The sequence below is a fragment of the Sphingomonas sp. CFBP8993 genome (assembly GCF_034044895.1).
Lineage (GTDB): Bacteria > Pseudomonadota > Alphaproteobacteria > Sphingomonadales > Sphingomonadaceae > Sphingomonas.
This window is the reverse complement of record NZ_JAXCWU010000009.1, coordinates 1-83,921: the sequence shown is the minus strand read 5'-3', so window position 1 is coordinate 83,921 and position 83,921 is coordinate 1. Positions and strand designations below refer to the sequence as shown.

At 65.0% G+C, this 83,921-nt stretch carries 60 protein-coding genes; 25 read left to right on the top strand and 35 right to left on the bottom strand.

The genetic code is table 11. The features are described from left to right. Positions 1–361: 361 nt before the first annotated feature. From SOM26_RS16700 to SOM26_RS16690, 3 genes are all read right to left on the bottom strand, one after another. On the bottom strand, positions 362–595 hold the full coding sequence (locus SOM26_RS16700; RefSeq protein WP_320453846.1) for a hypothetical protein: 234 nt from the start codon (positions 593–595) through the stop codon (positions 362–364). Positions 596–639: 44 nt separating this feature from the next. Next, entirely contained in the window at positions 640–3,273 is a 2,634-nt protein-coding gene (locus SOM26_RS16695) for a TonB-dependent receptor domain-containing protein (protein ID WP_320453845.1), read from the bottom strand. 183 nt (positions 3,274–3,456) lie between these two features. Then, positions 3,457–4,623, bottom strand: a complete 1,167-nt coding sequence (locus tag SOM26_RS16690) for a glycosyltransferase (RefSeq protein WP_320453844.1) — start codon at positions 4,621–4,623, stop codon at positions 3,457–3,459. Between the two features lie 206 nt (positions 4,624–4,829). Here SOM26_RS16690 and SOM26_RS16685 point away from each other — a divergent pair, with 206 nt between their 5' ends. After that, positions 4,830–6,314 (top strand): glycosyltransferase family protein, encoded by a 1,485-nt coding sequence (locus SOM26_RS16685; RefSeq protein WP_320453843.1) that lies wholly within the window; start codon positions 4,830–4,832, stop codon positions 6,312–6,314. A gap of 482 nt (positions 6,315–6,796) precedes the next feature. Here the strand turns inward: SOM26_RS16685 and SOM26_RS16680 are convergent, their stop codons facing one another. The 5 genes from SOM26_RS16680 to SOM26_RS16660 all read right to left on the bottom strand — a co-directional run bounded on the left by SOM26_RS16680 (position 6,797) and on the right by SOM26_RS16660 (position 12,684). Beyond that, positions 6,797–7,108 carry a hypothetical protein gene (locus SOM26_RS16680; protein WP_320453842.1) on the bottom strand — a complete coding sequence of 104 codons (312 nt, stop codon included), beginning with the start codon at positions 7,106–7,108 and terminating at the stop codon, positions 6,797–6,799. Continuing rightward, entirely contained in the window at positions 7,105–8,313 is a 1,209-nt protein-coding gene (locus tag SOM26_RS16675) for a tetratricopeptide repeat protein (RefSeq protein ID WP_320453841.1), read from the bottom strand. The genes SOM26_RS16680 and SOM26_RS16675 overlap by 4 nt, the downstream gene beginning before the upstream one ends. A gap of 17 nt (positions 8,314–8,330) precedes the next feature. Further along, entirely contained in the window at positions 8,331–10,478 is a 2,148-nt protein-coding gene (locus tag SOM26_RS16670; protein WP_320453840.1) for a GumC family protein, read from the bottom strand. A gap of 58 nt (positions 10,479–10,536) precedes the next feature. Further along, positions 10,537–11,154 carry a polysaccharide biosynthesis/export family protein gene (locus SOM26_RS16665; protein WP_320453848.1) on the bottom strand — a complete coding sequence of 206 codons (618 nt, stop codon included), beginning with the start codon at positions 11,152–11,154 and terminating at the stop codon, positions 10,537–10,539. 135 nt (positions 11,155–11,289) lie between these two features. Then, positions 11,290–12,684 carry an O-antigen ligase family protein gene (locus SOM26_RS16660; RefSeq protein WP_320453839.1) on the bottom strand — a complete coding sequence of 465 codons (1,395 nt, stop codon included), beginning with the start codon at positions 12,682–12,684 and terminating at the stop codon, positions 11,290–11,292. Between the two features lie 106 nt (positions 12,685–12,790). On the opposite strand from SOM26_RS16660, the gene rfbC reads away from it, so the two are divergent. From rfbC to SOM26_RS16625, 7 genes are read left to right on the top strand one after another with little or no spacing between them, the layout of a single operon-like run. Next, positions 12,791–13,369: a dTDP-4-dehydrorhamnose 3,5-epimerase gene (gene rfbC / locus SOM26_RS16655; RefSeq protein WP_320453838.1), complete on the top strand. Its 579-nt coding sequence runs from the start codon at positions 12,791–12,793 to the stop codon at positions 13,367–13,369. A gap of 12 nt (positions 13,370–13,381) precedes the next feature. Continuing rightward, the gene (rfbB, locus tag SOM26_RS16650; RefSeq protein ID WP_320453837.1) at positions 13,382–14,431 is read left to right on the top strand and encodes a dTDP-glucose 4,6-dehydratase; all 1,050 of its coding nucleotides are present in this window, start codon (positions 13,382–13,384) and stop codon (positions 14,429–14,431) included. Between the two features lie 39 nt (positions 14,432–14,470). Beyond that, positions 14,471–15,361 carry a dTDP-4-dehydrorhamnose reductase gene (rfbD, locus tag SOM26_RS16645; RefSeq protein WP_320453836.1) on the top strand — a complete coding sequence of 297 codons (891 nt, stop codon included), beginning with the start codon at positions 14,471–14,473 and terminating at the stop codon, positions 15,359–15,361. Beyond that, positions 15,358–16,224: a glucose-1-phosphate thymidylyltransferase RfbA gene (rfbA, locus tag SOM26_RS16640; protein ID WP_320453835.1), complete on the top strand. Its 867-nt coding sequence runs from the start codon at positions 15,358–15,360 to the stop codon at positions 16,222–16,224. The genes rfbD and rfbA overlap by 4 nt, the downstream gene beginning before the upstream one ends. Before the next feature lie 45 nt (positions 16,225–16,269). Then, positions 16,270–17,922 (top strand): glycosyl hydrolase family 28-related protein, encoded by a 1,653-nt coding sequence (locus tag SOM26_RS16635; protein WP_320453834.1) that lies wholly within the window; start codon positions 16,270–16,272, stop codon positions 17,920–17,922. A gap of 57 nt (positions 17,923–17,979) precedes the next feature. Beyond that, positions 17,980–19,011, top strand: coding sequence for a GDP-mannose 4,6-dehydratase (gene gmd, locus SOM26_RS16630; RefSeq protein WP_320453833.1), 1,032 nt, complete (start codon positions 17,980–17,982; stop codon positions 19,009–19,011). Then, positions 18,962–19,897 (top strand): NAD-dependent epimerase/dehydratase family protein, encoded by a 936-nt coding sequence (locus SOM26_RS16625; protein WP_320453832.1) that lies wholly within the window; start codon positions 18,962–18,964, stop codon positions 19,895–19,897. The genes gmd and SOM26_RS16625 overlap by 50 nt, the downstream gene beginning before the upstream one ends. Before the next feature lie 145 nt (positions 19,898–20,042). On the opposite strand, the gene SOM26_RS16620 is transcribed toward SOM26_RS16625, so the two are convergent. After that, a protein-coding gene (locus SOM26_RS16620) for an IS5 family transposase (RefSeq protein ID WP_320453831.1) occupies positions 20,043–20,808 on the bottom strand; the annotation gives its coding sequence in 2 pieces (ribosomal slippage) (positions 20,043–20,481 and positions 20,480–20,808; 768 coding nt in all). A gap of 61 nt (positions 20,809–20,869) precedes the next feature. Further along, positions 20,870–21,160, bottom strand: a complete 291-nt coding sequence (locus SOM26_RS16615) for a DUF7684 family protein (protein WP_320453830.1) — start codon at positions 21,158–21,160, stop codon at positions 20,870–20,872. 120 nt (positions 21,161–21,280) lie between these two features. Here SOM26_RS16615 and SOM26_RS16610 point away from each other — a divergent pair, with 120 nt between their 5' ends. Further along, entirely contained in the window at positions 21,281–22,090 is an 810-nt protein-coding gene (locus SOM26_RS16610) for an IS5 family transposase (protein WP_320453829.1), read from the top strand. Between the two features lie 279 nt (positions 22,091–22,369). Here SOM26_RS16610 and SOM26_RS16605 read toward each other — a convergent pair. The 3 genes from SOM26_RS16605 to SOM26_RS16595 form a co-directional block, all read right to left on the bottom strand. Further along, positions 22,370–23,130, bottom strand: a protein-coding gene (locus SOM26_RS16605; protein ID WP_320453828.1) for an IS5 family transposase whose coding sequence is annotated in 2 segments (ribosomal slippage) — positions 22,370–22,800 and positions 22,800–23,130 — 762 coding nt in all. Because the reading frame shifts where the segments join, the coding sequence is not laid out codon by codon here. A 39-nt stretch (positions 23,131–23,169) separates the two neighbouring features. Beyond that, positions 23,170–23,466 (bottom strand): hypothetical protein, encoded by a 297-nt coding sequence (locus SOM26_RS16600; protein ID WP_320453827.1) that lies wholly within the window; start codon positions 23,464–23,466, stop codon positions 23,170–23,172. 18 nt (positions 23,467–23,484) lie between these two features. Beyond that, entirely contained in the window at positions 23,485–24,231 is a 747-nt protein-coding gene (locus SOM26_RS16595; protein WP_475527930.1) for a recombinase family protein, read from the bottom strand. A 94-nt stretch (positions 24,232–24,325) separates the two neighbouring features. Between SOM26_RS16595 and SOM26_RS16590 the strand changes: the two genes are divergently transcribed. Beyond that, positions 24,326–27,223: a Tn3 family transposase gene (locus SOM26_RS16590; protein ID WP_320453826.1), complete on the top strand. Its 2,898-nt coding sequence runs from the start codon at positions 24,326–24,328 to the stop codon at positions 27,221–27,223. Positions 27,224–27,470: 247 nt separating this feature from the next. Here the strand turns inward: SOM26_RS16590 and SOM26_RS16585 are convergent, their stop codons facing one another. From SOM26_RS16585 to SOM26_RS16565, 5 genes are read right to left on the bottom strand one after another with little or no spacing between them, the layout of a single operon-like run. Then, positions 27,471–28,328 (bottom strand): glycosyltransferase, encoded by an 858-nt coding sequence (locus SOM26_RS16585; protein ID WP_320453825.1) that lies wholly within the window; start codon positions 28,326–28,328, stop codon positions 27,471–27,473. Next, a complete protein-coding gene (locus tag SOM26_RS16580; protein WP_320453824.1) occupies positions 28,325–29,461 on the bottom strand; it encodes a glycosyltransferase family 4 protein in 1,137 nt (378 codons plus the stop codon). Before SOM26_RS16580 ends, SOM26_RS16585 begins: the two co-directional genes overlap by 4 nt. Next, on the bottom strand, positions 29,448–30,689 hold the full coding sequence (locus SOM26_RS16575) for a hypothetical protein (RefSeq protein ID WP_320453823.1): 1,242 nt from the start codon (positions 30,687–30,689) through the stop codon (positions 29,448–29,450). Before SOM26_RS16575 ends, SOM26_RS16580 begins: the two co-directional genes overlap by 14 nt. Further along, on the bottom strand, positions 30,682–31,653 hold the full coding sequence (locus SOM26_RS16570; RefSeq protein WP_320453822.1) for an acyltransferase family protein: 972 nt from the start codon (positions 31,651–31,653) through the stop codon (positions 30,682–30,684). The genes SOM26_RS16575 and SOM26_RS16570 overlap by 8 nt, the downstream gene beginning before the upstream one ends. After that, on the bottom strand, positions 31,650–32,549 hold the full coding sequence (locus SOM26_RS16565) for a glycosyltransferase family 2 protein (RefSeq protein WP_320453821.1): 900 nt from the start codon (positions 32,547–32,549) through the stop codon (positions 31,650–31,652). Before SOM26_RS16565 ends, SOM26_RS16570 begins: the two co-directional genes overlap by 4 nt. 422 nt (positions 32,550–32,971) lie before the next feature. On the opposite strand from SOM26_RS16565, the gene SOM26_RS16560 reads away from it, so the two are divergent. Next, on the top strand, positions 32,972–34,432 hold the full coding sequence (locus tag SOM26_RS16560) for a flippase (protein ID WP_320453820.1): 1,461 nt from the start codon (positions 32,972–32,974) through the stop codon (positions 34,430–34,432). Positions 34,433–34,553: 121 nt separating this feature from the next. On the opposite strand, the gene SOM26_RS16555 is transcribed toward SOM26_RS16560, so the two are convergent. From SOM26_RS16555 to SOM26_RS16510, 10 genes are all read right to left on the bottom strand, one after another. Continuing rightward, positions 34,554–35,480, bottom strand: coding sequence for a rhamnan synthesis F family protein (locus SOM26_RS16555; protein WP_320453819.1), 927 nt, complete (start codon positions 35,478–35,480; stop codon positions 34,554–34,556). After that, the gene (locus tag SOM26_RS16550; RefSeq protein WP_320453818.1) at positions 35,480–36,751 is read right to left on the bottom strand and encodes a sugar transferase; all 1,272 of its coding nucleotides are present in this window, start codon (positions 36,749–36,751) and stop codon (positions 35,480–35,482) included. The genes SOM26_RS16555 and SOM26_RS16550 overlap by 1 nt, the downstream gene beginning before the upstream one ends. Positions 36,752–36,834: 83 nt before the next feature. Continuing rightward, positions 36,835–37,059, bottom strand: coding sequence for a ribbon-helix-helix domain-containing protein (locus tag SOM26_RS16545; protein ID WP_320453817.1), 225 nt, complete (start codon positions 37,057–37,059; stop codon positions 36,835–36,837). A gap of 376 nt (positions 37,060–37,435) precedes the next feature. Beyond that, the gene (locus SOM26_RS16540) at positions 37,436–38,254 is read right to left on the bottom strand and encodes a helix-turn-helix domain-containing protein (protein ID WP_320453816.1); all 819 of its coding nucleotides are present in this window, start codon (positions 38,252–38,254) and stop codon (positions 37,436–37,438) included. 453 nt (positions 38,255–38,707) lie between these two features. After that, positions 38,708–39,652 carry a replication initiator protein A gene (locus SOM26_RS16535; protein ID WP_414712083.1) on the bottom strand — a complete coding sequence of 315 codons (945 nt, stop codon included), beginning with the start codon at positions 39,650–39,652 and terminating at the stop codon, positions 38,708–38,710. Positions 39,653–39,818: 166 nt separating this feature from the next. Continuing rightward, positions 39,819–40,337, bottom strand: coding sequence for a hypothetical protein (locus SOM26_RS16530; RefSeq protein WP_320453815.1), 519 nt, complete (start codon positions 40,335–40,337; stop codon positions 39,819–39,821). Positions 40,338–40,557: 220 nt separating this feature from the next. Further along, complete coding sequence (locus tag SOM26_RS16525) at positions 40,558–41,601, bottom strand: ParB/RepB/Spo0J family partition protein (protein WP_320453814.1); 1,044 nt, start codon at positions 41,599–41,601, stop codon at positions 40,558–40,560. A gap of 56 nt (positions 41,602–41,657) precedes the next feature. Continuing rightward, a complete protein-coding gene (locus SOM26_RS16520) occupies positions 41,658–42,848 on the bottom strand; it encodes an AAA family ATPase (RefSeq protein WP_320453813.1) in 1,191 nt (396 codons plus the stop codon). Positions 42,849–42,976: 128 nt separating this feature from the next. Further along, on the bottom strand, positions 42,977–43,939 hold the full coding sequence (locus SOM26_RS16515; RefSeq protein WP_320453812.1) for a tyrosine-type recombinase/integrase: 963 nt from the start codon (positions 43,937–43,939) through the stop codon (positions 42,977–42,979). 52 nt (positions 43,940–43,991) lie between these two features. After that, positions 43,992–44,747, bottom strand: coding sequence for a MauE/DoxX family redox-associated membrane protein (locus tag SOM26_RS16510; RefSeq protein WP_320453811.1), 756 nt, complete (start codon positions 44,745–44,747; stop codon positions 43,992–43,994). Positions 44,748–44,810: 63 nt separating this feature from the next. Between SOM26_RS16510 and SOM26_RS16505 the strand changes: the two genes are divergently transcribed. Then, positions 44,811–45,221, top strand: coding sequence for a MerR family DNA-binding protein (locus SOM26_RS16505; RefSeq protein WP_320453810.1), 411 nt, complete (start codon positions 44,811–44,813; stop codon positions 45,219–45,221). Between the two features lie 73 nt (positions 45,222–45,294). Here SOM26_RS16505 and SOM26_RS16500 read toward each other — a convergent pair whose 3' ends face one another. Further along, positions 45,295–46,014, bottom strand: a complete 720-nt coding sequence (locus SOM26_RS16500; protein ID WP_320453809.1) for a tetratricopeptide repeat protein — start codon at positions 46,012–46,014, stop codon at positions 45,295–45,297. 201 nt (positions 46,015–46,215) lie between these two features. On the opposite strand from SOM26_RS16500, the gene SOM26_RS16495 reads away from it, so the two are divergent. The 5 genes from SOM26_RS16495 to SOM26_RS16475 all read left to right on the top strand — a co-directional run bounded on the left by SOM26_RS16495 (position 46,216) and on the right by SOM26_RS16475 (position 51,235). Next, the gene (locus tag SOM26_RS16495) at positions 46,216–47,550 is read left to right on the top strand and encodes a glycosyltransferase family 39 protein (protein ID WP_320453808.1); all 1,335 of its coding nucleotides are present in this window, start codon (positions 46,216–46,218) and stop codon (positions 47,548–47,550) included. Continuing rightward, on the top strand, positions 47,540–48,889 hold the full coding sequence (locus SOM26_RS16490; protein WP_320453807.1) for an ABC1 kinase family protein: 1,350 nt from the start codon (positions 47,540–47,542) through the stop codon (positions 48,887–48,889). Before SOM26_RS16495 ends, SOM26_RS16490 begins: the two co-directional genes overlap by 11 nt. 166 nt (positions 48,890–49,055) lie before the next feature. Beyond that, a complete protein-coding gene (locus SOM26_RS16485) occupies positions 49,056–49,247 on the top strand; it encodes a hypothetical protein (RefSeq protein ID WP_320453806.1) in 192 nt (63 codons plus the stop codon). Between the two features lie 17 nt (positions 49,248–49,264). Beyond that, on the top strand, positions 49,265–49,942 hold the full coding sequence (locus SOM26_RS16480; RefSeq protein ID WP_320453805.1) for an SOS response-associated peptidase family protein: 678 nt from the start codon (positions 49,265–49,267) through the stop codon (positions 49,940–49,942). A gap of 42 nt (positions 49,943–49,984) precedes the next feature. Beyond that, positions 49,985–51,235 (top strand): MFS transporter, encoded by a 1,251-nt coding sequence (locus SOM26_RS16475; RefSeq protein WP_320453804.1) that lies wholly within the window; start codon positions 49,985–49,987, stop codon positions 51,233–51,235. On the opposite strand, the gene SOM26_RS16470 is transcribed toward SOM26_RS16475, so the two are convergent. Further along, positions 51,232–52,218: a helix-turn-helix domain-containing protein gene (locus SOM26_RS16470; RefSeq protein ID WP_320453803.1), complete on the bottom strand. Its 987-nt coding sequence runs from the start codon at positions 52,216–52,218 to the stop codon at positions 51,232–51,234. The two genes, SOM26_RS16475 and SOM26_RS16470, sit on opposite strands and share 4 nt — an antisense overlap. 432 nt (positions 52,219–52,650) lie before the next feature. On the opposite strand from SOM26_RS16470, the gene SOM26_RS16465 reads away from it, so the two are divergent. Then, positions 52,651–60,060: an autotransporter outer membrane beta-barrel domain-containing protein gene (locus SOM26_RS16465; protein WP_320453802.1), complete on the top strand. Its 7,410-nt coding sequence runs from the start codon at positions 52,651–52,653 to the stop codon at positions 60,058–60,060. 125 nt (positions 60,061–60,185) lie between these two features. Here SOM26_RS16465 and SOM26_RS16460 read toward each other — a convergent pair whose 3' ends face one another. From SOM26_RS16460 to SOM26_RS16440, 5 genes are all read right to left on the bottom strand, one after another. After that, complete coding sequence (locus SOM26_RS16460; RefSeq protein ID WP_320453801.1) at positions 60,186–62,135, bottom strand: calcium-binding protein; 1,950 nt, start codon at positions 62,133–62,135, stop codon at positions 60,186–60,188. A 48-nt stretch (positions 62,136–62,183) separates the two neighbouring features. Next, a complete protein-coding gene (locus tag SOM26_RS16455) occupies positions 62,184–63,494 on the bottom strand; it encodes an HlyD family type I secretion periplasmic adaptor subunit (protein ID WP_320453800.1) in 1,311 nt (436 codons plus the stop codon). A gap of 11 nt (positions 63,495–63,505) precedes the next feature. Further along, complete coding sequence (locus SOM26_RS16450; protein WP_320453799.1) at positions 63,506–65,239, bottom strand: ATP-binding cassette domain-containing protein; 1,734 nt, start codon at positions 65,237–65,239, stop codon at positions 63,506–63,508. Further along, entirely contained in the window at positions 65,236–66,888 is a 1,653-nt protein-coding gene (locus SOM26_RS16445; protein WP_320453798.1) for a TolC family protein, read from the bottom strand. The genes SOM26_RS16450 and SOM26_RS16445 overlap by 4 nt, the downstream gene beginning before the upstream one ends. Before the next feature lie 159 nt (positions 66,889–67,047). Beyond that, entirely contained in the window at positions 67,048–73,992 is a 6,945-nt protein-coding gene (locus tag SOM26_RS16440) for a M10 family metallopeptidase C-terminal domain-containing protein (RefSeq protein ID WP_320453797.1), read from the bottom strand. Here SOM26_RS16440 and SOM26_RS16435 point away from each other — a divergent pair. From SOM26_RS16435 to SOM26_RS16405, 7 genes are all read left to right on the top strand, one after another. After that, positions 73,975–74,277: a hypothetical protein gene (locus tag SOM26_RS16435; RefSeq protein ID WP_320453796.1), complete on the top strand. Its 303-nt coding sequence runs from the start codon at positions 73,975–73,977 to the stop codon at positions 74,275–74,277. The genes SOM26_RS16440 and SOM26_RS16435 overlap by 18 nt on opposite strands. Before the next feature lie 195 nt (positions 74,278–74,472). Beyond that, on the top strand, positions 74,473–74,835 hold the full coding sequence (locus SOM26_RS16430) for a hypothetical protein (protein ID WP_320453795.1): 363 nt from the start codon (positions 74,473–74,475) through the stop codon (positions 74,833–74,835). 189 nt (positions 74,836–75,024) lie between these two features. Beyond that, the gene (locus SOM26_RS16425) at positions 75,025–77,391 is read left to right on the top strand and encodes a TonB-dependent receptor (protein WP_320453794.1); all 2,367 of its coding nucleotides are present in this window, start codon (positions 75,025–75,027) and stop codon (positions 77,389–77,391) included. Next, the gene (locus SOM26_RS16420) at positions 77,391–78,230 is read left to right on the top strand and encodes a tyrosine-protein phosphatase (RefSeq protein WP_320453793.1); all 840 of its coding nucleotides are present in this window, start codon (positions 77,391–77,393) and stop codon (positions 78,228–78,230) included. Before SOM26_RS16425 ends, SOM26_RS16420 begins: the two co-directional genes overlap by 1 nt. A 274-nt stretch (positions 78,231–78,504) precedes the next feature. After that, positions 78,505–81,303 (top strand): TonB-dependent receptor, encoded by a 2,799-nt coding sequence (locus tag SOM26_RS16415; protein ID WP_320453792.1) that lies wholly within the window; start codon positions 78,505–78,507, stop codon positions 81,301–81,303. Further along, a complete protein-coding gene (locus SOM26_RS16410) occupies positions 81,300–82,316 on the top strand; it encodes a phytase (protein WP_320453791.1) in 1,017 nt (338 codons plus the stop codon). Before SOM26_RS16415 ends, SOM26_RS16410 begins: the two co-directional genes overlap by 4 nt. A 280-nt stretch (positions 82,317–82,596) precedes the next feature. Beyond that, a complete protein-coding gene (locus SOM26_RS16405; RefSeq protein ID WP_320453790.1) occupies positions 82,597–83,763 on the top strand; it encodes a nucleotide sugar dehydrogenase in 1,167 nt (388 codons plus the stop codon). The last annotated feature ends 158 nt before the right edge of the window (positions 83,764–83,921 follow it).

The following is an 83,921-nucleotide window of genomic DNA, read 5'->3' as shown; positions in this document are numbered from 1 at the left end:
CCCCTCAACACCCAGGATCAGCGGCAGATCTGCACCCGCTCCCAACCGCGATATTCGGTCCAGCAGCGATAATTAGGGCGGTACGACTGATAGGGCCGATAGCCGTAACCCGCATCGCGCCAGCCCCGACCGCCATCATAGCCGCCATATTGCGGCCCACCCCAGTTCGAGGGCGGCGGTGGGGGGCGGTGGTCCCCAACCGGGAGGCAGGGGAGGTGGGGGCGGCCCCCATTCCTACGCACCGGCATGGGCACTAAGGCCCAGCGTCGCGATCGTCAGACCGGCGACAAGGATCCGCGTCACCTTCATCTTCCATCCCTCCATGCCCGCCAACCGGGCATGACAAAGGATTACACCGCCCTCAGCGTCGCCAGGCTGAACGCACCTGTTCTACGCCGTTCAGGGATCGGCTTGCGCCCTGTCCGGGGGTGACTTGGCAAAGGCGCTCGACGTCGGCCGCGCGCATGGCGCGGGCCAGATCGGGAAAGACGTCCGCGAATGGACGAGCATTGGCGAGTTGCACATCGGTCAGTTCGGGGCAGTCCGATACGGCATCCATATCCGCTTGGGTGTAAGGCCTATCCATCGGCGTCATGCGTACCTCGCGCGTTCTTCCATAATATAGGCCGATCGCCCCCCTCAGAACAGCTTGCGCACGCCCAGCCGGATCGAGCGGCCGATAGGGTCGATGAAGGCGGGCTGGAAGCGATTGGGAATATTACCGTTGCGGTCGGTGACGTTGATCCGATCGTTCAGCAGGTTCTCGACCGTCAGGTTGATCCGCATCTTGTCGGTCCATGCTTTGTCGACCAGCTTGTGCACGTCGACCGAGGTATAGACGACCAGCCAGTTGCGCCCCGAAAAGCGCAGGTCGGAGGCGGCGATGTCGCTGCGGATACGCGTCGGGCCCTGGATGCGGCCGTAAAGGCCGAGGCTCGTCGGGCCGTAGGACAGGTTGGCGTTCAGATCGACGTCCCAGCGCGGCCGGCCGCCCGTGCCGTTCAGCGTCGCCCCGTCGAGCAGGTCGAGGACCGGCCCCCCGGTGCGGAGCGTCAACCGGTCCTCAAGCCGGTAATTGGTCGTCGCCGACACCCATAGATAGGGGGGACGCTTGGGCGGACGCGGCGGGGGTGTCGTCTTCGCCGCGGCCGGGGCGGCCCCCGGCGCCGGTGGTGCGGGGGGCGGGGGCACCTTGCCCAGCGGTCCGCTGAAGTTGACGCTCATGCGCAGCTTGCGCTCGCGCTCGAACGCCAGGTTAACCGGGCGCAGGTCGACGCTGGTGAGCTGGCCCAGCGCGTCGCGGACGAACAGGTCGGGGAAGACCCGCTGGAACGCCTGTGTCGCTCCGCCCAGCGAGGCGGCCTGATTGTCGATCCGGGTGTCGACATAATCGACGCCCAGCCGGATCTCCTTGTCCTTGATCGGCTGGACCGACAGCCCCAGCGTGGTGATCCGGCGCTTTTCGGGCGCCAGGTCGGGATTGCCGCCGAAGATCGTGGTGACCAGCGTGCTGCGCCCGGTGACATAGTCGAAAAAGGGCGTGTTGGGCGTCGTCAGCACCGGCGCGACCAGTTGCGTCACGGCCGGCGCGGTTTGGTCGACATTGATCGAGGCGTTGAGTTGCAACGGCCGGAACGGCGTCCAGTTCAGCCCAAGATTGGAGGTGCTCAGCCGCCCGAAATCGGACACCTGCGACACGCCCGCCAGCGCGCTCAGCTGAAGCTCGCCCAGGAACGACAGCGAGCCTTCGCGGGCCGAGGCCAGCGGGACCGCGGCATTGACGCTGGCCCCGCGTATCGTGCGGCCGACGCCCTCGATCGGTGCTGCGGCCGCCCCTCCTGCCACAAGGGCCAGGTTGGTCGTCGCGCTGCTGTCGATCCGCGAGTAATCGGTGGTGACGGTCAGCTGCGCCTCCCCGGCGGGCAGGCGGAAGACGGGGCCGTTGGCGGTCGCCTTGATCCCGATCGTGTCGGACGCCGCCCGGCTGCGGTTGCGGGTGCGCAAGGTAGCGGTCGCGGGGTCGATCGCAGCCATCGGATCGCCACCCGCCGCGATCGCATCCTGCAGCCCCCCCAGCGGCACCCCGGTTTCCGAGGTGTTGCGCGCCACCAGCCGGTCGTAATTGCCCGTCACCGCCCAGCTCCAGCGGCGGATATTCCCGGTCAGCGTGCCCCCCGCATGCAGCGTCATGCTGGTGCTGCGCTGATGCAGCACGCTGTCGGGCAGATAGCGATAGAGCAGCGTATCGTCGGCGAAGGGAAACACCCCCAGCCCGCCCGGCACGCGCAACAGGGCGGGCGCCAGACCGTTCAGCCCCTTGTTCCGGGTGGCATCCATCGACAGCGTCAGCGCCCCCGACACCGATTTCGTCAGCGGCGAGGCCAGTCCCACCTCGGCATGGATGGTGTCGGTCCGTTGCTGGAGCGTACGATAGGGGCCCAGATCGGTGATCCCCGCCGGGCTGTTCGCATAGGCACCGAGCACACCCCGCGCGGCCGGGTCGATCGGCACCCCCGCCATCGTGACGGTGCGCCCCGCCAGCGCGTCGAGCCGGGGGTCCAGGGCGGCCCCGTTCACGCCCGTCACATTGCCCGTCGTCGCATACAGCACATCGGGATCGGGCGTGATCGCGCGCTGGCTTTGCAGCACCGGGTTCTGGCGGAAATGCGACGCGCTGAAGGTCAGGCGGCGCGGGCCGTCGATCCGCGCCGAGGTCACCTCGGCCATGTTGGTTTGCCCGCCCCCATCGGTGGCCAGGCCGGGCAGCATATTGACCGTGACCGCGCGGAATTTCTTCTTGGTGATGAAGTTCAGCACCCGCACGGTCGGCGGATAGCCGAAGCGCGCCGCCTCCTGCTCGGGCAGCACCTCGACCTTTTCCATCGCTTCATAGGGCAGGGCCTGGATGTCGGCAAAGCCCGCGATGCGCCGCCCGTTCAGCAGCATCACCGGCTCGCCCCCGCTCGACGAGCCGGTCAGCGCCTTCATCTTTTTCAGAAGGTCGCTGAGGCTCGTTGCGCCCATCGCTTCCAGCGCCTGGGCATCCAGCACCGCGACGGGGGCGACCGCGCCGATCGCGGAGCCGGGGATACGCTTGCCGGTCACGGTTACTTCGGACGGGGGCGGGGTGTCGTCCGGGGACGGGGCGGACTGGACCGGAGTAGCGGAGGGCGGCTGTTCCTGTGCGGACGCCGTGCCCGGCTCGCCTGTCCCGAAGACGATCGCCATCGCTGCCGCGCCGGCCCTGGCCCGCGCCTTCCCCCCGTATCGCATCGTCCAGCCACTCCCATCGCCGACGTGAAGGCCAAGGATAGTGTGGCAATGATGTCGCAATTAAGGCGAATTTTTAAGATAGGATTGACTTTTCGATCCGTTTTAATTGGCACGAATGAAATTCACCGCCGCTCAAGGGGTTTACCCCCCACTCCATTCGTCGCATCGGCCCCGCCGGGCGTTTCAGAGCAGCGGCAGGACCGGATCGACGACCAGCGGCGCGGGTGCGCGCGCGACGCGGCGATGCAGGACGCTGCGCATCACACGTAGATAATGGTCCGCGCCGTTTTCGATGGCAAAGCGCCGCGCCTGGTGCAGCGTGCGCTGGGCATCCTGCGCCTGTGGGCGGGCGGCCGCGATCGCGGCGGCAAAGCCCGCCTCGTCGCCGACCGGGACCAATGTGCCCAGCCGCCCCTGCTGCAACAGCGCGGCCATCGATCGGCTGCAATCGGTGGCGACGATGCCGATATTGGCGGCCAGCCCCTCCAGGATCACCGCGGGCACGCCCTCGTAATGCGAGGACAACAACAACGTGTCATACTGCGCCAGCAGCGCGGCCGGATTGGTGACATAGCCGCGAAACACCACCCGGTCGGCGATGCCCAGCTGCATCGCCAGCGCCTCCAGCATGGCCCGCTCGGGCCCGTCGCCGAACAGGGTCAGCGTGTCGCCGGGGCGGCAGCCACCGGCAAAGCCGCACAGCATTAGCGCCAGGTTCTTCTGTGCCGCCAGCCGCGCGATGGTGACGAACCGCCGCCCCTCTTCAGGCGCACGCACCGCCACGGGTTCGCGCAAGGACAGGATCTGCGCTTCGGACAGGGCGGGGTCGGGGATGATCGCGACGCGCGCCGGGGACACCCGCACGCCCTGCACGATCTCGGCACGCATCGGCTTTTCCATGCCGACGAAATGGTCGATCGCCAGCCCCTGGATGCGCAGCCACAGGCCGTAGAACAGGCGGTACAGCCATGAGGCGTCGGTGCGGTCCAGATTGTTGCTGATCTTGGCCACGATCGGCGGACAGTCGCGCCCCAGCACCAGCTTCAGCATCACCGCCACGACGGTATAGGTATTGCCGGCGCAGAACAGGATGTCGGGGCGCAGTGCACGCACGATGCGCGGCAGGGTGGCGATCATCCAGATCGTCTCCCAATGCGCGATCCCCGGCCAGCGCCGTCGCGGCGTGATGAAATCCAGATCGTCCCCGACATCGCGCGCCATCGCGCCATCGGTCCGCCCCAGGAACAGCGGCGCATCGACACCACTCGCGCGCCAGTGCCGCACCAGCCGCAACGCGATCCGCTCGACCCCGCCGGGCTCGAAACTGTGCAGGAAGGTCAGGACGCGCAAAGCCGCCTATCGCCTCGATCGCAGCAGAGTATGCACCGAAATCCCGCCCATATTTCCGATCGATAGCATGGCCAGGGGCAGAAAATATACCCCATCGTGACGTATTCATCATGACCGCTCCGCTTTGCGCTTGCCTTCACCGCCAAAGCGAACCACGCGCGCGGTCAATGACGATACGACAGGGGCACAGCGCACGGGCAGCATCCATGCGGGGGGCAGGCGGCCTCCTGCTGCTGCTAACTCTGGTCGCGCTCGTCGCGCGGGCGCAGACGTTCGGCAATCCGGTGATCGGTTTCGACGAGCAATTCTATCTGCTGGTCGGCAACCGGATGTGGGACGGCGCGCTGCCCTATGTCGATATTTTCGACCGCAAGCCGATCGGGCTGTTCCTGCTCTATGCCGGGGCGCAAGCCTTTGGCGGGGATCCGTTCCTGGCCTACAAGCTGCTCGCGACCGGGTTCGTGGTGGCGACCGCCTTCGGCATCCAGCGGCTGGCGCGTGGGTTTGCTGGGCCGGTTGCCGCGACCGGGGCGGCGATCCTCTATATCCTCTGGCTGAACCTGATGGAGGGGGAGGGGGGCCAGTCGCCGGTCTTCTACAATGCGCTGATGCTGGTCGCCGGGGCGGCCGTGGTCCGCGCGGTCGAGCGGCGCGGGGGGCTGTTCGGACAGGGCGCGCTGGCGATGGGCGCGGTGGGGATCGCGCTCCAGATCAAATATTCGGTGCTGCCCGAAGGGTTCGCGTTCGGTTGCATCCTGCTGTGGCAGGGCTGGCGCGCGCGGGTGGCGTGGGGGCGGCTGGCGGGGATGGCGCTGGTCTGGGTGGCGCTCGCGCTGGTGCCGACCTTGCTCGCCTATGCCGTCTATGCGGCGATGGGGCAGGGGGCGGCGTGGGTGTTCGCCAATCTCGTCTCGGTCGGCGGACAGGCGGCGCGGCCGCTGGCCGACGAGCTGGAGGGGCTGGCGGCGTGCGCCGGGATCCTGCTGCCGCTGGCGCTGGTCATCGGCTTCGGGCGGCCCTGGGCGCATGTGCCCCCGGCACGGCGCGCGGGGTTCCGCGTCCTGCTGATGTGGCTGGCGGTCAGCGTGGTCGCGGTGCTGGCCTATGGCAGGTTCGGCAGCCCGCATTACGCACTGCCCGTCACCTTGCCCGCCACGCTCGTCGCCGCCCCGGTGCTGGCCCGCTGGCGCCGGGTCGGTATCGCCGCGTTCGCGCTCGCGATCTTTGCGGCGGGGCAGATCGTGCTGGGCTTGAGCGAACGTGCCAAGGGCGGCGCGGCCGAGGCCCGCGCGGTCGCCCGCGCCGCGACGCCAGCGCGCGGCTGCCTCTATGTCTATGACGGCTATCCGGCGCTATATCTGCTGACGCACAACTGTTTGCCGTCGAAATGGGTTTTTCCCGGCCACCTCAACACCCGCGACGAGGCAAGCCGCGCCGCGATCGGCGTCGATCCGGTCACCGAGATCCGCCGCATCCTCAACCAGCGGCCCGGCGCGATCGTCGACGACTATCCCCGCTTCGCCTTCGGCAATCCTGCGACGCGGGCCGTGCTGCGCGAGGTCTTGGCGCGGGATTACCACCTGGCCGCATGCGTGGCGACCGGGCCGGGGCGGGTGCGACTGGTCTATCGGCCGGGGGCGGGGACGGTGCCTGCGGGGTGTCCGGTATCGGTTATCGTTTCGGGCACATAGGGCAGACGACCCATGGCGGTTTCACATCCCTAAATGGCCGCTTTGTATTCCTGCCGCCACGAAATGCACGCGGAGGTGCATGCTGTTACCGTGTCGAGGGTAAGACGCTGGCGGTTCGTCCCCTCCCCGTCTTTTAAATCGCTGGATTGATTACGTTCATCCGCCCAAGCCCGGAGACGTACCTCACGGTCGCCAAAATACGATAAAGGACATTATCGTATTTAGCTTACATTCTCTGAGGCAGGCATGTCCTCGCTTTCGACATGTGATCGACGCCATGTGGTCGTAACCGTTCCAAGCCCTGGACTTCTCAGTTCGGCGTCATGGGGTCCGGCTTGCACGGTATAAGCCAAGCCCATGGCGCATCATCCGGTCCCGTGAAGTCTTGCGCCCAACCGGCTATGCTGGAGGAACGCTCGAAATGCTCGCACGCGCTCCGGGTGTCATGCAGCATCTTTTTCCCAGCGGATTTTTACGATCGCTCAGTTCCTCTTGGTATTCAGCACCTTTTGCTGCGCCCGTGAGTATGACGTTGCAGGATCGCCGTTCAGATCGTCGCTATAGCCGCGGTCGATGCGGGTGCGCAGACGGCTATCAATCCGACTTTCGATTCGTGTGTTCAACCTTGCCATTGGCGTATCGCCGATCGTCGTTGCGTCCCTTGCTTGCCGCTGCCCGACTTCACCAGCCGATGATGAGGCGGTTCTGCCAGACGAATATTGCTGTGCGTGGACAGGCGCCGTGAAGGCCAGCCCCAATACGGATAGCAGGCAAAGCCGCCGCGTAATCATCATCGCGCCGCCTCCAACCGGAAATTATCGATTTGCCCGGCCAAACCGGCTGGACGATCCGAGGGGCGAGCCTGCAACGTCAGATACTGGATCGGGCAGTCGGCGGGCACATCGATATCCCCCGCGAACCTTCCGCCTCTGGTGCGCGAGACAGGTATGACGACCCGACCGAGTTCGCGCTCCTGGTCGCAACGGAGCGACCAATAGGGCAAGGCGTCATCGGGCTGGTCGATATTGCTGGACTGTCCCACGATGCGATACCTGCCAGGAGGAAGGAACTGCATCTGTCGGAGCAGCGGACCGCCGACGCCGGAGGCCGCCGAGAATTCGACAACCCCGCCCTGCTCCCCGCGCTGGATGGAACTCGAAATTCCCGTGTCGTTGACCACGCTCCAATCGAAGAGCGATGGCGTTTCGAGATTGGCCGTGAAGTCCGGATCGCGGGATCGCTGGCGCGTGACGCCAGGGCGAATGGTCGCGTAATATCGCCAGGCATCATCGATATCGCCATTGGTGACTAGGTTGTTGACGACACCGGTCTGCGCCGTCTGCGAAATCGTAACCCTGGCTTGCGACAGCGCATGGAACAGAGACGCGGCCGCTGCGGGATTTTCCCTCCGCCCGGCGACGAAGGCTATGAAACCATCCATCCACACCGGTCGCTGCGCCAGGGTCGGTACCAAGGCCCGACGGATGGCCGCATCGTCGATCGCATTGGCTAATACGGGAAACAGCAGATCCGGTGCATCACGCGATGTTCGCAGCGCAATGTCGTAATGTCGGATGGCCTGGGCGACGTTGCCAAGGGCGACCGAGTTCTCGATTGCCCAGATCTGGCTCTGGAGATCACGGCGGGACAATATCTCGGCATAGCCGAACAGCCGGGTCGCGCCGGCATTGTCGCCCCGAACCTGTGCATTCAGTCCCAGGGTCGATACGGCGAGAACGGCTGTCGGATCCTGCCGGACGGCACGCTGTGCCAGTCGACCGGCCTCGGCACGTTCTTTGCTCGTCGCACCAGGCCCTGCCATCACGCTGCTGAGCACCGCCGTGATCCGCCCGTCACCCGGTGCGAGACGGTGTGCGAGGGCCGGATTACCGCTCCGCATCGCGAAGGCCAGGGTGCGCGGCACGGTCAGAATGCCGACGCCCACCAGGAAAAGCGCCAGCAGGCCACGTATCACCCACTCACTCTTGGGCCTGGTCACGCGCCGACGCCTCGACATCAGCTGCGAGCCTCATCCGTGCGCCCATAACCATAGCCATATTCATAACCATAGCCGTAATGCGCCTTGCGGGCTTCGAACTTCGTGAGAACGCCCCCGATCACATGTGCATTGGCAAGACGGTTCAGCGCCGTCTTGACCATGGTCGAACGGATACCGTGCGATTCGACGGCGTAGATCACACCCTCGACACGACCGGCGATCAGCGGCGCATCTGCCAGCCCCATGACCGGCGGGGAGTCGATCACGACATGGTCGTAATGCTCGAGCAGACGCTCGATCAGCACCGACAACCGCGTGCCGGTCAACAGTTCCGCCGCATTGGGCGGGATCGGCCCTGCCGACATGGCGGAGATACCCAGATCGGCCATGTTGAAGATCATGGCGTCCAGATTGTCCTGCCCGGACAGGAAATTGCTGAGACCGTAATCATGGTCCACACCACCGAGATGATGGACCGATGGCGAACGCATGTCGCCATCGACCAGGATCACGCGACGCTGCGAACGTGCCAGTGTCGTGGCCAATGCCAGCGCCGTGGTCGACTTGCCCTCCGCCGGTCGTGTCGACGTCACCGCGAACGAGCGCGGCACGCCATGCTCGGTCGTAAAGGCCAGGTTGGTCTGGACCGCGATATACGCATCGACGAGATCCGACTTCCGATCGAGCAATGCCTCCTTCGGGGTGATGCCGTCGACCTTCGGCACGGACCCGAGCAATGGAACGCCCAGACGCCTTTCCACCTCTTCCGGATCGGCGATCGCCTCGTCGATCTGCTCCAGCGCGAATGCGGCGAGCGCACCGATCACCAGTCCGGCAAGCAGGGCAGCGGCCAGATTGAGGATCAGGCGTGGACTGGACGGGCGCTGTGGCACATCGGCGACATCGATCACCGATACGTTGTTCACACCAACGCCGCCTGCGACACCAATTTCCTTGAAACGCTGCAACAGGCCGTCATAGAGGGCGCGGTTGGTGTCCACTTCCTGCTGATAGATGTTGTACTGGATGCTGCGCCGACGCAGATCGAGATAGCTGTTCTTCAGCTGGTCGACCTTCGCTTCCAGATTCTGCTCGCGCTCGCGAGCCTCGCGATAATCCGCCAGCATCGACCCGGACACGCGGCTTTCTTCACGTGCAATGCTGCGATCCAACTGGTCGATCTGCGACTTGATCGCTTTCGCGGCCGGATAGCCCGGCTCGAATTGCGTCATCAGGCGCTGATAGTCCGCCGCCAGTTCGGCACGCTTCTGGCGAAGCGCATTGATCGCCTGGTTGCGCAGTGCCTCGCTCGAGGCGCCAGAACGGCCAGCTTGTTGATACCGAGCTTCAGCCTGGATCCTGTCGGCCGTCGCCTGGGTCAACGCCGTATTCAACGCCGCCAGATTGTCCGCGATGATCGAACGTTCGCTGGTCGATTTGCCATCACCGCTGGTCTGTGCCGGAAGGTTGATGATCCGCTGGGCCGACGCATAGGCGACCAGCTGCCGTTGCGACTGATCAAGCCGTTCCTTGAGCTGGGCAAGCTGGCGCTGGAGAAGGTTGCGACCATAGGACGTCGCCTGGATCTTGCGCTCCAGATTGGTCTGAATGAAATTTTCGGCCCAGGCGTTCGTCACCTTGGCGGCAAGCGCCGCATCGGGCGCCGTGAAACGAAGATTGACCAGGCGCGACAGGCGGGTCGGCACTACCTTGAAGTTCTTCAGCAGGATTTCGCCCGCGATACGCTGGCGCGTTGCCCGTCCGCTGGCCGGATACCGCCCGCCGACCTGTTGAAAGGCCGGATCCTTGGCCGATACGCCGAACATGGCGAAGAATTTGGGGTCGTCGACCAGGCCGAGCTGCGTCGCGACGCGCTCCGACAGGGCGCGCGATTCCAGCAATCCGTACTGGGTCTGGTAGAATTCCTGGTCGGCGACGCTCGCTTCGCGATTGACGCCCTGAAAGTCCGTGACCCGGTCCGATTCCCGCGAAATCTCGATCGTCGTGGAGGCGGTATATTTCGGCGTCATCAGCAGCGTGCCGATCAGCCCCAGCACGCAGCAGGCGACGACCGTACCGATGATGACATAGCGCCAGCGCAGCAGGACGCGCAGATACTGCCGAATGACCGGAACCGGCTCTGCGGTGCCGACGCCGCGCGTCATGCTCGACGGCTCGGCGCCAACGCCGTGGGATGCAACAAGATTCATAGACGGACGGACCTTATTGCAGGATCGCGAGAAGCGGTGCGGCCAGGATCGGCGACAACGAGACGAAATCGCGGAACAGGCGCCGTTGCGGAGAGTCTCCGACGACGATCACGTCGTTCGCATAGACTGCGGGATCGTCATAGGCGCCGTTGCGAATGGCGCCAATATTATAGAGCCCCGCCATTTTCCGTCCATTGACGGTACGCAGAATGACGATGTCCTCCGTGCGCGCGAATTCGGACAACCCCTTTGCCGATGCGATGACCCGCATCAGCGTCATCTGGTTGGTGACCGGATACAGGCCGGGTTCCACGACCTGCCCGTCGATGGTCACGACCTGGCTGACCGAGCTCTTAATGTTGATGGTGACTTCGGGGTCACGCACATAATGCGCCCGCAATGCCGTCTCGACACCGCGTGCCAGCTCGTCGGCGGTCTTGCCCCGGGCATCGATCGTGCCGGCCAGCGGCATCGAAATCCGGCCACTGGCATCGACCTGGATTTCCCGGCTGAGATCGGGAACGTTGAACACATCGACCTGGATCGTGTCGAGCGGACCGATCAGGGATGGTCGATCCGCAGCCGTGAGATCGGCACGGCCAGGCGCCGGCAGCTCATGCTCGTCGCGCACGACGGTCAACCTCGACGTCGACTGAAGCTCGGTTCGTCCTGAGCATGCCGACACGGCAAGGACCAGGAACAAGGCACAACATAACTTACGCATGTCTTGAAGAAGCTTCCTAAACGCGGCAGGCTGATGGGCGTGCTATAGATGCTGGCTTCGCAAGGGTAAAGCTGATCCCCGCAGAGACCCGGTTCCCGCCAACCATACCCCCGCCACAACCATCGTTACCATCATCATGGGCGTTCGAGCGGGATAATCGGAAAGGCTGGCCAGCATTACGAGCAGAAGTATTGCCGATCCCAGCCGGGCCGTGACGCTTCCTGCTGCCGATCGCCACGCGCGCACGCTGGCCTTGCCCCACCAGAGGGCCGAAGCCAGCAATAACGCAATGCCGGGCACGCCCGCGTCGAGCGCGATTTCCAGCCAGTCATTGTGCGCATGGTTGAAATAGGTGGGCTTGAGGAGCGCGAACGGTTCGTGCATGCGGAACAGGGGGTCAAAGCCGCCCAGGCCCGATCCCACCGGGAAATAGGTGCGGATCATCGCGATGACGGTCGGCAACGCCCGGCCCCGCATGTCGCTTTCCGCATCGACCATCAGCAATCGGTTGACCGATACCGCACGATCCGCCGCGACGCTGAGCGCGACGGACGACACCATCAGCCCCGCAGCAACCGCCAGCACCACCGGAAGGACCCAACGCGGCTTGCCGCGAAGCGTGCGCCTGAGCCGCGCCTGCGCCAATGCGCCACCGAACACGACGCCGAGCGCGCCGAGCGCGAGGCCAGCCCGCGACCCGCTGGCCAGGATCAGCAGGATGAACAGCAGCACCAGGCCCAGCGCCAGCGAAACCCGCCACCGACCGCCCTGGGGGGACTGGATCGCCCAGGCCGGTGCCAACACGCATCCGATCGCCAGGAAGAGGGCAAAATGATTGCGATTGGCAAAGGTCCCGCTCACATACCCTACCGTTTCGTTGATCAGGGGGTTGTCCATGCCCGACCCCGAAAACTGCACGAGCCCCAGCAACATCGAAGCCGCGACAAACCCCAGAAGCATGCCCGGTAGGAGCGAACGCTCCGCCTCCTTGAGCCCGAGGACGAAGATCAGCGTTGCGATCGGAACGACGAGCGACGCGGCCGCATTGATCGCAGCACCCGGAACGATCGCCAGGGGACGCCATGGCTGGGACTGTCCGCTGGCGGTTGCAGCCTGCATGAAAGGCTGCCGGCCGGGCAGCACCTCCCACACTCCGGGCGGCAAGGGCAAGAGTTGTAGAAACACCAGCAACAGCGCCAGGGCAAGAATAACGACGACGGGTCGCGCGGCGCCCACCACCGGCCGGTCGGCAAAGAGCGCCGCAACGATCATCAGCACCAGCGCCACGCTGCGGACCAGCACCTGACCCAGTGCATCCGCGCGGGACGCCCCCCCACCGACCCACACGGCGCACAACAGCACGAACAGCAGCGCCAGATGCAGGGAGTATCGATTAATGAGCGTGGGGCGGCGGGAAACGGCTGAGCGACGAGACATATAGCGACGCTACACCAATTTTTCCGGCAAAAAAACCGAGACGCGTCGGATTCCCGGCCTCTTGCCATCTGGCCAATCAGGATGACCATAGTTACTAGCCCATGCCGTGGCTATTTCATCTTCCCCCGTTCAGCTCGTTCGTCCGAAACGCTTCGGTGATGCCCGCGGTTGGTTCACCGAGGTCTATTCGGTCCCGGCATTTGATGCCCTCGGCATCACCCCTAGCTTTGTGCAGGACAATCATTCGCTCTCCGTCCCTGCCTTTACGCTGAGGGGCCTGCACTTCCAGGCACCCCCGCGCGGCCAAGACAAGCTGGTGCGCTGCATCCGCGGTCGCATCTTCGACGTCGCGGTCGATGTCCGGCGGGATTCACCAACCTATGGTCAATGGGTCGGTGCCGAGCTCTCGGCTGAAAACGGACATCAGCTGTTCATTCCGATCGGTTTCGCTCATGGTTTCGTGACGCTGGAGCCCGACTGCGAAGTCACCTACAAGTGTTCCGACACCTACGCGCCGGATCATGACGGCGGCATCCGCTGGGACGACCCCGCCATCGGTATCGAATGGCCCATCCCCGCCGGGATCTCGCCCGAGCTGTCCGCGAAGGATCGCGTTCAGCCCTTGCTCGCCGATTTCGACAGCCCCTTCACCTATGACGGGCGTCCCCTGACGCCGCTGGCCTGAGAGACATAACCTATGCGTATCTTCGTCACCGGCGGGGCCGGTTTCATCGGTTCGGCCCTTGTTCGGCACCTGATCGAAAACAGTGCCCATGAGGTACTGAATTTCGACAAGCTGACCTATGCGGGAACGCTCTCGACGGTCGAAAGCGTCTCGGACAACGATCGCTATCGCTTCGTGAAGGGCGATATCTGCAATGCCGAGGAGGTTCGTGACGCGATCGCCGCTTTCCGGCCCGACATCATCACGCATCTCGCCGCGGAAAGCCATGTCGATCGTTCGATCGATGGACCCGGCGCATTCGTGCAGACCAATGTCGTTGGCACCTACACGATGCTGGCCGAGGCACGCGCCTATTGGCTCGCGCTCGACGATGACGCCAAGCGCGCCTTTCGTTTCCACCACATCTCGACGGACGAGGTCTACGGATCGCTGGGCGATACCGGACTGTTCACCGAGGAAACCCCCTATGATCCGCGATCGCCCTATTCGGCGTCGAAGGCGGGCAGCGATCATCTGGTTTCGGCCTGGGGCCACACCTTCGGCCTGCCCGTGCTCATCACGAACTGCTCGAACAATTACGGCCCCTATCACTTCCCCGAGAAGTTGATCCCGCTGATGATCGCCAAGGCCCTCGATGGCGAACCGTTGCCTATTTACGGCAAGGGCGATCAGGTCCGCGATTGGCTTTATGTCGAAGACCATGTACGGGCGCTGCAGACGGTGTTCGAACGCGGCGAGCCGGGTCGGACCTACAATGTCGGCGGCCATAACGAGCGGCAGAATATCGAGGTGGTCAAGACCCTTTGCGCCATCCTCGACGAGAAGCGCCCGCGTGCCGATGGCCAATCCTACACCACGCAGCTCACTTCAGTCGCCGATCGTCCGGGCCATGACAAGCGCTATGCCATCGACGCCAGCCGCATCGGCGACGAACTGGGCTGGACGCCCGCCGAAACCTTTGAGACCGGCATCGCAAAGACGGTGCAATGGTATCTCGACAACGAGGATTGGTGGCGCCCGCTGATCGCCGCAAAGGCGGCCGAACGCCGTGGGGTCGCGTAACATGTCGACGGGCCTGATTGTTGACGGGAGGGTGATGGCATGACCCGCTATGTGCTCGTGACCGGGGGCCAGGGGCAACTCGGCACCGAACTGCAACGATGTGCCTGGCCCCAGGGCTGGGAGGTCGTTGCGATCGATCTCGCGGACCTCGATCTGACCGATACCGCGGCGATCGCGGCCCGTGTGGCCGAGCGCCCATGGGCCGCGATCATCAATGGCGCGGCCTACACCGCTGTCGACAAGGCCGAGAGCGACATTGTCACGGCATGGGCGGTCAACGCTATGGCCCCGGCCGCCTTCGGCGAGGCCTGCGCCAAGGCCGATATCCCGCTTGTGCAGGTTTCGACCGACTACGTATTCCCGGGTGACAAGGAAGGCCTACGGCATCCGGACGATGCCGTAGGCCCCCTGAGCGTCTATGGCGCATCGAAACTGGGCGGCGAGCTCGCCGTACGAACCAGCGGCGCGCGTCATGCCATCGTGCGCACCGCCTGGGTCGTATCGGCACACGGAAACAATTTCATCAAGACGATGCTGCGCGTCGGGGCGACCAATGGAGTCCTGCGCGTGGTCGACGACCAGACCGGCAGCCCGACAAGCGCGGCCGATCTGGCTCACGCGCTGATGACGATCGCGGTGCGCCTTGCTGATGACGCCGACACACCGAGCGGCACCTATCACTTCAGCAATGCGGGCGCGGTGACCTGGGCGGGCTTCGCAACCGAAATTTTTGCGCAAAGCGCCGCACGGGGCGGCCCGACGGCAGAGGTGGTCGGCATTACCACGGCGGAATATCCGACACCGGCCAAGCGGCCCGTCAACTCGCTGCTGGATCACGGTGCGATCACCGCAGCCTATAACATCACCCCCCGCCCCTGGCCCGAAGCCTTGGGCGATATTCTAGACGAATTGATCGGAGCAAAGCAGTGAAGGGCATCATCCTTGCGGGCGGTTCGGGCACGCGGCTCCATCCGGCGACACTGGCGGTCAACAAGCAATTGCTGCCTGTCTATGACAAGCCGATGATCTATTACCCGCTATCGGTGCTCATGCTCGCCGGTATCCGCGATATCCTGATCATCTCGTCGCCCGAATATATGGACAATTACCAGCGTCTTTTCGGCAACGGCTCATCGTTCGGGCTATCGATCACCTATGCCGAGCAACCCCGGCCAGAGGGTCTGGCACAGGCGTTCACGATCGGCGCGGATTTCATCGGTGACGACAATGTTGCCTTGGTACTGGGCGACAACATCTTCTTCGGTGCCAACCTCACCGACCTGCTGGCCAGCGCGGTCGCCCGCAAGAACGGCGCGACCGTCTTCAGCTACCGCGTCGAGGATCCCGAGCGTTACGGCGTCGTCGAACTCAGCGAAGACGGCCGGGCCATCTCCCTGGAGGAAAAGCCTTCGCAGCCGAAGTCCGACCATGCCGTCACGGGCCTCTACTTCTATGACAACCGCGTCGTGGACATGGCCCGCAACCTGAAGCCTTCGGCGCGTGGCGAACTCGAAATTACCGACCTCAACCGCCTCTATATGGAGGCCGGCGATCTGTACGTCGAGCCGATGGGCCGTGGTTATGCCTGGCTAGACACCGGCACGCATGACAGCCTGCTCGAGGCGTCTGAATTCGTTCGCACGCTGCAGCATCGTCAGGGTATCCAGATTGCCTGTCTGGAAGAGATCGCGTTCGAAATGGGGTTCATCAACGCCGATCAGGCACGTGCCGCAGGCCAGCGGTTCAGCAAAACCGCCTATGGGCGGGCTATCCTGAAGGCGGTCGAGGGCTGAGCCGATCATTCGCATGACGTCGCCCCGCCGTCCGCATCCGTCCACATGACGATCGACCGCCGCGCCCTGATCACCGGCGGGACGGTCGCGGCGGCCGTGCCGATCACGCAGGCGTTGCGCTCGATCGGCATGCCGCCCGCGCCGCCCCAGGCGCCGGGGATCAACGCTGTATCGGTGCTTGATTTCGGCGCGGTCGGCGATGGGCAGACGGACGACAGCGCGGCCGTCCAGCGTGCTTACGACACGCTCGTCCAGCGGGGCGGAGGACGTCTTTATTTTCCGACCGGACGTTATAGGATCGCGCTCGTCCTTACGGCCCGGTCGGTCCATCTGAGCGGGACGGGTGCCAGTAGCAGCATCCTGATCCCGGCATCTGCCGATGCCGCGGCCGTGACGGCGCTTTATCGAAACGGGGCGATCGCCCCCGTTTCGATCCACGATCTGGGGTTTCGTGGATTCGCAGGTGCCGGTTCCCTGTTTTCTGCGGGCGGGACACGCTACGTCTCGAATGCCGAATATTCCGGCGAGACGCATTTCGCCCGCTGTGCCTTTGCCGGGGCCACGCGCTGCATCGAACGGCGGTTCGGCTCCATCGATCTGCAACTCGATCAATGCCAGTTCGATCACGCGGACTACCATATCCATGTCACCACGCCAGGCGAACGGGACGGCGCCGACCTGATGCATGGTGGCTGTCTGGTCGTTCGTCGGTGCTGGCTCAGCAATTTCGAAAAAGCGATGCTGTTCGTCGACAGTCCGGTCGAAGGCAGCGGGCAGATCACGCTCGAGCAGAACATCGTCGAAAACGGTCGCGGGTTCGTTCACTATTTTCGGCGATTTCGTGGCTCGCGCGCGCCCGGTATCGTCATCCGCGACCAGTGGAACGAGGGCACCGCAACGGGACGGAACCTGACCATCGGGCAGGATCGCCATCCCGCCGCCCAATATCTCTTCGCCGACCAGGTAACGCCCACCATCCTGATCGAGAATAGCCCCGTCGGGAACGTGACACTGCGTGGTTCGTCCATCGCGACCCGTGCATGCGACCTGAGCGATTTCGCCATGGCGACCGATGGGTCCAGCAGTGTGGCCCATGAATTGGCGACCGCCGTGACCGGGACCGTGGCGGGGCTCGCACGGTCCGTCGCGGCACCGATCCAGCGCGACGCCTTGCAGATGCCCTGGTTCCATGTCCCGCTGCCGCGCGCGCAGTCCCTGGCATTCCAGCAACAAACCCTGTTCGCTGACCCATGCTCGGCGATGGCGCCCCTGAAGGGTTCACGCATCCAGGGTGGTCGAGCGATCCCGCAGGATGCGGCATTGCCCGGCATAACTGCCTGTACCGAGGTCATGCTGCGGCAAGGTGATCGACTGTTTCCGACGATCGGGCGGGCCATTCCGGCCAATCACTGGATCGTCGTCCTCATCATCTACCGCATGATGTCCGGTGAGGCGATGGCACAAGTCACCGGCGCCCGTGGAATGTCGAGCGGCGCGAGATTGAGCGGTTCGACGTGGCAGGCATTGACCAGCATCTGCCGCCCCACCGAGACGGATGTCGCCGGCAATTCGATCCATCTCACCGCAACCGCCGATGCCGTGGTTCGATTGGGTGGAATTGCCCTGATCGCCACGCCCACGCTAGAGCAAAGCCTTGACTTTGCCAATGCACTGCTGTTCCCAGCAACAGTGCGCTGATTCCAGCGGCCCCATCTTTCACAACCGACGATTTCGCCGCTTACGGAGTTTGCAATTATGAGCAAGACCGCCCTCATCACCGGCGTGACCGGCCAGGACGGCAGCTATCTCGCCGAACTACTGGTCGAGAAGGGCTACAAGGTCCACGGAATGGTCCGCCGGGCCAGCACCGTCAACACATGGCGTATCGATCGCCTTTTGGACGAGGCCTATAGTGACCGCTTCGCATTGCATTACGGCGATCTGTCGGATGCCAATTCCCTGCGTCACCTGATCGACCTGACCCAACCGGACGAGATCTACAACCTTGCGGCGCAGAGCCATGTCCGGGTCAGCTTCGACCAGCCGGAATATACCTGTGACGTGACGGGCACCGGCGTGCTTCGGCTGCTCGAAGCGATCCGCGCCTCGATCCAGCGCGATCCCAAGCAGATCCGCTTCTACCAAGCCGGTTCGAGCGAGATGTTCGGCTCGGCGAACCCGCCGCAGAGCGAGGAAACGCGTTTCCAGCCGCGCAGCCCCTATGCCTGTGCAAAGGTCTATGCCCATTATCAGACGGTGAACTACCGCGAGAGCTATGGGATGTTCGCCAGCAACGGCATCCTGTTCAATCACGAGAGCCCGCGCCGCGGCGAAACCTTCGTCACGCGCAAGATCACCCTGGCGGCCGCCCGCATCAAGCTGGGGCTTCAGAAGAAGCTGTATCTCGGCAATCTCGACGCCAAGCGCGACTGGGGCTTCGCCGGCGACTATGTCGAGGCGATGTGGCGCATGCTGCAGCACGATCACGCCGATGATTTCGTCGTCGCGACCAACACGGCGATCTCGATCCGCGACTTCCTGCAGCTGACGTTCGAACCGCTTGACCTCGACTGGCAGGATTTTGTTGAGATCGACGAGCGCTTCTACCGCCCGGCCGAGGTCGACTATCTGCTTGGCGACTATTCCAAGGCGGAGCGTGAGCTGGGCTGGACGCCGAAGACCGATGTCGCGTCGCTGGCACGGATGATGGTCGAGAGCGATCTCGAACTGGCAAAGCGTGAGCGCAACCACCGCAACATCGATGAACTCGAGGCGCGGATTGTCTGAACGGCCGGCACTCCTCGTTACCGGGGCGTCCGGATTCGTTGGACGCCACGTCATAGCGGCAGGCCGCGATCGATATGCCATTCTGGCGACCGGTCGCGGCACCCGTCCGACGTGGCTGCCCGATGATGTGGCATGGCATCAGGTCGATCTGCTGGATCGCGCCTCGGTTGCCACGCTGCCGCGTGACGTGCCCCACATCCTTCATCTGGCCAGCGAAACCGTGCCGGCACGGTTCACCTCCTACGAGCCGCTGGCGGAATCGGTGGAGATGACGCTCAACCTGTGCCGCCATCTGACGTCGGGGCGGCTCGTGTTCACCAGTTCGTGCCTGGTGTACGGAGCCAGCACCAAGCCGCTTGTAGAGGACGATCCCCTCGATCCTCGCGGCAATTACGGTTTGGCCAAGACGATCGGGGAAGCGATCGTTTGCCGAACGTCCGGTCTGGAGGCCGTCGTCGCGCGGCCGTTCAACCATATCGGTTCCGGGATGCGCCCCGATCTCGTCATCCCCTCGATCGTCTGCCGGGTGAAGGCGGCCATCGATGGGGAACCCATTCAGATGCTCGGGCTGGACAGCATCCGCGATTTCCTGGACGTGTCGGATATCGTCGCGGCCTATTTCGCGCTCCTCGACGCGCCCAGCCTGCCCTTTTCCGCCTTCAACGTGGCAAGCGGTCAGCCGACCAGCATCTCGGACGTGGTGCGCGCAACCGCCCGTATCCTCCACAAGCCAATCGGAGAGGTGCTGTTTTCGGCCCAGGGAAACTCGGCCGACGACACGTCCATCGTCGTGGGCGACGCCCAGCGCCTGCGCACCGCAACCGGATGGAAGCCCCGTGTCAGCCTTGAGGAAAGTTTGCAGCGGCTGGCCGCCAGCACGTCGTGAATCGAACCCCGGAGGGTTGACCTGTCGAACCGCCAAGAGCCGGCGACGCTCCTGGCTCGTTCAGGGCGGACAAGGGGATATGGTGAGCCGTTCCGTCGAACCTGGGGTCGGTTCCGGCTGAGGGCGAAATGACACCCTAGGCGGATTAGGCCGTAGACTCATAAGCTCGGAGCCATAGCCGCATTGAAGCAAGCTGGACCATGGCGAGGAAGTTGGCGGCCAGCTTGTCGTAGCGGGTGGCAACGCGGCGAAAGTGCTTCAGTTTGGAGAAGAAGCGTTCGATGAGGTTGCGCTCACGGTAGAGCCGCTTGCTGAAGCAGGGCTTCCACTTGCGGTTGCTCTTGGGCGGGATGTTGGGCGTGGCGCCTTGGTACTGAATCAACTCGCGGATGCGGTCGGCATCGTAGGCCTTATCGGCGAGCACGATGGTGCGCGGGCCGAAATGGTTGAGCAGCGTGTCAGCAATCTGCCCATCGTGCGCCTGTCCAGCGGTCAAGCCGGGCCGGATCGGGAGGTCTTGCGCATCGACAACGACGTGGATCTTGGTCGTGAGCCCGCCTCGGGAGCGACCGAGACAATGATCTGGACCCCCTTTTTCCGGTCGCAGCTTGCTGGTGCGCCCGGACGGAAGTGCTGTCGATCATCTGGATCTCGCCGTCGTGAGCGGCGCTGATGGCGTCCATCAGCCGGTTCCACACACCTGACTGCCGCCGTCGATTGAACCGATTGTAGCAGGTGGTGCGCGGGCCGTAGCGCTCCGGCAAGTCAAGCCATGGCGCGCCGGAGCGCAGCACCGAGAAGATACCGTTCAGCGTGCGCCGGTCATCAATACGCGGTACCCCTCGCGGCTTGTTGGGCAGGAGCGGCTCTATCACGCGCCACTCGAAGTCGCTCAGGTCGTATCGGCTCATGCCGATGCTGAATCAGAACAGGTTGTAAGTTGGAAGCCGCAATTGTGGATGGCGGTTGCTTCTAAAGCCGAACCTCCTCGACTGGGTCTCCGCGCTCGAACTCCCATGTTATCGCCATGTTCAACACATCCTCGAACGGCTCGGTCGGATGGGATGTGGTGCATAAGAAGCGAGAGCCATCGCTTCCATCACCTACAACGATCTCGTCGATGATGTCCTCAATCCTGCCGCAGCCCGGCCCGACGACAGTCACAAGCGATACACCATCGTTCAGACATTGCTCGACAAAGCCATCAAGCAGCGTCTCATCCGATACAGGAGCGTGAAGAATGATCTTGCGGGCAAGCGGCATATGCGAACTGTAAGCCGCTCACGCTGCATGCGCCACTCGGTTCACGTTTATGGGTTCACGACCTAGCTCGACCTAGGGCTGTTATGGACTTGGAGGATCGGCTGATTCATCTGATTTTGGATGAGTGTTTGCCGCAAGCCGTATCCGTCTGACATCAACAACGAGGAATGGTCGCTGATCGTGCCATACCTGCTGTTGCAGCGGGAGGATGCGGGCCAACGAGAGCATGATCTGCGCGAGGTTTTCAACGGCTTGCGTTACATCGTGAAGACGGGCGCACCGTGGCGGTGGATGCCGAACGACCTGCCTCCCTGGGCTGCGGTGTACCAACAGACGCAACGCTGGCTGGCAGCGGGCTGTTTCGAGGCGATGGTGGACGATCTGCGCGGTGTATTGCGACTAGCCGCAGGACGCCCGGCCGAACCCAGCGCCGCCATCATCGACAGTCGGACGCTGCGATCGACGCCCGAGAGCGGGGAACGAGCCGGCTATGACGTGGGCAAGCGCAAGAAAGGCTCGAAAATTCACATGGCGGTGGATACGCTGGGTCATCTGCTGGCGCTGCACGTCACACCCGCCAGCGCCGAGGATCGCGGTGAGGTGGAGTGGCTCGCCCGCACCGTGCAGGCCGTCACCGATGGGCACGTCGAGATCGCCTGGGTGGACCAGGGCTATACCGGCGAGCGTGCCGTCAATGCCGCGGCCGGGCACGGTATCGCCCTGAAGGTCGTCAAGCTGCCTGAAGCCAAACGCGGCTTCGTGCTGCTGCCGCGCCGCTGGGTTGTCGAACGATCATTCGCCTGGGCAACCCGCTTCCGCCGCCTCGTCAAAGATTATGAACGCTACGCCGAAACACTCGCCGGACTTCATGTCGTAGCCTTCGCATGCCTCATGATGAAGCAAGTCGTTCAACTCGCCATAGGTTCATAACAGCCTCTAGGGGTTAGCTGCCTTTGCCTAAAGCTCGATCGAAAGCCGTTCGAGCAGTGTCGGTGTCGAAGGGTGCCCCGCTTAATTCGGGGAAGGTTCGTGCCTTGCGAGCCGCCTCGTTCAACCGGGCGGCCGTCGCTCCAGCCCGCCAACACGCAACGACCGTTTCATCCATCCTGAGATGGCACATCGTGACCTGAAAAACCCGTGTAGAATGCCTGGAATACCCAGTTCCGCGCGGCGAAATACCCAATGCTTGGTTCTAGGAGGTGTGGACATTTACCGAAGCCATAGGATGGTGGCGGCGAGAGTGAAGATGGCGAGGTAGTTTCGGGCGGTTTTCTCGAAGCGAGTGGCGACGCGTCGGAATTGCTTGAGGCGGGAGAAGCAGCATTCGACGAGGTGTCGCTCGCGGTAGAGGTGCCGGTCGAAAGGGTATCTGCTGGCCCGCTGGGGCGTGTTGGGGATGACGGCGGTAGCGCCTTTGTCGGCGATGATCTGGCAGAAGTGCGCGGCATCGTAGGCGCCATCGGCCAGCACGACCTGGGCCGGCAGCCCGGCGATGAGCGGTGCGGCTTGCGGCACGTCGCCACGGTGACTGGCGGTGAGTCGGAAGGCGACGGGGTTGCCAAGCCCGCGCACAGCCATGTGGATCTTGGTGCTCAGGCCGCCGCGAGAACGGCCGAGCGCCTGATCTTCAGCCCCCTTTTAGCGCCCGACGCACGCTGGTGGGCACGAATGATGGTGCTGTCGACGATCAGGTATTCAAAGTCGCCATCATCGGCCATGGCAGCGAAGATGCGGTGCCAGATGCCCTTGGCGCTCCAACAGCTGAACCGGCGGAACGCGCTGTTCCACGGGCCGAACACGTCAGGCAGATCGCGCCAGGGCGAACCCGTCCGCACGATCCACAGCACCGCTTCCACAAACATCCGGTTGTCGCGCCCCGATGAACCGCGTGTCCGCTCGTCGCCGATGATGTGCCGCGACATCCGCCCCCACTGCTCATCGCCCAAGATCAATCGATCCAGCACGCCCATGATCGCCTCCCGCAGAAAGCAACCTTGAATCAGATCACGTCAGCCTTGGGAATCCCAAGAGTCCACGGCTCCTAGACTCTCCACTGTGTCGTCCAGAAACAGCGCGTCGGCCTCTGCGCCCATCCTATGGAGCCAGATGTGGGCGAGCATCAGTGCGTCATCAACGCGCTTGTCGCTGTTGGAGATGACCTCAACCGATGCGTCACCCCCTTCGTCCCAGATAGTGACCCAGTCGCGATCGACATCAATTGAGTGAGGGCGGCCGTCTGCAAGACGAACAATCGCCTCACCTCCGACGGGAACTTCGAACTGGTCGCATTGCAGTTCTACGAACACCGTCAGGGGTCTTTCGCCCTATTTCTTATAGGTATCCGCATTGCGTTTTTCCATGCTCATGATGCTGAACGTGCCATGGTAGCCCAATGTCGGCAATTGGGGCGTAAGTGGCTCTTCCCACAGAAGCAGACATTGGCTCACTCTGCTATTACGGTATTGGGAACCGCATCCTCTCGCGCCCGTCCGACGATCGCGGCGACGGTGTTCTTGTTGGCTGAGGTCGCGCGCGATCCAGCGATAGCTGCGCCCCTCGGCGACGAGGACCAGCACTTTGGGGGCGAGCCGGTCGGACTTGGCTCGGTCGCCGGTCTGCCGTCCGAGCTTGCGGCCCCGCGCCCGTGCCCCGGCAAGGCCGGAGCGCACCCGTTCGCTCAACATGTCGCGCTCGAACTGCGCGATACCGGCAAGCATCGTCGCCATCATCCGCCCGTGCGGTGTGTCGACCTTGAACGTCATGCCGCTCATCGCGACCACCGACACGCGCCAGCCCGACAGCCGGTTCAGCGTGTCGAGCAGGTCCTGCGTCGAGCGGCCCCAGCGGCTGAGTTCGGTAACGAGGATCGCATCGATGTGGCGGGCTTGCGCCAGCTTCATCACCTCGGCGCGCGCCGAGCGGTTGCCCTTCATGACCGAGGCGGTTTCGCGGAAGACCTCGACCACCTCATAGCCGCCACGCTCTGCGAAACCGGCGAGGTCGCGCAGCTGCCGCTCACACGACTGGTCGGCGGTCGAGACGCAGGCGTAGATGGCGGCGCGTTGTCCCAATCGAACCTTCCTGAAATCCGGCCCCGAAAACCCTTGATCTGCGTAGGTTCAGTGTTGTTCAAAACAGACTTCTGTTCAACTGGGACACTGGGCCATGCCGCGCCGCCATATCCTGAGCGCCCGGCAACGGTCGGCGCTGCTCGACCTGCCGACCGACGAGCCGTCGCTGCTGCGGCATTACATCTTGGCCGACGACGATCTGATCCATATCGACCGACGACGACGCCCGGAGAACCGGATCGGCTTCGCGCTGCAACTGTGTGCGCTGCGCTATCCCGGCCGGATGCTGGCACCGGGCGAAGTCATCCCGCTGGCGGTGTCGGCCTTCCTCGGTGCCCAGCTCGGCATCACCGGCGACACGCTCGTCCGCTATGCCGTCCGCCGCCAGACCCGCCAGCAGCACATGGAGGTGCTGCGCCGGACCTACGGCTACAGGGCGTTCCCCGGTCAGGGCGCACCGGGACGGGCATTCCGCGACTGGCTGCTCGCCGAAGCCGAACAGGCGCGCTCCAACGACGATCTTGCCCGGCGCTTCATCGCCCGCTGTCGCGACACCATAACCATCCTGCCGGCGATCACCACCATCGAGCGGCTGTGCGCCGACGCGCTGGTCGCGGCCGAGCGCGCGATCGAGAAGCGGATCGCCGCGCGCCTCGATCGTGTCGCCTGCACCCGGCTCGACCGGCTGACGACCGAGATGCTGCCGGGCGCGATCAGCCGCTTCAGCTGGCTGCGCCGGATCGAGCCGGGCAACAATTCCGGCGCGGCGAACCGGCTGCTCGACCGATTAGAGTTCTTGCGCGCGATGAACCTCGGCGCTGACCTGCTCGCCGGCATCCCGCCGCACCGCGTCGCTTGTCTGCGCAGGCAGGGCGAACGTTATTTCGCCGATGGGCTGCGTGACCTGAACGCCGATCGGCGTCGCGCCATCCTCGCGGTCTGTGTCATCGAATGGGCGGCCGCGACTGCCGATGCCGTTATCGAGACGCACGACCGGATCGTCGGCCGCACTTGGCGCGAGGCGAAGCAGTTGCACGATGCGCGTGCTGCGGAAACCAGAGGTGCGGTCACCGCGACGCTGGACGGGTTCGCCGCGCTCGGGCGATCGCTGCTCGACGCACATGGTGAGGGCGCGTCGCTGGAGGATGCGGTCGCGCACGCGGCAGGATGGGACCGGCTCGACCGCCTCGTTGCGACGGCAAGGACGTTGACCTACACGCTGGGCGACGATCCGCTGGCGCATGTCGATCGGGGCTATCACCGCTTCCGCCGCTATGCGCCGCGTATGCTCCGCTGCCTCGACCTCGCAGCCGCGCCGGTGGCCCGCCCCCTGCTCGACGCGGTGAAGGCCATCGCCGCCAAGGGCGAACTCCCGGCGGCCGACGATTTCCTGCGCCCGCATTCCAAATGGCGTCGTCAGTTGCGGGTAAAGGGCGGGGACGATGCTCGCCTCCGTGAGGTCGCGGTGATGTTCCACCTGCGCGACGCGCTGCGCTCAGGCGACATCTGGCTTGACCGCTCGCACCGCTATGGTGACCTGCGCCATGTCCTCGTACCGATGACGGTCGCGCGCACCATGAAGCTGGTGGTGCCGCCCGACCCGCATGTCTGGCTCGCCGATCGCAAGGCGCGGCTTGCCGATGGCCTTGCCCGGCTCGGTCGCGCCGCGCGGAACGGAACGATCCCGCATGGCAGCATCGAGGACGGCACGCTGCGCATCGACCGTCTCACCGCCGATCCGCCGGACGGGATCGAGGAGCTGGTGCTCGATCTGTACCGTCGCCTGCCGCCAGTTCGCATCACCGATCTGCTGATCGAAGTCGATGCAGCGCTCGGCTTCACCGATGCCTTCACCCACCTGCGCACCGGCGTGCCGTGTGGCGACCGGATCGGCCTGCTCAATGTCCTGCTCGCCGAGGGGCTGAACCTCGGCCTGCGCAAGATGGCCGAAGCCTGCAATACCCACGATTACTGGCAGCTCTCCCGCCTCGCGCGCTGGCATGTCGAGAGCGAGGCGATCGATCAGGCACTGGCCGCCGTGGTCGCCGCGCAGGGCGACCTGCCCATGGCGCGGGTCTGGGGCATGGGCACCACCGCATCCGCCGATGGTCAATTCTATCCTGCCGCGCGGCAGGGCGAGGCGATGAACACGGTCAACGCCCGCTACGGCAACGATCCCGGCATCAAGGCTTATACCCACGTCAACGACCGCTTCGCGCCGTTCGCGTCGCAGTCCATCCCCGCGACTGTCAGCGAGGCACCCTATCTGCTCGACGGGCTGACGATGAACGAGGCGGGCCGACGGATCGAGGAGCAATATGCCGACACCGGCGGGTTTACCGACCACCTGTTCGGTATCAGCGTGATGCTCGGCTATCGCCTCGTGCTGCGTATCCGAGACCTGCCTTCCAAACGGCTGTACGTCTTCGACCCTGCTGCTACGCCAAGCGAACTGCGCCCGCTGGTGGGCGGCAAGGCGCGCGAGGCGCTGGTCGTCGCCAACTGGCCCGACCTGTTCCGCTGTGCCGCCACCATGAGTGCCGGCCGGATCGCGCCGAGCCGTATCCTGCGCAAGCTCGCCGCCTATCCCCGCCAGAACGACTTGGCCGCAGCCCTGCGCGAGGTCGGGCGGATCGAGCGCACGCTGTTCATCATCGAATGGATCCTCGATACCGGGATGCAGCGCCGCGCGCTGGTCGGCCTCAACAAGGGCGAAGCGCACCACGCGCTCAAGAACGCGCTGCGCATCGGTCGCCAAGGCGAAATCCGCGACCGTACCAGCGAAGGCCAGCACTACCGGATCGCGGGCCTGAACCTGCTCACCGCCATCATCGTCTACTGGAACACCTTGCACCTCGGCAATGCCGTCGAGGCCCGGCGTCGCGAAGGGCTGGACACGCCCGACCATCTTCTCGCCCACGTCTCTCCGCTGGGGTGGGCGCACATCCTCCTTACCGGCGAATACCTCTGGCCGGAGGACCCTGGCGCTTAGGGTGTCATTTCGCCCTCAGCCGGAACCGACCCCAACCTCGACTGCAAAGCGCAGGCGTCAGACCCGGTGACCGGTCCGCCGGCTGACGCGGCCCGACAGCTTGGCACCAATATCCCGGGCACCGCCCAGTCCCGGCCCGGTCCGGCTCGACTACCTGGCCGATCTGTCGATCGGCAGCGTTAGCGCCACCCTGAGTTCGTTATGAATTGATGACGGCGCGGCAGCGGTCAGCGGTGACGCCCTCTGCTCAAGGGCCCTCGTTGCGAAACCGGTCGAGTTCGGCGACCGCGCGCCGATTGATGGCGCCGCGATCGCGATCGAAAACCCAACCCCATTTGGAAAAATAGCGCGCCAGGTTCGTCACCATGAGGCGGATCAGATGCGGCTTGAACCCGACCCGGGACCGATAGTCATGGACGATGGTCATCACCGGAACGAACATCGTGCGCCCCTTGGCATGAAGCCGGCGCGAAAGATCCACGTCCTCGCCATAGAGGAAGAACCGTTCGTCAAATCCGCCCAATTCATCCAGCGCGGAGCGGCGCGCCAGCATGAAGCATCCCGACAGAAACGGAAATTGCGCGGGATGGTCGTAGCTCCAGTCGCGGAATTCGTACCGGACATTGCGATCGTGCGTCGCCTTCGCATTCGGGCGGAACTGCCGTCCGAGCAGGTCGGCAGGCGTCGGCAACAACCGGCATAGGGTTTGGAGGCGCCCATCCGGGTAGACTACCCTGGGCGCCGCCAGGACGACGTCGGGATGATGGTCCAGATATGATACCATCCGATCGATGCCCTGCCCGTCAAACTCCAGATCGCTGTTCAGGATGAGGAAGAAGCGGGACCATCCGGCGGACGCGGTCAGAGCGCGGTTGTTTCCGGCCCCGTATCCCAGATTGCGACCGGGACGCAGCACGGTCACCCGCTCCGGATCGAAGGCGGGCATCGCGATCGGCTCGGGACTGTTGTCGACGAACATCAGATGGGTGCGACAGCCGCTCTGCCCGAATTGGACAACCATTCGCGTAATTTCATCCAGCGGCGTGTTGAACAGGACGCAACTGCCCACGACGTCGTACCGGTGGGATGCCGGGGTCATGGTCATGCGAGAGCCGCCTCGAAGGCCGAGACGGTCTGCTGGACGGTCCGTTGCCACGTCATCGTCTGGGCCTGTTCCAGGCCGCGCGCGGCCAATAGCGTGCGCAATTCCTCGTCAGCGGCGATCCGGTCGATGGCGTCGGCGATCTGACCGATATCGAAGGGGTCGACGAACAGGGCGGCCTCCCGCTCGAGCCCCCCCGCCGCCTCGGGCAACGCCGATCGATTGGAACAGATGAGCGGTGCACCCATGGCCTGCGCCTCGGCCGCAGGCATTCCAAAACCCTCATAGGTCGATGCGACGATCGTCGCTCGACAATGCTGATAGGCGTTGGCAAGCGTCGCGTCACTGACCTTGCCCAGCGACAGGAGCAGGTCATCGACCCCCGCTTCTCGGGCCGCGGCACGGAGACGACCATCGATGTCGTTACCGATATGCACAAGCCGGATCGGCCGCTCGCGCGTCCGCAGCAGCGCGATCGCCGCCATGACCCGCTCGCAATTCTTGTTGGAGGTCGTGTTCGCAACCAGCAGGATGTACGGGCCGGCGATCTCCGGCTCGTTGACCGGAAAATCCCGACGGTTCATCCGGCTTGCCAGCGGCGTGACGTAGACCTGCTCAGGACGCACCGGCAACAGGTTCACCATGTCCCGCTTGCTGTTCTCCGAAATCGTGATCAGCGCGCGACAGACCCGTGCCGTCATCGGGATCATCGTCTTCCAATATTGGCGCTGCCGGGGTTCGACGACCTCCGGAACGACGCTGTAGTACATGTCGCACACGGTCGCCACCAGGACCCGGGCCCCCCAGAGCGGGCTGACGAAACCAGGGCTCCAGAGAAGTTCCACCTTGTCGCGTTTGCTTCGAAACGGCAGCATCAGCTGTTCGAACGCGACCCGACCGGCACGGCCGCGCAGCGTCCCCACACCGGTAAGATAGGCATTGGCGCTGTCGGAAAAATGATGCCGGGCCCCATCTTGGACATAGCCGTGCAGCCGGAACGGCAACTGCCCGGCATCGGCCATCGCCGCCAGTCCTTCAAAGACCTGCGCGGCGTAATATCCCGGTCCCGTCAGTGCCCTCGCCTCGATGAAGGTCAGGTTCGCCGCTACGTGCGGCTTGGCTTCAGATCTCTGCATGGGAAGTCGTCTTCCGATAAACGCTTCGGATGTAGGGAAGCGCGGCAACCGCCATCAGGGCGGTCGATGTGAAATATCCGGCACCGCGCACGAATAACTCGATGGCGAAGCCGACAAAACAGGACAAGGCGAAGACGACGCCGTCCGGTAGCGATGCACGCCGCCCCGCCAGACGCCGCAGCATCATGATACAGCGGATCATGACGGCCAGATAGATTATGATTAGGACAAGGCCTGCAACACCGAATTCGGTGATCATCTTTGCGGTGGTGAATCCGCCGTCACGCAAATTGAGATCCTCATGCGTCAGGGCATAAATGATATTACTGGACACGGTGAATAGATCGGTGAAACCCAGCCGCTGGAATCCAATCCCCCACCCCCAGGTTTCGGTCAGCGACTTTCCCATGAGTTCGCTACCCTGACGATAGACCAGCATAGACAGGTTTTCGTTGGCATAGCTGAAGTCGAGCCGATCCGTGAAGTAGGACAGGTCGACGACGCTGACGCCGATGGCAGAAATCAGTAGAAAGATCGCCAACGCGATCCCATTAAGGCAACACGCACCAGCCAGGACCAATCCGATTGCAAGTGACAGGCTCTTCAGGAGAATAACCGCAACCGCGACGATGGCAAGAATGACCAAGCGAAGCACCTGCGAGCTGGTCACGACGGCATAGATCAGGAACGGCATGACCGTGAACGCATAGTGAGATGGTTCGGTAAACGGAAAAAGCGGCCTTTCCGACGCCGCCACGCTGGGCGGCGCAATTCCCAACAGACCGAGCACGGCGATCAAAGCAAAGATTAAAAGCATGGCATAGAGGACGAAGCGATGATTAGCTTCTACTGCGAAGAGCGTATGCCCGACCTGACGCGAGGCCAGCAGGATGAAAGTAAGGAGTAGTAGCGACGTCAGAGGGCGCTCGAGGTCGGGCTCTCCCAAGACGTAGGTCAGCGCGATATGTGCGGTGATCAGACCACAGGATATCAGGACCGCCGCCATATGTCGGGCTCCTGATGTTCTAGGGCCATCGATGATCCCGATGATCCCCCCCCCCCATACTAGCAACGCAACCGCCGCGACACCCGGTGCGAAAGAGGACATGTTGAACAGGTAGCGAAGTGCCGAGGGGGTGAAGACGATCAGGCAGAGAAGCGCCAGCTGCATAGCGTTGCTGATGGTGTTCGGGCGTGATGCGATGGTCGCATCGGCGGGATCAGACATGGTCTTTCCTCCCCCCCCCGGTGCGCGTGGCCAAGACCGTCAAGACGCGGTTGAAGCCGATGATGATGAGGGGGATATGGATCATGTAGATGGAATAGGACCAGAGTCCGAGCCGTTCGATCGGGTGGGCGTGCAGCGCGCGACTGACGACACCGCCTTCATTCGCGAAGACGGCAATGGCGAGTGCGAAGACCGGCGTCGCCAGGACGCTCCAGGCACTGTTACCCGCGAAAAGAATCGCGACGGTCGCCAGCGTTACCGCCACTTCGGCGACGGTTCCCGCCAAGGGTTTCAACCAACCCCGCCTAAAGGCGTTCGCGACGCATGTGCCGAGCATGAAACCGTAAAGGCAGCGGACGATGCCATAATCGCTTGATACGTCGAGATGCTGTTCGAATACGGCGCCGATCAGAACCGCACAGACGATCACGATCGCGGTAGCGACCGGTATCAATCGACGCCCGGCCAGCACCGCCAGGGTCGCGAAAATGCCATAGGTCCAGAACTCGACGCTGATACTCCATGCCGGCTGGTTCCAGCTCGGCTGGTCGAAGCCCAGGGCCTGGATCAGGAGCAGGTTGGGCAGGATCGTGCCGACCTCCATCTGCGGCCCGAATGCCCCATGTCCGCCGCCTGCGCCGTAGCCGGTCACCGATTTCGCCACCTCGGCCGCGATCAGGACCGTCAGGATCAGCACATGGAGCGGCCAGACCCGTCCGAAACGCTTGATCATGAACGGGACGCAGCTCCGCCATTCGGTCAACCGGTGCGCATAGGAATAATAGATGACAAATCCGCTAAGCGCGAAGAAGAAGTCGACGAACATCCAGCCGTTGCGCTGAATGGTCGAGCCGTAGAGATGGCTTGCCACATTGAAATGGTGGACGACGACAATCGTCGCGCAAATGCCGCGCAGGCTGTCGAGCGCGACCAGATGGCCTTTCCGCTCGGGAGATGCCGTCATGCGGCGGCCCCCTCGGCCTTGCCGCTCAGAAGGGCGCCAGCCACCGTACGCAACCGCAAGGCGGTCGTCTTGCTATCGTCACGTCCGCTGACACGGCGATAGGCGATCTTTCCAACGATAGCGGGCACCTGCAACCAGGTGCCGACCGTTCCGAAATGCTTGCGCAGCAACAGCATCTGGTTGTGGTGGTACATCCGGGTGCTGAACGGCGATGTCCCACCGGTCAAGGCACTGACCTTGTGCGCGATTGTCGGTGCCCTGATGATCGTGACCGGGATACCGGCATCCCGGCACCGCATGCAGAAGTCGACATCCTCCCAATAGACGAAGAATTGTTCGTCGAGCATCCCGATCCGGTCGATCACGGACATGCCGACCAGCAGGGCACATCCGGGCGCGAAATCGGCGGTCCAATACGGTCCGTCGCGCAGGCTTTCGCCCATCCACGCCTGAAAGCCGCCCCGTGCATGGGTATAACCGCCATCGGCGAACCAGAAGCGGTCGGGATGATCGGCATAGGTGACGGCGGGCGCAATCAGTTGGGCACCATTGCGCGCCTGAAATTCCAGCGTCCCGGCGATGAAATCCCCTTCGAACAACGTGTCGTTGTTGAGCAGCATGACCGCGTCGAAACCTTGGTCACGCGCCCAGACGATGCCCTGATTGGTGGCCGCCGCGAAACCCAGATTGGCATCGTTGGCGATCAGATGGAGAGGTCCCCGCCACTTCGACAGCATCTCGCGGGTGGCATCCGTCGAAGCATTGTCAACGGCGACCAGCGTCCAGTCGGTGCTGGTCTGGCGATCCAACGAAGCGAGGAAATCGTCGAGGACGGGCGCGCTGTTATAGGTGACGGTGACGAGTGCCACGCGCCAGGGCCGGTTGGCTCCCGTCATCGCTGCTGATCCGCTTGGTCGGGCATGGAGATGGCTTTCGATATGTCGGATCCTCGTCGGATCGACCGCGCAATGATATAACCCATGCCGGCTGGCTCGTCTCTTTGCATGGAATTGGTGCCTGATTAGCAGTTGCTTTTGCCGAATAGAGGTATCGGACGATTGTGACACCCCCCAATTTCGCGCAACTCCGACGCCGGGAACATGACGAACGCACACATCGAGGTCATCAGTGCCGTTCGCCCGTTCGGACGATACCAGCGGACCCCAGCCGGTATCGTGCATGGTCCCATCGTGGCGCGGCCGGTCGACGATTGTCCCGCTCCTTGCCTTTTTAACCCTAGGCGATATCAGCGCACCGTCTCTCTCGACGCAAGACGAACCGTCTGGCTCGGCCATGTTGGCAAGGATCGCCGCAACTTATGAGCCTTAAGCGCAATTCCCTGTTCAATCTGGCGGGATTGGTCCTCCCCCTGGGTCTGTCGTTGTTGACGGTCCCCGCCTATATTCACCTCATCGGCGTCGATCGTTACGGCGTCCTTGTGATTTCCTGGCTTTTGCTCGGCTATTTCGGCATGTTCGACCTCGGGCTGGGGCGTGCGACCATTCACAGGATCGCCGAACTGCGCGATGCAGAGCCAGCGGCGCGGCTCGCGACCTTCCACACCGCCGTCGCAGTCAATGTCGCGATCGGGGTCGTCGGCGGACTCGTTCTGGCGCTGGGCGCCAGCCTGTTTTTTTCGCATGGCCTCAAGATCGCGCCGGCGCTTCGCGGCGAATTGTCGGCTGCGGCGCCGCTGCTTGGCCTGTCGCTGCCGATTGCCACGCTGACGGGGGTGTTGACGGGGGCGCTGCAGGGGCGGGAACGCTTTGCCCAGACCAATGCGGTCGGAATCCTCTCGACCATCCTGTTTCAAATCGTGCCCCTGGCGATCGCATGGCACTGGGGCCCGAATGTTTCCGTCCTGCTGCTTGCCGGCATGGCGACCCGGATCGCCACGCTCGTGGTCCTCTGGATCGCCTGCAACCGGGAATTCGGCTGGAACGGTCGCTTCCAGTTTGAACGGAACCAGGTTCGCATCCTGCTGGGGTTCGGTGGATGGGTGACGGTCACCGCCTTGATCTCCCCCGTTCTGACAATCGTGGATCGCTTCGCGATCGGCTCCGTCATCGGCGCGGCGGCCGTGACCTTTTATTCCGTTCCGTATCAGGTCACGCAACGGATCGTCATCCTGCCCACCGCGCTGACCAATGCGCTGTTCCCCAGACTGAGTGCCATGCGGTCGGACGAGGAAGTTTCGGCGCTGTCGCGCGAGAGCATGCTGATCCTGATCGCCCTCATGACCGGACCGGTCGTGTTCGCCATCCTGCTGACCGGACCGGCCCTGGCCCTGTGGCTCGGTCAGGCTTTTGCGGCACGCGCGACATTGTCGGCCCAATTGCTCCTGGCGGCGTTCTGGTTCAACGGACTGGCGTTGCTGCCCTTCACGGTCCTCCAGGCCCGCGGTCGCCCCCGTACGGTCGCAGCCATCCTGGCCGCCGAGCTCATTCCCTATCTCGTGTCGCTCTATATCGGCCTGCGCTTCTTCGGACTGGTCGGTTGCGCAGGCGCCTTCCTGTTCCGCTGCGCTCTCGATTATGTGTTGCTGTCCTTCTATGCAGACCGGCAAGCACTGCCGATACGGTGTGCCGTGACAGCGGGCCTGCTTTTTGCCGGTGCTGTCGCCGTGGGCCAGTTTGCCACGACGTTTTCGGTTCACTGGATAATCGGCGCCGTCTCGCTCCTGATCCTGGCGATTGTGGAAGCATGGCGAACCGCACCACTCAGGGTGAGGTCGCTGGCACTGGCCTATATTCCATTCGGCCGTCGTCAGCGAGCCTGATGGCCGACCTCTCCTCATATCCAGAAGAGGTTGGCACAGCATTCGGATTTCAGCCGGACACAAGGCCGGCATACGTCAAACAGGTCGAGCGAACCGACCGTCGATCGCTTCCGGCCAGCGCTCAAATATCGTCGACGGGATGCCCCCTGTCGACCAGCAGCGCACCAAGCGCGTCCTTGGAGTAGATCCGTGCGTGCTTTGTCCTCAAGCCGCGCTTGAGGAACGGAAAACCCGCCTCGACCAGGGGGATCGCGGCAAACAGACTGGGATCGATGGTCACCGTCGGATCAGCATGCCACCAGGCACCAACCGTCATCATCCGCGCCGCCTGCGCCGCAAGCCGCGTTTCCTGACCTAGCACCACACCTTGATAGTCATCAAAGGCGCCCTTGAGGGAAAATACGGACAGACCCGCCATCCGTTCTGGCGTGACCTGCCGCAGCAGGAAGGCGTAGGATTGAACATGATTTTCGACCTGGCCAGTGGCGGTAAACCCGGTCAGATCCCATACCATTGACGACCACAGGGTATCCACCGGCACAAATGGACCATAGGTCGAGTCGTTGAGAACGAGCATATCGGCACCCGGATTCGCCTTAGCCACGGCATGAAGTGCGATCGCATAAGCCGAAAAATCAAACCCGTTCAGGGCTTTCCAGAACATCGCATCGGCCGCATCGCGCAGTTCGGTCGGAATATCGGCCTGAGATGGCGCAGCGCAGACGATCAGGAGACCCGCATCGCTTTCGGCCAGCCGCGCCAGCGTATAACGATGGGCAGCATCCAGCTTCTTTCCCTCTGGAAGATAGACGAAATAGGCGATCCACCGATCCCTGCGTGTCGTGATCGGCCGGACCTCGGCATGATCCGGGAAGGCACGATAGCGTCTACGCGACAATAGCCGGCGCAATTGCACGACGGGATCGGGCCGGGAGTACCGATATCGCCACTGGTGCTCGAGCTCGTCGAGCCCGATCGTCCGTTCAGCTGGTAATGTCTGCCGCAATCCCATGCGGCGCAGGCACCGCATGGCCTTTCGCTTCAACATCACTTCGCCCCATAACCTGTCGCCATGGTCACCAGCGTCTTGAACACGATCAGCATGTCGATCCACGGCGAGTAGTTCTTGATATAATAAAAGTCGTAATTCAGCTTGTTGCGGACATCCTCGACATTGGTCACGTGCCCTTGGTTGACCTGCGCCCATCCCGAGATGCCTGGGCGTACGATATGGCGGTAACGATAGAATGCGATATCCTGTTCGTACCATTGCGAAAGCGCAACGGCCTCGGGACGGGGACCGATCCAGCTCATTTCGCCGCGCAGGATATTGATGATCTGTGGAAGTTCATCGATCCGCGATGTGCGAAGGAAGCGCCCGACACGGGTGATGCGGGCGTCATCGCTCTGGGTCATCGCGCTGTTGCGTGCATCGGCAAGGGCCGATCCATGGCGCATAGTACGGAATTTGAAGACACGAAAGACTTCGCCTCTGTATCCCATCCGCTCCTGACGGAACAGGATCGGACCTCGCGAATCCAGGGCGACCACCGCCGCGACCACGATCATCAACGGCAGCACTACGATTGCCGCCATGGCTGCGGCAACCCAGTCAAAGAAATGCTTGATCTTCATGTACACGGGCTGGGGGGACAGCGACCCCGCGCTATTCTCATAAAGATGCTCGAGCTGGACCTGGCCGGTCAGCGATTCCACGAGGTGCTTGTAATGTAGGACCCGAATGCCGGACAATGCATAGTCGGAAACCTGGCGATCCCATTCATCGGTCAGGTTGACCCGTAAGTCGGTCACGACAAGGTCACAATTCAGCACCGGGTCGTTTGTGTTTTCGATAACGAACCAGTTTACCTTGTCCAAGGAAAGAACATCTCTTGCATTTCCGAATGGTAGAACACCGATGGATAGCTTTCGCTTCTCTTGGGCCCGAATAAGAGAGAAATGCGTCCAGACGAAAGATATAACAAAACTTATAATGATCAAAAATCGACTATACTCAAGTCGGGTCAGAATTAAGAATAGCAGGAGCGTGCCGAACGAGAGAAAAAAGGCAGGAATTGTGTACGAACTGAGTTCGGCACCGGGATAGGTGATCATGCTGCGAACCATCCAGATCGCAACGCAAATCGCCGCGACCGTTCCCAGGGCGGTGATGGTGAGCATCCGGATATCGGCCGGGACGTCGAGCAAAGCTGCACGAATGGCGTATGGAACGCCGACCGCAAAGAATATATTGGCAAGTATCAATCCAGATACTGTGGTCCAGATACCACCGGGTCGGGTCATAATTGGATTGCGCACGCAAACACCACGCTAATTAGAATTGCAGGCTCTTTGATCCGATATGTCGATAGATCAAGGAAACGAAGCCAGATACCGGGAAATTACTCGCCGACGGGTCTTTCACCGTATTTTTGTAGCACGTCGCTGAACGCCTCGGCCATCAGAGCCTGCAGGCTTTTCCCTTGTCGCCTGGCGAGAGTGTGCATTGAAAAGGACATTTCCGGGGTGAAGAAACCGGCGATCTGCTTGCGCCCCTGCCGGCTGGTTGGGCCTGTTGGCTTGTCAGGCCTTTGCGTCGTGACGGCGCCGCTAGACTCGGGGCTCATCGGGAAATCCTTTCGAGAGACGGGCCACGCGGCCGAATATCGATATTGAAGGACCTATGTTCGGCCTGGTTAACCCTTTGCAACTGGCGATCGCGATCATCGGCATGGGATGGGACCTACATGTCGACATGCCGACGTGTCGATATGAAATCTTACCAGGGATTTCGCCATGGCAATGGATCCATTGCCCATTTTCCTCTCCACCCGGCACGACGGCGCGAAAGCGGGCTGACGGACCCGCTTGCTTCCGTTAGGGAGCATTGTGCCGGCGAAGCCGGCACATCCCGCATTTGCGGGTGGGCGGATTGGTCCGTTTTAATTTCTCGCCAAGTACCGTGGACCTTCAACGCGTCTCGGTCGACTATGTCGAGGCATTTCACGCTTCAGTTAATAAATTGAGGAGGGGTTCAGGATCGCCATGAGACTCGCGTGAAGAGAGCATTGCATCCAAGCTCGCACCCAACCGCGCCAGCACGCGCCCCAGTGCGCCACTGGTCGTCAACTGCGCCAATTCCCGGCACGTCAGCTGCCCCTTCAGCCGTTCCTGCTCCTCGGCTTCGTCGTTCGCGTGCTGGAGGGCATCGTCGGGAACCGGGGCCGGGCGCAGCCAGCGCGGGAGCAGCGCCAGCAGGCGCTTGGGGCTGACCGGGCGATAGGCGTTGGACGTCTGCTCGAAGCGCGGCCCCGGCCCCTCCCCCTCCACGCGGCGAAAACGGCGCTGGCGGACCAGGAAACCGGCCTGCTCGAGGATGGTCAGCGCGCGCGCGACGGTGGCGCGGCCCAGTGCGGTGGCGGCGGCCAGCCGATCGTAGCTGGGATAGACCTTGCCGCCATTCAGCCGCGCGAGCGTGCAGAGTTCCTCATAGACGCGCACCGCGCCCGCTGTCAGGCTGGCGAGCAGGGCCTCAGGGCCGGTCAACCCCCTGCCTTCGACGCGGGCGATGCGTTTGGCGCGGCGTCCGGCATCGAGCGCCTGGCGCGCGATGCGGATCAGCTGGTCGCATTCGCCTTTGGCCGGATGCGCGAAGAACATATCCTCGAACGTCCCCGCCTCGATACTGTCGCGCCGCACCGGCGCGCCGGTGCGATGCTGCTTGCGGATGTTCGTCTGAGGGGGGCGGGCCCCCTGCCCTGTTGAGCCCGTCATCCGCGCAAGCGCGCGCGTCGCCGCTTCACCCAAGGTGAACGCCATCATCTTCCTTCCCCTTATATCCGGGGCCGGACCAAAAAAGATAAAGAAAGGGTGTGGCGCGAAGCGCGCATCCTTGAACCGCAGGGGCGACAGGCGTATCAGGAGAGGGCTAGTGAGACCCTGGATCGACGTTTGGCGACGTCGCTCCTGTAATACCTGGGATGCCCGGCCTTCGTGCCGGGCTTTCCTTTATGTGGTCACGACCGCTCCCATATGCTGCCTTCGCAGATCTGCGACCCGCGATGAGGGGCAACCTTGCAGGTAATTTCCAACAAAGAAAGCAGTCACGATTCGTGCTTTCGAGTAGGAAATCAAAAAAACTGCAAGATAATGGTCGAAATCGACAACATCATTCGTGCTATCGAGTATGAATTCAGCGAAGACTTCGTGCTATCAAGTATCAATTCAGACGGATAGTTCGTGCTATCGAGTATGAATTGATCGCCCGTCTGCGAATCACGGATCGATGTGATTCGCATCCGCTTCCGCCAGGTCCTCCAGCGCCCTGGGACGGGCCGTGACGATCACCCGCGCGGACGGCGCGCGGCGGCCCCTCCCCCGCCCCTCGGTGGGTTCGGCCTCGGCATCCTCAATGATCGCGACCTGGAAGTCGGGAATAGCATCGGCCTGCGCGATCGCCTTCATCGCGGCGCGGAAATTGGCCAGCGGGTTCTGATAGCCGACCTGCAGGCGGAAAGTGGCCAGGTCGATGTCGAGCCGCCCGTCCTCGGCAGTGGCGCAGGCCACCTCGTAGATGCGCCGCTCGACCGGCCCCAGCTGGAAATAGGCCGCGGCATAGGCCAGCACCTGCTTGTCGCGCAGGATCGCGCGGTGGAGCCAGTCACACAGCCGCACCTTGACCGCCTTCAGGCGGCGCTCGCCGGTTTTTGTCTTGGAATAATGGAGCCTTGCCTCGGACAGCCACGAGAAGAAGCCTTCCTCGCCCTCGCCGCCCGCCTCGATATTGGTCTTGATCTGCGTGCCCTGCAGCCGCTCCAGCGCCTCGGACAGCCGCTGGTATGAGCGCGCCGAATGGTTCGAGCCGGTGACCGAGAACAGGTCGTGCGCGGTGAAGATGAAGTCCTGCCCCACCTCCTCGCCGCGCTCGATCTTTCCGGCCATCAGGCTGGCGATATAGAGGACAATCTCCTTGTCATAAATGGTCGCCACCCCCTTGGCCGAGGGACGCACCTCGATCGCGACATTGGCGTGCGAATAGGTCAGCGGCTTCATCCAGGCGGTCTTGCTGAGCGCGAAAAAGGGAAAGGCCATCAGCGATCGCTCGCCGCGGATCTCGCTGGTGAGCGGGCTGTCGAGATAGAACAGATCGCCTTGCGGCCGACCACCCGAGCGGGCGGGAATGGCGTCTTTTTTACGGGCGGGCATGGTGGTTCGCGTCATGTTGGATTTCATACTCGAAAGCACGAACTTTGGGGAGGGGACCCGGCCATGCCGATGGGAATAGCGGCCAAACCGCGTCTGAGTTCGTGCTTTCGAGTATGAATTCGTCGACAGTGACACAACCCTTCGTGACCGGGTGAAACCGGGGCATGGCCTGCCCTTGCGATCAGGCGAAGAGGTCGCCGATCGCGCTGGCCCGGAAATGATTGCGCAGCCGTCGACGGCGATGCTCGCGCGCGTCGTGTCGCATGTGGCAGGCCTGGCACAGCGCTGCCAGGTTGCGCGGCCGGTTGTCGCCGGGATCATGGTTGAGATGCGCACTGGCCAGCAGCACACGGGTTACGCGATAGGGTAAGGGCGGCGCGATCCCGGCCAGGCCCGGCTGCCGATCCAGCATGGCGGCGGGACTGACCAGCCCCCTCACCTTGCGCCCCTTCGCATCGCGCCAGCCCGAGCGCTTGTCATCCCACCAGCGCCCGTCGCCCAAATGCACGACGGCCCGGCCGTGCGGCCGGTCGCAATGCTCGCACCGCCCCTTGGCGCGACCGAACCGGATCAGCGCCGACAATTCGCGCCAGTCGATCGGATAGAGCCAGCGATGTTCGCGCGCGATCGGCATGACGCCATCCTGAATCGGTGGCGAGGGGAACGGAAGCGCAAAGTCGCGGTGATTCAGAAAACTCATGAATGACGGGAGAAGCGGGGCAATGCGTCGATGTTTCCCCGGGGAAACATTCCAGGCAAATCCATTCCTGCCCGGTACGGGGAGGTGGCGTTGCGCAGGCGCTGACGGAGGGGGCTGCAACAAGGGATAGCCTTTGTGGAAAGCCCCCTCCATCATGCTGCGCATGGTCCCCCTCCCCGCGCCGGGGCGGCTAGAAACCGGTGTTTCCCCAGGGAAACATTCAGCGTTTCAGGCCCTGCCCCGTCGCCTCCAGATGCGCCAGCATGTGACGCAGCGCGTCGACATAACCCTCGGTATCCGTGGCATCGGCGTGCAGCCGCACCGTCACCCCGTGGCGGTTGATCGCCTGGATCGACAGCACGTCGCGGCCATGGCCGTTCGCATAGCGATACGGCTCCGCCCCGCCGTCTTCGCCCATCATCATCTTGCGCGCGCCCAGCAACCGGCGCACGACATTGGCGGCCGGAATGGCAGGTTTGCCATGCTCGCGCCGCTCGGCCTGTTCGCACGCGATCTCCTTGGCCATGCCGGTGATTGCGTGTGCTTCGGCCTCGTCCTGCATCGCCTGGGCCAGCGCGTAACCGGACTTCAGCTGCACCTCATGCGGTGAGGCGAAGGCGGCAATGACCGCGTCAGGCAGCGCGCCGACCTTCAGCATCTTGGACAGCCAGCCCTTGGACAGCTTCAACCGCTCGGCCATGCGCGTCTGGTGGTTGCCGTAATGGGTGCGCAGCGCGGACAGGTAATTGCGCGCCCGCTCCAGGTCGGACACGTCGGCGCGCGCGCGGTTCTCCAGGTCGGCCAAGCGGAATGCGGCTTCGTCGTCCAGCTGCGCGACCTGCGCCACAAAGGCCATGTCGGGATAGCTGTTCGCGCGCAGCCAGCTGATCGACCAGTGGCGCCGGGTGCCCGCGATCACCTCGAAATCATGATCGGGGTCGCCCTCGATCCGGCGGACCACGGCGGGGACCTTCTGGCCCCCTTCGGCGATGATCGAGTCGATCAGCTCGCGACACTGGTCTTCGCTCAGCAAATCGTAATGGCGCGCATTGCCCGGCCAGATCTTCACCCGTGCCGGATCGAGCAGCAGCTGCGTGACCTGGCGCACCTCACCACTGGCGACACGGGCGAGCGCGGACTCGCGGCCGAGCAGCGTGGTGCCGCGGCTGCGCGCTTCCGGAGCGGGCCGCTCGTTCGCGGGGATGGCCCCCTCGCCTTCCTCCGCCAGCAGATCGGCCAGATAATCGGATTGCTTACGCGCCATGGATCGTCTCCCCGGCAGAACATGGATGAAACATCAGGCTGTAGGACAGCATGAATTTATACCGCCGCATGGATCACCGCCTCTTCGCTCAGCGGCTCGACCCGGCCCCAGCCCTGGCGGACCAGCTGCTCGACCTGGCGCATCGCCTCGTCCAGATTGGCGCGGCTGCGCTTATGCGTCTTGGGCGTGCCGATCGGCTTGTCGAGTTCGTAGACGGTCATCATCCGCATCGCGGCATGGCTGATCTCGGCGGACTCCAGGATGGGGACCGGCAACAGCGCCGGGCCAAAGCTCTGCTCCATGATCGCGCGGACCATCGCATGGCTGGGGTCGTTGCCGTCGAACTTGGAACAGATCAGCCGGACAAAGCGGTAATCGACCGCGATGCCCGCGCCGGTCAGCTGGTGGAGTACCTGGTCCATCATCGACAGGAACTGGACGGTCGAGCAGAAATCGGGCGTCGTCGCGGCCAGCGGCACCAGCAGCGCATTGGCCGCCTGCATCACCGCCAGGCTGATCGTGCCGAGCGCAGGCGGCGGGTCGAGCAGCACCACGTCGTAATTCCCCGCCAGATCGGCCAGCCCGGCCTTCAGCTTGCGGAAGCGCGCGGCGAGCACCGACCCGCCGTCGCTGCCCGCCGCGGCCAGCTCATATTCGACGTCGAACAGCTCCAGGTTGGACGGGATCAGGTCGACATTGGGCCAGGGGGTGGGCTTGACCGCATAGGCCAGGTCGCTCTGCGTCGGGTCGATCGACAGATAGGGGTAGAGCGTTTCCTCGCGCGTGATATTGAAATGCGGGTTGAAGCCGAACAGCGTCGTCGTCGTCGCCTGGCTGTCGCAATCGACGACCAGCACGCGGTAGCCTTGTACGGCGAAATAATGGGCGAGATGGGTGGTGACGGTCGACTTGCCGACGCCGCCCTTGAAGTTCTGCACCGCGATGATCGCCGGCGCATCCTGGTCCCCGCGCGCGGGCGAGGCACCCAGCACGTCGCGCATCACCAGCATCTGCTCGACTGTATAGCCCTGGCGACGGCCATTCTCGGCGACCGGGGCGGGGGGAAGGCGGCCATCCTCCTCGGCCATGCGGATGCGGTTGGTCGAACAACCCAGCAGCTGCGCGGCCTCGGCGATGCCGAACCGGACATGCAGGCCTTTGCGGCTTTCGGGCAGGAACGCCTTGCGCCGCAACCGCTCGATCATCCGCTCACCCGCACTCGCCAGATCGCCGATCTGGGATAACATTGCATGACCTTGTGCCACCCACACACCCCTTGAACCTTTAAAGAATGTTTTATGGCAAAGTTCATTCAACGCGGCAAGGCGAAGGATATGGGGGTGATGTTCCCCGGGGAAACATCGGCATCTCGGGTTCAGATCGTGACCCGCTCCACCTCGTCGAGCGTCACCGCGTCGGAGCGCCGGTCATAAAGCTGGGTCGTCCGGGTCGAGGCATGGTTGGCCATCGCGGCCGCGCGTTCGAGCGTACCGCCATTCGTCAGATAGGCTGTGATCCCCGTCGCACGGAAGCTGTGGTTGCAGATGTCGGTGCCGATCCCGGCCGCCAGCGCGCGTCGGCGTACCATCTGATAGGCATTGGCCTGGGGCAGGGGGGTCGTCGACAACCGCCCGGTGCCCCGTGCGATGGTGCGGAAGAGATAGCCCTTGCGATCCTCGGCCAGACCGCAGCCGTCTATATAGGCGTGGAGATACTCGTCGAGATTGTGGTGGCACGGCATCTCATGCCGCTTGCCGCCCTTTTCATGCAGCCGCACCCACAAGCGCCGATTCTGCACGAACACATCCTCGACCTTGCAATCCAGTGCCGCGCCGACCCGCGCGAAGCTGTAGACCATCAGGCCGATCAGCGCCCGGTCACGCAGGCCGATCGGCGTCGATACGTCGATGCTGTCGATCAGTTCGCGCGCCTCGGCCGGGTCGAGCACTGGGGTCTTGCCACGCCGCACGCTATAGGCGGGGCCGCGCACCGATATCGCCGGATTGGTCGGTATGACCTGGCAGCGGACCAGCCAGTCGAACAGGTGACGCACCCCGGCCAGCCGTTGCTTGACCGTGGGCACCGACAGATCGCGGCCCAGTTCCTCTATCCAGGCGGCAACATGGATCGGCTCGATCCGGGGCAAGGCCACCACCCCGCGCTCGGCGCACCAGGCTAGAAAGTCCGACACGCCGCGCGCATAGGATCGCCGCGTATGCGCGTTGCGGATGGTCGCGACGAAGAACTCCAGGAAGTGTTTCTGCGCCCGCTCGTCCGCCGCGGCAACGATCGTGGGTAGTTGCAGCGTGGGGGAGGGAAGGGGACTGAGCCTGTTCATATGCAGCCTCAAGGCTAACAGCCCCTCAATTGAGCCACAAATCTATATGTCACTACGTCAGCATCGTGCCATGCTCCACCATCATCCACACCGCCATGCCGATCATCATCAGATTTTCAGTCAGCGACAGGAAGCCCAGCGGTACGTTGCTGGCGCCCCCGACACAGGCGCATTTCAGGTCGCGACGGTCTATATAGACCGCCTTGACCACCGACACCGCGCCGATGCCGCCGATGACCAGCGCGATCGGCACCGAGGCCCAGGTCGCGACCCTGGCGATCATCAGCACCCCGGCCAGCCCCTCGGCAAAGGGGTAGATGTAGGAATAGGGGACCCAGCGTTTGGCGAGCAGGTCGTAGTTCAGGAACATGGTCGCGAAGCTCTCGACATTCTGGAGCTTCAGGAGGGCCAGGACCGCCATGCTGAACGCGACGAACCACTCGGCCGCGCGGGCCGTGAAGGGCGTGGCATAGACCGCCTGGGATGCGGCCAGCGCCATCAGCGCGGTCATCGCGAAGAGCGCGGCGACCGGGCGATAGGTTGTCGCTTTGGGATCGGTGACCCGCTTGCCGAAAAAGCGGCGCAGATCGTCATAGCCGCCGACCCGCTCGCCCCCGACGAAGATCTGCGGTGTCGTCTTCACCCCGTGCTCGGCCTTGAAGGCGTCGACCTCCTCGCGGGTGCGGAGCCAATGATCCTCGACCGCGTAACCCTGGCGGCGCAGCAGGTCCCTGGCCTTCAGGCCATAAGGGCAGGTGTGGCCGGGCATGACCATGCGGTAGAGAATGGCGGTACGGGTGGCGGTCATGATCCTTCTCCGGCTGGGGTCCGGGGCCCATATGGGGTCCGTACCATGGTACGGAGTCAAGACATGGCCGAACGAACCATTTCCGAACTGGCGCAGGCGGGCGGGGTGGGGGTGGAGACGATCCGCTACTACCAGCGGCGCGGGCTGCTGGGCATACCCGAGCGCACCGTTGGGCAGGGCAGGGCAGGGGGCATCCGGCGATATGGCGCGCAGGATGTGCGGCGGTTACGCTTCATCCGCGCGGGCCAGGCGGCGGGCTTCACTCTGGAGCAGATCGGCGAGCTGCTGGCGCTCGACGCGACCGACGACCGGGGGCGGGTGCGCGAACTGGCGAAGACGCGGATCGCCGCACTGGATGTGCAGATCGCGGGCTTGCAACAGGCGCGCGCCTCGCTCGACCGGCTGGCGCGGGAATGCGGGCGCGGTGCGGCGGGACCGTGCCCGATCCTGCTGGCGTTCGATCGAGAGGGGTGACCCGTGCGGGTCCGGGTGGCGGCGGGCCCGATGTTTCCCCAGGGAAACATCGCGGCTTGCGGGCGACGACGGATCAGTCGGTCTTGGCCGTCCCCTTCACCTTGTCCCGCTGTTCGGCGATATAGCGCAGCTCGTTTTGCGCCTTGGCGTCGTTCGGATTCACCGCCAGCGCCTGGCGATAGCGTTTCTCGGCCTCGTCCCACCGTTGCAACTCGATCAGCGCATAACCCTGGCAGCGCAGTGCCGCGCCCTCCTGGAACGGCTTGATCTGCGGGTCCGAGATTTTAGCGGCATCGGCGGCCTTGGTGCAGACCGCGAGCATCTGCGGCCAGTCCTTTTCCAGCCGGATCAGCTGGCCATATTCGGTCTGATACTGCGCGTACATGGGCGCCAGCGTCATCAGCCGCTGATAGATCGCCTTGGCCTCGGCCACCCGGCCCAGATCGACCAGGGCATAACCCTTCAGATACAGCGCGGTGCAATAGCCGGGCGTCAGGGCCACGGCCGAGACTTTGTCCTTCGCCGCTATCCCCATGTACAGCAGCGTCTCCTGGATCGACATGCCGCAATAGAGGCGCCGCGTCTCCGTGGCATGGTCCGCCTCATAGGCCGCGATCACCGGCGTGAGCGTGTCGAGCGCGACCTGCGGCTGGCCGCCTTTCACGGCCCGTGCGGCGGCCTGAAGCTGCGGCGTCATGCGATCGTCGATGGAGGATGCGGTGTTCGCCGGGATGGGGGCCGGAACAGGGGCCGCCTGTACCCCCAGGGCCAACGCGGCGATCAGATGGAACATGGAACACCCCCCTGCGGGACATGGCCTCATGCCCCCATTGTCGCACAGTAACGCGCAAAATCCGTCACGGTAGTGACCGGCCGATGACACCGGATCGCACCTTGCGACCGCAGCGCTTTTGCCTCTTTCATCGCCGGGGCGATCCGGCCTAGCGTGGCCGCGTGCGGGCCCGGGGGTGCGCGAAGCCCAGGGGAGCCCATCATGTCGTCCGGCCCGTCATCCTTTTCCCGCGTCCTTGCCGGGCCATGGGCGCGCTTCGTGACCGCGCGGCACGTGATCCCGGCGATCCTGCTGCTCGCCATCGTCCTGCGACTGGGGGTGATCCTGGCCTTTCCAATCAGCCCGCGCACGGACTCGCTCTGGTATCTGGAGCGGGGACGCGAGATCGCGGCCGGGATGGGCTATCAGGAGGGGGGCTTTCCCACCGCCTTCTGGCCAGTCGGCTATTCGGCGCTGATCGCGCTGGCGACCGGGATCTTCGGGCCGACGCTGTTCGGGCCGATCCTGTTCAACCTGGTCGCACAAGTCCTGACCATCGTGCTGATCCTGTGGCTGGCGCGGGCGCTAGGGGCGGGGGAGGGGGCCGCGCGGTTGGCCGCGTTGTTCTATGCGCTCTACCCTGCGCATATCGCGGGCACCGGCGACACCGCGGCCGAGCCGACCGCGACCCTGGTCATGATGGCGGGGATCGCGCTGGTCGTGAAGGCGAGGGGGCGTATCGGTTGGACGCTGGCGGGCGGGCTGGTGCTGGGCCTGGCCACGCTGATGCGACCGCAGGTGATGCTGTTCCCGCCGTTTCTGGTCGGCGCCTTGTGGCTGGCGGGACAGGTCGCCTGGCGGCGGGCACTGGTGACGTTGGTGCTGGTCGTGGCCGGGCTGGGGGCGGCGGTCGTACCCTGGACGCTGCGCAACCAGGCGGTGCTGGGCGCGGCCGTGCCGGTATCCACCAATGGCGGTATCGCGTTGCAGGCCGGGGCCAACGACCTGGCCGATGGCGGCTATTTCCAGGTCGAGCGGTCGCCGCTCTGGGCCCAGGTCGGCATCCCCTTTGCCGACCGGGTCGAGCGCCAGGTGGAGATCGACCGCCGGTTGAAGGCGATGGCGATGGATTGGATCGAGCGGCATCCGGTCCGCTGGGGATTGCTCGGCTTTCGCAAAACCGCACTGCTCTGGCTGAAGGACGGCGATGGCTTCTGGGCGCTCGATGCCAGCCATCCGGGGCAGGGGCTGGTGTGGAAAGCGGCGCAAGCGGCGAACCAGCTTTTCTACATGGTCGTGGTGGCACTGGCGGTGGTCGGTGCCGGGCTGGCCGCGCGCGCCGCGTTGGGCAGGCGTGCGGGCGCGGCGATGCTGGTCGCGGCGGTCGTGCCCCTCTTCTGCACCGCGCTGGCCTTCGGCTTTACCGGCCAGACGCGTTATCATTATCCCGCCATGCCCTTCGTCATGATCCTGGCCGCCTGGGTCGTGGGCCGGGCGATCGCTCGCGTCACGGAACCAAGCGGTCCGCCCGCCGCTATGCCCGGACATGGCCGATGATCCCGACAAGCCCGCCCCCGACATAATCCCACCCGACGTTACCCACAGGGCCGTCCCCAGCGGGCGTTTCGCGCGCGCCGGAGCGTTCGGCCGACTGGCAGGCGGGGTCGCGGGCGGGATGCTGGCCGAGGGTGCCAGACGGTTGGCCAATGGCGAGCGGCCCAAGCTCGGCGACCTGATCCTGACCCCCGGCAACGCCGCGCGCGTCGCCGACCGATTGTCGCATCTGCGCGGCGCAGCGATGAAGTTGGGACAGATGATCTCGATGGACGCGAGCGACCTGTTGCCGCCCGAGTTGCAGACTATCCTCGCGCGGCTTCGCGACCAGGCGTACAGGATGCCGCCCGCGCAGCTCGACAAGGTGCTGAAGGCCGAATGGGGCCCTGACTGGCGGCGCAGGTTCCGCCATTTCGAGGCGGCACCTATGGCCGCCGCCTCGATCGGGCAGGTCCACCGCGCGACTTTGCCCGATGGCCGGGTGCTGGCGATCAAGGTGCAATATCCGGGCGTTCGCGACAGCATCGGCTCGGACGTCGACAATGTCGCGACGCTGCTGCGCGTGTCGAACCTGGTGCCCCCGTCGATCGACCTGAAGCCGTTGCTGGCGGAGGCCAAGCGCCAGCTGGCCGAGGAAGCGGACTATCTGCGCGAGGCGTCGCGGATGCAGGCCTATGCCGACCGGCTGGCGGGCGATCCGCGCTATGTCGTGCCGCGCCCCGAATTGTCGCTGACCACGCCGCTGGTGCTGGCGATGGACTTCATCCCCGGCCAGTCGATCGAGACGTTGACGGACGCCCCCCAGGACACCCGCGACCGCGCGATGACCGCGCTGATCGAGCTGGTGCTCGCCGAGCTGTTCGACTTCGGCATGATGCAGACCGATCCGAATTTCGCCAATTACCGTTGGCAGCCCGAGGAGCAGCGCTTGGTGCTGCTCGACTTCGGCGCGACGCGCGACGTACCGGCCGAAACGGTCGCGTCCTATCGCCGGTTGATCGAGGCGGGCCTCGCGCATGACCGCGACCGCATCCGCGAGATCGCGGTGGAGACGGGGTTCCTGGGCGAGGCGGCGGTCGCCGCGCATCGCCCGGCGGTCGACCGGATCATCGCCGCGATCGATGACACGATGGCGCGGCCCGGCCCCTTCGACTTCGGCGACCGCGCCTTCGTGCCGGTGGTGCGCGAGGAAACCCGCGCGATGATCGCCGACCGCGACACCTGGCACATGCCGCATGTCGAGACGCTGTTCGTCCAGCGCAAGATCAGCGGCAGCGCGCTGCTGTGCGCCCGGTTGAGGGCGCGGGTCGATGTGCGCGGGCTGGCGGCCAAGGCGATATAGCCGTCATTCGATCCGGTTCCGGACCCGATTGTCTCAACCGTAAGACACTGACAATTCCGTCATAGTCTGCCCTGCGCACCTGAACTAGATTGTCTTGGTCGGGTCGGGGACACTTGTCGTCACGTCATCCTGCTCGGCCCCGTTCGACCAGGTAAAAGAAATCACAGTGATCCTGCGCTTCCCCAAGATGTCGCCGCCCCGTCCGTTCGCCCGGACGCGCCGGTGGAAGACGGTGTTCGTCCTTTTCCGGGTCGTGACGCTGCAGGACGACCATCGTCGGCATATCCTGATCTGCCAGACGGTGCGACGTCGCTACTCGCCGACCTTTCGCAAATGGCTGTGGGCCAGCCTGTCATGATCGCCATGCCCGGCGCCATGGATCGGACGGCGTCCCCCGTCACCGACCATGCAATGCTGGACTGCAGCGCGGACGAGCTGTGCGCGATGTTTGGGATCGCCCGGACTTTTCACGAAGGATCCTGGGGCGCGTGGCCGCATCTGCGTGACCTCCTTCCCGGTCATCCCGCCTTCGTCCTTCGCCAGGGGCCACAGGGACTGGGTCTCGACACCCAGCGCTGGGATATCAACGGGGGTGAGACGTGCTGGCCGACCACCCAGATCTTCAGCCTGTCGCTGCCCTGGTGGCGACGGTTGGCGGAGGTTCCTGCGCAACGCTGCCTGATCCCGATGACTGCGGCGCGCGGCACGCTATTTTCGCGGGATGGACGGGCAGACCGGTCGGTGTGGTTCACGCTCGACGATCAGCCGATCTTCACCGTGGCGGGGTTGTGGCGTCGCAATGCGGGCGCGCATTGCTTTGCGACTCTTGCCTGTGCGGGGGGCGAGGGGCCTTGGTCGACCCTGCCGATGATCGTCGCGCCCTGCGATCGATCGCGCTGGCTGGAAGGCGACTGGACGGACCTGACCACGTTGCAGGTGCCGTCGTCCGCCCTGCCGATCCGGATCGGGCTTTGTGATATGCCCGCCGCGCCCTATGCCATGGCCGATCGTAACAGCGTGTGGGACCGGCCCCGAACCGCTGCGGGTAGCTAAGGCAAGGAAGGACAGGATGCCGCTTTGACGCCATCACCGCGCATGACGGGTTACGGCGTCGCGATCCTGTTGGCGCTGGTCCATATGCTGGCGGTGGGCGACCGGTTCCTGCTGTCGATCCTGATCGAACCGATCAAGGCCGATCTGGCCTTGCGCGACGGCATGATCGGCGTGTTGCAGGGACCGGCCTTCGCCGTGCTCAACGGGCTGGCCATCGTGCCGATGACCCTGCTGGCCCGCCGCTGGCCGCTCGCCCGGTTGCTGGCGGTGGCCATGCTGGGGTCCAGCGTGGCGACGATCGCCTGCGGCCTGGCGGGATCGGGCGAGGCGCTGGCCACCGCGCGCATGGTGCTGGGGCTGCTGCAGGCGGCGATTGGTCCCGCCGCGCTCGGCCTGATCGTCGCGGCCATGACGCCGACGCATCGCGGACGCGGGATCAGCCTGTTCACCGCCGGGGCCGCGCTGGGTCGGGGGCTCGCGATGATCGGGGGCGGGGCGCTGCTGGCGGTGTTCGCCGCTTTTGCGGTTTCCGTCGCACCGTGGAGGATGGTGTTCGTCACGGGTGGTGCGATCGGGCTGCCCGTCGCGTTGATCCTGACCCGGCTGCGCAACCCGGTCGCAACCGGGGCCGGAGCAGAGGGCGGGGGAGACGACCATCGGCGGATCGGCGCCGCGTTGCGCCACATGATCGCCGACCGGGCCTCGCTGCTCCCCCATATCGCCGCGACCCTGTGCGCGGTGTTGATGGCGCAGTCGCTGACCAGCTGGTCGGCCAGCCTGCTGATCCGGCTTCACCACCTGACCCCGCCGCGCGCGGGCCTGTATGTCGGCGTCGCGATGATGCTGGCGGGCGTGTTCGGCCATGGCCTGGGCGGACTGCTCGCCGATCGCCGGGGCAGGGTTGGGCGAGTTAGTATTCCAGCACTGATGCTGGCCGGGCTGGCGGTGGGGACGCTGGCGCTCTGGCCGCTGACCCGCGCGCCGGGACTGGTCCCGGCGCTGGCCGCGCTGGTCGTCGCGGTCGTCGGGCTGTCGATCGCGCTGGCGAACGGCATGATCGGCTTTCAGGACCGGATGCCCGCCGCCCTGCGGGTCGAGGGGACTGCGATCTTCCTGACGCTGGTCACGCTGCTCGGCACCGCGATGGGCCCCTGGGCGGTCGGCATGGCGAGCCAGGCGATCGCGCATCCGACAGGGCTGGCCGACGCGGTCGGCGGGGTGCTGGGCCTGACCGGGCTGGTCGGATGCGGCGCGGCACTGATCGCGGCGCACAGGATGCGGCCTGGCGGCTAATCCAGTTCCTGCATCCAGCCGTTCCATCGGCGCGTGCCGGTCTCGACCGGATCGCCACGACCCTGGCGAACGCGGGCGCGGTAGGTGGCGGGGTCGATGCCCTGATCGGCCTGGAACGCGCGGACCAGCGCGGCCGCATCACCCAGCCCGTACGCCTGGGCCAGTTCGCCCAGATCGCGGTCCTCCACTCCTTCCAGCGCGCGGCGCACCGCGTCGATCCGGCGACGGCGGACATGGCGCGCGATCCCGTCGCTGCGCTGGTACAGGCGATAAAGCGTCGCGCGCGACACACCGACCTGCTCGGCGATGGCCGCGCCGGTCAGGTTGGGGTTGGCGATCTCCCGCTCGATCAGCTGCTCGACCGCCTCGCGCCGCAGATGGTCCTGCCGCCGCGCCTCGACCGCGACGTCGCGCGGGCCGCCCAACGCGGTCGGCAGCAGCTCGATCAGCGCACGGGCAAAGGCGCCGTCATGCCGGTCGTCCAAGGTGGGAGCATGGCGGACCAGCGATTGCAGGAAGTCGCTGAGCATCGCGGTGTCGGGCGCCTGCGCGACATGGCCGTGCAGCGCGCCCAGGCTGCCCACCGCCGCCAACACCAGGTCGCGCGAGACGCTGGCGGTGATCAGATGCAGGTCGCGCGCCTCGGTCCGGTGGCCGCGACGGGTGTCGAGGAACACGATGTCGCCGGGCCCCGCCCGCTCGAACCCGCTGCGTGGTCCCCCGGTCAGCGAGCCCGACAGGACGTGGTGCAGGACGATATGGTCGAAGCCGTCGGCCTGCACCCGCTCTTCGCGCACATGCGCCATGCCCGACAGATGCCGGTCGAACAGCAGCATGTGGCGAAAGCGCCAGCCGGTGACGCTGGCCCGGAACGGGCCGTCCAGCCGCACGACATCCGCGCCGTTGGCATAAAGCCGATGATAACGCGCGAACGCCTCGTCCTCGGCCAGGCCGTCGCTGGAAAAGCGGATCTCTTCCTTCACCGCATGCGCCCCGTCATCCCGGTCCTCTCGCCATTCCGCTGTTCCCGCCCCGTCTTTGCCACGAATTGCGCGGTACAACCTAGGATAACCGAGACGGTTCATTCCGGTCATACCCATCTTCATGCATGGGCGCACGACCGACCGCCGTCCGATTTCCGGCGTCACATCTTGGTCATGACACTACCCTGCTTGCCAGCGCAAACAACATGGCGGGGCAGGCAAGTGGACATCCCCTGCCTGTCGGGCCGGTCGGCGCCATGTAAACAATGAAATGACGTTAACCTTGCGGCGTGCCGGGGCGGCCGCTTCGCGTTACTTGGCGATGACGACCACGTCATGATTTCACGTGACATGACACGGTCTTCATCCTAGGAATACCCCACGAATTGGGGGAAGTCTGAAATGGTGAAGGCAATGTCGCGTGCTCGGCAGGTGAAGACGCGCGCTCTGGAATCGAGTGCCATTCTGCTCGCGGTCATGGTCGCGGGTCCGGCCTTTGCCCAGTGCGCCCCCGATCCGACCCAGACGGGCGTGACGACGACCTGCACCGGCACCGACAGCAACGGCCTCGTCGTCACGACTTCGAACAGCACGGTCGCCGTGGCGGCGGGCGCCAGCGTGACGAACACCGGCGCACCGGCGATCCGCTATGCCATCCCGGTATCGAACAGCAGCTATGCCTATTCGACGCTGACCGTGGGCGGCCGCGTCGATGGCGGCAGCCAGACCGGCGTCCAGCTGCTGCGCCAGTCGAGCAATAACGGCTATGGCAGCCTCAACCTGACCATGACGGTTGCATCGGGCGGCAGCGTCAGCGGCGCGAACGGCGTCGTCATCGGCCAGACCGGCACCGACTATGGCCAGACGACCGCGTCGATCGACAATAGCGGCACGATCAGCGGTACGGGGACGGGCGCGAACGGCTATGCGCTATTGTCGACCAACCAGAATTATGCCGGCTTCCAGTCGATCACCAACCGCGCGGGCGGCACGATCGGCGCGATCAGCGGCGCGGTCGGCACGCTGACCAATGCAGGTACCATTGATGGCGGTTCGCGCAGCGCGATCGACAGCGGCGCGACCTACAGCTCGGCCGTTTATGGCTATGGCTGGACCAACAGTGGCACGATCAGCAATAACGGTACCGCCGCGACGCTGGCCAATTATCGCGGATCGACGCTGACCAACAGCGGCACGATCAGCAATGCGGGTACCGGCGTGGTCGTCAGCGCGCCCTCGGGCTACAGCCTGTCGCTGGTCAACCAGGCCGGTGGCCGGATCGCCACCGCCGGGACGACCGCCATTCAGGGCGACAGCGGCATCAGCCTGGTCAACAGCGGCACCGTCGTCGGCGATATCGCGTCGACCGCAAGCCAGTTCAGCTATTATACCAGCACCATCGACAACACGACGGGCACGATCACCGGCAATGTCCGCCTGGGCGGGGGCAATGACACGCTGGTCGTCGGCTATGCGAACGGCGCGCTGCGCACCGGGATCAGCGGCACGATCGACGGCGGGGCGGGCACCGACACGTTGCGCGTCCGCTTCACCAGCGACGCCACCCTGTCCTCAGGCCTGGCACTGCCGACCAACTTCGAACAGCTGACCCTGGCGCCCGATGCCAAGATGACGACGACGCTGGCGCGCGGCTTCACGGTCGCAGGGCCTTTGCGCGTCGGCGGCAGCGGCACGGTCGTCAACAATACCGCGCTGAGCGGCACCGGCACCGTGCTGGCCGACGAATATACCTCGTCCGGCTCGCCCAGCTTCACCAATGCCGGGAGCATCACCGGCACGGGCACGCAAAGCGGCGTTTATGCCGTCTCGCTGAACTCTGCGAACCGCTTCGAGAACAGCGGCACCGTCACCGCCAGCCAGAACGGCGTCTCGTTCAGCTCGCAAGGTGCCTTCGTCAATTCGGGCACGATCACCGCGACCGGCACCGCCGTCTCGCTGTTCGGGCCGAGCTTTGCCAATTCGGGCACGATCCGCTCGACCGGCGGGATCGGCGCGACCCTGTCGGGTTCGTCGGGGTCGACCTGGACCAATAGCGGCCGGATCGAGGGCGCGACCGCCGGGCTCCAGCTGTCGAGCAGCCTGACCAATAGCGGCACCATTACCGCAACCGGCACCGGCGTGTTCATCGGTTCCTACGGTTCGCTCACCAATGCGGCGGGCGGCATCGTCACCGGGGGCACGCGCGCCATCGCCCCGAACGGCAATCTCAGCGTGTTCAACGCGCGCATCGCCAATGCGGGCACGATCAACGGCGACGTGAGCTTCGGCTCGTCCTCGTCGAGCAGCTATTACGGCAACAACAACGCCTATTACGCACTGGCGGGCGGCGTCCTGAACGGCAACCTGACGCTGACCAGCGGCGACCTGCTGGTCGCCGAGGCGACGGGCACCAGCGGCAACCGTTTCGCCGGCATCACCGGCACGGTGTCGGGCACCAATGCGGGCCTGCGCCTGCGCGTACGCACCGACACCACCGCGACGCTGCCGACCGCGAGCCAGTTCACCACGGTCGGTTACGAGCTGTTCGACAAGGCGGCGCTGACGCTGACCGGCGCGGCCTCGACCCGGCCGCTCTATCTGTCGGGCCAGGGCAGCGTCGACCTGACCGCCGACATCGCCAGCACCGCCGGTTCGGTCATCCAGCTGACCACGCGCAGCGTCGCGCCGGGCGAAACCTATGCCGCCAATGCGCTGACGGTCACCAGCCGCGGCGCGCTGTCGCTCGCGGTGTCGAGCACGGATGTCTACGGCGCCTATGCTGTCTCGCTGGGCAGCGACGACAGCTTCACCAATGCGGGCACGATCAGCGTCACCGACACGCGGTCGAACAATTACTACACGCTCGCCGCGATTTCGGGCGGCAAGACCGTGGTCAATGACGGCACGATCACGCTGAACGGCGCGACCGGTATTCAATCCGCCCGGGCCATCACCAACAACGGCCGTATCGTCCAGGCGGTGGGCGGGCGGGCCGCAACCGGTGTCTCGGGCTTCACCTCGCTGGTGAACACCGGGACGATCGAGGTCGCGGGCAACGCCGTCGTCATGGATTATTCGAGCGGCACGATCGACAACAGCGGCCGGATCGCCAGCACCGGCGGCATCGCGATCAGCCAGAATTACAGCTATGGCACCGTGATCCGCAATCTGGCCAGGGGCACGATCGCGGGCGCGACCGGGCAGAACGCCATCCGGCTTGGCGGGGGCCAGGTCGCCAATGCGGGCACCATCACCGGCGATGTCGACCTGGGCTATGCCAGCTATGGCGGGCGTTCCTACAGCAGCGCCATCTATACCAGCAATGGCGGTACGCTGACCGGCAATCTGCGCTTCGGCGACGGCAACGACGTGTTCGTCGAGACGGACGGTCAGACCGGCGTGACCGGCACGATCGACGGGGGCGCGGGCACCGACACCTATCGCCGCGCCTTCACCAAGTCGGGCACCGCGACGCTGGGCAACCTGACCGCGGTCAATTTCGAGCGCGAGGATGTCCAGGCGATCGGCGCCGATACCGTCGTGACCGTTGGAGCGAGCACCGCGCTGGCTTCGCTGGGCGTGCTGGGCGACGGCCAGGTCGTCAACACCGCCAATGTCGATGGCGACCTGACCATCGGCGACTCGTTCTATTATTATCCGCAGCCGCAAACGCCGACCGTACTCGCCGCGCTGACCAACCAGGCGATCGTCAAGGGCGGCGTCTCGGGCCAGGTTTCGAGCTTCACCAACAGCGGCACGATCGGCGATGCCGCGCTGAAGCGGACGGCGGTGTCGCTCTATGGCACCGGTGCGACGACCTTCACCAATTCGGGCACCATCCTGAACGACGAAACCCGCCGCAGCGTGTCCCTGTCGGTCACCCAGGGGACGATCACCGCCACCAACAGCGGCACGATCGCCCAGGGTCTGATCGCGTCCGGCAACAATTATTACTATTCCGGCACGGACGAGACGGTCACGCCGCAGCCTATGTCGATCGCCCTGACTAACACCGGCACCATCGCCAGCACCGGTCCGGGACGCTCGGCCGTCGTGCTCCAGATTAACGATCAGCGCGCCCTTGGTGGGTCGATCCGGTTTGATAACAGCGGTTCGGTCACCCAAGGCGTCAACGCCTATGTCGGCAGCTATCGCTATTCCGACACGCCGGTACCCGACGCCCCCCAGGCGTCCAGCATCGTCGTGAACAACAGCGGCACACTGTCCGCCAACCTTCAGGGGCGGTCGGCCGCGCTGCTGACTCTCGACGACGCGCGCGATGTCGGCGGGTCGATCAGCCTGACCAACAGCGGCACGATCGATGGCAGCGGCCTGTCGGCTTACGGCGTGCGGGCCACGGTCTATCATAGCGACTACACGACCGACGCCAGCACCGTCGCCAAGACCATCGCCATCGCCAACAGCGGCACGATCCGCGCCAATGGCGGCGGCCAGACGATCGTCGATCCCTATGCGGGTGCCAGCGTCCCGACCGATCGGACCGCCCCCACCACCATCATCGCGGCGGCCATCTCGCTGTATGCCGACGACACCGCGACCGCGACGATCACCAACACCGCGACCGGCGTGATCGAGGCGACCGGCGCGAAGTCGGTCGCGATCCGCGCCAATGGCGTCGGCATCGACCTGAACAATGCCGGGACCATCCGTGGCGGCATGGGCACGACGCTGGCCGACAATGACAGCTTCGCCGGCACGCTGGGCACCACCTATCTGGCGGGCGCGATCCACACGACCGGCGCGGTCGACAACCGCATCGTCAACACCGGCACCATCATCGGCTCGATCGCCTTGGGCGCGGGCAACGACCGGATCGAGAATACCGGTCAGATCCAGGGCGAGGTGTTCCTGGGCGCCGGTGACGACACCTTCCTCCACCGCGCCAGCGCGACGCTGACCGGTACGGTCGATGGCGGTACGGGCACCGACAGCCTGATCGTCGATTCGACCGGGGGCGGCACCGTCAACGGCAACCAGTTCATCAACTTCGAACGCTTCAGCCAGATCGGCCAGGGCAACGTCACCTATGCGGGCGCGTTCAACTTCGACACGCTGGGCGTCGCGGGCGGATCGGTGACGGTGGCGGCGGGCCAGACGCTGGCCAGCACCGGCGCCACCACCATCACCGGCACCGACGCGGCCGAGACGGTGACCAACAACGGCACCATCGCCGGGTCGGTCGCACTGGGCGGCGGTAACGACCGCTTCGTCAACACCGGCACCGTGCAGGGCGCGGTATCGCTGGGCGACGGCGACGACAGCTTCGTCGAGGCTGCGGGCTCGCGCGTCGTGGGCGGCGTCGACGGCGGGGCGGGGACCAACCTGTACACCGCACTGCTCAGCGGCGATCGCACCGGCCTTGGCCAGCGCAGCAATTTCCAGCAGCTGGCGGTGACCGGCGCGGGCACGCTGTCGCTGACCCTCGACCAGAGCTTCGACACGGTCGCGCTGGCGGGCACCGGGCTGAACGTCGCGCTGGCGGGCAACCGCATCGGCGCGGTCACCGGCACGGACGCGGCCGAGCAGCTGCGCGTCGATGGCGACATCGCCAGCGTCGCGCTGGGCGCAGGCAACGACACGCTGGCGCTGGGCACGACCAACGCGGCGGGCCGTTACGACGGCGGTGCCGGCACCGACACGCTGGCCTTCACCACCAATGCGCCGGTCGTGCTGAGCGGCGTGGCGACCGGGTTCGAGAATGTGTCGCTGACCGGCAACGCGCTGACCGTCACGGGCACGCTTGGCACGCAAGGCGCGCCGCTGAGCTTCGGCGATAGCGACCTGTCGCTGACCGTCGCCAAGGGCGGCACGCTCGCCGGGGTCATCGACCTGGGCGCGGGCAATGACGCGCTTCGCCTGGCGGCGGGCTCGGTCCTGCTCGGCACCGTCACCGGCGGGTCGGGCACCGACCGCGTCACCCTGGAGCTGGCGGGCGACCAGACGCTGGCGGCGGGCCAGCTCAACGGCTTCGAGACGCTGTCGACCGAGGGCACCGGCACGCTGTCGCTGACCGGCGCGCAGAGTTATAATCAGGTCAACGCCGCGACCGACCTGAGCATCGCCTCGGGCAGCAGCCTGACCGCGGGGCAGGTGGCCTTCACCGGCGGCAACCAGCGCTTCACCATCGCGGGCACCTTTGCCGGGGCCGTCGATGGCGGTGCGGGCACCGACACCATCGCGCTGTCGGGCGGCACGGCCAATGCGCCGGTCGCCTTCACCAACGTCGCCAATGTTGAGGCGCTGGCGATGACCGGCGGCTATGCCACGGTGTCGGGCAATGCGGCGTTCGGCTCGGTCGACATGTCGAGTGGTCGACTGGTTGGCCTGGCCGGATCGACCATGGCCGCCACGCAGTTCCTGGTCCGCCAGGGCGCGACCTTCGGCTCGGCGGGCGCGGTGAACGGCAATGTGACGGTCGCGGGAACCTTGAGCCCCGGCGCGTCGCCGGGCACGATGACGGTGAACGGCAATGTCACGCTGAACAGCGGTTCGCTGTCGTTCTTCGAGCTGACCCCGACCGTGTCGGACAAGCTGATCGTCAACGGCGCGCTGGCGATCGGCAGCGGCTCGACGTTGCAGATCGTGTCGAGCGGCGCACTGCGCCCCGGCACTTCGTACGACCTGATCGTCGCCAGCGGCGGGATCACGGGCAGCTATGCGACCGTCCAGAAGCCCAGCGACCTGTTCGGCTTCGTCGTGCAGCGCGCCGACCGCATCCAGCTGCTCGGCCAGTTCCTGGGCGACGCCGCCTTCACCCCGCAGGTTTCGCGCAGCATCGCCTATGCCAACGCCACGCTGGCCCAGCAGCCCGCGACCAGCACGCTGTTCGCCGCCCTGCCGTCGCTGCTGACCGCCTCGGGCGCGTCGAACCCGCGCGGCTTCGCGCAGATCAGCCCGGAGGCCTATGCCTCGGCATCGCAGATCGGCGTCGACAATGCCCTAGGCCTGGTCCAGGCGGCGCGCGGTCCGGCCTTCGCCACCACGCGGGACGAGGCCGGACCCTTCACCTTCGCCCAGACGCTCGGCCAGTGGCACACGCTGGGCGCGGACCGGGGGCAGGGGACCAGCGAGGCGCGTACGCGCGGCTACGGCTTCCTGGGCGGCGTCGGTTACGGCGATCGCCAGTGGATGATCGGCGCGTTCGGTGGCTGGCTGGACACCCGCCAGTCGATCGCCCCGCTCGCCGCCTCGACCAAGGCGGACGGTGTGGTGGCGGGCGTGCATGGCCGCTACTCCATGCCCAACGGCTTCGGCTTCGGCGCATCCGTGGTCTATGACGGCGCGCGAGGCCGCACCACCCGCACGCTCCCAGGCACGGCGTCGGGCTTCGGCCGCTACGACCTGACCACCTGGACCAGCGACGTGTCGGTCCATTACACGGCCGAGATGGCGGACGGCTGGGCGCTGACCCCGCGTGCAGGGCTGACCTATCTGCGCACCACCCGCCAGGGTGTGGCCGAGACGGGCGGCAGCCCGTTCGCGCTCACCGTCGCGCGCAACCGCCTGGTCGCGGGCTTTGCCGATGCCGGGGTGACCGTCGGGCGCAGCGATGCGTCGGACGCAGCCTTCCGCCCCTTCGTGACGCTGGGCGCCCGCTACCAGATCGAGGGCAACCGCGCCCTGGCACTAGGCGGCTATGCGGGCGGTGGCCTGGGCCTCGTCGCGCTGGGCGCTGCGCGCACGCCACTGGTGGCCACAGCCACGGGCGGCGTCGCCTATCGCTTCAACGGTGGGGTGGACCTCTACGCCACCGGCAGCGCGCAGACCGGCCGCGACGACCATCAGGAAACGATCACCGCCGGCGTCCGCCTGCGCTTCTGATCGGCCAAGGGACCGGGGCGGTGATCCGGCCTGGTCCTTTCCATGATTTGATGGGAGCGGACCGAGCGTCCCATGGCCCCGGCCACCGGTGATCCTGGGATCACTGGCGACCGGGGATTTTCTTTTTAGGCAATGACGAGGTTGTCGGGATTGATCGCGATGTCGGTAATCCCGGCCCAATCGCGGCCGATGAACGGGCTGACGTCGGTGTGCGCGGCCGCGAAGGCGTCAGGCAAGGCGTCATGAGCCGATGGTTGGAGCCCCCCCAAGTCTTCCGCCGGTACATCCGATTCGACCGTGACGCCGGAAGCCTCCGCCAGCGAGCGGGACGCCGCAGACGAGCCCAGCGAGCGCCCCTCGGCATAGCCGTAAAGCACGTAGTGACGCGCCAAGGCTTCGGCGTCATTACCGAAAGCCGCCGCAAGGTCGCGATGTGCGGCTGCATAGGCTGCGGCATCGAAGGTCGTGCCCCGTCCTTCGGACGCCCCCCATTCGATAAAGTGCTTGGCCGCGGCACCCTCATTGGCACCATAGGCCCGGATAAGGTCGCCATGAGAGGCAAGATATGCCCAACCGTTGAAGGTCGTGCCTCGGCCTTCTGCGGCACCCCATTCGATGAAGTGCTTGGCACCTGCACCGGCATCGGCGCCGTATGCCTTGATCAGGTCACGATGCGACGCGATATAATCGAGTGCATTGAACGTCAGGCTACGCCCCTCGTCGAAACCCCAGTTCAGGAAATGGGCGGTGCCCTTGGCGGCATCGGTCCCGAAAGCGGCACGAAGATCGGCGTAACCCGCGATATAGCTCAATCCGTCGAACGCCGCCGTGCTGCTCAATGCACCGGACCAAGATTGCGCCGGGGCGTTGAAGAAGCCGACCTGCTCCATCCCGGTGACCTCGACCGCTCCCCGCGCCGTGACGAACACCGTGCGGGCGCCTGACGATAACAGGCGGTAGTCTGACTGGACGCCACCCAGGATCAGCGTATCCGATCCACTGCCGCCATCGGCCCGGTCGAAACCATCACCGGTCCGGATCGCGGCAAAGCCCCCCACCGTCATGATGGTATCGTCACCCGCACCACCCGATAGCGTGTTGCGCCCCGCATCGCCGACAATTGTGTCGCCGTAAGCCGAGCCGACAACGATTTCGAAACCCGACAGCACGTCCCGACCCGCACCGCCTGTGGCAAGGCCCACCGAGAGATCGACCCTGACGGCACCCTTGGCATATTCATAACTGACGGTATCGATCCCGTCCCCGCCGCGCAGCACGTCATTGCCCGCACCGCCAGAAATATAGTCGTTGCCACCGCGACCATCAAAGGTCACCCCAGCGCGGCCATCGTCCGTGGTCGCACTGTTTATCTTCATGATGTTCGCGCGATCGTCCCCTAACCCGGTCGAGGCGTATCCAGACAAGCTCATCTGCAGTATTTCGAAATTGCTTATCTTGTAGCTGGCATTTCCGGATTTTGCCGTCCCTGCAACCATATCTACGTAGAATTCGATATTTGCAACCAGGGTATCCGTACCAGATCCGCCATCGGCCAAACCCGACAAGGGCCCGCCGCCAAACGAACCGGAAATGAATACATAATCATCACCAGACTGCGCGTATATATCATTACCGGCACTTATGAATGCCGTGTCATTGCCACCACCGATATCGATTATAAGGCCACGGGTTTCAAATGGCATGTTGACGGAGTTTTGCGAATCCCCAAATTTTATATACTCGACATTGCGAAGCTCAATTTTTTGAGACCCGACATATGCCCCTAGGACATAGCCGCCAGCATCATTCCTGATGGTCCCTAGCGTTACCGGCGATATGTTTGACCAGTCGATTGTATCGAAACCCTCACCGCCATCGATCAAACCGACCTTTCCCTCAATAGTGCTCGATCGGACGCCGCTGAACACGAATTTGTCGTTGCCCGAGCCACCATTGAGAATGTCGACACCGAATTTTCCGTCAATGACATCGTCGCCTGCCAGGCCGTTGATGATGTCGTCATCATCCGTACCTGTCAGAACATCGTTCCCTGCCGTACCATCAACATTTACCATGCTTTTATCTCCCTGACTTATGTTTGTGGAAGATAGCATGGTTCAACACTATTCCCTAAACGCATCCTCACGCAGTCGGGTAAATGGCGACAGGATATAGGCCATGACTGAACGCTTGTCGCCGATCAGGTTGACGTCGGCGGTCATGCCCGGGCCGATCGCCAGCCGCTGGCCGCTGGGGCCGCGGAAGTTTTGTGCGTCGGCGCGCACGCGGACGATGTAGAAGCTTTCCCCCGTCCGCTCGTCGACGGTCGCATCGGGCGAGATCGTGACCACCCGGCCGTCCATCCCGCCATAGATGCCGGATTCGTACGCGGTGATGTTGACACGTGCGGGCTGGCCGATCCGGACCGAGGCGATGTCCTTGGGATTGACCTTGGCCTCGACGGTCAATGCGTCGGCCGACGGCACGACCTCGACGATCGGCTGGCCCGCACCGATGCTGGCGCCGACCGTCGAGACGAGAACGCGGTTGACCCGTCCGTCGACCGGCGAGGCGACGGTCGCGCGACCCAGCCGGGCGGCCAGCGCGGGCACCGCCTGGCGGCGCGCGGCCAGCTCGGCCTGGGCGGTGGCCAGTTCGGTACCCGCCTGGGCGCGCCACGCGCCGCGCACCTGGGCCAGCGAGGCATGCGCCTCGGCGACCGAGGCCTGGGCCCGCGCAACCGCCGCAGCGGCCTGGGCAGCGTCGGTCGTGGCGACGGCGGCCGTGTTTTCCAGCTGGATCAGGGTGATCTGCGGCTCGATGCCGCGTTCGACCAGCGGCCGCATCAGGTCGAGCTGACGCCGTGCACTGTCGCGCGCCGAAATCCGCGACTGATAGGCGGCGCGCGCCTCCGCCACGGCACGGTTCGCCTGCGCCTCGCGCGCGGCGGCCGCCTGGCTCATGCTGGTCAGGTCGCTCATGCGCGCCATGTGGAGCGAACGCTCGATGCCGATCTGTTCGGCCAGCGCGGGTGTCGTGGCGGCGGGATAGACCGGATCTCGGCCTGCAATCTCGGCCTGGAGGCGACCGATCTTGGCGGACAGGGCCCCGACCGTCGCCTCCGAGCTGCCAAGTTCGGCCCCGGCCTGTGTCCGGTCGAGCCGGACCAGCGCCTGCCTCCGGCGGACCACATCGCCCGCGCGCACCAGGATTTGCGAGACGATGCCGCCCTCCAGGTTGCTCAGCACCTGGAGGCGGCTCGACGGCACGACCCGGCCGGGCGCGTGGACGGTCCGGTCGAGCTCCACCACGGTGGCCCAGATCACGAAGGACACGAAGAAGCCCAGGATGAGCCACAAGAGCAGGTTTGAGAGGGCCTTGGGCTTGATCCGGCCGGCCAGGTCTTCGAGGTGGGTGGATTGCTGATCGGTCATGAACGTGGATCTCAGGCAACAGCGCGCGGGCGCTGGAGTTCTTTCAACACGGCATCGCGCGGGCCGTCCTGCACCACGCGACCGCCCTCGACGACGACGATACGCTCGACCAGCGCCAGCAGCGCGGGGCGATGGGTGATAAGAACGAAGGTGCGTCCCTGCAGCTCGGCCTGGAGGCGGGCGATCAGCTGGGTCTCGCTGCCCTGGTCCATCGCGCTGGTCGGCTCGTCGAACACGATGATCTGCGGCCTGCCCGCCAGCGCACGCGCGAGGCTGATCGCCTGGCGCTGCCCCCCCGACAGCCCTTCGCCGCGATCGGCGAGTTGCAGGTCATAGCCATTGGCGATCCGCCCCATGAAGCCATGCGTCCCCGACAGCTCGGCGACCCGCAGCATCTCGGTATCGTCGACGCCGTCGCGGGCCAGCACGATATTCTCGCGCACGCTGCCCGACAGCAGCACCGGCTCCTGCAACGCGGTGCCGATCAGACTGCGCATCGCCGAAGGGTCATATTGGCGGATGTCGGTGCCGTCGATCATGACCAGCCCTTCCTGCGGCGGGTAGAGCCCCAGGATCAGGCGCGCGATGGTCGACTTGCCCGAGCCGACCCGCCCGAGCAGCGCCACGCGCTGGCCCGCCGGGATGACGAGGTTCAGGCCGTCCAGGGTCTTCTCCGCCGCGCCCGGATAGCGGAACTCGACGCCGCGCAACTCGACCCGCCCCTCGAACTTGGCCGGGCGCAGCGCACCGACGCCTGGCTCTTCCGACCCCGTCTCCATCATGGCGTCGATCTGCTTATAGGCGATGCGTGTCGCCGACAGCCGCGACAACAGGGTCGCGATCGTCGCCAGTGGCTGCACCGCCCGGCCGGACAGGATCGAGCAGGCGACCAGCGCTCCCGTCGTCAACCGGTGGTCGGCGATCAGATAGACCCCGGCCACCACCGTGCCCGCATAGGACAGCGTATTGGCCGAGGCCGACACCGTGACCGCGATCGTCGAGACCAGACGCTGCCGCGTCGAACTCTCGCCGTGCGCGACATTGGCCTGGCTCCATCGCCGACCGAGCAGCCGCCCGGCCCCCGACGTCTTGACCATCTCCAGCGCGCCGACCGTCTCGACCAGCACACTCTGCTTCGACAGGCCTTGGCTCATGGACTTGGCGGACAGGCGGTCCAGCGCGGGGCGCGTCAGCCAGCCTGCCCCGATGACGATCGGGATCGCGGCCAGCGGCACCCAGACGATCGGCCCGCCCAGCACTGCGATGAAGACCAGGGTGACAACGATGAAGGGCACATCGACCAGCGCGGTCATCGTGGCCGAGGCAAAGAAGTCGCGCAGCGTCTCCAGTTCGCGCATCATGCCGGTCAGCGCGCCGGTCGATCCCTTTTTCTGGTCCAGCCGGATCGCCACCAGGCGGCGGAAGACGCGGCTGCCGATGTCGTGGTCGATGTCCGCGCCCGCCAGATCGGTGAAATAGGCGCGCAGGATGCGCAGCAGAAAGTCGAACACCACCACCACGAGCAACCCGATCGACAGCGCGGTCAGCGAGGTGAAGGCGTTGTTGGGAACCACGCGGTCATACACCGTCATGGTGAACAGCGAGGTGATGAGCCCGAAGATGTTCACCATCGCGGCGGCCAGCGCGACCTTCACATAGGTCGCCTTGTTGCGCAGCATCGGCTCCATCAGCCAGGGGGCGAAGCGCGGTCGCGGCTGCTCGATCATGTCGGGGGACGTCGTCATCGGGGATCCAGCGTTACGGGGTCGAGGCCGAGGGCCGGCAACAGCCGTCCGGTACGAGCCAGAAGGGCATAGCGCGCGCTGTCCAGTTCGATCACGATCTGGATATAGCGGGCAGCGACACCGAAGTAATTGTTCTCGGCACTGAGCAGGTCGAACAGGGTGCCGCGCGCCACCCGGAACCGCTCGGCCAGCACGTCGCGCGAGCGGCGACTGGCGATATAGTTGCTTTCGATGGCGGTGCGCGCCGCCTCAAGCGCGGTGACATCGGCCAGCGCGATCTCGGCATCGCGCTGGGCATCGATCCGCGTGCGACGCAACCGCGCGTCGGCACCGCTGGCGCGCGCGATCCCCTGGCGGGCCCGCTCGGCCGCACCGCCGCCCAGCCGCATGGACAGGGTGACGCTGCCGCGAATGTCATAGTCGCGCGCCGTCTCGAAGATACCGTAGCGCCCTGCATCCAGGCCGGCGGAAAGCTGGGGCAGGCGATCGGCCTGAAGCGCCTGGGCGTCCCGCCGAGCGGCCTCGGCCCCCTGCCTGGCCATGCGCACCGTTGGCAGGCCCTCGACGTCCCTGGCCAGCCCGGCGCGCGCCACCGTATCGAGCGTGGGCACCGGCCCGCGGCCAAGCTCCGAAGGGGCGGGGGTTCCGATCACCGCGCCATATTGCGCCTCGGCATTGGCGAGCTGGCGGTGGAAATCGGCATCCTGGGCCTCGGCCGATGCGATATAGCTGTCGACCTGCGCGATGTCCGCGCTTGCCGCCACGCCCTGCCGTATCCGTCCTTCCAGTGCCTGGCGCAAATCCTTCTGGTTGGCGACGAACGCATCCGCCAGCTTCGCCAGAACGCGGTAGCCATAGACCTGATACCAGGCCGAGACGGCGCGTAGGGCGATCTGCGTGCCCGTATCCTCGACCCCCGCCCGCGCCGCCTCCAGTCGTGCGGCACCGGCACGGACGCGGTTGATGCTGGATCCCCAGTCGAAAACCGGCTGCTGCACGCGGATCAGCTCGTCGGTACGATGCCGGGGGCGTGAGCGTTCCAGGACATTGCCCGGATCGCTGGAGAACTGGCGGCTGAGCACCTGGAAGCTGGAGAGCGAGATGTCGGCGGTGGGCAGGCGACGGGCGACCGCCTCGCCACGCACCGCATCGGCCTCATCGACCTGGGCCACGGCCTCGTCGATCGCGGGATTGCGCCGCACCGCAGCGCCGATCGCCGCGAGGAACGAGGCCTCGTCGGTCGCCTGCCGGGCGAGGCGCAGCACCGGATCGTTCGCGACGTCGATGTGTAGCGGGTCGCCTTCGGGCCCTGGCAGGCTGCCCGGCATGCGCGTGCGTCCCAGCGGGGTGGCATCGGGTGTCAGGCTCGACATGCCCGTCGAAAACGGTAGCGGGTCGGTGCCGGGCACCATCACCAGCGGCGTCGTTTGGGCAGGCAGCGTCGGTGCGGGCACGGGGGTTGCGGCCGTGCCGGTCACCGGGGGGGCGGGGGCAGGCGCCAAGGGACGCGGTGTCGCGCCCTGCTGGGGATCGACGACCAGTGACCCCGGCGGAAGCTGGCCCGCCACGGCTGGCGCCGATGCGGCCACCAGACCGGCAAGCGATACGGCGCGCCGGATCCGGAACGGGCTGGCGGAAAGGGAAATCATGCTGTTCTGGCCCCGACGATCCCGGTGCGGATCGCCCTTTCATCTTCAGCGAGGTAAGCCCGGACGGTGCGGAAAAACAAGGCCGGCGTGGAAGCCTCCTTCCCGCCGGCCCCGCCCGCAGGCCATCGTCGCGATGGCCTGCGGCTCCGTTCCCGTTCATCAGGCGATGACGAGGGCGTCGACGTTGACGTGGATTTCCGAGACATCGGCCCAGCCCTTGCCGACGAACAACCCGGTATCAGTCTGGTCGGTCGTGTCGGTCACGAAGACGGCCGGTGACACCGTGTCATGGGCCACCGCCTCGATCGCGGCAGGGGTAGCGGCCGGGGTTGCCGCCGGTGCATCGTTATGCGCCGTCTCGACGGGGGGGGCTGCCGCACTGATCGACACCGGGGTCGAGGTCGACAAAGGCGCGGATGTACGCCCCTCGGCATAGCCATAGAGCACATAGTGGCGCGCCAGGGCCTCCGCATCGTCACCAAAGGCTGCCGCCAGATCGGTATATTTGGCGGCATAGGCCGATGCGTCGAAGGTCACGCCGCGACCTTCGGCCGCACCCCACTGAATGAAGTGTTTGGCCGCTGCGCCCTCATTGGCCCCGAAGGTCTGGATAAGATCGCTGTAGGACGCCAGATACGCCCAGCCGTTGAACGTCGTCGCACGACCTTCCGTCGCCCCCCAGTCGATGAAGTGCTTGGCACCCGCGGTCGCATCGGCACCGAAAGCGGCGCGAAGATCGCTATGCGAGGCGATATAGTCGAGTGCGTTGAACGTCGACGCGCGGTCTTCGTCGAAACCCCAGTCCAGGAAGTGGGAAACCCCCTTGGCCACGTCGGTTCCGAATGCCGCCCGAAGATCGCTGTAGCTGGCGATATAGCTGAGCCCGTCGAACGCGGCCGTACCGGCCTGAAGGGTGGCGAAGGACTGGGCTGGCGTGTTGAAGAAGCCAACCTGCTCCACGCCGGTGACATCCGTGGCCCCGCGCGCCGTGACCAGCAATGTCCGGTTGCCCGACGACAGCAGCTGATAGTCCGACTGCAGGCCACCGAGCAGCAGCGTGTCCGATCCACTGCCACCATCGACCCGGTCGAAACCGCCGCCTGCCCGGATCGCGGCGGTGCCCGTCACCGTCACGATCGTGTCGTCACCGGCACCACCCGACAACGTGTTGCGTCCTGCATTGCCGATGATGACGTTGGCGGCATCGTTACCCGTCGCATCGATCGCGGCCGTCCCCGTCAGGGTCAGATTCTCGAACCCGGTCCCCAGCACATAGCTGACGCTCGCGCGCACCGTGTCGATGCCGCTGCCACCGAACTCGCTGAGCTGATCGCCCGCATCATCTACGACATAGGTGTCGTTGCCCGCGCCACCGAACAGCAGGTCCGCGCCCGCACCACCGTCGAGCAGATCGTCGCCGTCACCCCCGAACAGCTGGTCACTGCCGATGCCGCCGAACAGCTGGTCAATACCGGCATTGCCGAAGAGCTGGTCGTCGCCGGCATTGCCCTGGACGACATTGTCGAACGCGTCACCGATCAGGACGTCATTGCCCGAACCCAGGATAACGTTCTCGAAGCCGGAAACCTGGTCGCTGCCGCCCTGTGCGCCCGCAGCCGCCTGACCGGCGGCCAGGTTGATCTGCACCGCGTTGGTGATGTCGCCGTAATAGAGCGTGTCGAAACCGGTACCGCCCACCAGGATGTCGTCACCCGCGCCACCCGAAATCCAGTCATCGCCCGCACCGCCATCGATGCGATTGGCACCGGCATCGCCGGTCAGCATGTCGCCAAACGACGAGCCGATCAGGCCTTCGATCCCGATCAGGATGTCATTGCCGTTCACCGTCGCCTGCGGCCCGGTGATGCCCAGGCTGATCGTCACGCCCGCTGCGGCATCGCTGTAGACGGCCGTGTCGGTGCCGTTCCCGCCGACGAGGATGTCATCGCCTGCGCCGCCCACGAGCGTGTCGTCGCCGTCTCCACCGCTCAGCGTGTCGTTGCCGGCACCGCCCTCGATCCGGTTGGCGTTCGCGTCGCCGGTCAGGGTGTCGGCGAGTGCCGAGCCGATCAGGTTCTCGATCCCGGACAGGGTGTCGTTGCCGACCCCCGTAGCCTGCGCACCGGTGATCGCCAGGTTCACGATCACGCCGACCGCTGCATCGCCATAGTCCGCAGTGTCGGTCCCGGCACCGCCGATCAGCGTGTCATCGCCGCTGCCGCCACGCAGCGTATCGTCGCCGTTACCGCCGTCGAGCGTGTCGTTGCCGCCCAGGCCGACCAAGACGTCGTTGCCATCCCCGCCGCTGAGCGTGTCGTTGCCAGTCGCGCCGGTGATCGTCTCGTCACCCGCAAAGCCGGTCAGGACCAGATTGCCGATGAACCCGTCGAAGTTGAACGCAGTGAACCCGCCGGTATAGCCGTTGCTGATCGTGAAGACGGTGACGAAGCCGTTGGTCGTCCCCGCGCCGTCACGATCCGTCTGCAGCAGCAGGTCTGTACCCGACTGGAACAGGCGCAGATGGCTGCTGGCAAAGGCGTTGCCGTTCGCCGTGTAGCCGATCAGCCCGCGATTGAGGAAATCGGTCAGTTCGAACCGATCGCCGCTGTTGCCGACCTGGAAGTCGGTGACGCGGTTGGTACGGGCGGTCGTCGCCACTTCGGTCGAAAGCGCCGCACTTGCCCCGACCCCCAGCTGGATGGTGTCGGCACCCTCGCCGAGCGTGACCTGGTAGTTGTTGACGCCGGAGGCACCACGCATGCTGATGCTGACCAGGTCGTTGCCCGAGCCGGCATTGATCGTGGCGCTGGCGACACCGGTCAGGACGATGCGGTCATTGCCCGTACCGCCATCGACCGTGACGACGTCGACGTTGCGATCGTTGGAGGTGGCGCCCGCCGCCAGATAAATGGTGCCGTTGAGGCCCGCCGCGTTGGCCGCCAGCGCCGTCGACAGGGTGCCGCCGCGCAATTCGATGAAGTCGTCGCCGTCGCCGCCATCCATCAGGATGTTGCTGGCGGCGTTCGCCGTACCGGCGGTGGTGGCATTGGCGCGCGTCACCAGGATGCTGTCGTTGCCGCCATAGCCGTAGAGCGCGTCGGTCTGGCTGAGCGCGGCATTCGTGACCGCCACCGCATTGTCGACCAGCAGGTTGAAGTCGTCATTGCCGCGCAGCGTGTCGCCATAGCCCGAACCGGTCAGATATTCGATATCGACCAGCGTATCGATGCCTTCGCCACCGGTATCCTGCGCCGTTCCCTGGATACGCAGGTCGACATTCACGCCGGCGATCGCGTTGACATAGGTGGCGGTGTCGAGGCCTTCGCCACCGATCAGCGTGTCGTTGCCCAGGCCGCCCGACAGCGTGTCGTTGCCGTACCAGCCGTCGAGGATGTCATCACCCGCATTGCCGGTCAGATTGTCGACCGTGCCGCCGCCACGGACCACGTCGTTGCCGGTGCCACCACGGAAGATCACCCGCTCGATGCTGATGAACTGGCCGCGCTGCACACCGTCGACCGTGATCGCGCTGTTGCCCGCCAGATTGCCGATGTCGAACCGGATCGCGCCCGTGTGGTCGGTATAATAGGCATAGGCCGTGTCGGTGCCGTCGCCCCCGTCGAACGTGTCGTCGCCACCGTCATTGGTGTAGACTGCGGTCAGCGCGGTGGTGCTGGCATTGCCGATACCGCCCACCAGGCTGTCGTCACCATCGCCGCCTCGCAGGATGTCGTTGCCCAGGCCGCCGATCAGGACGTCGTTACCGGCACCGCCCTCCAGCACGTCGTCGCCGTCAGCCATGCCCGCGGTCGTGCTGAACGTGTTGACGTAATCGCCGAAGATGACGTCGTTGCCCGCACCACCGACCAGCGTGTCGCCAAGGCCGTTGCCGACGAGGAAGTCGGCCGCGGCACCGCCCACCAGGCGGTTGGCGGTCATGTCACCGCCGCGCAGGGTATTCGAAAGCGTCGCGGAGCCGATCACATTCTCGATATCGCGCAACGTGTCGCTACCGCCGAACGTGCCGGTCATCTGCGCCGTGGTGGTGTTCAGATTGACCACCACTGCCGAGGTTGCGGCGGAATAATCCACCGTGTCCGCCCCTGCGCCACCGTTATAGGTGTCGTTGCCGCCGCCTTCGTAGAAGACGTTGTCGCCCGCGTTGCCGGTGATCGTGTCGTTGCCCGACCCCGTCAGGACATTCTCGAAATTGACCAGCGTGTCGTTGCCAAGGCCGGTATTCTGGGCCGTGGTCAGCGACAGGTCGACCGTCACGCCGGTCGTACCGCGATAGGACACGGTATCGGTCCCCGCGCCACCGTCCAGCACGTCGTCGCCCGCGCCGCCCTCGATCCGGTTGTCGTTCGCGTCACCGGTCAGCACGTCGTTGCCGAGGCCGCCCACCAGATTCTCGATGTTGCGCAGCGAGGCAATCTGCCCGGCCGCGACGCTGGCGATGCCGTCATTGGTGCCGCGCAGCGTCGCGGTGACCGCATCGTTACGACCGGAGAACGAAGCGGTATCGGATCCGGTGCCGCCATCCAGCAGGTCGACGGTGCCACCGGCATTGCCGCCGTCGGAAAGGAAGTCGTCGCCCGCGCCCCCCGAGATCACATTCTCGGCGGTATCGCCCGACAGGCTGTCGCCGAATGCCGAACCGAGCAGGTTCTGGAAGCCCGAGAGCGTGTCGGTGCCAGCGCCGATCGTGTTCTGCGCCGTGCCCTGGGAGAGCAGGCTGACGACGACGCCCGCGCTCGCCCCGGCATAGGACGCGGTATCGTCGCCCGCCCCGCCGATCAGCCGGTCATTGCCCGCGCCGCCTTCGATCACATTGGCGTTGGCATCGCCGATCAGCGTGTCGTCGAGCGCCGAGCCGATCAGGTTTTCGATACCGGTCAGCGTGTCGAGCCCGCCCGCGACGGTGTTCTGCGCCTGACCCTGGAGGTTCAGGTCGACCGTCACGCCCGTCGTCGAACCACCGCTGAAGGCATTGGTATAGGACGCCGTGTCATTGCCCGAACCGCCGATCAGCGTGTCATTGCCCAGCGTGCCCAGCAGGAAGTCGTTCCCCTCGCCGCCATCGGCGACCAGGCTGCTGGCGTTGTTGGCCGTGACCGTGGTGGTGATCGTTGCCGAATTCTGCAGCGAGATGTTGAGCTGATAGGTCTGGCCCGCGATCAGCGGTTGCGCGGTGGTGGCACCATTCCACAGGCCGACCCGGATATAATAGGTCCCGGCCTGGGCGAAGGTATAGGTCAGATAGGCATCGTCATGGCCCGGATAGCTGGCATCGCCCGTACCCGTGTCGTTGCTGGCCAGGACGGTGCCCGCGCTGTTCACCAGTTCGATGAAGCTGTCGTCCAGCGTGCCGGGACCGTCGATGTCGAAGATCGCCTGCGTGCCCGGCGCCACCACGTCGATGCGGTAATATTCCAGCGAGCCACCGGCCGCCGTGGCGTTGATCGTCGCATGGGGCAGGGTGGTCGAATTCGTGATGTCGGGGTTGGCGTCGACGTCATAGGCCCCGGCCGTGGCGACCGCCGTGGCGATGCTGCCATTGTTGGTCGATTGCGCCTTGGTGATGTCCGCCTGCGACGGTGCCGATACCGTGGTGGTGGTGGTGAACCCGCCACCGATCAGGCGATCGTCGCCCGCCCCGCCGATCAGCGTGTCGGCGCCGCTGGCCCCGCCCGACAGCGTGTTGTTCTGGCTGTTGCCGACCAGCGTGTCGTTGCCGACCGTCCCCTGGATGTTTTCGATGCTGCGCAGCGTGTCGGTTTCACCGTCATGGTTGACGATGACGTCGGCGCCCGTGTCGTTCAGCGTGACATTGACGCCGGTCTGGCCGGTGAAGATCACCGTGTCGCTGCCCGCGCCGCCATCCAGCACGTTGTTGGCGCTGTTGCCGATCAGGATGTCGTTGCCTGCACCGCCCTTGGCGTTCTCGATCAGCGAACGGACGTCGTTGTTGTAGAGCAGCGACATGGCGATGTTGCCGGGCGCCAGGTTGAACAGGTTCTGATAGGCTAGGTTGTTGGCCAGCTGTCCCTGATCCACGGTCGAGAATTCGCCCGGCCGCAGGTCGATCGACACGCCACCCGCATAGTTGCTGGCATCGATCGTGTCGTTGCCGCCACCATCCCAGATGGTAAGGAAGATTTTGTTCCCCGACGGCGCGCCCTGGCCGACCCCGTTGATGAACATCTCGCCGGTGGTCTGGCTGAAGGTATAGACGCTGTCACCGGAATTGGTGTCGTAGTTGGCGCCGTACATATATTGCAGCGCCGCCAGGTCGTACTGCATATAGGTTTGCGGCTGGTTGATCTTCTCGCCCGCAAATCCGCTGTTGGTGAACGGTGCGGGCGTGTAGGTCATCAGCGACCAGGCTTGGCCATCGCGATCCGGCGTCAGCGACTGCGAGCCGTAGCGCGGAGCGGTGCCGAAATAAAAGGACAGGTCGCTGTTCGTGTAATCCTGATGCCCGTGCTTCAGGCCCATCGTATGGCCGATCTCGTGCATCATGGTGGCGTAGCCCCAGGTGCCCTTGACCGCGAGGTCGTAATAAGGCTGGCTGGAACGCCCGAACCAGATGTCGCCGGCCACCGCCTTCTTGTCGGACGGGAAGTTGCCATAGGCCGAGCCGACGTCGTTGTCCGCAGTCTGCGAAATGCGGATATTGGCGTGGACGGTGTCGGTATCCGTGATCTCGCGGAACGTCAGCTTCGTCGCGGCGGACAATTGCGCGAAGGCGGCCCGCGCCGCAACCTGCTGCTGCGAGCCCAGATCGATATGGTAAAGGCTGACGCCGTTCGAATCGAAGGTCGGGCCGTTATAGTTCGAACCCGAGGTCGGGAAGCTGTAGGTAAGATCCAGCGTACCCCATTTGGAACCGATCAGGGTCGCATCAATGTTGCGGTTGCCTGTGAAGGACCGGCTGCCATCGGGATTCGTGACGAGGTTCAGCAGCGTGCCGATATTCTGGCCATCGGGATTGGCTTCATTGATGCCGCCCGATCCCTTGATCGTGCCGCCTGCTTCGCTGGCGGCTTGGCAAAAGGCGCAACCGCAGCCAGAAACTACGGCGATATGCTCGATATCGGGCAAGGTGTTCCAGGTACCGGGACCCGAATCCCCGCCTGTATTTACGCCGAGTTCGCCGCTGCTCATCAATTTTCCCCTCTATCGATCGACCCGGCACCCACTTTTCTTGGATTTCGTGTGAGCGAACCTTCAATCGTCAATAATGGCAATTTATTCATCTTCCTTGGGGGCGCGTCAAGCGGCATGCCCAAGGAAATTGTAGCAATTATATTGCTTTATATCCGCATACGACTGACACATTTCTCCGAAAACATGATCAAAATAGTGCTTTCAGAACAGTCCTTCTGATAACTTCAACTTGCACGCCGCTCCCGAGTCGGGATGACGGTTCGTACAGGTGGCGTGACGGGGCGGATGCTGTAGTGTGGGGTGATGACGGACCTGTCATCCAATCTGGCCTTGATGCTAGGCGTTGCCATGCTTGCGACCGGGACGTTCGGGCAAAAGGCGCAGGCCCAGGGTGCCGTCGTTCGGGAGTCGAGCATGATCCGCACCGCCGTCCCAGCCGATTCGAACCGCCCTCCTGCGAGCAGACGGGCAGGCCCCGGTGACGAAGAACGGGGTCGCCATATCCTCTCCACCGCTTTTGTGCGGATCGGCCCCGACGGATATCTTACGGTAGAGGAGCGTGACGGGCGCCTGCTGATTTTGCGGGACGTCACGATGCACACAAAGGCCTATTGCGGACGATTGGTGTCGTCGGCAGGCGCGGACGATCGATCCCATTGCGGCAAATATGCCAATGTCGTCGACGCACGGCCGGGGGGCGGGACGGTGAACGTCCCTGGCCCGGATATGGACGGCGTGCTCCTCGATCGGCCGGCCACACCGAAGTCGACGAGATAATCGGATCGCCTGGACCGGCCCTTCATCCGGTCGAGGTGCAGGCGACGGTGGCCCTTTCCTGGTTCGAAACACGCGGTCGATGACATATTTGTCATCACGAAACCGGCATAATTCCCCCAGAACGTCATCAAGCCGCAATGATCCCTGACCAAGGGACGGCCGCATAATCCTTTGGGGGGAATCCATATCATGATCTCGTTCGACCCGCGCTTTGCGGGGCGCTTTGTGGCGTCCAGCGCGCTTGCCCTTCTGTTCGCCACGCCCGCGCTCGCGGCCGATCCGGTGGTCGCGGTGGACCCCGCCAAGACGACCGCGCCCGACGACCAGAAGACCACCAGCGACGGCACGCTGAGCGAGGTCATCGTCACCGCGCAGAAGCGGCCCGAAAGCCTGCAGAAGACACCGATCGCGATCTCGGTCCTGTCGGCCGAAGACCTGAAGAACCGCCACGTCCAGTCGCTGGTCGACCTGCAGGACGGCGCGATTCCGTCGCTTCGCGTCGCGCCCTTCTATTCGCGCAACTCGGCGCTGATCATGAACATCCGCGGCATCGGCGTTCTGGCCGACAGCAACCAGCCCGCGCGTGACCAGGGCGTGGCCGTCTATATCGACGGCGTGTATCTGGGCCGCGCGCAAGGGCTCGGCACCGCGCTCTACGATATCGAGAGCATCGAGGTGCTCAAGGGTCCGCAGGGCACCTTGTTCGGCCGCAACACCGAGGGCGGCGCGGTCAGCATCGTGACGAAGAAGCCGACCGGCGAGTTCGGCCTGACCGCGACCGCAGGCATCGGCAATTACGGCAGCCGCAAGGCCGAGGCGCATCTCAACCTGCCCGAATGGCATAATTTCAGCGTGAAGCTGGACGGTATCGTCACGAAGCGTGACGGGCTGGTTGTCAACCCGCTGCCCGGACAGGCGAATTTCAACGGCTTCGACCGCCACGGCGCGCATGTCGAGATACTGTGGAAGCCGGAAAGCGGCGTCAGCGCGGACTATGCGTTCGACACCTCGCACGATGCCTCTACCCCGCTCTATCTCCAGTCGATCACGGCGGGGACGCTGACCCGTGCGCCCGCGCTGCCGCTCCAGCCGGACCGGGTGCGCACCGCCAGCATCGGCGCGCCGCAGCAGGACAGCATCGGCGATACGCATGGTCACCGCCTGACGCTCGGCCTCGACCTGGCGCCGGGGCTTCAGCTGAAGTCGATCACCGCCTATCGCGAGCTGGACCAGAGCCAGTATGACAATGGCGGCCAGAACAGCTCGACCTACAAACCCAACGGCAGCTTCAGCCGCTACAGCCTGGCGATGTTCGCGCAGAACCAGTTCAGCCAGGAGATCCAGCTGATCGGCGACACGCCGCGCCTGAAATATGTCGCGGGCGCGATGGCGTATCGCGAGCATACCACCGACAATGCCCAGGCGTTCAACACGATGGTATGGAACGCCAACGGCACCGCGGCGACCGTCGCCACCTACAATATCGCCACCGTGCCCTATGACCGCGCCAGCCGGATCACGACGCGCAGCATCGGCGCGTTCGGTCAGGCGACCTGGACCCCGGCGATCCTGTCCGACCGGCTGCACGTCACGGGCGGCGCGCGCTATACCCGTGACATGAAGAAGGGCCAGCTGTTCATCGTCAACGGCGCCACGCCCAATGTCGACGGCTGGGTCGCGCCGCGCGGACTGGACGCCGCCTGGTCGCGCGTCGACCCGCTGCTGACTTTGGCCTATGACGTGACCGACGCCGTGCACGTCTATGGCAAATGGTCGGAGGGGTATAAGTCGGGCGGCGCCAATTCGCGTTCGCTGCGCTATGCGCCGTTCAACCCGGAAACGCTGTCGATGTTCGAGATCGGCGCAAAGACCGAGTTCCTCGACCACCGCGCCCGCCTGAATCTGGCCGCCTATACCGGTGCGTACAAGTCGATCCAGATCGACTTCCAGGCCAATTACATCCAGATCGTGAACGGCCAGGTGTTGCAGACCAATCGCACCACCATCGAGACGACCAACGCGCCCGGCACCGGCCGCGCCAAGGGGTTCGAGGCGGAATTCACCTTCGCACCGATGGCCGGGCTGACGCTGGGCGCCAGCTATTCCTATAACGACGTGACGATCCCGGCGACGGTGAACCCCTTCCCGCAAGGGGCGAGCGGCGTGATCGTGACGACGCCGATCCGCATCTATCCGGTCTATACGCCCGCGCATGCCGCCAGCGGCTCGATCGATTACGACCGGCCGATGGGCGACTACAGCCTGGTCGCGCATCTCGATGCCAATTACGACAGCGGCTTCTATTCCAACTATAACGACCCCGCGCCGGGGATCAGCCAGCCCAAGGGCGATCCGGGCTTCATCGTCAACGGCCGGATCGGCATAACCGACATCGCGCTGAACTACACCGGCGCCCGGCTGAGCATCGCCGCATGGGCCCGCAACCTGTTCAACGAGCAGCATCTTTTCTACAAGTCGCTGAACACGCTGACCGGCCTGTCGGGCTTTTTCAACGAACCGCGCACCTATGGCCTGGAAGCGACGGTGAAGTTCTGATGCGCGGGACGATCGCGCTCGCGCTGCTGGTCGTGGTTCCGGCGAGGGTGGGGGCTTCGGCCTCCGCTCCTGTGGCCGCGCCCGCTCACATTCGCGTCCTGCCGCTCCAGGGCGGGCGCAATTTCCGCGATCTGGGCGGCTATCGCACCGCCGACGGGCGGATGGTGAAATGGGGATTGCTCTATCGCTCAGGGGAGATGCACGACCTGACGCCGGCGGATTACAGTTATCTGCAAAAGCGCGGCATCCGCACCGTCTGCGACTTTCGCGATACGGCCGAGCGGACCCGCGAGCCGACGCTGTGGCCCGCCGGGCAGAAGCCGAAGGTGCTGAGCGACGACTATGCGCTCGACATGAGCGCGATAAAGATCCCCGGCGATCCGTCGACCTGGACCCACGAACAGGTGGTGACGGCGATGACCGCCACCTATCCGCAGCTGCTCGACCAGTTCAACGGCCAGTACCGCCGCATGTTCGCCGAGCTGCTGGCGGGCGACGTACCGCTCGCCTTTCACTGCACGGCGGGCAAGGACCGCACCGGCGTGGCGGCCGCGCTGCTGCTGACCGCGCTGGGCGTGCCGCGGGTGACGATCGTCGAGGATTATCTCCTCTCCAACCAGCACATGGCCCCGATGCCCGCCCATCCGACCGGCTTCTGGGCGAAGCTGTCTCCGCAAGCCGCGCGCGCCTTTGCCGGGGTCGACCGGCGCTATATCGACGCGGTGTTCGCGGTGACCGACCGGTATCCCGGCAGGACGATGGGGTATCTGAAGGACAAGATGGGCCTGGGCCCGCGCGAGATCGCGAAACTGCGCGGGTTGTACCTGACGAAGGGGTAAACAATCCTCCCCGGCACGGGGAGGTGGCAGCGCGCAGCGCTGACGGAGGGGGGCTTCCACACAGAACATAGCTTGCGGCGGTCCCCCTCCACCATGCTTCGCATGGTCCCCCTCCCCGTACCGGGGAGGAAAGGGGGCCTGCCAATAACGATTGTGACGCCAGCGTCATCAAGCCGTCATCCCAATCACATCGCTTCGTAACAAAGCCCCGCCACGGGAGCGGCAACGACCGGCGCCGGGGGGTGTCGGCACGACCAGCACCCAGGGGATCATCATGCTCGCCATCCGTTCCGGCATCCGCGGTCTCGCGGGGGCCTCGCTCATCGCATTGGGCTGTGCCGCGACGCCCGTCTTCGCCGCCCCCGGCGATGCCGCGACACCGGCAGGCGTCCCCGCCTCCGGCCCAATCCTGTCGGGGCGCATCTATGACGCGACCGGCGTCGCGCTGCCCGGCGCGCGAGTGGTGGTCGAGGGGACGGGGGCCCAGGCGACGACCAACCTGCAGGGCGAGTTCAGCATCGTCACCCCCGAGGCACCGGGCGACATCACCCTGCTGGTCGACTATCTCGGCCGCCCGCCGGTCACCCGGGTCGTCGCGGCGGCTGATCGCGGTCGCGACATCTCGCTGACCCTGCCCGCCGCCAGCGGAGAGGCGGGCGATATCGTCGTCACCGGCGCTTCGCTGCTCGACAATACCGCGCGCGCGCTCAACCAGCAGCGGACGGCGGACAACACCGTCACCATCATCTCGGCCGACGCGATCGGCCGCTTCCCCGATCCCAATATCGCCGAGGCGTTGCAACGCGCACCCGGCGTCGGCATCGAGCGCGACCAGGGCGAGGGCCGCTATATCAACGTGCGCGGCGCGCCGAGCGAATGGTCGGCCATCTCGGTCGACGGTATCCAGATCCCCTCGGTCGACCCGACGACCCGCGCGGTCGACCTGGACACGCTGCCCTCCGACATCGTCGCCAATCTGGAGGTGACCAAGTCGCTGCTGCCGTATCAGGATTCGGATTCGATCGCGGGCGCGGTCAACATTACCACCCGCTCACCCTTCGACCGCAAGGGCTTTGCGCTGACCGGCATGGCGGGCGCCAGCTACAACCAATATGGCAAGGGCCATGACTATCGCGGGTCGGCCGCGGTCAGCGACACCTTCGGCCCCGACCGCCAGTTCGGCCTGTTGTTCTCGGGCAGCTATTCGCGCACCCATCGCCGCCCCGACAATGTCGAGAACACGTGGACCCAGACCGCGAACGACCCGCGCGTCACCGAGACGCTGTTCAAGGATTACGACACCAAGCGCCAGCGCATGGCGGGCACCGGTGCGTTCGAATGGCGGCCGTCGGACGCGACCCATGCCTGGGTGCGCGGCACCTATGCCCGGTTCGAGGATGACGAGTTTCGTGACCGCATCGGCATCCTGTGGGGCGACGGCACGCTCCAGGCCGGATCGACCGACCGCACCGCCACCTATCGCAACACCCGCATCGAAAAGCAGGTCCGCCACCGCAAACAGGTGAACGAGATCTGGTCGGCGACGGCGGGCATCGAGCAGCGGCTAGGCGAAGGTACGATCCGCGCCGACGTGGCGTATAGCGAAAGCTCGCAGACCTATCCGCGCCGTGACGAGCTGCTGTTCCGCTCCACGTTGCGCCCGACGCTCTCCTATGATTTCGGCAATGTCGATCTGCCGAGCTATTCGCTGTTCCAGAGCAAGGAGCATCTCCAGCTCGGCACCTTCGGCTTTCAGGAAAATGCCTATCGGTCGAACACGACCAGGAATGACGAACTGACGGTCGCGGTCCGATCCGACCTGCCGGTCGGCGATCTCGTCACCTTCTCGTCGGGGGGCAAATATCGCGAGCGGCACATCAATGCCGACGAGGAGCGGTTCCGTGATCGCCGCGCGACCGCCGCGCCGACCCGGAACCTGGCCGGGCTGTTGTCCGACCAGGAGTCGCGCAACTTCGGCTATGAGCTGGGCCAGCGTTTCGACACCGGGCTGGCCGATGCCTATTTCGACGCGACCAAGGCCGCCTCGCAGCGCCGCCTGCCGCAGTCGCTGACCGCCGACTATGTCGCCGAGGAGAAGATCTTCGGCATGTTCGGCATGGCCAAGTACGTGAAGGACGGCACGACCCTGATCGCCGGGCTTCGCGTCGAGACCACCGATTTCGAGAGCCGTGCGCCCAGCGTCTCGCGCACCGGCGCGGTCACGACCGCGCGGGGCAGCAACGGCTATACCGACTTCTTCCCCAACCTGACGCTGCGCCAGGCCTTCACCCCCAACCTGATCCTGCGCGCCGCGCTCAGCCGTGCGATCAACCGCCCCAACTTCCCGCAGATCGCCCCGCGCGTGCTGGAGACGACCGAGGGCAACACGGTGCGCGTCGATTTCGGCAACCCGGACCTGAAGCCGACCTTGTCGAACAATGCCGATGCGGGTCTGGAATATTACATCCGGCCGCTGGGCGTGATCTCGGTCAACGCCTTCTACAAGGACCTGTCCGACTATCGCTACACGCTGACCAGCACCGGCATCTACAACGGCGTGGGCGGCGCGATCCTCAGCCGTCCGGTCAATGCGCGCAAGGGCGAGCTGTACGGCGTCGAGCTCAACTGGCAGCAGCAGCTGAGCTTCCTGCCGGGCGTGCTGGGTGGGTTCGGCGTGTTCGCCAACTATACCTATACGCAGGGCCACGCGACCTTCGACACCGCCTTTGCCGGGCGCAGCCGCTTCGCGCTGCCGGGCCAGTCCAAGCATATGTGGAATGCCAGCGTCTTCTACGAACGCGGGCCGGTTAATGTCCGCGTCGCCTATACCAAGCGGTCGGACTATCTGGACGAGATCAACGCCGACGTGCCCGGCCTGGACCTCTATTGGGAAGGCCGCGGCCAGCTCGACGTGACCGGCAGCGTGCAGCTGGCCAAGGGCATCAACCTGTTCGCCGAGGGCAAGAACCTGACCAACACGCCGGGCGTCCGCTATTTCGGCGAGCGTTATCGCACCTATGAATATGAGAAGTTCGGCTACACGCTGTTCGGCGGCCTGCGGGTGAAGCTGTGAGGACGGCGCTCACCGCGCTGCTGCTCGCCGGGTGCGCCAGCATGCCCGCCGCAGCCCCGGTCGCGACACCCGTGGTTGCCGCGACTGCCGAAACCGATCCGGTCGACAGCACCTCGGACGCGGCGGACGATCCCGCGATCTGGCGCAACGCGGCCGATCCAGCCGCCAGCCTGGTCATCGGCACCGACAAGCAGGCGGGCATCCATGTCTATGACCTGAAGGGCAAACGCCTGTCCTTCACCCCCGCCGCGCGGCTCAACAATGTCGACCTGCGCGATTTGGGAGGCCGGGTGATCGTCGCCGCCAGCGACCGGGCGGACAAGGCGAACGCGCATGTCGCGCTGTTCACCCTCGACACGGCCCAGCGCCGCCTGGTGCCGATGGGTCGCTATCCGGTGGGGGCGGGCGAAGCCTATGGCATGTGCCTGTGGACCCGCGCGCGCGATCACGCGCTGTTCGGCTTCGTCGTGCTGAAGGACGGGCGGATCGACCAGGTCCGCATCGACCTGTCCGGCCCTACCCCGCGCGTCGAGACCATGCGCAGCATGAAGCTGGGCACCCAGGCCGAGGGCTGCGTGGTCGATGACCGCACCGGCATGCTCTATGTCGCCGAGGAGGATGTCGGGCTGTGGCGCTTTGCCGCCGATCCCGCCGCGCCGACCACCGCCACCCCGATCGCCCGCGTCGACGGCCGCACGCTGTTCGACGATGCCGAGGGACTGGCACTGGCGCCCAGGGGGGCCAAGGGCGGCTATCTGGTCGTCTCCAGTCAGGGCGACAATGCCTATACGCTCTACCGCCTGCCCGGCGTGACCTATGCCGGGCGCTTCCGGATCGGTGGGGGCCAGGTCGACGGGACGAGCGAGACCGACGGGATCGAACTGGCGCTGGGCGATTTCGGGCCCGACTACCCCCAAGGCCTGTTCGTCGCCCAGGACGGCGACAACGCACCCGCCACCCAGAACTTCAAATATGTCAGCTGGGCCAAGGTGAAGACGGCGCTGGGGTTGTAACATCCCGATCCTCCCCGGCACGGGGAGGTGGCGGCGCGAAGCGCTGACGGAGGGGGGCATCCACACAGGACATGCCCTGCGGCGATCCCCCTCCACCAGCTTCGCTGGTCCCCCTCCCCGTGCCGGGGATGACCCCCCGATACTGTGGCGAAACGGGACAGCCCGCCTTGCCCTTATCCCATGCCAATTGCCCTGATCCGACCCTTCGGGCATGGCCTGGCTATGAAGCATGGCGGGGCGGCCCGGCGGGCCCGTCCTCCTCTTGGCTGGGGTGCATGGAATGAAGATCGCTGTTTTCGGCCTGGGTTATGTCGGCATGTCCAACGCCGTCTTGCTGGCCCAGCACAATCAGGTGGTCGCGGTCGATATCTCGCCCGAGCGGGTGGCGATGGTAAATGCGCGCACCTCACCGATCATCGATGCCGAGCTGCAGGATTTCCTGACCGGCCGCACGCTGGACCTGACCGCCACGACGCAAGCGGGCGAGGCGCTGGCGGGCGCGACCTATGTGATCGTCGCGACGCCGACCAATTACGACATCGACACCGACAGCTTCAACACCAGCTCGGTCGAGGCGGTGATCGCGCTGGCCAAGGCCCATGCTCCGCAAGCCACCGTGGTCGTCAAGTCGACCATCCCCGTCGGCTTCGTCGACGATGTCCGCGCGCGCCTGGGCACCGAGCAGGTCGTCTTCAGCCCCGAATTCCTGCGCGAAGGCCGCGCGCTGCACGACAATCTCCACCCGTCGCGCATCATCGTCGGCGAACAGTCGGAGCGGGCGCGCATCTTCGCCGACCTGCTGGTCCAGGGCGCCGAAAAGGCCGACATCCCGGTCCTGTTCACCGGCACCCGCGAGGCCGAGGCGATCAAGCTGTTCGCCAACACCTATCTCGCGATGCGTGTCGCCTTCTTCAACGAACTCGACAGCTATGCGATCGCAGGCGACATGAACACGCGCCAGATCATCGAGGGCGTCGGCCTGGATCCGCGTATCGGCACCCACTACAACAATCCCAGCTTCGGTTATGGCGGCTATTGCCTGCCCAAGGACACCAAGCAGCTGCTGGCCAACTATACCAGCGTGCCGCAGAACCTGATCCGCGCGATCGTCGACGCCAACCGCACGCGCAAGGATTTCCTGGCCGACCGGATCATCGCGCGGGCGCCCAAGCGTGTCGGCATCTTCCGCCTGACCATGAAGGCCGGGTCGGACAATTTCCGCCAGTCCTCGATCCAGGGCATCATGAAGCGGATCAAGGCCAAGGGGATCGAGGTCGTGGTGTACGAACCGACGCTGCAGGACGAAGCGTTCTTCGGATCGAAGGTGTACCGCGACCTGGGTCAGTTCAAGCAGGACAGCGACGTCATCATCGCCAACCGCAACGACCCCGAGCTGGCCGATGTCGCGGACAAGTTGTTCACGCGGGATATCTTCGGGTCGGACTGACTCCGCGATAGCGAACGGCAAAGGCCGGGCTGTTGACGTGAAGACGTGTCGACAGCCCGGCCCTCAACACCCAGGATCAGCGGCAGATCTGCACCCGCTCCCAACCGCGATATTCGGTCCAGCAGCGATAATTAGGGCGGTACGACTGATAGGGCCGA

What these genes read in the sequence shown, in the direction of transcription:
- rfbB (WP_320453837.1), top strand. Translation starts at nt 13,382, where the DNA reads ATGCGTATCTTCGTCACCGGCGGGGCCGGTTTCATCGGTTCGGCCCTT.
- SOM26_RS16700 (WP_320453846.1), bottom strand. Translation starts at nt 595, where the DNA reads ATGACGCCGATGGATAGGCCTTACACCCAAGCGGATATGGATGCCGTA.
- SOM26_RS16555 (WP_320453819.1), bottom strand. Translation starts at nt 35,480, where the DNA reads ATGTTGAAGCGAAAGGCCATGCGGTGCCTGCGCCGCATGGGATTGCGG.
- SOM26_RS16680 (WP_320453842.1), bottom strand. Translation starts at nt 7,108, where the DNA reads ATGATGATTACGCGGCGGCTTTGCCTGCTATCCGTATTGGGGCTGGCC.
- SOM26_RS16480 (WP_320453805.1), top strand. Translation starts at nt 49,265, where the DNA reads ATGGATCGGACGGCGTCCCCCGTCACCGACCATGCAATGCTGGACTGC.
- SOM26_RS16575 (WP_320453823.1), bottom strand. Translation starts at nt 30,689, where the DNA reads ATGTCTGATCCCGCCGATGCGACCATCGCATCACGCCCGAACACCATC.
- SOM26_RS16445 (WP_320453798.1), bottom strand. Translation starts at nt 66,888, where the DNA reads ATGATTTCCCTTTCCGCCAGCCCGTTCCGGATCCGGCGCGCCGTATCG.
- SOM26_RS16455 (WP_320453800.1), bottom strand. Translation starts at nt 63,494, where the DNA reads ATGACCGATCAGCAATCCACCCACCTCGAAGACCTGGCCGGCCGGATC.
- SOM26_RS16590 (WP_320453826.1), top strand. Translation starts at nt 24,326, where the DNA reads ATGCCGCGCCGCCATATCCTGAGCGCCCGGCAACGGTCGGCGCTGCTC.
- SOM26_RS16435 (WP_320453796.1), top strand. Translation starts at nt 73,975, where the DNA reads ATGCTCGATATCGGGCAAGGTGTTCCAGGTACCGGGACCCGAATCCCC.
- SOM26_RS16530 (WP_320453815.1), bottom strand. Translation starts at nt 40,337, where the DNA reads ATGAGTTTTCTGAATCACCGCGACTTTGCGCTTCCGTTCCCCTCGCCA.
- SOM26_RS16405 (WP_320453790.1), top strand. Translation starts at nt 82,597, where the DNA reads ATGAAGATCGCTGTTTTCGGCCTGGGTTATGTCGGCATGTCCAACGCC.
- SOM26_RS16540 (WP_320453816.1), bottom strand. Translation starts at nt 38,254, where the DNA reads ATGATGGCGTTCACCTTGGGTGAAGCGGCGACGCGCGCGCTTGCGCGG.
- SOM26_RS16660 (WP_320453839.1), bottom strand. Translation starts at nt 12,684, where the DNA reads ATGTCTCGTCGCTCAGCCGTTTCCCGCCGCCCCACGCTCATTAATCGA.
- SOM26_RS16430 (WP_320453795.1), top strand. Translation starts at nt 74,473, where the DNA reads ATGATCCGCACCGCCGTCCCAGCCGATTCGAACCGCCCTCCTGCGAGC.
- SOM26_RS16495 (WP_320453808.1), top strand. Translation starts at nt 46,216, where the DNA reads ATGTCGTCCGGCCCGTCATCCTTTTCCCGCGTCCTTGCCGGGCCATGG.
- SOM26_RS16505 (WP_320453810.1), top strand. Translation starts at nt 44,811, where the DNA reads ATGGCCGAACGAACCATTTCCGAACTGGCGCAGGCGGGCGGGGTGGGG.
- SOM26_RS16415 (WP_320453792.1), top strand. Translation starts at nt 78,505, where the DNA reads ATGCTCGCCATCCGTTCCGGCATCCGCGGTCTCGCGGGGGCCTCGCTC.
- SOM26_RS16520 (WP_320453813.1), bottom strand. Translation starts at nt 42,848, where the DNA reads ATGTTATCCCAGATCGGCGATCTGGCGAGTGCGGGTGAGCGGATGATC.
- SOM26_RS16460 (WP_320453801.1), bottom strand. Translation starts at nt 62,135, where the DNA reads ATGGTAAATGTTGATGGTACGGCAGGGAACGATGTTCTGACAGGTACG.
- SOM26_RS16580 (WP_320453824.1), bottom strand. Translation starts at nt 29,461, where the DNA reads ATGCAGAGATCTGAAGCCAAGCCGCACGTAGCGGCGAACCTGACCTTC.
- SOM26_RS16535 (WP_414712083.1), bottom strand. Translation starts at nt 39,652, where the DNA reads ATGACGCGAACCACCATGCCCGCCCGTAAAAAAGACGCCATTCCCGCC.
- SOM26_RS16450 (WP_320453799.1), bottom strand. Translation starts at nt 65,239, where the DNA reads ATGACGACGTCCCCCGACATGATCGAGCAGCCGCGACCGCGCTTCGCC.
- SOM26_RS16510 (WP_320453811.1), bottom strand. Translation starts at nt 44,747, where the DNA reads ATGACCGCCACCCGTACCGCCATTCTCTACCGCATGGTCATGCCCGGC.
- SOM26_RS16420 (WP_320453793.1), top strand. Translation starts at nt 77,391, where the DNA reads ATGCGCGGGACGATCGCGCTCGCGCTGCTGGTCGTGGTTCCGGCGAGG.
- rfbD (WP_320453836.1), top strand. Translation starts at nt 14,471, where the DNA reads ATGACCCGCTATGTGCTCGTGACCGGGGGCCAGGGGCAACTCGGCACC.
- SOM26_RS16695 (WP_320453845.1), bottom strand. Translation starts at nt 3,273, where the DNA reads ATGCGATACGGGGGGAAGGCGCGGGCCAGGGCCGGCGCGGCAGCGATG.
- SOM26_RS16560 (WP_320453820.1), top strand. Translation starts at nt 32,972, where the DNA reads ATGAGCCTTAAGCGCAATTCCCTGTTCAATCTGGCGGGATTGGTCCTC.
- SOM26_RS16635 (WP_320453834.1), top strand. Translation starts at nt 16,270, where the DNA reads ATGACGATCGACCGCCGCGCCCTGATCACCGGCGGGACGGTCGCGGCG.
- SOM26_RS16570 (WP_320453822.1), bottom strand. Translation starts at nt 31,653, where the DNA reads ATGACGGCATCTCCCGAGCGGAAAGGCCATCTGGTCGCGCTCGACAGC.
- SOM26_RS16425 (WP_320453794.1), top strand. Translation starts at nt 75,025, where the DNA reads ATGATCTCGTTCGACCCGCGCTTTGCGGGGCGCTTTGTGGCGTCCAGC.
- SOM26_RS16500 (WP_320453809.1), bottom strand. Translation starts at nt 46,014, where the DNA reads ATGTTCCATCTGATCGCCGCGTTGGCCCTGGGGGTACAGGCGGCCCCT.
- SOM26_RS16615 (WP_320453830.1), bottom strand. Translation starts at nt 21,160, where the DNA reads ATGCCGCTTGCCCGCAAGATCATTCTTCACGCTCCTGTATCGGATGAG.
- SOM26_RS16475 (WP_320453804.1), top strand. Translation starts at nt 49,985, where the DNA reads ATGACGGGTTACGGCGTCGCGATCCTGTTGGCGCTGGTCCATATGCTG.
- SOM26_RS16670 (WP_320453840.1), bottom strand. Translation starts at nt 10,478, where the DNA reads ATGACGCGCGGCGTCGGCACCGCAGAGCCGGTTCCGGTCATTCGGCAG.
- SOM26_RS16585 (WP_320453825.1), bottom strand. Translation starts at nt 28,328, where the DNA reads ATGACCATGACCCCGGCATCCCACCGGTACGACGTCGTGGGCAGTTGC.
- SOM26_RS16490 (WP_320453807.1), top strand. Translation starts at nt 47,540, where the DNA reads ATGGCCGATGATCCCGACAAGCCCGCCCCCGACATAATCCCACCCGAC.
- SOM26_RS16610 (WP_320453829.1), top strand. Translation starts at nt 21,281, where the DNA reads ATGAGTGTTTGCCGCAAGCCGTATCCGTCTGACATCAACAACGAGGAA.
- SOM26_RS16565 (WP_320453821.1), bottom strand. Translation starts at nt 32,549, where the DNA reads ATGACGGGAGCCAACCGGCCCTGGCGCGTGGCACTCGTCACCGTCACC.
- SOM26_RS16685 (WP_320453843.1), top strand. Translation starts at nt 4,830, where the DNA reads ATGCGGGGGGCAGGCGGCCTCCTGCTGCTGCTAACTCTGGTCGCGCTC.
- SOM26_RS16545 (WP_320453817.1), bottom strand. Translation starts at nt 37,059, where the DNA reads ATGAGCCCCGAGTCTAGCGGCGCCGTCACGACGCAAAGGCCTGACAAG.
- SOM26_RS16515 (WP_320453812.1), bottom strand. Translation starts at nt 43,939, where the DNA reads ATGAACAGGCTCAGTCCCCTTCCCTCCCCCACGCTGCAACTACCCACG.
- SOM26_RS16525 (WP_320453814.1), bottom strand. Translation starts at nt 41,601, where the DNA reads ATGGCGCGTAAGCAATCCGATTATCTGGCCGATCTGCTGGCGGAGGAA.
- gmd (WP_320453833.1), top strand. Translation starts at nt 17,980, where the DNA reads ATGAGCAAGACCGCCCTCATCACCGGCGTGACCGGCCAGGACGGCAGC.